Origin of the sequence: Bacillus sp. FSL K6-3149 (genome assembly GCF_038630515.1) — a bacterium.
Taxonomy (GTDB): Bacteria; Bacillota; Bacilli; order Bacillales; family Bacillaceae; genus Bacillus; species Bacillus pumilus.
In genome coordinates this window covers 1,844,841-1,960,183 of record NZ_CP152034.1, presented here as the reverse complement: position 1 = coordinate 1,960,183, position 115,343 = coordinate 1,844,841, and the positions used below count along the sequence as shown (strand labels likewise).

Here is a 115,343-nt window from a genome sequence, read left to right as displayed (position 1 = left end):
GACGTTAAAAGCGACAAGCTCACCAATGGTTAAATCACTTTGGAATACAAGATAGGCTCCGTAGCCAATTCCTATTAAGTAGCTGACACCGACAAGTAATTTCACTGTCGGCTCAAACAATGAATCAATGACCGCCACTCTCATATTTTTTTGAAATACATCATCAGTCATTTGACGAAAGCGTTCGACGTCTTGTTTCTCCTGTACAAAAGACCGGATGACCCGGACGCCTGCGACTGATTCAAGCACGCGGTCGTTCATATCACCAAATGCATCTTGAGCAACTGTAAAGCGATCATGAATCTTGCTGCCATAATACGTAATCAAAAGCGCCATCAGCGGCATAGGGATAATCGCCATTAAAGTTAATTTCCAGCTAATCGTCAGACCCATCGTAAAAAAGATCATCAGCATATAAGCAGTGGAATCCACCAATGTCAGAACGCCAAAACCTGTCGTTAAAGCTACAGCATTCAAATCGTTTGTACCTAATGCCATTAAGTTACCTGTTTTTTTCTTTTCATAAAAGGTAGGTGTCATCTTAAGTAAGTGACGCATGAGTTTCCCGCGCATTACACGCTCCATAACATTTGCGCCGCCAAATAACTGATACATCCAAAAATATGTCAGTGTATAGACGACGACACCTAGCAAGCAAAAAATGGCTACATAAAACATCATACTAGATGTTGTAAATTGACCAGAACGAATGTCATCCACTGCCTGCCCAAGGTATCTTGGCGGCAGCATTTCAAGCACATTCACAATGAGCAGGAGCGTAATGGCGATCGTATAACGCCTCCACTCTTGTTTGAAGAACCAGCCTAATTTTGTAAATACTGAAAACATGTTTGTCTCTCCTTTTAAAGCTAGCCGCTTTCTAGATTTTCTTGGCTGTCACCTTGAATTATTTTTTTGGTTTTTGTCATTTGTCTTGTTTTTGGCATGTTCACATGCTTTCACTCCTCTTCATTTACTTGTTGATCTCCATCCCTTTATTTCGAAATGCGAAATGAATACAACAAAAAAAGAGGCAACCAGCAATCTGGTACGCCTCTTTTCGTCATGTAAAAAGGCGCATGTTGACAAATACGCAACATACGCCTTGATTCATCCGATCAATTGGAACATACGAGTCCCTTTTCAATGACCAATGAAGGTGTAATTGTCACGTGAATCAACCCATTCATGCAGTTTGATTTCATTCTTCCAATGTTGCACATGACATTTCCTCCTTTTGGCTCTTGAATCTTTTTTTATCTTATAGTGGCTGTCACCATTTTGTCAATAAATATTTTTCAATAAATGAAATTTTCTAACAAAAAGTTCACCACCTTCATGTGTATCTTTTTCAGATAACGGGTATACCATGAGTGTAAAGACTCCTTTTGAAAGGAATGAGGACATTGTTTCAAGCTGATCGGATGGTCGTTGCGTTTGATGGACATGAAGACAGTAAGAAAGCATTAAAAAAGGCAATCGCTTTAGCCAAAACCTTGAATGCCAAGCTGACCGTTGCCTATGCACATGATGGCAAATCAAGCAGACAGGTGTTTGATGCACCGCGCCCAATGACTGGCGGAGCTTATATCGGCGGCGGCATGGCAGACCTTCAAACCCCCCCTGTGTATGTACCTCATGATGAACAGCAAAGTCCCTTGATTTTTGAAGATCATACAGAAGAGGTCGTTGCAGAAGCAAGAATGCTTTTAAATGAGGAGCAGTTTGAAGCTGCGATTGAAATTGTTGAGGGGGAACCAGCGGAAGCGATTATCGAATATGCTGAAGACATATCAGCAGACCTCATCGTCATGGGAGCACGTGACCAAAGCAGATTGAAAAAAATGCTCTTTGGCAGTGTAAGTGAAAAGTTATCATCAAAATCAGATATACCTGTGCTTATTGTAAAATAAAAGAATTACAAAAGGCTGTAAACATTCGTTTACAGCCTCTTTTTATTTATGAAGAAATCGATGCTTCACTTTCCTGTTTAATTTTTTGCTGGAAGCCTTCCTGTACACGCTTTGTTAACTCTCCTGGAACGCCTTCACCTACTGGCTGACCATCAATTTCAACAATCGGAATGACTTCAGCCGTCGTCGAGCTGATGAAGATTTCCTGCGCGCGCAGCAGCTCTTCTTTACTTATACGCGTTTCTCCAACGCTGCATCCCTCTTCTTCACATACTTCAAGAAGCTTTCTACGGGTAATGCCGTTTAGAATAAAATTGTTTGCGGGATGTGTGCGAATCACGCCATCAATGACGGCATATACATTCGAGGAAGTACCCTCTGTCACAAAACCGTCTCTAATCAGAATGGCTTCAAACGCACCAGCTTCAGATGCTTTCTGTTTTTCCATGACGTTATATAAAAGATTTAAGCTTTTAATATCACATCTTAACCAGCGAAGGTCCTCAGATAATATAGCCTTTGCACCAGCTGTCTGCTCATGAACAGGCTTTTTCACCTGGAACGTATATGCTGTGATTTGAGGAGTGAGAGAATTGCCATATTGATGTTTACGAGGTGCGACGCCCCGTGTGACTTGAATATACACACCGCCATCTGTTAATTGGTTATGGGCGACGAGCTGTTTTAACTTTTCTTCCATATCTGATACTGCACCTTGAAGATGAATGCCGATTTCTTTTGCACTCTTGAACAAACGCTCTGTATGCTCTTTTAATGTAAACAAATTCCCATTGTATACACGGATGACCTCATAGACACCGTCACCAAATTGATAGCCTCTGTCTTCAATATCCACATGTGCATCCTTTTTTTCAATGAAATCGTCATTATACAATACTTTCATACGGAATCTCCCCTTCGCTTCGCATTAATGGTTGAATCTGATGCTATCTTAGCGGATAAATGGGTATGTTTCAATGATTATTCAGAATTATTTCACATCATGATAAATGGTCAACTTTCTATTGTAACAAAGATAGACTTATAACCAAAAAGATTCCAATTTTTTAGCATCTTCTATATTCATAGGCTCTTTTTTCCTGTATACTTACTCCATATAAACACGACAAAAAACAGTGAAAAAAGACAGAATCTACTACATGATTCGACAAAAATTTTTGATTTATTGGAGCGATTGTAATGCAACGGGTTACGAAAAAACAGACACCTTCAAACACGATGCTGCTCTCAAAGGCGATTGGTTTAGTGATTCTGTCACTGATCCTCTTTTTTATTTGGGATATATCTAAAACCAATATGCAGGCAGCAGACCAGCCGGCTAAAATGTCTGCGAGCAGTCAATTCCGAGACACAAGCACAAGTCTGAAAGCAAAAGATGATTCTACGAAAACATTAGATGCACATTTTAAGATCAACCCAAACAAACACGTAACGGATCAAACGATCTTTTTAACCTTTGATGATGGTCCGTCAGCGACATCAAACCAGCTTTTAGATGTGCTCAAGGCGCATCAAGTAAAGGCTACATTCTTCATGCTTGGGCCGCAGATTAAGGAACATCCGGCCGCTGTGAAAAGACTTCATCAAGAAGGTCATCAGTTAGGGCTTCATGGGATCACACACGATGTGAAACGCTTTTATCAAAAAAGTGATTCTCCCGTCAATGAGATGAAGGAAGATCAGCGCATTTTGGCTTCTGTCACAGGAGAGTATACACATCTTGTGAGAACACCTTATGGCAGCGCCCCAAATTTAACCGATCAGCAAAAAGCACGTTTAAAACAAAAAGGCTTTATCTACTGGGATTGGACAATTGACAGTCTTGACTGGAAATATAAAAGCTCAAAATATGTACCAGAAGTATTGAATCAGCTGCAAGTGCTAGAGACAAAACATCCAAAGGAACCAAAGATCATCTTAATGCACGATCAGCCAGCGACAGCAAAATACTTAAACAGTTTGCTCACACAGCTAAAAGCGAAGGGCTATACATTTGAAGTACTTGATGAAACGATGAAGCCGCTGCAACAATAAAGAAAGACCCTGCACCTTTTTTGGATGCGGGGTCTTTTATGAATTATAAAGCTTTCACGAGATCGCCAATTCGCTCATGAAAGACAAGATCAAACAGTGGATCGTATTCTGTTTCACTCAAATTCATCATCACCTTGAAGATGGAAGGATTTTGAGCCGCATCTTCAGGAATATACCTTGCTGGCGCTACTTCTAGGGAGGTTCCCATGACGAGCAGAAGGTCCGCTTGCTGAAGTGATTTCTCTACTTGATCAAAATGTTTAACCCTGTCTCCAAAAAGGACAACATCTGTTTTCAGCACTTGCCCACATGTCCGTCCGTCTGAGGAAACCTTTAGACATACAGGCACTTCTTCTTGTAATAAATAAGGCAATTCATATGTCGCTTGGCATGATGGACAAGTAGCTGTTTGAATGGAGCCGTGAAGTTCATATACATGCTGGCTTCCTGCTTTTTTATGCAGGCCATCAATATTTTGGGTAAAAATCTCTACAAGTTTTCCTTGTTTCTCAAGGCTTGCTAAGAAGGTATGCCCGCTATTCGGCTCGTACTCCCCGCTCATTTTCATCTGAAACAATTCCTTGAATTTCGGCCAGAATTGATAAGGGTTTGATAAAAAGTAGGAGCGGCTCATCGCTTCCATGCGAGCGGTGTCTTCAGTCCATAAGCCGCACGTTGATCTAAAATCGGGAATACCTGATTCCGTGCTCATCCCCGCACCTGAAAGCACCATTATATGTGAAGCCTGCGTTAATTTCTCTCTTAGCACTGCCACCTTTGTTTGATCCACGCATCCTTCCTCCTTTATTCACTCAGCTGTTTTTCACCTTTTTGTTTCATGTAAATGGTCTGTCCAGGGAAGGCAAATTCTACACCTTCTTCATGGAAGATATCCATAATACGGTAGTTAATGTCCTGTTTGATATTCAGGTTTTCAGCCCAGGCCGTCGTGTTTGTGTAAAAGTTAAAAAATAAATTCAAATAACTGTCTGCCAGTACATCGAGATTCACCATGATTGTCTCCTTGTGCACCCCATCATGCTCATAAAGCATTTGTTTGAGACGTTTGATACAATGGTCCAGATTTTCCTTTGGTGTATTGTAGGATACACGTACGGAAAACGTAATTTGGCGTTTATTCATTCTCGTCCAGTTCGTGATTGGTTCCTTTGAAAGCGTAGAATTCGGAACTGTCACGACAGCTTCAGCAGGTGTTCTAAATTTTGTACTTCGAAATGTAATGTCCTCGACAGTCCCAAGAACACTTGGCGTCTCCACAAAGTCGCCCATTGTAAAAGGCTTCTCTGTAATGATGACGACCCCTCCAAAAAAGTTCGCCACCGTATCCTGTGCAGCAAGCGCAAAGGCTAGACCCCCTAGACCAAGACCTGCCACAAGTCCATTTACATCATAATTAAATTCCTGTGCAATGACACTAATACTTAGTGCAATAATAATGAAACGAAGCACCTTTGATAAAAACGGCGCTAAAATATCATCCATTTCTAATTCAAATTTCGAATTTACTTTTTGAAATAAGAAAGAAGAAGCTGCGGTTAAATTACAAAGCCCCCATGTCAGCATCAATATAATGGAGGATCTATATAATTTGACGATGACATCCATATGATGCTCAAAGTATGGTGCCTGTCTTAACGCAAAATATAACCCAAGTGCAACAAAAAACAGTCTGGCTGGCTTTTCGAATGCCACAACAATTTGGTTAATGACCTCTGTTTTAGACCGATTGGTCAGCCTAAAGAGAAGATGAAATAAGTACTTCGTAAATACTTTCCGAAGCAATAAAAAAAGCAATAAAATACAAAGGCTAATACCGATTTGGATCGCAACATCTACTGTAAAATATGTATCCATCCATTTTTGTGTAATCATGTTTGTCTCTCTCCTTTAAAACAATCCACTCTAGTTTATAATATAACCTTCGTTTATGTCCTCTCATAAATGTCTGACCTCTAAATAAAAAGCCTCGGGATCAGTCCCGAGGCATGATGTTCAATTATGAAATTTTGGCTAGAGACATATCGACGGGCAGCAAACTACTTTTTCTTCTGAGCCTGATCAAGGAGAGTCGCTTTAAACATTTCAGCATCCGTTTCGGCCTTAATACGTTCTTCCACTCTAATTCTCCCTTTACCCAATCATCTCGCCTCCTTTTCATCATTATAAAACATCAGAATTTTCAGTCAACATGACGAAAGCACTAATATTTTGGCGAACGCTGACGATTTGGACAAAATTGATCGAAGAAAAAATTGATGTACTTCAGATTTACTCAATCATGGCTTGGGATATTCCTGCAACTTTTTACATTTGTATTCTCATACTTTCTTAGCAATCCGATTCACCATTACATACAGCTCTTCTTTCGTCCATATAGTAAAGAAGGAAAAACGGTAAAGCATTTGATATGATAAGACCAGAACTTAAGTCAGGGAGCTGGAGCATGTGTATATTATTGCGCATAGAGGGTCATCAAGCGCTGCCCCAGAAAATACAATTGCTGCATTTGATTTAGCTGTTCAGCAGGGTGCAGATTATATTGAATTAGATGTACAGCTCACATTGGACCAGCACGTCGTCGTGATCCATGATGATACAGTTGACCGAACGACGAACGGGAACGGCTTAGTCAAAAGCTATACACTCGATCAGTTGAAAAAACTGGACGCAGGAAGCTGGTTTGACCAACAGTACACAAATGAACGAATTCCAACATTACACGAAATTTTTGAAAGATACAGCCAGCGGATCGGGATATTGATCGAGATCAAACACCCAAAACGGCAGATAGGAATTGAAAAGGCAGTTGCCCGCATCATCAATCGATTTGCCTATTCTCGTCATATCATGATTCAATCTTTTGACGATCATGCACTGCAAAGAATCAAAGCTTTCGCCCCTTCTCTTCGAACAGCTTTGATTATAAAGCCTAATGTATTTAAACTGACGAAAAGAAAGTTAACGGCATACAGCTCGTTTGCAAATTGTCTTAATATGAAAAAAACGATGATCAATAGATGGTGGATAGACCGCATCCACACATTCGGGATGGATGTGTTTATATGGACTGTGAAAGATCAAAAAACAGCCGATCGGATTAAAAAATATCCCGTTGATGGTGTGGTGACGGATCACCCGCTATTTTTTCTAAAGGAGAAATGATGTAAATGAAAGCGTATCTTGCCGTATTTATTGGTGGACTGATTGGGACACTTTGCAGATATGAACTAAGCCAATTGATCGTCAGCCAAACATTCCCCTATGCAACGCTAATCGAAAACGTGACAGGCAGTCTGCTTCTTGGTTTTTCAACAGGATATTTTATGTTCCAAAAGAGAAAAAAATATCTTGCCGCTTTGATCGGAACAGGATTTTGCGGAGGTTTTACGACAATGTCCACTTTTTCTAAAGAAACGATTCTTTTATTACAGACCGGGCAATTCACTTCAAGTGTGATCTACATCCTGCTCTCAGTCATTGCAGGAGTAGCGGCTGCCTTCTGTGGACTAATGCTAGCTCAACGACTCTTTCATCAAAATAAGCAGCAGAGAGGAGGCAGATAAATGATCGTTTTATATACAGCTATTGCCGGCGGGATTGGCAGCGTCCTTCGTTTTTTGATTAGCCAATCGATACATAAAACTAAGTCTCATGCTCGTTTCCCGTACAGTATTATTCTCATCAACTTATTAGGTGCTGCCGGTTTAGGTATACTGACAGGTGCCGTGACTGCTAATCATCCGCTGCTTGTGATCATTGGAACAGGTTTTTTCGGTGGCTTTACAACATTCTCTACGTTTAGTGTAGAGTCTGCGACCATGCTACAGCAGCGGCAAATCGGAAAACTTGCTGTCTACTTAGTGACGACAATCATCGGGTCTTTCTGTCTCTTTACTGCGTTCTATCAAATAGGACAACACCTTTTTTAAATATTGGTGATCGCAGCTAAGCTAATGAGCAATTGATCCATAAGCTGGCGCTTCATTAAAAAGAGAGTTTTCTCACTGTAGCCGATTTCCATCGCACACTTGGCCATCCGCCAATCACGAAAGTATTTGTAATCGATGAGCTGCTTCTCTATCTCATCCAACTCTTTTAGTGCTGTTTCAATACAAGCAACGATGAGTTCATATTGATTTTTTTGCTCTTCTAACTTCTTCCGTGTCATGTGATCCAAATGATGCGTACTTCTTTTTTCAAGCTGTCTTTCGATATTTAAAATCGCTGCCTGGTAATTTTTAAAATTCTTCAAATGAAACTCAATTCGTTTCATTGAGGTTTTTTTCTCCGTGATACTGGCTGTTTCATACCAAAGCATATCCATCCCCCTCTATCGAACGTTTGTTCTCATTATAACCCGAACGAGCATTCGTAAAAAGAGACTAAATACCTAAAAAAACCTTGAGCTTATTTTTCGCTCAAGGTCATTTCATTTACTAACAGCGGCTCTTTTATATCAAGCCCTGTGCGTGTATTTCCTTTTTCTGATGATGTGACGCCTTTCTTTAGGTCGATCTTTTTCACATAGCGTCCATCCATCTCCAAGACCTTCATCCGAATATCATCAAGATAAATGGATTGTCCTTCTCGGATATCAATGTTCTCATTTAAGATTAACCCGCCTATTGTATCAATTTCTTCATCATGATATGACATTTCGATCAAATCTTGAACTTCATCTAATCTGACTTTGCCATCTAAAACATAATGATGATCGGCTCTTTTTTGAATAACCGGCTGCTCATCTTCATCGAATTCATCTCGAATATCGCCAACAATCTCTTCTAAAATATCTTCTGTTGTGACAAGTCCAGACGTTCCGCCATATTCGTCGGTTAAAATCGCCATATGCATTCGATCGCGCTGCATCTTGACAAGAAGCTCTTGAATAGGAATCGTGTCAATGACTTCAATCACTGGATATATATAATCTTGAATCTTCAGTTGATCTTTTTCTCCTTGATACACAAGATCTGCAAAGAGCTGCTTTTTGTTCAGCATGCCGATGACATGGTCTTTATCTCCTGAAAACACAGGAAAGCGTGTATACTTCTCCTGCGTCATGATGGAGAGGATTTCATCCAGCGGCATATCTTCTGGAATGGCACAAATTTCTCTCCGCGGGACCATGATTTCTCTGGCAATTCGATTATCAAAGTCGAAAATTTTGTTCATATAATTATATTCTGATGGGTTGATTTCCCCATTTTTTAAGCTCTCAGATAATAAAATCTTTAATTCCTCTTCAGAATGGGATTGTTCTTTTTCAGACCCCATATCGATGCCCATCATTTTGGTTAGAACACGGGCTGACCCGTTTAACACATAAATGAAAGGGAACATTAGGATATAAAATGCATGCAGCGGGCCTGACAGCCAGAGCGTCATTTTTTCCGCCTTTTGAATCGCCAGTGTTTTTGGTGCAAGCTCACCGACGACTACATGCAAAAAGGTAATAATAGAGAACGCAAGTGTTGCTGAGATCAGGCTGATTGCTGAATCAGGAATGTTTGTCAAACCGAAACCTCGAACCAAAAGTTCTTTTACAGCTGGCTTACCAATCCACCCTAAACCAAGGGATGTCACTGTAATACCGAGCTGACAGGCTGACAAATATTCATCCAGCCTTGATGTCACCTTTTTCGCCACGATGGCCTTTTTAGACCCTTCGGCAACAAGCTGATCAATTCTTGAGCTTCTCGCCTTTACTATGGCAAATTCAGATGCAACAAAGAAAGCTGTTAAAGCAATCAAAACACCGACTATACTCAGATTAACAATATCGTCCATTTAACCTTGCTCTTTCTTAGAAGAACAAGGAGTCACCTCCTGATTGATGATGTTATGTTTTGCAAATCGGTTAACTGATTAAATAAGACTATATTGAGGGCCCCACTTAACCACCTCCGGTTCACGTATAAATCCGCTTCTCTACATATATATGAAACGGTCTTCATTTTATCTTACCATAAATAATCTGAAAATTCCTGTATCACTATGTTAAATTTGACAGGACAATTTAGACTGAGAAATCCCTTTCTCCTCTTCATATCGGCAGGAAATATGAACAATTAACTTGTATTTCAGGCTAGAATTATATTAAACTATTTTCATAAACTATAACGTGACGGTTAGGAGGAGATGTTCAGATGGGGCTGAGAAAAAGTATCGTATTGGTGAACTAGCACAGATTGCACAGGTGACGAAACGTACTGTAGATTATTATACAAATCTAGGGTTGCTTGCGCCTGTTAGATCTTGCTCAAATTATCGATATTACGATGAACATGCTTTAAAACGATTACAATTAATCGTTCTTTGCAAACAGCAGAGATTGGCTCTTTCTGACATCAAATCCAGATTAGATGAACAATTCCCTTCTCAAAAGGAAGATCCTGATGAACTTGTCCATTTAACATCTGATATCGATCGGATGAACGAGCATATGGACCGCATTTTGGTACGTTGTAAGCAGCTTCAACCAGAACAACGTGAAAAATTAAAAGAGCAGCTTACACCTGAGAAGATGACGGCTGTCCAATCATTTTTACTGCTGTTAAGTTAAAATTTTTACTAAACAGGAGGTGTTACCTTCGTTCTCAAAGTCAGAACGAAGGCCTTAATTGGACATAGTTAATTTACTTATAGTTGCTTTGCTTATAGCTTTAACCGCATTTTTCGTTGCATCAGAGTTTGCGATCATTCGCTTAAGAAGCTCAAGAATTGATCAGTTAATCGCAGAAGGTAATAAAACAGCAGTTGCTGTCAAGCATGTCACGACTCACCTTGATGAGTATCTGTCGGCCTGTCAGCTCGGTATTACCATTACCGCCCTTGGTATTGGTTGGTTAGGGGAAGAAACAATTGCGCACATGCTTGCTCCACTATTTGTAGAGCTGTCCATTCCTCAATCAGCTAGTTCTATTGTCACTTTTATTATTGCGTTTAGTATTATGACGTTTTTACACGTTGTGGTTGGAGAACTTGCACCAAAAACACTCGCCATTCAAAAGGCGGAGCAAGTATCTCTTCTTTTTGCTAGACCGCTCATGATTTTTTACAAAGTGATGTTCCCGTTTATCTGGGTATTAAATGGATCTGCTCGTTTGTTAACAAAAGCGTTCGGTCTTCAGCAAGTTTCTGAGCATGACATGGCGCACTCTGAAGAAGAATTGCGGATTATTTTATCAGAGAGCTATAAAAGCGGCGAAATTAACCAGTCTGAATTCAAATATGTAAATAAAATTTTTGAATTTGATGACCGTCTGGCGAAAGAAATTATGATTCCTCGTACCGAAGTTGTCAGCTTCCCTCATGATATTACCATTGAGGAAATGCTGAAGGTGACCAAGGTAGAGAAATATACACGTTATCCAATTGAAGATGGCGATAAAGATAATATGATTGGTGTTCTGAACATTAAAGAGGTTCTTACTGCATGCATTAGCGGTGAGTGTTCTACAAGTGATACGATCGAAAAGTTTGTCAATCCAATTATTCATGTGATTGAAACCGTTCCTGTACATGATTTATTGCTCAAAATGCAGCGTGAACGTGTACACATGGCGATTTTATCAGATGAATACGGCGGTACAGCTGGTATTGTGACTGTAGAAGACATCCTTGAAGAAATCGTCGGTGAAATTCGTGATGAATTCGATATGGATGAAATCAACGAAGTGCGTAAACTTGGAGAAGACCATTACATCTTTGATGGAAAGGTTCTAGTGGACCAAGTCAACCTGCTCTTAGGTACGCAGCTTGATAACGAAGAAGTCGATACGATCGGCGGCTGGTTCCTTACTCAGAAATATGAAGTTGAGAAAAATGACACCATTCGTGAGCAAGGCTATGAATTTATCATTAATGAAGTCGATGGACACCATGTGGTATATATCGAGGTCAAAAAGTTAAATGAACAATTAGCAGAAGCCGCTGAAGAAGGCGCTTCTTAAGAAAAAAACGACCCTTGCCAAAGCAAGCGGTCGTTTTTCTTATGCCTTTTCCATTAATTGAGCTTCAAGTTCTTTAATTCTCGTGTTTAATACTTCCGTCATGGCACCTAATCGTTCTTTTGGCGGCAGATGCTCAAATTCTGACTGCTCAATCGGTTCACCAATAATTAAGCGCATTTTCCCCTTTTTGAAAAGACTTTTCGCATTGGACGGTCCTTTGTACGCTGCTGGAACGATTGGCGCTTTACCGAGCTGTGCAATAGTAACCGCACCTCTTTTTAAAGGTACATCCTCTGTTGTACGTGTTCCGCTTGGAAAAATCCCGACGATCTTTCCCTCTTTTAATAATTTAATGGGCGTTTTAATACTGCTTGGCCCAGGATTCTCTCGATCAACTGGAAAGGCATGAATCTTCTTTAAAAATCCACCGATCCATTTGTTTGCAAACAATTCTTTTTTCGCCATGTAGTGGATCTCAAACGGAAGAATTCCTGCGCCTAATGCAAGAACATCCACAAAACCCTCATGTGTACATGCAATGACAAATCCCCGATCCGTTGGCAGATTCTCTTTTTGATATACTTTGATTCCGCCTCGGAGAGTAAATACTACTTTAATGGTATAGCCTGAAAATTTATACATAGTGCACTTCCTTTGTTTGAAGAATGAAGGATTTGTTTCTATTATAACAAATTTTTTATTACCTGGTACTAAAATTTTCATGAAACAGCCAAACCATCACATCATTTTTCTTTCTAAATCATCGTTCTTTCTGTATTCAGGTCTATGGTTTTAGGAGAGAATAGAAGAGGAATTGTGTCCAATTTTGTCGTTTTTTAAGGTTTTTTCCTGATTTGTTCTATTGAAAATGCTTTATAAATGACGCAAATTTCGCTATGATAAGGAGAAATGATTTTGATTCGGCGAAAGAAATGAGTATTGTACGGTATTGAGAAGTTTCGTGCAACTTTATGCCTTTCTTATGCGTGTATAACATAGAGGGGAGAAAAATCAGTGACGATCGATGAAATTTATCAAATGTATATGAACGATGTTTACAGGTTTCTGCTCTCCATGACAAAAGACAAACATTTGGCAGAAGACTTATTGCAGGAAACCTTTATGCGTGCTTATATACATATTCATTCCTACGACCATAGCAAAGTGAAACCTTGGTTATTTCAGGTGGCACGAAATGCTTTTATTGATTATGTCAGGAAACATAAAAAAGAAGTGACCATATCGGATGATCTTATTGGCGGCCTTTTACAAACGTCTGTACAAAGCCCTGCTGAACAGGTTGAAATAAAAGAAGTCCTCAACATGTATTTGGAACAGCTTCCAGATAACTACAAGGAAGCGTTGACATTGTATTATTTAAAAGAACTGAATTACAAGGAAGCATCCAAGGTCATGAATATTACTGAAGCAAATTTTAAAAGTGTTTTATTTCGTGCAAGGCAGCGCCTAAAAGCACTTTACAACAGAGGTGTTAATGATGAATGAAGAGTTTAACAAGCGATGGGAACAATATAATAATGGTGAGATGAACGAGGAAGAAATGATAGCGTTTGAAGAAGAGCTTGAAGAAAACGAAAAACGCTTAAGTCAGGAACTGAACGACTCGGATTGGACCGATTTTTCCATCAGTCCTGAAAAGCAAAAAGCCATCTTGCAATACGGAAAAAGAAAGTCTTATTTACGTATTTCTGTACTTGCTGTCATCTCTACACTTATTATTTTACCGCTTTGTACATTAGGAAGTTATCTATACTACGGCGTTGGCGGAGCAGAGAGCAAAGGGAATCACTTCATGGAAACAGCCGCTGTAACAGTCGCTTTGACGAAACCAAACGTGGCGATTGATATGAAGGATTTAAAAGGCCAAGTCAAGCTTTTTGGAATGAACACCGAATTGAAGCTGCAAAAACAAATTGGCAATAAAACAGAAGCCATTGGCAGTGAGCAAATCGAGATGTTTTTCGATAAATTAAAGCAGCCTACCATCTCATATTATGGTGACAGCGCACGCGATACGGAGGATTTCTTTACCCATCCTTCTACTCAGGCAGATGCATCAAAAAAACAAACACTCACTACTTTAGACAAGCTTCCTGAAGGAACAGTCAGTGAAGTGTATGTCTCCTATGACAAAGCGTATACACCAAAGGACGTTTATTCCTTTGCTAAAAAATATGATATGAAAGTGCTCTGGAATGCGATTAAAACAGAGGATTCATTAAGCGAGAATCAGCGGCCAATTGGCTTTCCTGGGAGAGACTCTGAATTCTTAAAAGAGCTTCAGCACACATCAAAAACAGAGGTAGATCAATTTAAAGATGCCCTTACTTATGTCAATCAGCACCCAACCTGGGCAAAAACGATCTCTGGCAGATCTGAACTGGATCTGTCAAACCGCATACGCTATATCAATCAAAATGGTGTCACGATTTATGGCTCTGTGATCACAGGTCCTTCGAAAGAAATCGAGAAATTCGTGAAGACAAAACGCATTAAAACGGCAAAAGTGAGCGAGGTGGAATTATGGAATTGGTAAGAATTTTTAAAGAGCATAATGTATTTGGCTGGATTTCTGTCGGTACAGCGATATTATCTCTGCTCATGCTGAACCTCGCCATTATCAGTAATGTGACATTTTATTCTTTTCAGATGCTTCCTTTTGCAATGGCCGCAGTTCCATTTGGCATTATTGAACTGTTCATTAAAAAAGGCCGTACGGGACCTGGGTTCCTTGGTGTCGTTCTGAATATCTTTGTCATTCTTTGTGTCTATGCCATCGTATCGATCGATGTCGATCTTCAATTAGGCTTTTAAGCCGTTCTCAAAATGAAAAGCCCGTGTTACTTGACTAATGCCAAGTCGCACGGGCTTTTTTGAATATCGATTTATGTTCTTAAGTCTACAGCGCAAATCAAAAAGACTGCTTCATCAGCAGTCTCTTAAAATAAATTAGTTTACAAAAGTTTTCGCTCCAAGGTAAATCGGCTTCCAGTAGCTTGAATTCATATCACTGATCGTCACACCATCGGAAGCAGCATGAATAAACTTGTTGTTTCCAATGTAGACACCCATGTGAGACGGACCCGATTTATATGTTGTAAAGAACACAAAATCTCCAACCTTTGGAGAAGATACGCTTTTCATTGATCCCCAAAAACCTTCAGTTGTTTGTCTCGAAATCTTTTTTTGTTTGTTAATGATATACCACATAAACCCGCTGCAATCAAAGCCCTTTGGTGTCGTTCCACCCCATCTATATGGTGTGCCATTGTGCGCTTTAGCATCCGATACAAGCTTAGACGTGTTTAAAGAAGAAGCAGAAACTGTTTTTTCTTTAACAGGTGTTGTCTTCACTTTTTTAGACGACTTTTTGACCTTTAGCTTTTGCCCAATTTTGATCAGGTTTGTTTTGAGTTTATTTAACGATTTCAGCTCTTTTACAGTCATGCCGTACTTTTTGCCGATTTTAGATAATGTATCACCTTTCACAACTTTATGAGTGGCTGTGGCTGACGCCGCTTTTACTTTTGTTGTTGTTTTGGATGTTTTCGTTGTTTTTTTTGCGGCAGTACCATTTACTTTTAACGTTTGTCCAACATAAATCGTGTTAGATTTCAGCTTATTGTCTGATTTAATCTTGCTCACGCTTGTCTTATATTTTTTCGCTAGAACAGAAAGAGAGTCACCTTTTTGAACTTTTACTGATTGTGCTGAGGCAGCTCCGGCAAATAATGTCGTCCCAAGTAAAACTGCACTTGCAGCTGTGATCAATTGTTTTTTCATTTGTTCCTCCTGTATGTATCTATCGAGATCCGAATTTTTATCTACTTACTATTATAAGGATCAAATACCAGAAGAAATAGTCTTGACTTCCTACGACATTATGCTTATTAATTCGGCAAAATTTATTTTTTTTTAGGGTTCTTTATATTTCATTTTCATTACACAATCATGACAAAATAAACGCATCTTGTCATGGATAAATGATACATTCATTTCTCCTTTTGGCTCATTCTATGTAAAGTGGGCCTTTACAATTTTAAAGGGAACTTTACGATCCTGTAAATGGGAATCCACAATTCTGCTCTACCATTGTAAACGTAAGAGCGATACATAAACATTGAGGAGGCAAAATGAATGAGTGTGTTGAAAAGCTCGAAAACGAAAATCGCTGCAGTGGCGGCAGCATCTTTGCTATCGATTGGCATTTTTTCAGGAATTGAATTTGGACAGGCTGACAAGGCAGAGGCTAAAAAGAAGCCAAAAAATGACGTACAAAATGTGATCGTGCTGATCGGGGATGGCATGGGAACACCGTATCTTTCAACTTACCGTTCATTTAAGCACAACGGAGACCTTTCAAAGCAAACAGCGTTTGACCCTTACCTTACTGGCATGCATAAAACATACCCTAACGACTCGAAAAGCAATATCACTGATTCTGCCGCAGCTGGTACAGCTATGGCAACTGGTAAAAAGACATACAACAATGCCATTGGTGTAAACAAAAACGGCAAAAAATTAAAAACCGTTTTAGAAGAAGCCAAACGCAAAGGAAAATCGACGGGTCTTGTCGTGACCTCTGAATTAACAAATGCCACCCCTGCTGCGTATGCGGCTCACGATGTATCGAGAAAAAACACAGCAGCCATCGCTGATGATTTCTTCGATGAAAAAATCGGTAAACAGCATACAGTCGATGTCATGCTTGGCGGAGGTCTCGTCGATTTTGTCCGAAAGGATCGTGATTTAACGAAGGAATTTAAGCAAGCCGGATATGATTATGTCACCAATAAAGATGCCTTACAAAAAAACAAAAACCAAAAGGTGTTAGGCATTTTTGCTGATGGCGGTCTTGATAAAGCGATTGATCGTGATAAAAAGACCCCTTCCCTGCAAGACATGACATCCTCAGCCATTAAACAGCTGTCTAAAAACAAAAATGGATTTTTCCTTATGGTCGAAGGCAGTCAAATTGACTGGGCAGGACATGATCATGATATTGTGAGTGCCATGAGTGAAATGAAGGATTTTGAAAAAGCATTTGAAGAAGCGATTCGTTTTGCAAAAAAGGATAAAAATACGTTAGTCATCACCACTGCCGATCATTCAACTGGCGGACTTTCCTTTGGGGCAGACGGCTCAGGTAGCTGGGATTACAAACCGGTAAAAGCAGCGAAAAAGACCCCAGATTTTATCGCAAACAAAATCGTCAGTGGCATGCCTGTTGAATCAGCGCTGAAACAATATATCGATCTTGATTTCACAACAGAAGAAATGGCCTCTATTCAAAAGGCCGCTGAAACAAAGGATACTGTTAAAATTGATGATGCGATTGAAGAAGTGATCAACGTGAGATCACATACAGGCTGGACCACATCAGGTCATACGGGCGATGAAGTGCCATTCTTTACGTATGGCCCAACAAGCCAAAAGCTAAAAGGTCTGATGGAAAACACCGATCAAGCAAAACACATTTTCAAGCTGCTGAAAAACCAATAAAACTGACAAAAAAGATGTCTACTAAGAGACATCTTTTTTTGTTTTTTTATGCGAGATATTTTCTATGAACTCCTTTTCCATCATACGAAAACATGACTTCTTTTCCTTCAAGAATGGATTCGATATGCACACTTCTTCCCCATAGCTGATGCAAATATGGGAGTACTTTTTCTAAGTATTTCAGATCTAGTTCAATGCCCTCATACCAATGTTTAATATAGAGTTCATTGTTTTTTAAATAGTCGCCATCCATCACGGTCAAATAAGGAAAGCCGCCATTGACCCTCATGCTGACTAGCTGATCACGAACAGCCTTCCATTCTTTATCGATGACTTTATAATCTCTCCCTTGTTTTTGAAACAAGTACAAATCTTCTCTCATCACAAGGTCTTTTGTTAAGTAATTTCGAATGAAGGAAATATCTGATTCAATCTCCCTTACTTCAAACATTTTGCTGCGGCCCGATCCTTCTGTCACCCCTGCTTTTTTTAATTCTTCACATGGGTTGTCATAGCGCTCTTCGATATCTTCAAAAATCTTCAAACCTAAATAGTAAGGATTGATGCCTGTTTTTGACGGCTGCACCACGCCAGCATTTAATTTGGCAAACTCAATCGATTCATTTGAATCCAAATCAAGCTCTCGCATTATCCGCTGATGCCAATACGATGCCCAGCCTTCATTCATAATCTTTGTTTCTAGCTGAGGCCAAAAATAGAGCATTTCCTCCCTCAGCATCGTGAGGACGTCGCGCTGCCACGGCTCTAACTCCCGGGAGTGCGCCTCAATAAAGAGTAAAATATCTTTTTCCGGCTTTGGCGGAAATGGCTTGGCGATTTTCTTTTTCTCACGTATTTTCGGCTCATCCATTCCCCACAAATCATCATACGGCGTCTGACGCTTTGGTTGGTCATCTTCATATTCTTCTTCATCGCCGATATTCCAGCTTAGTTTTGAACGAACAAGAGACGGATCAATATGCTCCTGAAGAGCCAATACGGCGTCTAAAAAGGATTCAACTTCTTTTGTTCCATGAAGATGCTCATATTCTTTGATCCGCTCTGCCGCAGCTGACATGCTTTCTACCATGTCTCGTTTTGTGTTTTGGAAACGGCAATTATTTTTGAAGAAATCACAGTGTGCCAGTACATGAGCCACAATTAATTTATTCTGAACAAGCGTGTTGTTATCAAGTAGAAAGGCGTAGCAAGGATTTGAATTGATGACCAGCTCATAAATTTTGCTTAATCCTAAATCATAATGAAGCTTCATTTTATGAAATTGTTTCCCGAAGCTCCAGTGGCTGAATCGTGTTGGCATTCCGTATGCACCGAACGTATAAATTATTTCCGCGGGACAGATTTCATACCTCATCGGATAAAAATCTAGACCAAATTCTTCTGCAATTTCTGTAATTTCATCAATGGCTCTTTGTAAAAGACGTTTTTCTAATACGCTCAAGGAAACCATCCCTCCTCATCGGACTTATCCCTACTATATGAGCGTATCTAAAAAAACATGATGTTCCGCCATTCGTTTAGACGACTTCCATTTCTTTCGTGGATTGCCCGCCGAATGACTCGAAATGTATATTCTGTTCTGGAATTCCCAGCTCTTTTAGTATATAAATCATCTCCTGTGTAAACACCGGGGATCCGCATAGATAAAATTGGCCTTTCCCTTCTCCAACCACTGATTGAAGGAATGGACGGTCAATGCGGGAAGCTGCCTTTTCAACAAGCTCACCCTTACCAGACTTCGCAAATTGTTCATTACATAAGATGATGCGGCCATGCGGAGCTGATGTTAGAACGCTTTCAAATTCATTTTCAAAAGCGGTGACATCCTCTAATCGATCTGCATGAATCATTGTAAATGGATGGCTGTTTTGCGCTGCTGTTTTCATTAAACCGATCATTGGCGTGACTCCAGAACCAGCACTAATGAAATAAACAGGCTCTTTTGTGGCTTCTTGCAAGCAGAACATTCCCTGCGGCATACTCACTTGAAGAACGTCTCCTTCTTCCATTTCATCATGCAAAAATGTAGACACATGACCATCGCGCTTCACTGTGATGCGGTAATAAGATGGATGATGCAAATCTGATAAGCTGTATTGTCTGCTACACATATAAGCCTCACCTGGCATATCTGCCTGAACCGTAATATATTGACCTGCTTCAAACATTGGCAGCTCTGATTCATCTTCTGGTACTAAGTAAAAGGAGATCAGCGCTGGAGATTCCTGTACCTTTTTCTTTATCACAAACGGCTTCACATCTGCCCATCCACCTGGTTGCTTTACATTCACCTCCATCATTTCTGCTTCAATCGTGATAAAAATATTTGCAATGATGTCATATGCGGCCTTCCAAGCTAAAAGCGTGTCATCTTTTTCCGTTAAACCAAACACTTCTTTCATCGCTTCAATTAGGTAATATCCGACGATTGGATATTGCTCTTTTTTGACCATCACACTGACATGCTTATGGGCAATCTGTTTGACCGCAGGAAGTAATTCTTCTAATCGATCGATGTGCAGTGCAGCTTGGTATAGTGTCGCAGCAAGCGCCTCTGGCTGACTTCCGTTCATGAGGTTTGTTTGATTAAATTGATTGAGTAGCTCTGGATGCTGACGAATCATATTTTGATAAAAAACAGTCACAAGGTTGGTTCCCTCGCCTTTTAATAGAGGGGCTGATTGTTTAATAGCATTCATTTGATCTATAGATAACATCGTCATTCCTTCTTTCAAAAGATGTATTTTAAATACATCTTTATCGTAACGGATGACAGCTTATAAAAGCAATATTTATAATACATGTTTTAAATGTTGACACATTTAACACTTTCTCGAACAGTTTTTGTCTAAAATGTGTTACGATGATACAAAACTCTATCAGGTTTAGAGGTCGTCAAAATGAAACTAACGAATTATACAGATTTCTCATTAAGAGTACTCATTTATTTAGCATCAAGAGAGAACAATGAACTGTCAAATATTCAGCAGATCGCCGATGTTTATGGCATCTCTAAAAATCATCTGACAAAGGTGATTTATCATCTTGGAAAACGCGGCTATGTTGAAACGATCCGTGGAAGAAATGGCGGAATTAGGCTTGGGAAAAGCCCAGAAAGCATTAACATTGGAGAGGTTGTCCGTTATACAGAGGATGATTTAGTCATGGTTGAATGCTTTGATCCAAGGAAAAACAGCTGTATCATTTCCCCGATTTGTTCATTAAAGCATGTACTTCATGAAGCACTTACTGCTTACTTGCGCGTTCTTGACCAATACACATTAAAAGACTTAACTCAAAACAAAGATGCTCTTAGAGAGCTCCTCCTTTAGGCGAAAGAATTCTATTCTTTCGTCTTTTTCTTTACCTTCTTGTAATAATAATTAATTTAAAATTATTATAAATAGATATTGACTATCATGTTTGATTCAATATAATTAGGGTATATAGATTGCTAGAAACCATTTTTTTGTTTACAGGAGGAGAAAAGAATGACAAATTCAAATCATAAAAATTTGACAACGAACCAAGGCGTACCTGTTGGCGATAACCAAAACTCAAGAACAGCTGGTCACCGCGGACCTACATTTCTTGATGATTACCATTTGATTGAAAAACTTGCACACTTCGATCGTGAACGTATTCCAGAGCGTGTTGTTCATGCGAGAGGCGCCGGCGCTTATGGTGTGTTTGAAGTTGAAAATAGTATGGAGAAACATACAAAAGCAGCCTTCTTAAGTGAAGAAGGAAAACAGACAGATGTTTTTGTTCGCTTCTCAACAGTTATTCATCCTAAAGGTTCACCTGAAACATTGCGTGATCCGCGCGGCTTTGCTGTCAAATTTTACACAGAAGAAGGCAACTATGATCTAGTTGGTAACAACTTGCCGATCTTCTTTATACGTGATGCATTGAAATTCCCTGATATGGTTCACTCTCTCAAGCCAGATCCTGTAACCAATATCCAAGATCCTGACCGTTATTGGGATTTTATGACCTTAACACCTGAATCCACTCATATGCTCACATGGCTCTTCTCTGATGAAGGAATCCCTGCGAGCTACGCTGAAATGCGCGGTTCTGGTGTGCATACATTTAGATGGGTCAACAAATATGGTGAAACAAAATATGTGAAATATCACTGGAGACCTTCAGAAGGTATTCGTAATTTATCTATGGAAGAAGCAGCAGAAACCCAAGCGAATGATTTCCAGCATGCGACAAGAGATTTATATGACCGCATTGAAAATGGCAACTACCCAGCATGGGATTTATATGTCCAGTTGATGCCGCTTAGCGATTATGATGATCTTGATTATGATCCATGTGATCCAACAAAGACATGGAGCGAAGAAGATTACCCGCTTCAAAAAGTAGGACGCATGACACTGAACCGCAATCCTGAGAACTTCTTTGCTGAAACAGAGCAAGCTGCTTTCACACCAAGTGCACTTGTTCCAGGAATTGAAGCATCTGAAGATAAATTGCTTCAAGGTCGTCTGTTCTCTTATCCAGATACGCAGCGTCATCGTCTTGGTGCCAACTATATGCGCATTCCGGTGAACTGTCCTTATGCACCTGTACACAATAATCAGCAGGATGGCTTTATGACAACGACTCGTCCAAGCGGTCATATTAACTATGAACCAAACCGTTACGATGATCAGCCAAAAGAAAATCCTCACTACAAAGAAAGTGAACAAGTTCTTCACGGTGATCGTATGGTGAGACAAAAAATTGAAAAACCAAACGATTTCAAACAAGCTGGGGAAAAATATCGAAGCTATTCAGAAGAAGAGAAACAAGCATTGATCAAAAACCTAACAGCTGACCTGAAAGATGTAAATGACAAAACAAAATTACTTGCGATCTGCAACTTCTATCGTGCAGATGAAGATTACGGACAACGATTAGCCGATTCACTTGGCGTGGATATCCGCTCATACCTTCAAGGAAGCATGAAATAATTGATCCGGAAAGGGCACCTCTAATAAAGAGGTGCTCAGATTGTAGACAAAGGGCTAAAATGATTTTTATTTTAGCCCTTTGTCTTCTTTTCAGCGTGATAGAAAACCTTTGCAGTCTAGGAAGGGCGAGCACCGGAGCGGAGCGAATTTGACATTCGTGAGCACCGAAGCGCAGACCTGACAAAGAATGCGAGGGTTTGTCTACACGCTGGGCACCTCTAATAAAGAGGTGCTTTTTTTATAACCGGAATACGTTAATACTAATCAAATGACCGGTCACCGGGTGAAAATAGATTTCTGCATGCGCAGCAAAAAGCGTTGAGCCTTCCTTCACGGTGACGCGAAAGACATCCTTTGTCTGATCTTCATTTACTTGTGTACGCCCGATATATTGATAATCGTTTAAAACGGCGCCTTCATATTCCTCTTGCAACGCTGTGTACGCAAGTCTTTCCCAATTTTCAACAGGCTGCGTCGCTGCATTTGTTGCAGGATGGATCATGAAACTGCCAAACAAAACCATTCCCGCTGCAAAAGGCACCCACCATTTCGGCTGCATGATATCATTGATCTCACTTTCATGTATATTTTGTTTATGTTGTGCTGATCGATCCATTTTCATACATGAAGCATTTATTCAGCCTATAATTCCCGGTACACGATTGATGCGGACACCAACTTTTCCCCTGAAAATGTCGATATGTTCCGAGCAAACTAATGAGGACTTCTCAAGGGAAAGGAGAAGGTTTGATGAATGTGGCGGATTATGATAAAGCACTTTATTATACGCATCGCTCGCAATGGGATAATTTACTTATTCTTATGGTACGTACGCAAGATGACTTGCTCTCGAAACGTATTGAGCATTTCTTACACGCGTATCAATTTAACCGGAACGATGCTGATGTTGAAAAATGTTTATATGGGCTCCTGCAGTACATTGACCATGCTTCAGAGGCCGCTGCTTCTGAAGTTTATTCACAACCGATGTACACATAAAGAAAAAGGCTGATTATCAGCCTTTTTACATACATTTAGCAGTGCGCAGTGATTGGAAGCATAAAGTGGCCTTTTACCCAATCTTGTTTTGTATAAACAAACAGCGCATCCTCGTCATTTGGTGCCTTCACCGAGTGTAAGCCGTCAATTGACGTATCAGGTGTAAAATAGAACATCACTTTTTCCGTCGTTTCATTCACAATATGTGCAACAACTTCCTCTATATTTTGTGGCTCGAGAGAAATGATATCAAAGACATGTATGGTTTCATTTTCTTCATTCATCAGAACAATCGTATCCAACGCTTCAATATAGAAAAGGGCATCCGGCCAAACCAATGTAAAATAAAACATCAATAAGCTGCCATGATACTTAGCGTCTAATTTCTTTGAGCCCGTTTGGCGTTTTTCTGCGAACTGTTCAAGTAATGGCAGGTCATGTTCCAATGTCAGCTGCTTGAGACGCATGTCCTTTTTTATATGAATGGCGCTTTTGCTGATATCTAGACTAAACTCACTTTCGTGGTACCGTGTAAAGCCGAATTTTGGATAAAAATCCAGTACAGTTTCATTGGCAAAAAGAAAAATCAAATCACAATCATGTTCGTACGTATCCATAATATGCTCCATTAACTTTGTCGCTAATCCTTTATGGCGATAGGCTTGATCCGTCATCACCGTGCCAATTTGAACAGCTCGATACGTTTTTCCATCAATGATCAGTGACATGAGGTAAACGGAAGCGTTTGAGATCACTTTCCCGTGATGGACAAAGGAATAAGGAATATATTTTTTATCCCAATACCCTCTTTTGTACCAGTCACTAAAATCCAAATCAAATGTATTGATCGCTAGCTTATTAAAGCTTTCTTTCAATTTTTCATTATGACGATAATCACTCACTAATTCATATGTCTCCATGCTCATTTCCTCCTTTTATCATTTCACCTTTAGTCAGCCGGTTTATCACCTCCTTCAAAATAAAAAAAAGACTTGATGAGCATATACTCATCAAGTCTTTTATCGTTCTACTTTTAGAAATTAGACTGAACATGCTTCTCTTTTCACGCAAAAGGGCACGTCAAATAAACCAACAACCGTGCTCTTTTTATTCAATTCATTGAACTGAATGTGCGCTTAAAAGTTTTAGCATAACGACTAAATTCCCTTCTATTATAGCAGCTCTTTAGGCTGACTTTTTTGATAATCCACTGCATATAGAGCCGCTTGGGTACGATCTGCCAGCTCTAGTTTTGATAATACATGAGATACGTGCGTTTTGACAGTTTTTTCAGAAATAAACAAGGATGAGGCAATTTCTTTATTGCTTTTCCCCTTTGCAATTTCGAATAAGACATCTCGCTCTCTATTGGTCAGCTCTTTCATTAACTCCCATTTTTGCTCTTTTGGCTCAGTCAAATGCTGCACAAGAAAATTGGTGATATGACCATCTAATTGATAGGTGCCCTTTTGTACGTCAATCATTGTCGTAAGAAGTTTTTCTGGCGCTACATCCTTGAGCTGATAGGCTTTTGCCCCTGCTTGAATGGCGGGAATAACATAATCTTTATCCGCATAGCTTGTCAGGATCACAATGCGGGTATCAGGCATTTCCAGCGTCATTTGTTTCGTTGCCTCAATGCCATTCATTACAGGCATCGATAAATCCATGAGAACGATGTCAGGTCGCGTTTGTCTGACAATTTCTAATGCTTCTTCTCCATTAGAAGCCTCACCAACAATTTCGACGTCAGGCTGTGTCTGCAGGAAAAACACAAGCCCTTTTCTCACAATATGATGATCATCTGCAATGACAACTCTCATGACGACCCCTTCCTTTCTTGAGAAAATGGCACCTTCACTTGAATAGTGGTCCCTTTACCGAGCTCAGACTCTATACAAAATGTTCCACCAGCTCTTTTGATACGGTCAGACATCCCTTTCAGACCAAGTGAAGGGAGGCTCATTTGCTCGTCATACTGAAACCCTTTACCGTGGTCGATGATTTTCATCTCAAACGTGTCTTTTGATTGTTCCAGCTGGACTTTAACGTCCTCTACTTCCGCATGTTTTTGACAATTATTCAGCGCTTCCTGGCATACCCGAAACAACGTTTCATGCTGAGTATGATCCATCTCCATACAACCTGATAACGATAATGTACAGCGTAATCCTAAAAGCTTTGCATACTCTTGAATCCCTGTTGTGAATCCTTTTTCAAGTCCTCTTGGCCTTAGCTGCCAAATGAGTGACCGCATTTCAACCAGTGCATCTTGTGACAAATGCTGAATAAAATCAATCATTTCCCCTAGATTCTGATCGTTTGTCATTTGACGGGCGGCTTTAGCAGTCAGGCTGACTGAAAATAGCATTTGGTTAACGGAATCATGTAAGTCCTGTGCAAGCCGGTTTCTTTCTTCCAAAAGAGCATGCTGATGTTCGTTTTGCACAAGCTTCATCCGTTGAATGGCGGTACCAATTTGAAGCGCAATGCTTTCAAGCAAGTTCAATTCTTCTTGCGTAAATGTGACTTTTCCTTTTGCCGCCACATTCAATAACCCGAACGTACGCTTACATGCTTTGAGGGGAACCGTCGCATGATGTGTAATTCCTTCAGTATCCCCAAGCTGCTTTTTAACGGCCGTTTCGATGCGTTTACAATTCATAATGTTTGTGGCTGATTGGAGTGAGCCCTTTGTGTATCGATTGATGCAATAGCAATCGTTTTGACACATGAGCTGCTTTTGATGCTTTGCCAGCGCTTCTGGTAAGGAGACCTCTGCCATCAGTTCGTACGAGCCGTCTTTTTCTATAAAATAAATCCATGCGGAATGAAAGCCTGTGACATCCATCAGCATATGGAGCACTTCATGAAGCGTATCTTTTATTTCCAAGCCTTCATTTAGCTTTTCAGCAATTTCTTTTAGCGTTTTTAATGTTTCAACCTTCTCTTGATATTCTCCCATACTGTTTACCCCCGGCATTTGCTGCCTTCTCTTTTCATTACGCTCATTATATCATGAGCATTCTGCCGGTTCTTTCGCTAAAAGGATGATTTTTTCTCATCCTTTTGATGGAGAAAAAGCCATCATGTATTCACACAATGGCCTTGTTTGTTTATTTAGCTGTTTCTTCCACAATTTCATAAACGACTTTCATCACTTCTTCTGACAAATGCTTCAGCTTTTCTTCGCTATCTGTTAACGATGTACCTTTGACAGCAATATAAAATTTCACTTTAGGCTCAGTTCCGGAAGGTCTTAAGCAGAACCACGAACCATCCTCAAGGAAATATTTCAGCACGTTTGATGCTGGAAGGTGAATGGTTTCTTCTTTCTTTTCGGCAATCAGATATCTTTGACTTGATTGGTAATCCTCGATGACAGTGATGCGCTGACCCGCGATAGCAGCTGGCGGATTTGTTCTAAAGGTATGAAGGATCGCTGAAATTTGCTCTGCTCCTTCTTTTCCTTTTAAGGTTAACGACTTTAACCCTTCTCGGTAAAATCCAAACTCCTTGAAAATATCAACTAGCGCATCGTACAAGGACTTGCCTTGTTTTTTATAGAAAGCAGCGACTTCGACAGCTAACAGCGCTGCTTGCACCGCATCTTTATCTCGAGCAAAGTCACCGATCAAATAGCCATAGCTTTCTTCGTACCCGAATTGAAACGTGTATTCTCCGCTCTCTTCGAATTGCTTGATTTTTTCACCGATAAATTTAAAACCAGTAAGCGTGTCAATCGTATGGGCACCAAATGCTGAAGCAACAGCACGCCCAAGCTCACTTGTGACAATCGTTTTCATCACAACGGGACGAGGCGGCAGCTGACCAAGCTTTTGTTTTTCAGACAATAAATAATGGAGCAATAGGGCTCCTGTTTGGTTGCCTGTTAAGACGGTAAACTCTCCATCTTGATCTCTGACCGCAATACCTAGCCTATCCGCATCTGGGTCTGTTGCAATGAGGATATCGGCATTCTGCTTTTCGCCAAGCTTGATCGCATACTCAAATGCTGCATGCTCCTCTGGATTTGGCGATGTCACTGTTGAAAATTGTGGATCTGGTCTTTCCTGTTCAGGTACAACGGTTACATGCTGATAGCCTAAAGCTTGAAGCCCTTTTCGGACAGGCTCGTTGGCCGTACCATGAAGCGGTGTGAAAACGACTTTGACATCGACCTCATCTGCCAGCTCAGGGTGCACACTGATGGTTTTTAATTTTTCAATATAAGCATGATCGATTTCTGCTCCGATCATGTTGATCAGCCCTTGTTGCTTTAACGTTTCTTCTGAATCAACTGAAATCGACAGTTCATTTTCTATTGCATCTACTTCTTGAATGACTTGATCTGCTTGAAGTGGCGGCAGCTGTCCGCCGTCTTCTCCATATACTTTATAGCCATTATATTCTGGTGGATTATGACTTGCTGTTACGACAATCCCAGCAAATGCATTCAGCTCTCGAACAGCAAAGGAAAGCTCCGGTGTTGGACGCAGTTCGTCAAACACGTATGTTTGGATGCCCTGCGAGGCAAGTGTTTTGGCTGCTTCCATCGCAAATTCAGGCGATTTATGGCGTGAATCATATGCAATGGCGACGCCTCTTCTTTTTGCATCCTCTCCATGTTTCGCAATATACGCAGCAAGACCTGCAGATGCTTTACGAACCGTGTACACATTCATTCGGTTCGTACCAGCACCAATCTCCCCGCGCATTCCTCCAGTACCGAACTCAAGGTTTTTGTAGAAACAGTCTTCAAGTGCTTGTTGATTATCTTGATGTGCCTCCAGCCATTCCCTTAGCTCAGTATCCAGGTGCTTCTCATTGATCCATCGCTCATAATTCGTCTTCCAACTCATGGTCGTCCTCCCAGCTCTTATCATCAATAAAATAACCTCTACTGCTATTTTATATGGAATCATCCTTTATGTCATGCTATATCATTGGGAGATGAAGAAAATGCTGAACAAATAAAAAAGCCGATGCATGATCGGCTTTTACTTATTGCTGACAAAGGGCTAAAATGATCTTTATTTTAGTTCTTTGTCTTCCTTTCAGCGTAGTCTGAAAACCCTTGAAGTCTAGAAAGGACGAGCACCGGAGCGGAGCGAATTTGACATTCGTGAGCACCGGCGCACAGACCTGACAAAGAATGCGAGGGTTTGTCTACACGCTGAAAAGCCGATGCATGATCGGCTTTTCTTTTATTCAGCATCAAGCGGTACAACTGCTTCATGGAATAGTTGATCTAGTTCTGTTTGATGCTTCTGTTTTACTGCTTCATCCCAGCCAAAACGCTCTGCCATATAATCAGCGACAGGCTGTGCATATTTTTTTGCCCAGTTGATATTAAATAGTAGGCTTCCTGTTCTTCTTAAGAAGAAATCGACAGGAGTAACAGCTAATTCTTCTTCGATTGCATAGACAAGCTCTGCGAGTACATACGCTGGAATGTTTCGTTTGTCTGCTTCACCTTGAAGCTGCTCTACACGCTTGAAGAGACTGCTGACGTTTGAGCCATATTTTTCGGCAAGTTTTTGAGCAATCGGTTCTGTTAAACCAACAGATGCACCTTCTGCTGTTTTCGCTTGGACAAAGGAAGCCATATTTTTAGATCCGCCTACATGACCGCCTGAAATTGGCATGTGCTTTGTTTTACATGGTCCAAAGTCTTTGCCTGTTTCTTCTTTTAGTCCATCACGTACAAGATTCACAATATGCTCAGCCATTTTGCGGTAGCCTGTTAATTTACCGCCAGCAATGGTGATTAAGCCTGAAGAAGATGTCCATACTTCATCCTTACGAGAAATTTCTGAAGGGTCTTTGCCCTCTTCATGAATGAGTGGACGAAGACCAGCCCAGTTAGATTCAACATCTTTTTCTGTAATATTGAGATCAGGGAACATGTATTGAATCGCATTGATGACATAATCACGATCTGCTTTTGTCATACGCGGATGTTCCAGCTGCTTTTTGTACACTGTATCTGTTGTACCAACGTACGTTTTGCCTTCTCTTGGAATCGCAAAGACCATCCGTTTATCAGGTGTGTCAAAGTAGATCGCTTGTTTTAATGGGAAGACTGATTGGTCGAATACTAAGTGAATACCTTTTGTATGCTGTAAGTGCTTCCCTTCTTTTGAGTGATCCTTGTCTCTTAGTTGATCGACCCACGGACCTGTCGCATTGACGATTTTCTTCGCATATACATCGTATGTTTTCTGCGTCATGACATCTTCAATGACAACACCGACAACTTTGCCTTTATCATAAATAAATTCTTTTACTTTCGCATAGTTGACCGCTTCTGCTCCGAATTTCACAGCCTCTTTCATGACTTCAATTGTGAGGCGTGCATCGTCCGTACGGTATTCAACATAGTAGCCGCCGCCTTTTAAGCCGTCCTTTTTCACAAGCGGTTCTTTTGCAAGTGTTTCCTTCGCGCTCAGCATGCTTCTGCGTTCGCTATGCTTGACGCCAGCTAAAAAGTCATACACTCTAAGCCCAATGGATGTTGAAAACTTACCGAATGTCCCGCCTTTATGCATCGGAAGAAGCATCCATTCTGGTGTTGTTACATGAGGACCGTTTTCGTATACAATGGCACGCTCTTTACCGACCTCTGCGACCATTTTTACTTCAAATTGTTTTAAATAACGAAGTCCACCGTGCACTAGTTTCGTTGAGCGGCTAGATGTACCTGCTGCGAAATCCTGCATTTCTGCAAGACCGACGCGCATTCCGCGTGAAGCCGCATCAAGTGCTGTACCCGCGCCTGTAATACCCCCACCAATGATAAACACATCATATGGTTTTTTTGTCATTTCCTGCAGCATTTGTTCTCTTTCTAAGCTAGAAAAAGTCATCTCTTGTTCCTCCCATGTTGTACGGTAAAGAAAAAGAGACCGCAAACACCCAAAGCGTATTTCTACACTTCGGTGCCTGCGGTCTCTCCAGTTCTCCAACCGTTCTATTAACTTAATTGAAGTATATCATACTTTTGGTTTATTTGAAAGCTTGAGCTGCTTTTACAGCCTTTTTCCACCCGCTATATAACGAGTCACGGCTGCCTTCCTCCATCTTAGGTTCAAAGCGCTTGTCAAGGTTCCACTGTTTTGCAATGTCTGAACGGTCGTTCCAGAAGCCAACTGCTATTCCCGCAAGATAGGCCGCACCGAGTGCCGTCGTTTCATTAATTTCTGGACGCTCTACAGGCACATCCAGTAAATCACTTTGGAAGCCCATTAAGAAATCATTCTTTACAGCTCCGCCATCCACACGCAATGTTTTTAATGAAATATTTGAATCCTTTTCCATCGCATCTAACACATCTTTCGTTTGATAAGCAAGTGATTCTAACGTTGCACGGACAAAGTGCTCTTTAGAAGTACCACGTGTTAACCCGAATACAGCGCCTCTGACATCACTATCCCAGTATGGTGTGCCTAGACCAACGAATGCAGGAACGACGTATACGCCATCTGTTGACTCAACGCGCTCTGCATAAGCTTCGCTGTCTTTCGAGTCTTTAAACATTCTGAGTCCATCACGCAGCCATTGAATCGCTGAGCCAGCAACGAAAATACTTCCTTCTAAAGCATATTCAACTTTGCCGTCAATGCCCCATGCAATCGTCGTTAATAAACCATGATCCGACTTAATGGCTTTTTCCCCTGTATTCATCAACATGAAACATCCTGTACCATATGTGTTCTTTGCCATTCCTTCTTCAAAGCAAGCCTGACCGAATAAAGCAGCCTGCTGATCTCCCGCCGCTCCTGCAATCGGAATATTTCTGCCGAAGAAGTGATAGTCAGTTGTTTCACCATAAATGTGTGAAGATGGTTTCACCTCTGGAAGCATAGAAGCCGGTACGCCAAGGATATCAAGTAATTCTTCATCCCATTTCAGATCGTAAATGTTGAACATTAATGTTCTTGACGCATTGGAGTAATCTGTGACGTGTGATTTACCGCCTGTCATCTTCCAAATAAGCCAAGTATCGATTGTGCCAAACAGTAAGTCGCCATTTTCTGCTTTCTCACGGGCACCTTCAACATTGTCTAAGATCCATTTTACCTTTGTACCTGAGAAATAAGCATCAATAAGAAGACCTGTTTTATTTCTAAACGTTTCATTGTGTCCTTGTTCTTTTAACTCTTCACAAATGCCAGATGTTTGTCTTGACTGCCAAACAATTGCATTGTAAATAGGTGCGCCTGTATGTTTATCCCAAACAACCGCTGTCTCACGTTGGTTCGTAATTCCGATACCAGCGATTTGGTCTGCTTCAATTCCTGATTCAATTAAAGCAGTTGAAATGACCGATAGAACAGAGCTCCAAATTTCATTTGCATTGTGTTCTACCCAGCCTGGGTTCGGAAAATATTGATTAAATTCCTTCTGAGTTGTATGTGCAATTTTGCCTTCTTGATCAAATAAGATCGCTCTTGTGCTTGTTGTCCCTTGATCTAGTGCAAGAATATATTTTTCTTTTGTCATGATGTTTTCCTCCCCTTACATACTTTCATTTACAGCATTTGTTTGGTTTTTCGTAGTGATATAGAGTCCTAACAATACCACAACTAAAATAACGCTTACAATCCAAAAGGCTGGAGTGACGTTCGCTTTAAAGGCTGCATTGTAGAAAACACCGCCAAATGCGCCGCCTAAAATTGGACCAACGACTGGCACCCAAGCATACTTCCAGTTCGATGGGCCTTTCCCTGGAATCGGCAAGATCGCATGTGCGATTCTCGGACCTAAATCACGTGCAGGGTTAATTGCATAACCAGTTGTTCCACCTAAAGAAAGACCAATTGCAACAATTAAGAAACCAACAATCAGCGGATTGACTCCGTCTGCAAATTTATTTGCACCAATCGCTAAAATTCCTAGAACCAATACAAATGTACCGATGACTTCACTAAGTACGTTTGCAAAAGTATGCGGAATCGCAGGACCAGTTGAGAATACGCCTAGCTTTGCACCTGGATCATCTGTTGCTTTCCAGTGCGGTAAGTAATGTAAAAAGACAATAGTAGCCCCTATTAATGCGCCAAGCATTTGACCAACAATATACATTGGAACATCAGCCCAAGGAAAACTTCCTTCTAGCGCAAGCCCAATTGTGAGTGCAGGGTTTAAATGAGCTCCACTAATTCCACCAGTTGCATATGCTGCAATGGCTACTGCAAATCCCCACCCGAAAGCGATTACAATCCAGCCGGATTGATATGCGAGTGATTTCTTTAAATTAACTGCCGCACACACACCGCCTCCAAAAATAATGAGCAGCATTGTACCTACGACTTCTCCCCAAAATGGTGTCATGAAAAATTCCTCCTCTGGTTCAGTTGCCATCCCCTATGAATGTGTAGAAAAGATAAAGAAAAAGATCCACAACAAACATACTTTACATCAGGGTCATTTGTCACCTAGTAAAGCGTTGTTGTGGATCTCCGTTTCTCCATCACATGATATTAACTTAGTGCTATAGTATCAGAGGATGAAAACGTTGTCAATAAATATTCACATTTTATCTTTTCACTTTTGGAACGCTTTCCAAAGGGTGGTATTTGAGGTCGTCACAGCTGTAGCCCCTGCTTCAAGCGCTCTTTCTACATCTTCTTTTGTACGGATAAATCCGCCTGCAAAAATCGGGATCCCAGTTCGCTCGCGCACTTCTGTAATTAAATCTGGCACGACGCCCGGCAATACTTCAATAAAATCTGGACGATGTTTCCCAACGAACTCCATGCTTTTTTCCATGGCACTCGTATCGAGTAAAAACATTCGCTGAATGGCATATACCTTTTTTTGCTTGGCTTTTACTATGACAGAAGACCTAGTAGAAATAATTCCTGCTGGCTTCATTTCCTGACAAATAAATTCCGTTCCATACTCATCATGTTTAATCCCGTGAATGAGATCGACATGGACAAACATTTTTTTGTGATGAGCATTTGCCTCATTCATGATGCCCTTAAGCCGGCCTAAGTGAACATCAAGTAAAACACCATATGTAAATGGACTTTTTAAAAATTCCTCAAATTGCTTCATATTGCGTACAGCAGGTAAAATGGGTTGATCATGAAAACTCATAAGCCGTCTCCTTCAAAAGTGTATTGAATCAGTCTTCTCCTAACAGTAATTGAAACTCTTCTATTTTTCAATACACCTAGTGTGCCCAATACCGATTTCATCTCACATCATCTTCAGAGAACTAGCTCAAAATGATGAAAAGCAAACTTTTATTCCATAAAAAAAGCAGAGAAGTCTCTCTGCTATAGCTGTGCCATGCTTTCTTTTAAGGTATTGATGATAAATGAGGCGTCATCATCTGTTATATTAAGCGGCGGTGCAAGCTGGGCAACGTTATTATAGCCGGCCACTGTATCCCCATTTTTCCCGATGATTAGTCCGCGTTTTTTACATTCAGCAATCAATTGACCGACGACATGTGGCTCAGCTGGTTTTTTGGATTGTTGATCCTGAACAAGCTCAATGCCAAACAGCAATCCTTTTCCTCTGACATCTCCGACAAATGGGTGTTCTTTTAACTCTTGCAAACGTTCAAGCATATCCCGGCCGAGCGTCTCGGACCGTTCCACTAGTTGCTCGTTTTCCATAATCTCTAGGTTGGCAAGTGCCACCGCACAGGAAGCAGGGTGACCGCCAAATGTATTCACATGACGCAGCCTGTCATACGTATCTTCTCCTGCATAGGCTTCATAGATTTCTCGTTTCACGCACGTTGCAGAAAGCGGTAAATAACCGCTTGTGATCCCTTTTGCCATGGTGATAATATCCGGCTTTACTTCCTCATGCATAAAACCAAACCGCTTCCCTGTCCGGCCAAATCCGCAGATGACCTCATCTACAATGAGAAGCGCTCCATGGGCTTCACAGATGTCTTTGACCTTCTTCAAATACCCTTTTGGCGGCATTAGGATACCTCCGCCCGTAATGATCGGCTCCATAATGACCCCAGCTATCGTCTCACTTAGTTCCCACGTCATGGCCTGATCTATTGCCATAGCACTTGCCAGATTCTCTTGATCCTCAGGATGACGATACACATCAGGCGGCGCGACATGAATAAAGCCCTGACCTAATGGTTCATATTTATATTTACGCTGCGCTTGACCGGTTGCGGCAAGAGCCGCTGCTGTATTGCCGTGATACGACCGGTACCGGGAGATAAACTTTGTCCTAGTACTTTCTCCTTTTTGCGTATGATATTGTTTGGCCATTTTAAATGCAGCTTCATTGGCTTCAGAGCCACTGTTAGAAAAGAAGATGACATAGTCCCCGCCAAGCCACTCATTTAGCTTTTCAGCCAGCTGAATCGCCGGCACGTGGCTTTGTGTAAGCGGATAATAAGGCATTGTCTTTAATTGCTTATACGCCGCTTCTGCAAGCTCTTTCCGGCCATATCCGGCATTTACACACCAAAGGCCTGACATCCCGTCTAAATAACGATTTCCATGAATATCTGTCACCCATGCGCCTTCTGCCTCGTGAATGACCATACTTTCATTTTCCTTGTTTGTTCCTTTCATTTGATGCCAGATCAACTGATCATCTTTTGCCTGAAGATTTTGAGCCTGCTCATGTATTTTCATCTTCCCGCCCCCATGTATCCGTTTTCATCATTAAAGAAGCTTAGACCAATTCAGCAGCACATTGCCTCTCCATTCATTATATGGATGAAACGTGAGGCATATGAAACTGGAACCAGGCCGCCCGTAAGAGAGAACCAATCGTTACTTTCATTATAAAAAAGGGGTCAGGCCGATTACATTAGACAGATCGTCAACTGATTGAACACCAGCATAAGACACTTTTCTTGATGCCTTGGCAAAATGGAGCACACTCTGCTAACGTCGATTTCCTTGCAGGAATTCATAGGCAAGAATCGCAAATTCAAGCGCCTGCCGTTTCGGCGCCTGCATCATATCCTCACCGAGCAAGGCATGCAGTTTATCCAGTCTATGATAGAGGGTTTGCCTAACAATATAGAGCTGGCTTGCGGTTTCTTTTTTAGAACCGTTTGTCTGTAAAAAGATATTTAGCGTTTGATAGAGTCTTCCGCTATTTTGATTATCGTATACAATCACGGGCTCTAAATACTCTTTCACCATACATTCAAGCAGACCGCTTTCCTTCATCATAGGCATGAGACGGAGCATATGTAGATCTTGATAAAATGGACTTTCCACCCGATGAGGCATCACTTTTTTTAAATGCAGCACTTCTTTGGCTGCTTGAAAGCTTTTTCTCATGTGCTGAAACTTTTCACAATATTGCCCGATACCAAAATTGATCTCGGCCCCTCGGGGCTGCTCCCGGTCATACAATTGTTTGATGTCGTTTGCAGCCTTTTCTGCACGCTCTTTCCAGTCCTCTTTCTTTCTCGTGTTTAATAAAATAAACAAGGTTTGTTCTTGATGCTCATATGCAATCAGATGGAAACCCGCACGCTGAAAAATGGAGCGGCAAGAGACAAGAAAGTAAAGATTCCCTGTGATTTTTTCAATTTGATGATGTTTTTGAAAGAGCAAGACTACGCAGCCAGTTGGCTTTTTCACCCCTTCTGTTTCTTCTAGGTGCTCTATAATCTCTTGTTCTGTATGCTCTTCTTGAAACCATTTTTGCAGCCATTCATTTTCTTTTGTCTTCTTCAGCTCTTCTGTATAAAGCTCTCTTAATGTTTGCTGGGCTAGAGCATTGGCTCCTTTATCCATTACAAGCAGTTCGAATTCAGAGAGCGTGTCCGCTTGATGAATGAGCACAAGATCTGCAAATGTTTGTTTGAGCGCAAGCACTTGTTTTTGTGTCACTTCGTATCCTTTTGGCACGGAAGCAAACTGCAAATAATTCATGACCAGTTCTTCGGTTTGTTTGGAAGAATCACATAAAATAATCGGCTCGCCCTGAACAGGGAGGAGTAAAAGTATCCCCCTTACGTGCTGATACACTTGATCCAAAATATCCATCTGCGGATGCGGGGTCAGCAAAAGCTCATTTAGCTTTGATGACAGTGCTTCTAAATCAGCCATCATTTGATACTGACGCTCGATCATCATCGTATGAAGATGTTGCGTGATGTTGACGAACTTCACTTCTTTTGTAAACAGAATAAGCGGAAAATCTCTCTCTTCTGCATAGGTCAGTAATTCTTCGGGCACTTCGAATCTTAGCGGAACAAATTCAATACACAAGCCAGCCGCCCCTGAATCAATCAGCTGTCGCAAAAACGCTTGAAACACATCCAGTTGATCATGGAAGCCTGCGGCTGTCGTTAATATAAGCTCGCCTCCATTTAATAAATCCTCTACATCAGGCACTTCTAACACATGTATCCATTTGACCTGCCGAAACAATCCTTTTTCCCCTGCTAACACTTTTGCATGCGCAAAATGCTTCGTTTTCAACACGTCACTCACTTGGAAATGAACATCTACATTCATTCATATGTCCCCCTTTGTTTGCCGCCTATCCCCTATCCCAGAGGGTGCATGGATAAAATCCATAATAAAACTGGTAATGTCACGATACTTAAGATTGTACTGAGAAATGTCGTGCTTGAGACAAACTCAGGCTTCGTTCGAAATTGTACAGCCATCAGCGTGGTATTTGCTGCTGTCGGCATGGCTGCCACTAAGATCATAATTTGTTTCACCATATCATCTACCGGTAAAATAAGCGTAAAGCCAAATGCAATGAGTGGGGAGATAAACAGCTTCAGCAATACAGCATAAGAAATATTGCGATAATCCACTTGCTTAAAAGAAATCACAGCAAGCTGCATACCTAAAATAAGCATAATCGTCGGTATGGCAGCATTCCCCACAAGCTGAATACCCGTCATCAGCTCTTTAGGTAATGAAAGGTCAATCAGCTGAAATAATAGACCGATGAGTGCCCCATAAGCAACTGGCATACGCAGCACTTTTTTCAAGACGACCTTTCCATCTCCCGCATCCTCTCCGCCCTTTGCTGCATAATACATGCCGATTGTACTCATGACAAGCTGCTGCAGCACCATCAACACGATCGCAATGTCCAAACCTGCTGCTCCGAAAACAAGAAGCACAACAGGCGTTCCATAGTTTCCATTGTTCATAAAGGCTGACGACAGAATCATGGCGCAATACGTTTCATTCGAATACCCATAAATACGAGATAAAATAAAGACACATAAAATAAGTGCAAGACAAAGTCCGACAACAAAAATGGATAAATACACATAGTCCATGGACACTTTGTTTTGATAAAAGGTTTCAAACGCAAGAAATGGTGACATTAAATATAAAGACATTGATGAGAGCGTATGTATGTCAAAACCAATCGCCTTCTGCCCGATATACCCGATCAGGAATATGCCGAACACTGGCAGTAAGACAAGTAAAAACTCCATGCTGCACCTACTTTTCTTTAGTTGAATTCCAGATTCCTTCTGCTCCTCATTATCATACCATTGATAAACAATAAAAAAGAAGCACCCTTATGAAAGGCCGCTTCTCTCCTCATCCATATAAAACACTTCCCACAAATGACCATCAAGATCCTGAAAGCTCCATCCATACATGAACTCATGATCCTGCTTTTCCTTAAACGGTGAACCGCCTGCTGCCATTGCCTGCTCGACAAGCTCATCGACCTCTTCTCGTGAATGAACACGCATAGAGATGATCACCTCTGATGCTTTTTTTGCATCCACTAATTGTTTCTCTGAAATGGACTGAAAATGCCTGAGTGACAACAGCATGACGGTGATCGTGTCATCAATGACCAAACAGGCCGCCTGATCATTCGTGAACTGCTGCTCAAATTCAAAACCCAGCTGCTCAAAAAAAGCGATAGATTCCTTCACATGATTTACCGGCAAATTGATATACAGATGTTTAGATTGTCGCCCCATGTTCCTCTCCTTTTTGAACACATAATCTCCTTTCAGTATATTCAGCTTTTTCTTCAGCATCCCTTTGGCAATTGAAAAAAATATGTTATCAAAAAGAAGCGCCTCAACGATAGGCGCTTTTCTTCATTATTTCTTATATTCAATATGGTACACGTCTCTTCTTCGGTCTTTCAGCTGACGTACGGTCCCATCTTGCCTTTGTCTTCTTAAAATTTCTAAATCGACATCACCTACGACAACCATCTCAATGTTTGGATTACACTCTCCTACAATCCCATCTCTTGCAAATTCAAAGTCTGATGGGGCAAATATAGCCGATTGTGCATATTGAACATCCATATTTTCGGTTTGTGGAAGGTTGCCAACTGTTCCAGAGATGACGGTATAAATCTGGTTTTCAACCGCTCTCGCCTGTGCACAGTAACGTACTCTTAAATAGCCTTGGCGGTCTTCTGTACAGAACGGAGTGAAAATAATTTTCGCTCCTTTGTCAGCTGCAATCCGTGCAAGCTCAGGAAATTCAATATCGTAGCAAATTTGGATCGCAATTTTGCCGCAATCCGTATCAAATACCCGGACCTGGTCACCAGCTGAAATCCCCCACCATTTTCTTTCATTCGGCGTGATGTGAAGCTTATATTGCTTTTCAATCGTTCCATCACGTCTAAATAAATAGGCAATATTGTAGATTTTCCCTTCTTCTTCTACAAAGTGGGAACCGCCGATGATATTAATGTTATATTTCACAGAAAGGTCTGTGAACAAATTAATGTAGTCCTCGGTATATTCCGTGATCCGCTGCACGGCAAGACTAGGTGACCGCTCTTCTAAATAAGACATGAGCTGCGTCGTGAAAATTTCTGGGAATACCGCAAAGTCGGCTGATGCATCTGATGCAACATCCACATAATACTCGACCTGATTCATAAATTCTTCAAAGGAGTGAATTTGTTTCATCGCATATTGAATCACACAAATTCGAACAGGGAACGCCGATTTAAAATATCTTTTCGATTGCGGGCGATAATCGACATTGTTCCATTCCATTAACGTCGCATATGTGCTGGATGCTTTATCATCAGGCAAGTAATTCGGATTGATCCGCATGAGACTAAATTCATTTAACAGCTGAAAAGATAAAACGGGATCATAGATTTGGTGAAGCATCACCTGCTCCACATACTGGCGAGGCGTCATTTCCTCTTGGTATTTATGATAGTTCGGAATGCGCCCGCCAATGATGATGCTTTTTAAATTTAATCTTCTTGCCAAGTCTTTTCTTGCTTCATACAAGCGATGTCCAATTTTCATTCGTCGGTATTCAGGACTCACCATGACTTCGATTCCGTACATATTCATCCCATCCGGATTGTGGTTTGTGATGTACCCATCATCTGTAATGTCCTGCCATGTGTGGCGATCATCGTATTCATCAAAGTTAATTAATAAACTTGAACAAGAGCCAATGATTTCTCCCTCGAATTCAGCACAAAACTGCCCTTCTGGGAAATGCTCAAGGTGGCTTTCAAGATGCTCTCGTTTCCAAGGATCCATGCCTGGAAAGCATACCTCTTGCAAGGCAATGATTCGGTCAATATCCTCTTCCCGGATATTACGGATCTCCATTCTTTTTTCAAACCGCGTTAAGTCTAGTTTTTCTGCCATGATGTATTTGCCCCCTTACTGATCCTCTTTTTCAAGCTGATGGAATAGCTGGAGCAATTCGATTTCAGCCATGGATTCTAATCTGACATCATATTCTTCAAATTGCAGCGTGCTCGTCACTTTGTTTGGGACGATGACACATTTCATACCTGCCCGTTTGGCAGCTACTGATCCATTTACAGAATCCTCAAATGCCACACAATCTTTTGGCTCTACCCCTAAGCAGCGTGCGGTTTGCAAATAGAGCTCTGGATTTGGTTTCACTTCTTCCACATCATCTGACGTGCGGATACATTCAAAATAGTCGAAAAGACCAATCTGCTTCAGGTGATCAGACACCCATTTATAGTCTGAGCTGGAAGCAAGTCCAATCTTGATCCCCAGCTCCTTTGCTGCTTCTAAATAAGCTTCTACACCAGGTCTTGCTGATTCGTCCTTCATTCTTTTTTGAAAACGAGAACGCCGATCTGCTGTGAGTGTCTCATGATCCAGTGTCTTTCCTAGCTGCTTTTCCAAATATTCAAATGGCTTAAAGCCTGCCTGCGTCCCAATGACCTTGCCCCATACGGAAAGAGGCAGATCTGACTCATGCTCCGCAAACATTTCTTGTAAAACCTCATATTCATGTGTTTCTGTATCTAAAATTAATCCGTCAAAATCAAATATAATCGCCTTTACCAACGAGGCCACTCCTTTTTTTTACAAAAGTCTTAAAGATATACTCAATGCTATCATATCGTGAATAAAATTGACTTTCAAAGATGAATGTCTGCTAAAATGATTATGTATAAAAGGAGCCTGCACCGTTTTGTCAGGCTCCTACCCATGTTCGGTTCATTCTGCAAGAGATCCAAGCGCTCCGATTCGTGGAGAAATAGGCGATGTTGAAAAAGAGCGGGTTTGGTATTACAGATCTTAAAGGTTTCTCCGTTCCCTTAAAAATAGTATGTGCGAGGGCCTTGTAAGTTAACAAGGAAGTTCACACCATCTTTTACGCATTTTGAAGGTGACGGCTGGCAAAATCGTCGAGATCAAACGGAAAAGAAAAGCCGCAGGCGTTGACCTGCTCACGGTTTCGCTCGAATAGCTCACGATCTCGTTTGGTGAGATGACGTTTCGGTTTTACAATAATGGTATGTAATAGCTGAAGTCCCGATAAAATACGAAAAGCATCATCCATCGTCCCGTTATATACACCATCAATAAAGGTAAGGGAGCGATCTTTTTGACGCATATCCCGCTGCTGTCCATTGACAGCATGAGAAAGAAGATCTTCAACATCCTTTGATATTTCTTCAATTGCCTGCTCTTGCAGGTCTGTAGCAGCTTTCATTAATCTCACGTGACATCTACCTCTCTGTCGTTATTCTTTATTCAGAATAGCACAGAAAAAAAGGCGTTCGCCAAGGTAAGTGTTTCCTATATATACCCATAGAGAGGAACGGATATCATGATCATAAAAGGACACACGCTCTCACTCAAAGTAGACGAGCAGTATCATCACACTTCACTCAGTCATTTTTTAAAGACAGCCGTCTCTGCATCAAAACCGATTATTCACTTTTGGATGGAGCATCAAAAAGTTCGTTTAAATCAAAAGCCTGCCCATCACGCAGCTAAAGTCAGTCAAGGCGATCAGATCATCATTGATTTATTTGAAACAGAAGAAAGTGATGTGACACCGGAATATGGTGAATTAGAGGTACTCTTTGAAGACGAGCATTTATTAATTGTGCAAAAACCTGCCGGCCGGCCAACTCATCCGAATGAACAAGGACAAACAGGCACACTGGCAAATCTTGTGGCATTCCATTTTCAAGCAAATGGTGAAGAAAAGCGGGTAAGACATATCCACAGGCTTGATCAAGACACGAGCGGCACCGTCATTTTTGCAAAGCATAGATTAGCCCATGCGGCTCTTGATCAAATGCTTTCTAAAAAAACAATCAAACGCACATACATCGCCATCGCAGAGGGACTTTTCAAAAAAAAGAAAGGCACCATCGATGCAGCGATCGGCCGTGACAAACACCATACAGTCAGACGAAGAATCTCCCCTAATGGGCTAAAAGCTGTGACTCATTTTCAGGTCATGGACATGAATAAACGTCTGCAACTGACAGCCGTTAAACTTCAATTAGAAACGGGTAGAACGCATCAAATTCGTGTCCACCTGAGCAGTCTCGGGCATCCACTAGCTGGGGATACATTATATGACGGAGTTCGTGATTACATCAATAGGTGTGCTCTTCACGCCAAGCAAGTAGACATGAAACATCCTTTTACAGGTGAGCATCTGATCATCGAAGCACCTCTACCACCTGATATGGACCAGCTCATGAGTCAAATCATCCATTAACAAAAGAGCCTGCGTATGAAAAGCAGGCTCTTTTTCTTTATTCAGACACTCTTTTTGCATAAATAATATACCGCTCTGGCGCATTGCCGACGAAATGAAAAGGATAGCATGTGGTTAATATCAGCTCTTCCTTTTCATTCTGCAACGTAATGATGGATGTATCATGCTGATCAACAATTTTCGTATGTGTGATTTCATATATAAATTCACCATACGGCACAGTGATTTTCAGTTGATCTCCAATATCCAGTTCGCCTGTCCGGCGAAACACCGTGTCACGATGGCCAGAAAGGACGATTTGTCCATTTTGATCCGGATAATAACTGCCTTTGTAGTGTCCTACTCCCTTTGCAAGGTCATCCGCATCCGTCCCTTCGACAATGGGAAGGTCTGCTTTTAATTTTGGAATCGTCAGGATGCCAGAGGCTCTCCCCATTTCAGGAGCAAACTGCTTCTTGGACATCCCTTGATCGTCCGCCACGACCTTCTTCGCTTCGTCTAATGATTGGGCTGTTTGAAGATGAGTCGATGCGATTTGCCATATCCCCCAGCCGAGCAGCACAATCCCGGCTGTCATCACAGTCAGTGCAAGCCACTTTTTCATGCTTAAACTCCTTTGCCTGTTACATTTCTCTTAGATGATACGCTCTCTTTAGCTTGCTGCTTTTTCCTCTTGTTTTGCTTTTTGAATTCGTCCCTCTTTTTGATACACAATGGAAGCTCCTTCAAAGCTTTTCACAAAATCGACAGTGGCTTCTAAGTCTTCTGGGCCTGTTTCAGGGTTTTGCCCAAGCCTGCCTATTGGTGCATATTTACTGCCAGTTGCTGTTGCCATGAAGTTATTCACAGTGAGTGTATACGCTTGATCGAGAGCTATTGCTGAACCGTCTGGCAGCTTCAAGTCGACTACTTTATATGTTACAGGATCATAGGAATATGAAAAGCCTGAAATGCTATAATCTGGTCCAAATTGTGGAGAAATTTGTGCTTCTATGATCTCTACTAAGTCTTTTCCCTTGATCTCTAGTTTGACTAAAACGTTGCCAAATGGCTGAATATTAAAGAGATCTCCCCACGTTATCGGCCCTTTTTCAAGGTTTTGTCTAATGCCGCCTCCATTCATCATGGCAAAGTCACTTTTCATTGAATATCTCATACCATCCGCAATCAAATTACCGAGCGGCGTGTCTCCATCATTTGAATAGCCGCCTTCCATTTTGACCCCGGCTTCTCCAACAACCTCACTAATAATCGGCTCCACTTCTTTCCCGTAATGAGCCAAGATGTCTGCTGCTTCCTTGTCCTTTTCTATACCAGCTTGATCTACATACTGGATATTCGCACTCTTTTTGACGATATCCTTCGTTTTACGGTCAAGTGTCACATTGACTTCGCCAATCGCCTTTCCATATTCAAAGGCTTGCACAATTAATTTTCCATTGACCTCTCCATTGACCACTTCATGATTATGCCCTGCAAAGATGACGTCAATTTCATCATCACCTTCTTTTGCAAGCTTTGCACTCTCTCCAGTGATCGTATCCCCATTTTGAGAGGCTGTCATATGAGCTAAAACCGCTATGGCTTTAACTCCTTTTTGTTTTAGTTCCTTCGTGGCTTCATTCACAGCTTTGACTTCATCTGTAAACTGAATGTCTTTAATCCCTTCTGGCATGACCATTCCTGCGGCTGACTTGGTCACAACGCCGATAAATGCGACTGGGATTCCTTCGACATCGATGATTTCATAAGCCGGTAAAAGCGGTTTGCCAGTATCCTTGTATTCACAGTTCGCACAAACGAGCGGAAAGTTCTGTCCGTCATACCCCTTTGTGCCTTTAGGATGATCTCCGCCATTTAAGATACGCAATAGCTCGTCTACCCCTTCATCGAATTCATGGTTGCCGACCGTGCCGACATCAAAGCCAATGTTCTCCATGAGTTCAACGGTTGGTTCATCTTGCAGAAGAGAAGATATTGGAGAGCTCCCGCCAATCATATCTCCAGCATGGACCGTGATCGTATTTTTGTGCGCTGCTTGTTTTTGCTTCATATAGGCCGCGACATAATCCATCCGCCCGTACATGCCTTTATTGCCATCATCTTTTACATCCAGTTCGTATTCTTGATCAATTTTACCGTGTAAATCATTCAAACTTAAAATCGTTAATGGTACGTCGTCCGCATCCTTTGCCGGCTGATAACCAGCCTGTTCTGCTTCTTCTTTGGAAGCAAAAAAGACCCGTTTATCCACATCGATTTCTTTCCATTTGTCAGGGGACACGTAGGTTTTGACAGATGAATCACCAACATAGCGTGTCAGTCCTTTTTTCTGTTCACGTGCTCTAAATTCAAATGGCTGTTCCAGTAGAGGGGCTGCTTCGTTCCATATGCCCAGTCCTTTTTCCTTTGCTTCTTTTACTGCTTTTTGAAACGTATGATAGTCCTTTTCATCTCCAACTGGCCAGATGAAATAAGTAGGGGCATATCCTTTTTTCACAAGCTCTAGATTTGTATTTAACCCTTTTTTGGTTTTCACTTGAGATAAAAGACGTCCATAGTTATCTTTCGCTTCAGGACCAATCTTTAATGTGACTTGGTCACCGCTTGAAAGTAGTGTTTTTAAATAGTCAGTCGCTTGCTGTCCAAAACGCAATTGGTTTTTGTCTAATTCGCTTTTTGGCTGATGATACGTTTCCGGCGTGTCCATATTCACAAAACGCACCTTTGTTGTACCTAGAACGGGCTTCTTTAGATGAATCGTATCTCCATCCACCACACGGTCAACAGTTGCTTTGTATTCTTTCTTCATCTTTGGCGGCTTTGGCTGGCGTTTCAGCAGGTTGATATCATCCTTATGTCTTGGAAGCACCTGCAACGTATCATATCTGCTTAACACCCCTGTAAACTCGTACCATTTTCCTGTCTTTACTTTATCAATCGCATTCGTATCGACCATCACTCTCAGAGTGGTGCTGTGATATTTTTTATCGATGATCACCACATTGTATCCACCGCCAGCCGGCTGCGCTGGTTTTGCCTCTACATAGCCTTTGACCTTTACTAGTCTTCCTTCATGTTTACCTGCTTGTTCCGTTTCTAGCTGCTTCACAGACACTCGCTTCGCCTTTGGCAAGGTTTGGTTCACAGCATCTATCTTCAGACTGCCTTGATCTGGCACAATTTCAACCAGTCCTTTATAAGACGTGATTTTACCAGTCACTGTCACCTTCATCCCTGCTTTTAGTTCCGGGAAGTGATTGGGCTGAGCTGAATAAACATTGATTCCAGCTGATTTGTCTTGAATGTATGTGGACAGTTTCCCATTGCCTACAGCTGATTGATCTGCTGTCACAATTCCGCTCACTGTCACGGTCTTTCCTATGAGCTGACGGGCTTTTTTGATCTGCACAATCTTTTTTTGTTTCCACACCATTTCTTTCTTTTCAGATGCATTGACCTCGCTCCCTGCGGACATGCCAGGCAATAAGGATTGCAAACTAAAGATCACCAGAACCAAGCAACAAATCATTCGAATAAACAGCATTCGTTTCATTAGACCTCTCCCCTTTGTGCTTCATCTCTCATAGTGTACAAAGTAAATATTGATGTTGAATGGATTTCATGTAAAACTTGTCTTTTTTAACTCATCGGAAAGGTAATAATCACTCGTGTCCCCTCAAAGTTTTTGCTTTCAAAACGAATGGTGCCGCCATGGCTTTCAATGATTTTAATGGTCATCATTAAACCAAGGCCTGTCCCCTTTTCTTTTGTTGTATAAAATGGTTCACCGAGTTTCCCTATTTCGTCCTCTGGTATTCCCTTTCCTTGGTCTTCAAAGATCAACATCATTTGCTGATCTTTCATGAGAGAGGTCACCTTGATGACGCCTGTCACACCATCCATCGCTTCTATTCCGTTTTTAAGGATGTTTAGGAAGACTTGTTTCAGTTCATTCGGAATGCCTTGAATGTTAGGGAGCGACGGAGACAGCTTTTTCTGAATGGACACGCCTTTTAAGACCGCCTGGGATTCAACGACCATGATCACTTCTTCGAGCAGAAGATTGACATGTACCGGTTCAAATTTCACCGATTTGCTTCTCGAAAGAACGAGGAATTCATTAATAATCGACTCGAGCCGATTAAACTCTGACATCATCACATCTGCATAATCTTTCTGATACTTTTTACTTTGAATCATCAGCTGTAAAAACCCTTTTAATGAGGTCAGCGGGTTCCGTATCTCATGAGCGATGCCTGCTGCAAGCTGCCCTACTGCTGACAGCATCTCAGATTTCATCAGCATCTTCTCTGACTGCTTTTGATTGGTGATATCCTCTGAAATCCGCATGACGGTTGACTGCATTTTGTCAGGGTCATCAATTCGGTGTAAAGAGACTCTCTCCCATCGTTCACGTCCAGATAAATCTTGAAAGTATAGTTCACCTGTCCAGCTGCCCTCTCTTAAACAAACCTTCCATTGTTTCTCTAAATCATCACATTGACATAGCGAATGATAGACAGAAAAAATATCTTTGCCGATCAGGTCATATTCATGCTGCTGGACAAACTGACAGAAACGCTGATTCACGCATTGGATGACCCCTTCCTCAGTTGCCACAACAATATGAATATGGCTGTTATCAAGTGCCGTCACCGCTAGATGAAGCGACTGCTTGATTTTCGTTACTTCAGTCATTTTAATCCAGGTCATCACTGCTCCTTCACGTTCTTCATCGTAGATGGGTGTGATGTGAACGGTGAATTGCTCGCCTTCGTTCGTTTCAATTTCACGTTCGATCGCGCGCCTATCCGATATGACGGATTGGATATCATGATAGAGCGTTTCCTGCGTAAGCTTTTTAGCCATCGACTGAAAGGATTGCTGATGTCTGATTTTCGCAGAAGTAAATAAAGAGGCAGCTGTAGGAGTGTAATAGCGTATATTCATGTCCCTGTCCACAAACAGCGTTGCAAGCTCCGGCTTGACAGAGGGTTTGTACAGTTCTTCTCTTGTCACCCTCAAGTTGTTTATGATATTTATATAATGTTCGTGTTTTTTCTCAAACTCCTCTAATTGCGTGTGTTTTGCTTTTAATTGAGCCCTTGCCTCCTGCTCCTTTTGTTTGACTTCATTGAGTTCATTTTCCAAATCGACAATACGCTGTTGATAGACTGAATTCTGATCTGACATCCCTATGTCCCTGCCGTTCTTTTGATTTTTTCCTCTCTCATTCATTCGAATGAGAATGACGTAAACTCCCTTAAAACGGCGGTCAAAACTTTTCACGGTAAAATCTGCATATTGCTTGCTGCCTTTTTCCGAAATGAGAACATGTTGAAACACAACCTCTGTCTCGTCTGTCCAAACCTTTTGAAAGGTTTGACTGAGCATCTCTTTCATATAATCTGGTGTCACATATTCACATGATTGATCTGACACTTCTGTATGATCTAAAAAAGAATACGCACCCTTTGATACTGCCAGGATTTTGTCACTATCATTGATGACCATACATGCATCATAATCCTTGCTTACTTCTTGCATATATTGTTCGGCTCGCGCTTTCAACTCGATATCACGAGCGTCTGGTGTCCAAGGGACATGTGGTTTTGAAACGTTTGAATGGGTGTAAATGTTCCATTTTTCATTGAACAAATGAAACAAACGAGGGATATTGGGTACAGTTTCATTTGGCCCTAATATCAACATCCCTTGATCTTTTAAAGCATATTGGAATCGGGACAATACTCGTTTTTGCACTTCAGGCTGGAAGTACATCAGAACATTTCGGCAACTGATAAAATCGAGGTGGATAAAAGGTGAATCGATCAATAAATTGTGAGGTGCAAAGACAATATGTTTTCTAAGCGACTGCTTCACAATAAAAGCGTCACCTTTCCTTTCGAAATATCGCGCCCGCCATTTTTCCGGCATCCTTGCCATAGACTCTACTGAGTAAAGACCTTTACTAGCTGTTTGAATGGCTTTCCGGTTGATATCTGTTGCAAATACTTGAAGTTCAATGGTCACTTGTCTTCGCTTCATTTCTTCTAAAAATAAGATCGTAAAAGAATACGCTTCCTCTCCTGTCGAACATCCTGCAATCCAAATACGGCATCGAGATTTCCCGTTTTTCACCGCATTTTCAATGATCGACGGAATGATCTGATGTTCACATACATGAAAAGCCTCCATATCTCTAAAAAAAGATGTCATGCCGCTTAGAAGCTGAGCGTGCAGAAGGTCAAGCTCATCTGGTTCTCTTTCTAATAAGTAGTCGTACTCTGCTAACAATGAAATCCGTTTTTTTGCAACATTCATTCGTTTTTGAATGACAGATAGCAGCCTTTTCTTTTGATAGGTTGAAAAAGCAATGCCTTTATACATTTCAAGACGTTCAATAATTCTCAGTAAAACAGGATCTGCCTCATCGAGATGCGGGACGTTGATGATATTTGCGATATATGCCGCAAGGGTTGAAGGGTCTTTGAATGTTTGTTGATACAAAGTGTCAAAACCACTTTCTTCCTCACTGCACGATAAAACTGTACCGCCCTGCTCAACCAACTGAAGCAAGCCACTTCCCACGCAATGACCTTTTTGAAAGAAAATCGCATATGCCTCCTCCTTTTGAACGCTGGCAAGAGACTGAAAAAGCAAGTCCACAGAGCAAGCCATGCACGCCGGCAGCTGCTCTGATAGGTGCAGCCGCTGATCTTCTGTTAACGTCACTACCGCATGCTGTGGACAAAAATAAATCGTCTTCTTCATGACTTTCTCACCATGTTTAATCGTTTTTGCCCGGTAGCCAATCGGTAAAACAAGTGCTTCCAAATCAGTTATACAATCGCCTGTCACATGATTTTGTACAACAATAAAAGAGGCATTTAGTTCATGTGGAAATGATTGAAAAAAAGCCTCAAGATGATGCTGTTCAAACGGCGAAACACCGATGCCAATCACTGGTGCCTGCACATGTTCGTCTTCTATCAAACGATTAATGATTTTGTCCTGCATCTGGTACCCCCATGTTCATTCGTCTGATACTTTTTTTCGACAAAAAGGAAGAAAACCCTCTAATTGTAAATAATGTTTTTTGCATGAAAGAAGGAAAACTTCCTCACATTAAAACAGAATGTATAAACAATAGGAGGAATCTCTATGCAAAACGATCAGCAGACAAACGTTCAAGGAAATGTCCAGCAGCCCCAATTCAATCATGGCGGGCATGAGTTATTTGATTTACATGAAGTATTAGCAGGGACCATTAATATTTTGGATCAATACATGATCTTTCGCCAATTCATCCAAGATCCCGCATTATCCGACATTTTAGATCGACAATATCAATTTGTATTGTCACAGTATAATGTCACGGTAGATTGTTTTTCTACTGGTCAAAAGCCTAGTGAAGAAACATCTACGTATATGATGAAAGAACAAACAGAGGTGACATACGGAATAAAACCATCTCAGCCTAAGAAGCCAAATCAATCGTTACAGGATGTAAAGGACTCGGGAATTACAGGGCATATGCTAGGTCTCGTGAAATCACATGCTGGATTACTTTCAATGACTGCACTAGAGGTAACAAACCCTGTGGTGCGACGTGTGCTTGCAGCGCAAATTCCGAACTTTATTGAAATGGCGTATGAAATTTTCTTATATCAAAATAAACATAGCTATTATCAAGTTCCGCAGCTTACAGCTCAAGATATGCAGGCGATGACGTCTACATTTGCCCCAATGAAGGGCCAAGTTCAAATGCCGCCAAACAAAGCCAATCAGCAAAAACCGCTTCATTAAACAAAAAACGGCCGACCTATATCCTCAGGTCAGCCGTTTTTTCTTTGATAACTCAGTTTAAATTGCTCTTCAAAATCTGCCAAACGTTGTCCTGTCGCTTGTTCAAAACCTCTATCAAAACGGCCAGTCTTTGCCGTTTCCTCCATAATCTCATGTATGACGTCTCGTCCATAAAGCTGCACGAGCTCATAAATCATATAGTAGCTTTGCACATAAACATCTGTCTCATACGTCATTCGGGAGTCCTGCCAATCTTGATCGGAATGAAGAAATTGAAAGGGAATGACGTCGAACCGTTCAGACGTGGCATTTAACACGTCATAGGCCGTCCATTCTGCTGTTCCCTCATGGAACCAAAGGGGAAAGATCACCGAAGACACTTCGTAAGAATGAACTTTTTCATAGAAAACAAAGTGAGCATATTCATGAATCAATAACGTGTTGAAAAAGTATAAAGGGAGTGTCTCTTTCTTCAATAATGCTTCCCGCTTATCTGGATATAACCCTATCATTTGATCATGATCGGAGTAAAAACCCGTAATATGCTTAATTCCTGCAAATTGCTCGATTGTCTCTTTATCATCAAAATAAATAATGTCTAAAGGTTTGTCAGTTTCAAATTGAAATACTGACGCTGTCCTCTTCTTTGCCTGATCCATGGCCTCAATTGTTAAATCAACAAAAGCGTCCTCTTCCTCTGCATAGTATATTCTAATATGTTCATAGACTTGCTTATTGAGTCCCTCCGTTAAAATCGTTTTAGGAGAAGACTGCTGCTCTAAATATTGTCCTGTCAGCTGAAACGCAACATAAATCAAGTATGCGGTGAAAGCATAAAAAATGAGACCTGCTGCTATCATTCCGCCTACAAGCTTTTTATGAATCAATGACGGCTTGGCTTTCATTTGCTCCCCACCTGAATTCATCCTGCAGCCTCTTTCTCTTTCTATGAAGAAACAAAGATCAACAAGAGGTGATATATTTTTTACTTTATGCAGTCAGGTGCGCAAGGTGCGGTTCCAAACAAAAAAGCCGCATATGACATACGGCTTTTGTCGTAGTTATTTTGATTCAGGGAAGACACGTCTGACCGTTTCAGTAAATTCATCGAAAAATCCTGAGATGGGCTCTCCGCTTCTAATACGTTTTCCGTACCCTTCCATACGATCGACAAAGTCTGGATTCGCAGATACATACACATTGTCGATTTGTTGATCCGTTGATTTGACTTTATCAGAAATTTTCTTTTTCAAATCTTCTGTTACATTACCGCTTTTATCGCCTTCAAGCATAACGGCAACAAATGCATTCTTTCCTGTAACAAGTACGTTCGCTGTTTTTACTTCAGACATGTTGGCTACTAGCTCTGACGCTTTATCTGCCACTTTGACCTTCTGAGGTGTTTGAACATCTGGCTGATCCTGCCTCATGTTGTCATTCTTATATGTGACATTTTCATACTGTCGTTTCATTGTTCCTCTTCGCTCATCGCCCTGGTTGTTCATACCACATCCAGTGGTGATCAATGCTGGAACGAGTAGTAAAGATAGCATCCATTTCTTATTCATCATTTATTCCCTCCTTTTGCTCTTAGGTTTTTCATCCAGTCGGCTTTTTATGCATACATCCTCTCTTTCAACGAAATGAATTCATAATTCAGCTTTGTTTGGTCATCCTAAACATGATGAAGAAGAATCATCACGATCAAATGGAGGGATTCGTTTGTTTAAAAAAAGAAAAGGCATGAGCACTGGCGCAATGATCGCAGCATCTACAGCCATCATTGCATTATTTTCCCCAGTTTTACGAAGAAGACTGAAAAGCATGACGCAAATGAATATGTCTTCAATGATGAAGGGAAAAGATCAACAGCACCATGAATCGTCTCGACAAGAGTCACACGCACAGAAAGAATCAAAGGGCACTGCGGAAATCGGACAAATGATGAAGCAGGCATTCACTGCTGTACAGCCAAATCATACGAATCAGCACCAATCGACATCAAGAAACCATCAGCCAAGAGAATCTTATGCACAGTCTCTTCATATTGATGAAAGTGTCATGAATGTGATGGATGATGAATCAATCCAGCAAGTGATCAATGACATCGAGCACAAATAAGAAAACAGGAGCCTTTATGAATAGAGGCTCCTGTTTATTCTCCTGAAAAATGTTCTTTCATCATCACAGAGAAGAAAGGTAAAAAGGTGATTTCAACTGTTGTGATAAAATCGCCATAAGCTTCCACTATGATTAAAAGCTCTTTTTCGTATTGCTTGTCTTTTTTTATCTCTACATGTTGCACGGTTTTAAAATCATAAATGCCTAAAACAGATCCATCTTTTTTTCGAACAGCTTTTAACGTAAATTCTTGACTTCCAAGGTACATCGTGACAACGAAACGCTCGTCTTGATTCTCAAATCGAAATGTCAGGCTTTGATATTCAATAGGCATCCCTTTCTCGAACCTTTCATCAGGCTCCGTTTCAAAAAAAGAAAGCCAGTCCGTTTCATCTGGGAAGCGTTTTCCTCGCATATGTTTCGATCCCCTTATAAGTGAAATTTTTATTAATTATCCTTTTTCCCCTTTTCTTTTGCAACAAATTTTAGTAATTTTAAAAAGGTGATTTAATTTTGCTAAGAGACCTCTTTATTAATTTAACAATTCTTGTCACTTTTCATTATCTATTTCTGCTTGTGTTTAAAGAGAATTTTCTTAAGAAAGAAGATACCCTGCTCAGACAACTATTCAAAGGCATTCTTTCTGGGTTACTCGGTGTCCTCTTAATGTTCTTCTCTATCAAAGCAGGACCAGCCATCATCGATTTAAGACATATCCCCCTTATTTTAACGGCCTTTTATGGAGGCATCGCCCAAACCATCATTGCAGCCTGTGTTGTAATCATTGGTCGATTATTAATCGAAGCCAACGTCGCTTCTTTCATCAATATTTTTTCCATGATGATCATCGCAACAGCTTCTTTTTTAATTGCTGAGCGCCATATGAATCAAGTTATGAAAATGCTTTTGTCCATTACGTTAGGTAATGTCATTGCCACAAGCCTGTTTATCATGATCGTGCATGAGACATCATTTGAACTGCATTTTGCTTATTGGATGTTCTCATATGTTGCAGGACTGTTTAACTTTTACGTCATTGAGCATCAAACAAAAGCATATCAGCTGTTAAATTTGTATAAATTCCAAGCTCATTATGACTTTTTAACAGGTGTTTTAAATAAGCGGAAGTTCGATGAGGTCTTAAATGATGCTTTTTCGATGAAATTTAAGCAGCCTATCCATCAAATATCCCTTATTTACTTAGACATCGATTACTTCAAATCCATCAATGACCAATATGGACATCATGAGGGAGATATGGTTTTAAAAGAAATCGGAAAAAGGCTGATGAAAAACACAAGAAGCTCAGATTATATTGGCCGAATTGGCGGTGAGGAATTTGCCGTCCTTCTACCCAATTGTACAGTTGAAAAAACATGGCAGATTGCAGAACGCTTACGAAGAAAAATAGCAGATCAGCCGATTTATTTACAAAATGGCATGTCCATTCATATTACAGTATCACTTGGGTGTGCGTATTTCCCCGGGACAAGTCCAAATATCAAGCAATTACCGATTATAGCTGACCAAGAGCTCTATAAAGCGAAGCAGTCTGGCCGAAATCAAGTGAGCTTCTCAGGGAGAAAAAGAGGCCAATGAACATAGGCTTTTTCCTCAATTTGTTAGCGCTAATTATTTTTAAAAAAGTTTTTGGATAACAGTTGTTTTTTCCCGCAAACACTGGTAAAGTAAAGGTAATTATTTTTGTTCGTATCATCTTTAAGAAGAAAGTTTTGAAAGAGTTTTCGTCTTTGAAGTTTGTGTAAGAGCAAGAATAGTGAATTTAAGCGTTAAGATCGCTTTAGGAGGAAATTTCATGTTAGAAGGTAAAGTAAAATGGTTCAACTCTGAAAAAGGTTTCGGATTCATCGAAGTAGAAGGTCAAGACGATGTATTCGTTCACTTCTCTGCTATCCAAGGCGAAGGCTTCAAAACTTTAGAAGAAGGTCAAGCAGTTTCTTTCGAAATCGTTGAAGGTAACCGTGGACCACAAGCTGCTAACGTTAACAAAGCGTAATTTAAGAGCATCTGCTCTTTAGCACTTTATAGAGTGAAGGAAAACCGCCCGGCTTCTGCCGGCGGTTTTTTTGTGCTATAAAAAAAGAGAACCTGACGAGAGGTTCTCTTTTTTATTTGTCGTTCTGCTTTAGCTTCTGCAAAGCAGAACGATACATATCATCATTCATTTTAGTTTCTGGCTCTTCTTCTTTGACAGGTGGTTCTGGCTGCTTAAACTTTTGAAGCGCCTGTCTATAGAAATCATCACCAGACACTCGTTCATCCGTTTGAGAAGGCGTTGACGCTTCCTCTTCTACTTCAGGCTCTACAGGTCTCGCCGCAACTTCTGACTCGCTACGGGGCACGTCAGGCTGATTGGGCACATCTTCATTGATCTCTTTCTTCTCGACCGAAGCGTGTCTGACATTGAATGCTACTAATCCGATAATGACTAGAACAGCAGCTACTAACGCTACAATAATCGTCGCCAAAAGAACCCTCTCCTTATCGCTTAAATGACGCAGTGACTGATGCTACACGTCTTCCTAATGCTTTCCCGAGTTCAATGCCTTCTGTCGAAATCACTTCATCAGAATCAATCGGACATGTCACACCTGCTCCATAGTAAGAGCCGTATAAAGCATTTTCTGGCACATTTCCAGGAAGACCAACGACAAGCATCCCTTGGTGGAACATTGGTGTAATCAAATTATGCATCGTCATTTCTAAACCACCGTGCGTTGTAGCAGTTGTACAGAAAACGGCACCGACTTTATCGATTAGTTTTCCCTCTGCCCATAGGTAGCCAAGACGGTCAATCCATGTCTTTAATCCAGCACTAATGGTCCCAAAGTGACCAGGGCAGCCCCAAATGATCGCATCCATTTGATCCAGCTTGCGAATATCCGCATCTTTCACGTGATCAACGAATACTTCAGCCTGCTCTGTTTCACCTGCGCCTGCTGCAATTGCTTCTGCCAGTGCTTTTGTATGGTTACCTTCACTATCGTATACGACATAAATTTTCATGTACGGTCCCTCCACACTTATCTTGCATCTTGGTTTGCTTCCTTAGGTGCTGGAAGCAGTGTTATTTCTTGTTTTTTATGCTGCTGATCTTTTCGCTTTTTATCCTTACGTACATCACGCAGGAACAAGCTAAGAATGACACCAGCGGCACAGAATAACGTTACCCACATGTAAGCATCATTGATACCCATTACGTTTGAATCAACCTGTGCTTTCGTAAAGAGCTGGGTGGATACATATTTTTGAGCAGCTTCAGCTGTCATGCCCATATGATGCATCACATTCGACACAGCCGCCTGGAATGAATTCATAAAGAATGGGTCCGCTGTATTTGTTTGATCCGCCATATTGGAATAATGGAATGTTGTCCGATTCGTATAAATCGTTGTGATCAAACTCGTACCGATCGAACCGCTTATTTGTCTTAATGTATTAGACATCGCTGTACCATGGCTGTTTAAGTGCTGTGGTAATTGGTTCATCCCAGCTGTCATCACCGGCATCATAAGGAGTGACATACCGAATGCACGCACTGCATACATGAGTACAATGTGACTATATGATGTATCAATGGTCAGCCTTGTAAACTCGAATGTGGTGACAACGGTAATGAGCATCCCCACAATCGCAAGCGGACGAGGTCCAAATTTATCAAACAAAATCCCTGAAATCGGGGACATAATCAGCATCGCAAGTGCCCCCGGAAGCATTAATAGCCCGGATTGCAATGCCGTAAATCCAACGAGGTTCTGCAGATAAATCGGAAGTAAGAACATCCCAGTGTATAAGGCAACTGTAATAATAATATTAATAACACTTGATAATGAGAAAATGCTGTATTTAAACACACGGAAATCAAGCATCGGATTATCAACTTTCAGCTGTTGGAAAATAAAGAGAATGATCGCAATCGCACCAACAATAATCGTCGATAAGACGATCGGATCTGTCCAGCCATCACTTCCGGCTTCACTCACTCCGTATAGAAGCGAAGCAAAACCAACGATGGAAAGAATCGCACCAAGGCCGTCCAGCTTGATCTTTTTAGGCTCTACAATATTTCTAAACATAAAGAAAGCCGCGATAATGACAATTGCTCCGATTGGAACAAGTCCATAAAACATAATACGCCAAGAATAATGTTCAATAATGTAACCAGATAATGTTGGTCCTACCGCTGGAGCAAACATCATTGCAAGACCGAAAATCCCCATTCCTTTCCCTCTGTTTTCAGGAGGGAAAATAAAAAGGATTGTTGTCATCACAAGCGGCTGCAGGATACCGCCGCCGATTGCCTGAATCAAACGACCGATGAGCATGGTCGAAAAGTTCGGCGCAATCCCGCAAATAAAGGTCCCTAGTGTAAACGAGATCATGGCAACTAAGAATAAGCTGCGCTGTCCAAAGCGTGTGATTAAAAACGCAGATAACGGAATCAGCACACCGTTGACAAGCATATAACCTGTTGTAAGCCACTGAATCGTCGTTGCACTCACATTAAATTCAGTCATTAAATGGGGCATGGCTACGTTCAGAAGTGTTTGGTTCAAAATCGCTACGAACAAGCCGGCCATTAAAATGATCAGTAAAGACAAGGAGCCTGCTCCCTGTTTTGTTGCTGCAGGTTGATTTGCCATCTCAGACAACCTCCTTTCATTTTTTGATATCAATCATCATTAAGATGAAATTTTGACAGAAGCATTCATACCAGGAAGTACTTTGTCTGATGGATTTTTAATTGAAATTTTCACTGCTACTTTTTGTGTCACTTTTGTATAGTTACCACTTGAATTTGTTGCTGGCAGCATGCTGAATGTTGAGTTTGTCGCATAACCAATTTGTTCAACTGTTCCTTCAAATGTTGTATCAGGATCACCATCTACGACGATGTCAACTTTGTCGCCTTTTTCAATGTTTTTAATATCTGTTTCTTTGATATTCGCTGTGATGTAAAGCTTGCTTAAATCAATCGTTTCACCAAGAACTGTACCAGGCTGCACTTGTTGATTGTTTTGTACTTCTTTTTTGACTAATGTGCCATCAGCCACTGATTTAATGTTTGTTTTTGTTTCTCCTTCAACTTTTGCAACTGTGCTGTCTTTTTGCACTTCGTCACCTTCATTGATATCCCAGCCTTTGATTTGTCCAGCTGCTGGTGCTGTGATTTGATACATGTCACCTGTCACTTTCGCCTCGTCAGTTTTGACAAAATTTGTGCTTTCGTAGTAGTAATAAGCACCTCCGGCAATAATGGCAAGAATTACAATAAGGCCAATAATGTTCGTTAGCAATAAACGCCCTCTGTTCATGTTTTGTTTCTCCTTTCATGTATAAAAATATAGTGTCATCTGCTTTAGCAAACTTAGAATGCCCATCATCTGACAGAATATGAAGCAAGCTCATAAAACTGTTATATCTCCTTCATCTTCCCCGCATGAATAATGGTGTGCAGCCCATTTATACTTATTGTTCACTCATGAGCAAAGAGTAGAAAAAGAAGAAAAGACGATCGGCATCTTTTTTGAAAAACTTATATTTAACAAGATTAAATATTAATAAATGAAAATTGAAATGTCAAAGAGAAAGTTTTACTTTTTTTCTGGTGATCCCTTCCTTCTCCATACAAAAAACCCTTCAGCCCTTATGCTGAAAGGTTTTTTCAAATGTGCTATTTACGAAAGAACTTCTTCCTGCTGAAAAAATTTTTTTAGGGCGAGAAAAACATCTGATTTTTGCTTCAAAATATAATGCTTAAATTTCTCATCCTGTATATGCTTATATGCTGACATTAATGTAGAATGCCGGTTGTATTGATTCACTTCACCATAACAGAATAAATTGGCTTTTTTCATAATTTCAGAAACTAGCTTTACGCACCGTGCATTGTCTGAGGTCAGATTGTCTCCATCAGAAAAATGAAAAGGATAAATATTATATCGTGATGGCGGATAACGTTCGTCTATGAGCTCTAGTGCTTTTCGATAGACAGAGGAGCAAATCGTCCCCCCGCTCTCACCGCGCGAGAAGAAATGCTCTTCATCTACAACCTTCGCCTCTGTATGATGGGCAATAAATTCAATATCGACCGTCTCATACTTTGTCCGTAAGAAACGTGTCATCCAAAAGAAAAAACTTCTCGCCATATATTTTTCCCAAAGTCCCATACTTCCGCTCGTATCCATCATTGCCAAAACGACGGCTTTCGACTCTGGTTTGGTCACTTCATTCCACGTCTTATATTTGATATCCTCTGGGTAGATTGGATAAAAGGAAGGACTGCCTGTCATTGCATTTCGTTTAAATGCTGAGAGCATCGTTCGTTTTTTATGAATATTCCCTGTTAACCCGGTTTTGCGAATATCGTTAAACTCAATTTGCTCGACAATAATGTCGTCAAGCTCCTTTTGTTTAAGGTTTGGTAGCTCTAATTCCCGAAACAGCGCTTCCTCAAGATCCATTAATGAGACCTCTGCTTCGTAATAATCCTCTCCAGCCTGATCTCCTGCGCTCTGCCCCTTTCCTTGCCCTTGCTTACTGTCTGATCCATCACGTGCGACAATATCGCCTACCTCGCTATCTCCATCACCTTGACCCACATGCTTATTTTTATCGTAGTTGTACCGAATTTTATATTCATCTAACGAACGAATTGGAATTTTCACAACATCTTTTCCGTTAGACATGATAATGCTTTCTTCTGTGACAAGATCCGGCAAATTGTTTTTAATCGCTTCTTTGACCTTTTTCTGATGACGCTGCTGGTCGTCATAGCCTTTTCGATGGAGGGACCAGTCTTCCTGAGATACAATAAACTGACTTTTTTCTTGCCGGGACATCCATCCCCCTCCTCACCTGTTTGCACAATTCTTCTAACCACCGATTCCTTTATCTTATGCTGCTCGTCACCCAAGTTGACGGTCATTTCTAAAAAAGACATTACCGGTGCAGGTGCGCCAATAATGCCTCCTTCCTTTATTAACGATTAAGAAGACTGCCTACATATTTTAAAAGTTCATTTGCACTTGTTGAATTATAGCCATGTTCATCAATTAATCTAGCCACTACTTCATTCACTTTCTTCAGCTGCTGTTCATCCGGTGTCTTCGTTGACGTCGTGATTTTCACCACATCTTTTAAATCAGCAAACAGCTTCTTCTGAATCGCCTCACGCAATCTCTCATGAGAATTATAATCAAAGCGTTTGCCCTTTCTCGCATAAGCCGAAATACGAATCAGGATTTCTTCTCTAAATGCCTTTTTCGCATTTTCAGAAATTCCGATCTGCTCTTCAATTGAACGCATAAGCTTTTCATCAGGATTCATTTCTTCACCGGTTAACGGATCACGCAGCTTGTTTTTGTTGCAATAGGCCTCGACATTATCTAAGTAATTATCCATCAGTGTTTTCGCAGACTCCTCATAGGAATACACAAATGCCTTTTGTACTTCCTTCTTGGCAATATCGTCGTACTCTTTTCGCGCAACAGAAATAAAATTCAAATAACGCTCCCGGTCCTCGCTTGAGATAGACGGATGCTGATCGAGTCCTTCTTTTAACGAACGAAGAACATCCAGCGCATTGATCGACTCCATATTCTTCCGGATAATAGTGGAGGAAATGCGGTTAATCACATATCGCGGATCAATTCCGCTCATCCCTTCATCATGAAATTCCTTTTTCATCTCATCAATATCAGCAGATTGGAAGCCTTCGACACTTTCTCCGTCATACAGACGCATTTTTTTCACCAAATCAATATCAGAACGCTTCGGCTCTTTGAGTCTTGTCAAAATGGAGAACATCGCTGCTACTTTCAGCGTATGCGGGGCAATATGCACATCAGAAACATCACTTTCTGAAATCATTTTATGATAAATGCGTTCCTCCTCTGTCACCTTCAAGTTATAAGGAATCGGCATCACAATAATTCTTGAATGCAAGGCCTCGTTCTTTTTATTTGAAATAAACGACCGGTACTCGGTTTCATTCGTATGAGCAACGATCAATTCATCTGCACTAATCAAGGCAAAACGGCCTGCTTTAAAATTTCCTTCCTGCGTTAATGACAGAAGATGCCATAGAAACTTCTCATCACACTTTAACATCTCCTGAAACTCCATCATCCCTCGGTTTGCTTTATTGAGTTCTCCATCAAAGCGGTAGGCCCTTGGATCTGACTCTGAGCCAAATTCAGCAATGGTTGAAAAATCGATGCTTCCTGTTAAATCAGCAATGTCCTGAGATTTCGGATCAGACGGACTAAAGGTACCAATACCGGTCCGTTTATCCTCTGAGAAGAAGATCCGTTCAACCCTTACATCCTCAATTCGTCCGCCATATTCCTCTTCCAGCCTCATCATATTCAGAGGAGACAAATTCCCCTGCACACGAATGCCATATTCTCTATAAAAATCCTCCCGCAGATTTTGCGGAATAAGATGAAGCGGATCTTCATGCATCGGGCAGCCTTTGATCGCATAGACTGCGCCATGATCTGTCAGTGAATATTCCTCTAGTCCTCTTTTCAGCCTAGTAACAAGCGTAGATTTCCCCCCGCTCACTGGTCCCATCAATAACAAAATACGCTTCCTCACATCGAGGCGCTTGGCAGCAGGGTGAAAATATTCCTCCACTAATCTTTCCAATGATTCCTCTAATCCAAAAAGCTCCTGATCAAAAAATTTGTACGTTCTGACCCCATTCTCCTCTTCAATCCCGCTGTCTTTAATCATATGATAAACGCGAGAATGAGCAGATTGAGCGACAAGTGGATTTTCCTTTATAATGTCTAAATACTCGCCAAATGTGCCTTCCCATTTAAGACGCTGCTCTTCTTCTCTGTGCTGTTCGATTTTCTTTAAAATATCCATATGAACCTCCTCTTTCAAGATTGAAGCAAGTAATCAGATACTGTTTTACAATCTATGCGGAGGCGTCCTATTACATGCTTTCGTTCTTCAAAATGACGAATTGGCAAACTGAATTGACAACCATCCGCAAGACCCTTCATAATAAAGGAAAAACAGGAGAAAAATGATCTTCTTCTCCTGCTTTTCAAGGCGAACTTCACATCATATGAAACAGGCAGCGATAGAAACAAAGGGATAAGGGGGAGCTTATATGAGAACGGTCATTATGATGGGCGTCATCATTACGTTTTTAGTATCCATTTTCACAGCTGGCTACGAAGGCAAGCCTGGTAAATGAAAAAAAGGATGTTCCATGAGCGGAACATCCTTTTTTCATTTAGTTCGTTGTTTTTAGCACCTGCTTATTCACTGTGCTTCGATTTTTTCAATATGTCAAAAAATAGACTGAACAAATCATATTTTGTTCCTTATCTCATATAAAAAAAGCCGAGATTGGTATCCCAGCTTTCTTCTTGACCTTATATCAGATCTCGATATTGCTGCTGTCGAAGTGCCTCATACACAAGAATTGCTGCCGTATTCGATAGATTCAGAGAACGAACATGTTCTGTCATCGGTAAACGAAGGCAGCGGTCCATATTCCGCTCGATCAAATCTTTCGGCAATCCACTTGTCTCTCTGCCAAAAACGAAGAAGTAATCTTCATCTAACTGAGAGTAATCAAATGTCGTATGCGGCTTTTGGCCAAATTTTGTGATATAGAAGAATTGTCCCTTCGGATGAGCCTCAAACAATTCATCAAGCGAGTCATGATAGACGACATTGGCATATTTCCAATAATCGAGTCCTGCACGCTTCAGCATTTTATCATCTGTCGAAAAACCAAGCGGACGAATCAGATGAAGGGTTGTATTTGTTGCTGCACATGTACGCGCAATATTTCCAGTATTAGCTGGAATCTCTGGTTGATATAAAACGACATGAAGTCCCAAAAAAGTTCACCTCTAATTTTCTTTTCCGCTCAACATTATACCATTAACTATCCTTCGCGGCATCGTCCAAAATGTGAAAAAACGTATAACGAATAGCTGGTGTATAGGCGGTCGAATCCTCATACGACCAATAACGCATTCGGCTGTCATATGTCTGAGCATTCACAAGAGGCATTCCGCCTTTATCGTGATCGACGACAATGGTTGTATGATTATACCTACCATCTCCCTCAAAATCGTAGCAAATGACATCACCAATTTGAAGCTCCTGCGCTTCCTTGAGTTTCTTTGCTCTTAAACCCGCTTTCGAATTCGCTAAATAATTTTTCATCGAATGAGCCACCGTCCAGCTATAGCTCCACGTGTGCGGCCGCACCCACCAACCAGATCCGCGGTTCGGATACCCTCTCGTTGGCGCATTCCCTGCCTTCAAGCATTGTGAAATAAAATTTGTGCAGTTATCTTCGAAGTTTTTATAGGCGGGATTTCGTTTATTCCAGTACGTCTCCGCATATTGTACGGCTGCCCGCCGGTCATAGTGAAAGGCTCTCCCAAACTGTTCTTCGGTCTGAAAGCGCTCATCCACCTGCTCTTCCATTTGCCGCTTTTCTAACATTATCCGATCTTTCACAAGCATGTCGTTGTAAAGGAACGCTTCTCTTTTTTCTACTTGTTCCTCTAAATAAAAAGAATCGTCTACATCCTTGCATACATAAGTGAGATGAGCAAGATACTGCACATGCTGAGCCCCATCATCCTGAATCGTTGAATCTAGGAGTGTTGCTTTCGCCTTCGCCTTGACAATCTCCACCTGTCTTCTAGCAAAAAGCTCTTTTTTCCGTTCGACTGCTTCCACATCAGACATGAGCTGCGGCTGTTTGATTGCACTTCCATTTAATAAATAACCAAGCCTGTCTTCTAATGTTTGCTCTAATAATTGTTTCACACAGACACCACCAAACTTTTTTTAAAATCTCTGTTTGGTTCATTCTATGTTCACAGAGATGTTATTTAGTATTTAAAGGTGTCTGTAAAAACTCAATCCCTTTGACAATTTCCTGTTTCGCTTCCTCATCACTTTCCCGCTCAAGGGCTTTTTCCAGCTCTGGGAGTAGCTGCTCGTCGCCAATTTTCCCAATTGCCCAAGCAGCCGTGCCTCGAATAACAGGCCTTGGATCCTTGTGCATCAAATCAATCAACACGGGTAAGGCAGATGTATCTTTAAAGTGAGCAAGTGCCAAAATCGCATTTCGCTGAATTGGCTTTTTCCCCCGCCATGAACCTGAAACATGACCGTATTTTTCCTTAAACTCACGATTACTGATCGTAAGAAGCGGCTTTAAGAGCGGCTTCGCAATTTCAGGGTCCGGCTCCATTTCAGGATGCAGGTGAAAGTCCTTCCCTTTATTGATCGGGCAGACAATTTGGCACGTATCACACCCATATAAACGATTTCCTATTTTCGAACGAAACTCGTCAGGCAAAAATCCTTTCGTTTGCGTTAAAAAGGAAATACATCGCTGGGAATTCAGCTGTCCTGGATTTACAAGTGCACCAGTTGGACACGAATCAACACATTTATTACACGTTCCGCACTGGTCTTCAATTTTTTCATCCGGTTCAAATGGGACATTTGTGATCATTTCAGCCAAATACACGTAAGACCCAAACTCTGGCGTGATAATCATACAGTTCTTCGCACTAAAACCTATGCCAGCACGTTCCGCTACTGCACGATCGGACAGCTCCCCTGTATCCACCATTGATTTTGTTCGTATATCGACATGTTTGCTTCGCAAGAATTCCTCGAGCATATCGAGCTTTTTTTTCAGCACAACATGATAGTCTGTTCCCCAAGAAGCACGACAAAAGATCCCTCTTCTTGCATCCTTTGTACTTCGAGGAGCATCTTTCATTTTGGAAGGATACGCGAGCGCTATCGCAACAATTGATTTGGCCTTCGGAAGCAGCAAAGAAGGGTTTGTTCGTTTTTCGATATCAGGCTCTTCAAAGCCTGACAAATACCCTAACGATTCATGTAAGATGAGGCGATCTTTTAATGAATCAAATGTATCAGCACTTGCAAATCGGATTTTATCGACACCAATTTCTTTCGCATATTGAATCAATTCTTCTTTTAATTCTCCAACATGAATCACCTTGCAAACCTCCTTTCTTTGTTTCTTCTGTTGTTTTCAGTATAATACGAGTGTATCATGACCGATTGGAGTGAGTCACTGTGAAGATACATATGGAAATTTCTCATCCTGACAACCCGTCTATCCATGTTGGACATATTGAATATTCGCATATTGAAGTTGGCACATCCCCTCAAATGTTAAAAGGCCGGCTACGCCTGTTTCAAGAATCTTTATTCTTTGAATACGAAGATAAAGTCTTAGAAGAAGTACCAGCAATCAAAGAATGGACGGACCTTTTAAAAGACGTTCCTTTCCTGCCAATTCTTGCTGATATCCAAAAGGAACAATTTATTGACTCGACCAATTCCGTACAGGATTTGTCGATCTTTTTCTCTTTAAAATATTTCTTGCCTATCCTGACATTCGATGCTGATCGCATAGAAGAGCCGCTTTCACTAGCAAAACATGAGAGTGGTTACATTGAATGGCAGGACAACGCAGGACTTAAGGGATTATTTTCTCAAACAAGTAAAGCACACATTTCTCAAGACACAAAAAAAATTCTGCAAATCATTCTGTTTCCGCCATCTATTTCCCGGGAAAAGAGTGAAGCTCTCATCCAATCCTTGACGAAGATGTTTGTACAAATACATGGTGGAGAAAGTAAATATGAATTTATTGAAAAAGCACTGTAGCTTGACAGTGCTTTTTCACATTATACTGACATAATAAAAAACGCAACACTTCGTTTATCTAAGAAACGAAATACTGCGTTATTAACAAAAATTATGTATTGGAGCGGGTGATGAGAATCGAACTCACGACATCAGCTTGGAAGGCTGAGGTTTTACCACTAAACTACACCCGCATCAATTTTTCAAAAGCAACGTCATCGCGTTGACCTTTATTATGTTACAACTTCCTAAACAATTCGTCAAGAGAATATGAAGATTTTTCGTCAAAAAACTTCATATTCTCCGTATATATTACGATAGTTATTTATCGAGCTGAATATAAAATAAGTAGGCATGTGACTTATTCTTCAGCGCTTGCTTAGGATTTTTCTCAATCTCTTCAAGCATTGGTGAATTTCCGTCTTTCCCCATTGCCGCTGTATACGCAATCAGTGCCTTTCCTCCAGAAGAGACTTTGACAGTTTCAGATTGTGCAGAAAAAACATAGTCACTTACCTTGAACGGAAAGCTTGCTGTTGCTTTCGTCATTCCCTCGTTCTTGTTGTCTGACCACATACTAAATTGTGATTCATATGTATCTTTCTCATGCCTTAATTGTAAGAGCACATTCATCGTTTGGTCGGTTCCATCCTGATGTAAAGTAAAGGTGGCAGATGACGCTTCCTTATTAGCTAATCGACCATTTTTATAATGACTCCCGATAAACGTAATACTCTTATCCTTCTTCGTTAATCCTTTTATTGTTAGAGCCACCATTTCATTAGTGGTTGATGCTTCTAGTAAGTTTTTTTCTTTTTTTGTCAGTTTCATTTGTTCGATGGTTACTTGCTTCTTAGTAGCAGACTCCGTGTTTATTGTAGATACCGTCTTCTCGGTTTGCGTGGTTTCTTCAGCCTTCTCACCGCATCCTGCTAATAGAAAAACAGTGAATATAAGAACACTCCATTTTTTTAACATTGAGATCCCCTTTGATGTTTTTTATTTTCTATTATACTAAAATTTGGTTGGACATACAAAAAAAGATTAGGAGAATTCTCCTAACCTTTCGTTTTTTTCTGCTTCATGGCTGATAAGATAGCCACAATGAGAAAACTCGCGGCAAAAATCACAATCATATAAATAAAAAAGTTTGGCTTGATTTGAAAAGTAAATGCGGATGAACCTTCCATCTCAAAAGCGAGACTGTTAAATAATAAAGCATCATTCGTTTTTGATTGAAATAAATGATAGAATAATACGCCGATTGTCAGCATCGGAAAGCCTAAAAACCCCAGAAAACCACCAACAATAGCACCTTGTTTCATCGCCTGTACGTTCATGATCGTTGTCCTCCCATTCCCCCAAGCAATAGCTGCTTCATAATGGATTTACCATCCCCCATAAATGGAAGAAGATAGAGTAATTGAATAAAATACGTGATTGAAAAAATAAAGAAACCTGTTGAAATTGGATTTTCTTTTAGACATAATACGGTCACAATGATCCCTGCTGCTCCGATCACACCTGGGACAAGCGGCCCAAGCAGGGTAATCCATACCTGCTTTTTCTGAAACGGATCTAATACCGGTCTCACAAATTTCACAGACATCATATCACTTGCAAAAAAACCTTGTGGACCATCCCGTCCCGCAAATTTCCGATGCGTATAGCCGTGTGCTGCCTCATGTAAGGCCGTTCCCGTAATTAATCCAAAATAAATAATTGTAAAATAAATCGCAATGGCTGCAATTGATCGGTCAGGAATGAATAAAAAAGCGATTCCTGCCATGACCATAAATAGCATCCAGAAAAAGATGATTTTACGCGTCACCATGAGTAATGCTGTCCCAAAAATATGAAGGAACGAGTGACCAGTGCAATCAAATCGTTCCTTCATTTTCACTTGATACTGCTTGAAAAATTGACAGCAGGCTGTCACAATCCGATATGGTGATTGATAATGAATAGACAGTAAGTGGTGCTGATTCAACCCCATTATCAGTTGATAAAAGTCACGAGAAATCACAGACTCATCGACCTGAAACAAATCGGCGAGCTCTGCGGTAATACTCGCTTCTGTCCTTTTACCATCTACTTTCGTTAACATATGATAGGCACTTTCATTAATCGGGAGTGTGCTTCCATACTGCGTATCCGTGAGATGCCTCTTTTGTAAGGTCACATACGGCGCAAGTGCCGGTACCCGCTCAATCTTTAGCTTATTGTTAAGAAGTTGAATCATGTGAATACCTCCATGAAAAACCTTTGTATATGGCAAAGATGAGCAGACCTTCAAATGCAGCTACAAGCAGCCACTGAAGTGTTTGACTCGACTCCCCTATGACATAGTTTCCAATAAAAACAATCGGAATCATGAGTAAAATAAGTGCTCCAAATGAAAAAATGCCTGTGTAAGGATTGTTCCGATCAAGCGGAAGTAAAATACCTACCACATAAAAGAGCGCAGTGGCATTGCATAAGACAGCGGCCCCAATCAATACGTTCCAAACCTGATCAGGAAGCGTCAGCGTTGTCAGCATGAAGATTGCAATTTGCAGTACACCAACAAGCAAAAGCCCGATAAACTTATACAGAGCCACTTCCCACGATCTTAGACCAAATGTTTTGTACATCCCCAGCATTCGTTTATCATTGCCAAATGAATTGAAGGCGGTTAATCCAGCAAGAGCGCAGAGAACAAAAAATGCTTCTTCTTCAAAACGGAATCCAAATTGATAACGGACGAATAAGATCACAATGAGGAGAATGAGAAAGTTTAAAATGTTTTCTTCATTTCGCACCTGTGATTTCATTTCCTTTACAATAAGTGACCATTTTTTTGAAGAAGAGAACGGCAGTTTGTTTAAGAAGGTTAACGCTTTTTTCTCTGCCATAATCGGCATCATCGCAAGGGAAAGAAATGCACCGCTCGCCGATAAAAGGATAAACAGAATCAAAATTGCATAGTTTACCCCTTCAGGAGACATTCCTTGAGCCGCTAAGAAAAACGGTGCTGTAAAATACATCAAATGATAATCAAACTGTATATATGATTGCTGAATTTGACTGATATCAAAATGCGTCATTCCATACGCTACAACCAGTGCTAATAAAACAAAGATCGCTGCAAATTTTTGCAACGGTAATTTTAATTTCAGAATGACTAAATACGTCATATTATAAATGAGTTGCAAAAGCATTAAGACAAAAAGCGATTGCAAAATCACCATCAAAAAGAACGTAAAGATAAAGAAAATACCTATTCCCTGGGCAATAAAATTAGGTAAAAGCAGAATACCGATAAAAAATAAAACAAGTCCTGCCACCACTGTCACCATCGGAATAAAGTAACCAAGGCTTTTCTGAAAGGTAGAAAGCGGGAACCAGCTGAGCTGCATAGAAAAACGGTCTTGCTCAGGCGTTCTGACCTTGATCAAAATGAATAACAGGCTAGTAAAGATGGATGCATTGATCGCCATTGACACAACGAGTAATCCTAGTGAACGTTCATCGCCATTTAAGAAAGCCTTCATAAAGACACCCGTAAAACTGTATCCGATGATGGCGCCCATTGTGACGGCAAATAAAAAGAATAAGATCACAATGATCCGCTTCGTCTGAGTATCAAAGAGCTTATACATCTCCTGCTGCCACATTTTAAGCATCATTCTAGAAATGATTAATGATTTCATCAAAATGTGCACCCCTATCACTTAACATTGAAGCTTTCAGAAACACCTGTTCCAATGTGCTTGATTGATACTTCTCTTTTAAGGCTGAGACCGTTCCTTCATCCATTTTATTTCCCTTAGAAATAATGGCGATTTTGTGGCACAGCTCTTCCGCTGAAAGCATATCATGCGTTGAAAGCAAGATCGCACCATGGTGCTCGGCATAACGCTTCATCAGTTTCTTTGTGTTTATAACCGCTTCAATATCAAGTCCTCTAAAGGGCTCATCCATGATCACCAATTGACTATCAAGCATAAAGGCGGCAATCAGCTGTGTCTTTTTTTTCATACCATGTGAATAGGTTTCAATCGGTCTTGATAAAGCCGAGTCCATATCAAACAGTTCAATCAGTTGATTTCTTCTATGAATTGTTTTACATTCATACATAGAAGAAACAAAATCTAAATATTCAGCCCCAGTCAATGCTTCAGGGAGCAGCAGATCATCTGGAACATAGGCTACTTGTTTTTTAAAGGATGGTTCGTCATTTGTGACATCCTGCAACAGAATCGTTCCTTCTGTATGCTTAATGATGCCGAGTATACAGTTAATCATCGTTGTTTTACCAGAACCATTCGGTCCAGCAACAGCAACGATTTGATGAGGGTCGATTTTTAAATGAAAATCATTGACAGCAGTCACGTTATTTTTATACGTCTTGGTTAATTTCTCGATCGTAAACATATAACCTCCAAGTGTCTGCATATTCTTTAAAAACAGATCAGGCTAAACCGCCCGCCACAGACGGTTTAGCCTTGGTGTCATTTCATAGAAGTAAAAAGATGAATCCTAAGTATAGCTACTTACATTCAATTTGGACTTTTAAGCCACTTTCCCACTGAACGGCTCCTGTAAAGCTACCCTTGCCGTTTGCTAAACACCAAACTGCTGCTCCTAGAACAACTGTTGCTCCCAATCCAAGAAGGACAGCAACAAATACTAAGAACCAAGCTTGGTCCATAATAGCAGGTTCCATAGTGGAATAGTCAACTTGCGGCGCTGCATAAGTCATACTTTTCACCTCCCAGCTTATGATGATCGTATCATAGGCTCTACTCTCCAAACATCAACAGAAGATCCCATTTTTGACCGAACATACTTTCGGATAAAATGTGACTTTTTATTCAATTCTTCACTTTTAAGTGCAAGACCCCTATCTTATTAGCTAGATTTTTTCACTCCTTAAGAACCACAAAACCCATATAATGGCAATTAAACCATCTTTTTTCTTCTTTTTTTGAAATAGTCCATTTTTATCAATCCCTTTATATATTCTTTCTTTTTTGTGAAATAGAAAGAATTCCCCCGATATATCAGATAAAAAGGTCCTGATTATATGTCGTTAACACACCATTTATGAAATATTTACTGATAATTCCGATAAAAGAGTGAGTCTATTTCCCTTCTTCTCTTGTCACTTAAAATATGTATATACAAGAAAGTCCATTGGGAAAAAAGCCCTTTCTTTTCTTGAGTAACATCCAACATATGATTCGCTTCTTTTTATGAAAAAACAACTTACAGCATAGACATTTCCATGATTTCACTAGTTGGCAATGATTGATTGCTTTCAAAAAAACTGATCCGTACTCTCTAATGAAACAACCCCTCTTTTCATCCAGCGTATCCACACCCTTCCTCATTGAAATTAAAAAAGCCCATCAACTTTATTTATTATTTTTTCAGATTTATCTAAAAAATGATTGACCAAGCTCGAAACAAGATTTATAGTCTTATTAAATATTTCTTATCAAAGTAGTTGGTTTTATCTAACAAAAGGAGGATACACACATGTCAGAAGAACATCCATTCCGTTTAGAAACAAAAGCCATTCACGCAGGTCAGGAGCTTGATTCAGCAACCTATTCAAGAGCCGTGCCTATTTACCAAACAAGCTCTTTCGGTTTTAGAGATAGTGAGCATGCGGCGAATTTATTCGGACTGCAGGAACCCGGAAATATTTATTCTCGCATTATGAACCCCACAAATGACGTCTTTGAAAAACGGATCGCCGAGCTTGAGGGCGGCATTGGTGCACTTGCTGTCTCTTCTGGACAAGCAGCGACCACTTATTCTATTTTAAATATTGCAGGAGCTGGTGACGAAATTGTATCCTCCAGCAGCCTTTATGGAGGCACCTACAATCTGTTTGCTCATACGCTTAAAAAGCTCGGCATTACAGTGAAATTTGTCGATTCATCCAACCTTGAAGAACTCGAAGCAGCGATTACAGACAAAACGAAGGCAGTGTATGCAGAGAGTATTGGGAATCCTAAAGGCGACATTCTACATATTGAAGCCATCTCAGCCATTGCACACAAGCACCACATTCCGCTTATTGTGGACAATACGCTCGCAAGCCCCTATTTATTAAGACCGATTGAGTTTGGCGCAGACATTGTCGTCCATTCCGCTACAAAATTCATTGGCGGTCATGGTACATCAATTGGCGGTGTCATTGTCGATAGCGGCAAGTTTCCTTGGGCCGACAGTGATAAGTTCAAAGGGCTGACTGAACCAGATCCAAGTTATCACGGCCTGACGTATACCGAAGCAATTGGAGAAGCGGCTTATATCACAAAAGCACGTGTGCAGCTCTTACGGGATTTAGGAGCAGCCTTGTCACCTTTCAACTCATTTTTACTTCTGCAAGGCCTAGAAACTTTGCATCTGCGTCTCGAGCGACATAGTGAAAATGCGTTAAAAACAGCGCAATTCTTACAAGATCACCCTCTTGTAGATTGGGTAAGCTACCCAGGTCTTGAAAGCCATGAATCTTATGAGCTTGCTCAAACCTATTTACCAAAAGGACAAGGCGCCATTCTCACATTCGGTATTAAAGGTGGACGAGAAGCAGGTAAAAAGCTTATTGATTCAGTTAAACTTTTCTCACATCTCGCAAATGTGGGCGATTCTAAATCATTGATCATTCATCCTGCCAGCACAACGCATCAGCAATTAAGTGAAGCAGAACAAAAAGCGACAGGCGTCACACCTGAGCTCATTCGTTTATCTGTTGGAACAGAAGCGATTGAAGACATTATTGCAGACCTTGAACAGGCGATCAAAAAAAGCCAGGCTGAATGAAATAGAAAAAGCACACCTCCTCTGTGTGCTTTTTTATGTTTCATTCATTATTGAGTAGTCGAACGTCTTGGAAAGGATAGAACACAAATGATGTCGTTCCTTGAATATCACTCTTTGTAAAAAGACCTAAGCCATTGCGACTGTCCATTGAGTTTTGACGGTTGTCACCCATGACAAAATACTTGCCTTTTGGAACGGTAAGAGGACCAAAATCAGGTGTCAGCAAGATGCCATCTGCGGCTGCTTTCTTTTTGTTTGACGCTAAGTAAGGCTCTGCCACCTTTTGACCATTGACATACAGCTGGTCATTTTTCATTTCAATTTTATCACCAGGTAAACCAATCAACCGTTTAACATAATGAGTACTGCGGTCTTCCCCATCAAGAACAATGATCTGTCCCCGCTTATAATCACCGAAATAATCAACCGTCTTATTCACAAAAACCCGCTCTGTATTATGCAATGTTGGATCCATAGAGGTCCCTTTTACAATATACGGTGCGAATAAAAAGTTACGAATGATAAAAACGGCAATGAATGCGATTAAGATCGCTTTGAGCCAGCCCCATACTTCTGATTTCTTTTTTTGTGTTTTTGTATTTGTTGTCATAAGCTCCTCCTGAAATCCCCTAGGACGAAATGAGTTCCGCTAGCTGCACGCCAGCATAACGCTTGTATCACCCTAAATATAAACATAATTTGCCAACAAATCAAGCGATGAGAGAGAAAAAGGCAAGCACCCTTCTGTGCTTGCCCAAAACTCAGTTACTTAGCAGTAGAATTCTCTTCTTTTTCTTTTGATTTACCATAGAAATAATCAGATGGATTCACTGGTTTAAAATCAGACAGCTTGTGGAATCGAAGAAGATCCCTATAAAGCACTTTATCTGATAGGCTTAACTGATTATCGACACGGGCTTTAATCGCCTCTGTCTTTTTATTTTGTTTCACAACTTTACCTGTTTTTGTATCATAGACAGTGTTATCTACAAGTGTATATTTTGGTGTCACATAGTTTCCGTTACGGAATGCAACAGTTTGATCATGCTTCTTAGAGAATAGATCTGTTCCAAAATTCACATACTCATTTGAATCAATACCTTGTAAGTGAAGAAGCGTAGGCATCACGTCTACTTCACCACCATACGTATGGTTCACGCCGCCCTGTTTGCCAGGAATACGAATCATGAGTGGTACACGCTGGTTTTGTGCATTTTGATAAGGTGTAATTTCTTTCCCTTGAATTTCGCTCATTGCACGGTTATGGTTTTCAGAAATACCGTTGTGATCACCATATAATAAAATGACAGAGTCTTTATACATACCTGATTTTTTCAAGTCTTTAAAGAATTGCTCTAATGACTCATCTAGATATCTTGCTGTTTGGAAGTAGTTATCTACTGTTTTGTCACCAGTTGTTGCCTTAGCAATCGTCGCATCTTTTTCATCTAAATTAAATGGATAGTGATTAGTCAATGTCATTAAATGTGCATAAAATGGCTTTTTCATTGATTCTAGCATCGGGATTGATTCTTTGAAGAATGGTTTATCCTTCAGACCCATATTCACAAGATTTTCTTCATCCATGTTGTAATATGAAGCATCGAAGAATTGATCATATCCCATATGCTTATAAATCGTGTCACGGTTCCAGAAAGATTTATAGTCCCCGTGAAGCACTGCGCTCGTATAGCCTGCTTTTTGATCTAGAATGGCAGGGAGTGATTGGTAAGTGTTTTCACCTTTTGTTACAAACGCTGCCCCCTCTGGCAAGCCGAACATACTATTATCCATCATCAGTTCAGCATCAGCTGTTTTTCCTTGACCTGTCTGATGGAAGAAGTTATCGAAATACGTAAAGTCCTCTTTCCCATGAGCCAGCTTGTTTAAAAACGGTGTCACTTCTTCTCCATTTAGTTTGTAGTCAATTAAGAAAGACTGGAAGCTTTCTAAATGGATTTTAATGATGTTTTTCCCTTTTGCTTTACCGAAATACTCTGCGTTTGGCTTCGCATAGTGAGAAGCTGTATAGTTTACAACATCTGTTAAATCTTCACTGCTCGCATTTGCTACCTGTGTTGCATTTTGTGCTGATTGTACTCCGTCATAAATCGTATAATTATAAACACCTAAATATTTAACAACATACTTATGATCAAATGTTCTTGTTAACAATTCTGGACGGTCCTTTTCAGCTAAATGAAGGTTTACGAAGAACAGTCCTACACCTGCAGCTACAATCAGCAGTGCAAATGTCTTTTTCATTTGGAATTTCTTCACTTCTGGTCTCCAAATCACAATCGCAATCAAGATCATAATATCAAGGAAATACAAAAGGTCATGCGGCTTAATACTAGATAACACACCGCCAGTCATGCCTCCTCCAAGATTGCCTGCTTGCTTCATTGTGGAGAAAGTCAAAAAGTCATCAAAGAAACGGTAGTACGCTACATTCGCATATAAAAGTGCGGTCATAATAAAGTCAATCACAATTAAAACAATGGCAGATTTACGACCCTTCAAAAAGAGAGCCAGTCCCAAAAACACAATGGCTGAACTAAATGGATTTAATAAAAGAAGACCCTCTTGAAAAGAACCTTTCACTCCTAAATTAAAGTCCATTTTGTAGGCTGCATACGATTTCGCCCAAAATAAAAGGACAGCCAATACAAAAAAGCTATATTTGTTCGCAAATATTTTTTTCATAAAACCTCTTCTTTCTTATTATCGTTCTGATATAAATGAAATCATAAAAAATTTACATTGATTTTGCAAATGTAAATCTTCTTCACCAAGCATTCCGATGCTCTGTTGCCGCCGGATATGTGTGCTCCTCTAATATAACGTATGAGAAGCATTATAGGTTTCAAAAAAAATACGAGTAAATAAAAGGAAAAATATCCATTTACATTTCTTTTACACACACTTTGCAATTCAATGGATGAAGAAGGGTTTGTAAATCACTCAGTACTACTTTACTTTTTTCATCTATTCGTGTCAAAGTAATTATAAAGAAAAGGAAGAATCACCTAGGTCTTTCGACTCTTTCATCTAAATTTATACAAAATTCGATAACTTCCACCATCCCTGTATTTTCTCTCCTTCTGACAATCTAAAAAAGTTTTAAGCAAAAAAAGCTTGATTTCTCCTCCTCATATGCGGTGTGATAAAGATATAGATTTTCAACAAATCAGGCTGGAGGACATCAAATGAAACATAACAAACAAATAAACGCATTTGAAGAACGATTTTCAGAAGAAATAGACCACATCATTGCTGTCACAGGACCCTCTGGAGTAGGTGCAGGAAAAGCAGCCGGACAGGAATCTCTTTGGACCGCTTCAATTCCCCTCATTGCATGCAAAGATAAAGACCTCATCACAACAGAAAACATCAGACTCTGCTGGTTAACAGATGAAGAGGGATTAAGGGAAAAGCAGGCACAATTACATAAAGAATCAATCGTGACACTTCAGGTCCGAAAAGGTGAAGGTGAGTTCATGCTTGTGTCACTCATCGATACAGATACACAGGATGAAGAGCTGCAAGTGATACTAGAAGAAGCCCAAAAACCTGTTTTTTATCATGATGACATGCTGGGTACCTTTGAATTAGTGAAAGGACTAGACTTATTTGAAACAACGATCCAGTGGAGTAATGAAGAGTGCCTGCTCTACTTCAACCTCGAAGAAGATGAAAAAGTAAACGACTCTCTTCGAACCGCTAGACAACTCATGAAAGGGCAGACTACATGGGATGCTTCTATTAAATCATTTGCAGCAAATCAGCTGCTTGAATTAGCTAAAGACTGGCAGGCACAAGATGACTCCGCTGAAACACAAGAAGAGCTTACGCTGGATCACTTTATAAGCCGCATCTCACTTGAAAGTCTGCATGCTTACCCAGATGGAGAGTTTGAAGTCTACTGTCATGACGGTGATTTATTTTGGGGACATGTCATCATTGTCTCAGGCAATATCAATGGCACGTTTCAAGATGCCCACATTGCAGGCTAAAGATTGGCGGGATAAATAATGGAGATCAAGGCTTTTCATGAATTAAAGCAAATTGGAAAAACACCCGTCGTGGCTAAGATTGGCGGCTTTCGTCCTGATCCAGCAGCACACAGCTGGTTTGCCGGTCATTTCTTCATCCACCCTGATCAAGGCTGGCCCATAGATCAAGATGGCGTCATGATTCCGATCTTACAAATTTATTTACCTGAAGTGCCAGGAGGATTGAACGAATTCAATGAATGTAAAATGATTCAAATCTTTCTCAACCAGAAAGCACTTCCGATGGATATTACCAAAAACGGCGAGTGCTGGAAGCTCATTGAATATGCAGATATGGAAGGATTAGAAGTAGTTGAAACTCCTGAAGAAGTGAGAGGACTCAAACCCTTTCAAATCCAATGGAAGGAAAGTGAGCAAGAAGACTACCCTTGCTGGGAAGAAGCGTGGTCATACGTCGATTTATCAGAAGTAAATGAAAGTGATGAAGCGACAGAACACTTCTTTGATCAATACACCAATTATTCGTTCACAAAAATCGGTGGATATGGGGCGTATATTCAATCCCCACCCCATCAACAACAAGGCGAATTCATGCTGCAAATCGCCTCAGAAGAAAAACCCCGGTTCATGATTGGTGATAATGGCACGATGTATTTCTATTACGACAAAGACACAAAAGAATGGTTTATGCATTGGGATTGTTTTTAAAGTTTTATTGAATGAAACCTTTCCTCCTTCTAAGCGTAGGAAATAATATGGAAGGAGGAACCAACATGGGATTCATTTTCGATATCTTTTCACTTGCTGTATATATCCCTTTTCTACAGGTAGATGAAGAGGATATCTCTAGAAACGCAGCCCATCTCAAAAAACATAGCTGGTTTCATGAGTTATTAAATGATCCAGCTTACAGGCATCTCATCATTTATCATCCAGATGTCCGCCAAGTCATTGGCAGATGTAACACAGATAAACTTCATCAGAAGCGATACAACTTAAAATGCGAACGTAAAGTGCTGAAAGCATTACGTCGTGCCAAGTAAATGGACAAAAGGGCCTTGCTTTCCTATGGCTCTTTTCATCGTTCTCTAAGAAAACATTTGACGCCTGGACAACTCTCCCCGTATATTATGTATAAATCCATCTTTTTCATAGAAAAGGGGGCTTTACATGCGCTTGTTTAAGTACTGGAGAAAAAAGCAGCCTAAACAACAGATCATCTCAGAAATGAAAGAAGACAGCATCCCAATTAACTTCTCCGCACTTCCCTTTGGTACAGACACAGTAGATGATTTTTTGTTCAACTTAGACCTCACCTCGAAGCTAACAGATCCCTATAAAGAAACAGATCCGAACAAATGAACCTAGACCTTCATGAATCCTCATCCAATCCTGGATGATTTTTTTATACTCGATGAAAGAGGTGGCCCATGAAAACATATTATTTCGTCAGACACTGCCAAGCAAATGGACAATCCAAGGATGCGTCTTTAACGCCTCAAGGCATCGCACAATCTCACGCACTAGCACAGTTCTTTTCTGGCATTCACCTCAAACAGATCATCTCAAGTCCTTATAGACGAGCGACCCAAACCACTGAACCTCTTGCTCATGAAAAACAGCTCGAGGTACAAATTGATCATCGTCTCTCTGAACGTGTGTTAAGCAGCAGACCAATGGACGATTGGTATGAGAAACTAAAGCTCAGTTTTACGGACTTGCATATGACCTGTGAAGGCGGAGAATCGAGCCAAGAAGCGATGAATCGTATTGTAGAAGCACTCTATGAACAAATAAAATTAGGAAAAGATCATACTCTATTCGTCACGCATGGTAATATTATGAGCCTGCTTCTAAAACACGCCGATCCAACGATTGGATTCAAAGAGTGGGAGAAGCTAAGCAATCCAGATGTCTATGTTCTGAAATATTTTAATTTTAGACCAGATCATGTAGAAATAGAGCGAATATGGCATAAATAAAAAGGCAGAGTTGATTTCTGCCTTTTCTTATACAAACAACTATTGATGAAAATAAAATGCCTCTACCCACTCATACGGCTTCTTACGCTCCGCACACCATTTCATAAAGCCTCTTGTCTCCGTTTGCTGAAATTTCTTCCAGTCCGATAAAAGCTGATCATAATAGGCTGCTTGTTTTTCAACATTGGTACGAATCCTTTTATCTTCGATCAGCATCATGACATCTTCAATGCCTTGAATTCGCTCTTGATCTTTCTCATAGGTGCTTAAATAAAGATCTTCATGTATATGATGAAACGAATACCACAAAGCCGATAAATAGGTTTCGCAAATTTGTACAATGACACGCTGCTCCTTGCTACCTCCAAGCTCTAGTGCCTTCAATAAATAGGGCAGCCCTTCTCCCTGATGCACAAACAAGCCCTGCCAGCGATACGGTCTCACATCCATAGGATCAACCTTCTCCCACTCTTGCAGAACAGGCTGAATCACCCCAGTTATCAATGGATACACAAGCAAATGATGACCATCCTCAAACCGTTCAATCTTCTCAAACAGCCAAACAACAAATGAACGCCGTGCTGCAAATTCGTTCTCATTCATCTCTTCAACAAAAAACCGAAGAACCTTTAACGCATCTTTACGCAGACCCTGTTCTTTCTTCACACAGTACTGTCTAAAAAGCGGATAATCATGTGATCCCTCGTCTTCAATGATGGTCTGTACTATCGTCCTTATTTGCAAGTTAACAACTCCGCCTTTTTACATTCATTCTATTGATATACTATAGCCAAGTGAGTGTAACATCCACAAGAAACTAGTAGAAAGGTGAGTTTCTCATATTTGAATCATAAAGCTGATTCCTTAACGTTGATTCACCCAATCTATATAAAGCTTTTGAATCACTTTTTTGATTTTATCGTAGTTCTCCCAACGATCTTCAACATAATACACGCCTTCAGTTTCTGGAAATGTCTCCACGTAGTCATTCTAAATACAATCCATTCATTTTTTCTCTATTTCAAAAGTAATTTTACGTCTAGATAAAGACAATCTGCCAATCTCTATTTGCCTTTTAATTTAAAGAGTAGGAAGCTAAACGATTGGCATAATCCCCTGCACATCTCAAATCCATTCTTTTCTATGTTCTTGAATGAATTGAATGTCTTGTTGATAATGCTCAAGGTGTCCTTCATGAATCATGTTTTGAAACGCTCTATCACCTTCACCCGCTTTTCGCTTCATGTATTGACATAAACCTTCTAAACGCAGCAACACCATGTCCACATAATCTTCTGCTATTTCCTCACCATAAGCTTCAAAAAACAGTTTGACTCTATACTTTATATGGTCTGCATGTTCTAATGAATGATAATTCACGATCTCCCCCTTTTCAGTGCGAAAAAGTCTACTGAGAGGCACACATGTATAAAGGGTATAAGCGATATCCCAAAGTCTTGGACCAGGAGCAGCTACATCAAAATCAATGATTCCCACTGGCTTTTTATCTTTGAAAATGATGTTGTACATAGCAAAATCATTATGACACACAACCTCTATTTCGCTAGGCGTATTGTCCATTCGTTCCCAATCATCTGAAATGGGAAAGTCACGAACAGCATCATGATACAGTCTAAGCATTCTCGCTATTTCTTTTAAGGCATAGTGAGAGCACATGTATTCTTTTAAAGGATCATGACCGGCTACGCCTTCAATGAAGGACAATATCTCTCTACCTTGTTCATCAACCCCTAAATACTTTGGAGCATAGTGAAAGTTCTTATTTTCCAAATGCTTTAGCAGCTTCTGTATATTGATGCTGTCTGACTTTACTTCTCGACGAACGGTATCCCCCACACGATATACGTTCGAGACATTCCCACCAGTCAGTAATTCTTCATTTTCATATTGATTGTTCATGAAAGTCCCCCTCAAATTGGGTCACAATGATGAATTCTGCAACGATGTGTGTTTGCCCATAAGTATAAGTTCAGTTATACAAAGGTAGTACTTGGCAATAAGTTGCCTTATGACTTTTCGCAGGATTTTTCCACTTAATCATTAGATGAATCCTTTAGGATTATTTCAGAGGTATCATCTAAATTTTCTGTCTCACATAGTTAAATGTATCTTATCAAATGTTGCAAATGATCTAAAGAATTATTCTGCTAAAAGGAATGACATGTTTTCTATTTTCTAATAGGTTTATATTTAAAATATCAACACTTCATTTAACATACAAAAAAACGTTTCACCACAAGGAAGAAACGTTAGATTCAACGGTAAATACCGCCGATGAAACTTTTAATAGATACCGGTGGCCGGGGTCGAACCGGCACTCCGCGAGGAACACGATTTTGAGTCGTGCTTGAACGTCTGAACCCATGAACCATTGGTATTTTGCTATTTATCAACTGTTTCTTAAAATCGTGTCATACGACCTGTTAATTTATGAACCTATTTTAGCTTTTTTAGAAATTAATAGCAAGGAAAACACAAGGTGAAATACTGTCAATAAAGGGTATTTTCTAATGTTTGACACGGCATTGATTTTAACTCTGATTGTGGGAGCAGGAGTGCTATCACCATTAAATAACATTGACCTTCTAACTTTGGTGATAAGCACCCCGACACCTAACTTTGTGTTTCTTATTTGTTGTTATGTATATTTTACCGATATGTTCATTTAAAGTCTATAACTTAATTTACATTTTGTTCAAAAAATAGATGAATAACTTTATTTGAACACAAATAAGGAGCAATGAAATTGTTTATTTAGGTCATGGTCTATTTTTACAAATCAATTCATAATTGAATGTTGTTGACCAAAAGAAAAAGACCACAAAATGGTCTTTGTGTGTTATTCAATTATCACAGGTTAGCAAAACAGCTATAATCTCTGTGGTAAATGGTGTTTATACATTTCTAATGCATCCGTATTTTCTTCTAATACAGTTATGGTTTTAGGATTTGGTTTTACATAAATAATAGGATAGTCCTTTTCACCAAATTCCTCTTGGACAGTAAAAGCTAATTTTTCGTCATCAATTGAAAATTGTGCGTCAATTCCCTTTTTGTTTCCACGAGCATCAAGTCTTACCCACTTATTAAGTGATTTAAAGAAAGCAACATTTAAAGCATGAATACAATACCCTTTTTCTGGTATATCGAACAACATCAATCGTTGATAACAAAATCCTGTTGGTATTCCTTGAGAACGTAATAAAGATGCTAACAAATTAGATTTTGCATAGCATCTTCCTTCTTTATACACTAATACATCCGATGCATTACATGTTACTCGTTTCCCTTGTATATCCCAAGAATGAGATATTTCATCACGAACATACTCATAGGCAAGTTTTATTTTTTCAATTTCAGTTTGAGCTGAAATAAAAAGTTCATCTGCTTTCGACCTAATAATAGGATTAGTATAATTGACTTGTTTTAACTCAATCAAATAATCTTCTAATTTTTCACTTTCACATATCAGATGCATTAACCTCACCCTCCAATCGATAATTTTTCACCAAGTTTTTTCTTCATAGAAACAACTTTTATACTTAAACCGTTTGGCTTATGTACTACTTCCTCATCGTAGATGAAATACCCCATCGAAATATATAATTTTATATTTTTACTCACTGTCATACGAACTTTGCAAAATATATTAGTTATTTCTTCTTGTATTGCAAAATCTTCTAAAAAACTTAATAATTTTTTCGCAATACCATGACCCTGCATTTCTGGAATTACTGATAGTCTATAAAAATATAAACTACCTTCTTTTATCTGAAAGCGAACCATTCCAACTGGCTGATTTTCAATAAAACAAATTAAACTCCTTTCTCCGTTTTTTAAGGCAATTAAAACGGACTGCACAGTTTCCTCCAAAGCACTTGATGGTGGTACTGCGTCTTTATACTCCATAAATGCCTTTGTCATTAAATCATGTATTACCAATGCATCCGATAAATCAGCAAACTTTATCTCCAAAAATATCCCTCCTCAATATTATAAATATACAAAATAGTGAATATTTAATCAAATAGGAATTATTGCAAAGTTCATCTACATTCTGACGTTTAAATTAACTAAAGGTGAAAAAGTTCTATGCTTATCCATTACATCATCGCTAAACAGATTGACATATACCCTTACCATCTCCATACTTGTATGCCCTAAAATTTGTTGTAATTCAAATATCCCTGCACCGTTCTTTACACTTACTTTTGCAAAGGTATGTCTAAACGTATGGCAGGAACATCTAACACCTTTTATTTCGGCTTGTTTACCGTAAAATGTTACCCTGTTTTGGAATTGCCTTTTAGACATTTTCTCACCGGCAAGAGTGACAAATAAAGCATCTGTTACCATTACTCCACGAATTTGAATGTATTTCTGTAATTGTGTTTTCATCTTTGACTGTATAGGCACGATCCGCTCTTTATATGTTTTTGTATTCCTAATATGGATTTTAGATTCATTTTGCCACTTTTTTATTCCTCCTTATTTGATGACAGGGTACGCACACGATTTTATGTACACGATATTTTTCTATGAATCGTATTTAAGACAAATAAAAAACGCTTCTTACGAAATGTAAGAAACGTTGATTTCACTGCATTGGCAAGCAGTATCATGATACCGGTGGCCGGGGTCGAACCGGCACTCCGTGAGGAACACGATTTTGAGTCGTGCGCGTCTGCCAATTCCGCCACACCGGCATGATTATTAAAGAGCGCAACTTATAATAAAAACATGGTGCCGAGGGCCGGACTTGAACCGGCACGGTAGTCACCTACCGCAGGATTTTAAGTCCTGTGTGTCTGCCAATTCCACCACCCCGGCAGTCTTTTCAAAAAGGCGACACCCGGATTTGAACCGGGGATAAAGGTTTTGCAGACCTCTGCCTTACCACTTGGCTATGCCGCCATTATTGGAGCGGAAGACGGGATTCGAACCCGCGACCCCCACCTTGGCAAGGTGGTGTTCTACCACTGAACTACTTCCGCACATTAACTGGGCTAGCTGGATTCGAACCAACGCATGACGGAGTCAAAGTCCGTTGCCTTACCGCTTGGCTATAGCCCAATAATAAAATGGGGCGATTGATGGGAATCGAACCCACGAGTGCCAGAGCCACAATCTGGTGCGTTAACCACTTCGCCACAACCGCCATAGATGTTATGAATCATATTAAGAAAATTGGCAGGGGCAGTAGGAATCGAACCCACACCGGAGGTTTTGGAGACCTCTGTTCTACCTTTAAACTATGCCCCTATGAAAATAAAAATGGTGGAGGGGGGCGGATTCGAACCGCCGAACCCGGAGGGAGCGGATTTACAGTCCGCCGCGTTTAGCCACTTCGCTACCCCTCCACATTTGAAAAACAGTGCCGGCAAGAGGACTTGAACCCCCAACCTACTGATTACAAGTCAGTTGCTCTACCAATTGAGCTACACCGGCAAATAGTGGTGGCTCGGGACGGAATCGAACCGCCGACACACGGATTTTCAGTCCGTTGCTCTACCAACTGAGCTACCGAGCCAAGTATTCATTTTAAAAATGGCGGTCCGGACGGGACTCGAACCCGCGACCTCCTGCGTGACAGGCAGGCATTCTAACCAACTGAACTACCGGACCATTTTGGTTGCGGGGGCAGGATTTGAACCTGCGACCTTCGGGTTATGAGCCCGACGAGCTACCGAACTGCTCCACCCCGCGACGATATAAAAGATATGGTGGAGGATGACGGGCTCGAACCGCCGACCCTCTGCTTGTAAGGCAGATGCTCTCCCAGCTGAGCTAATCCTCCGAATAAAAAATACTGGTGTATATTCTATAAAATGGTGACCCGTACGGGATTCGAACCCGTGTTACCGCCGTGAAAGGGCGGTGTCTTAACCGCTTGACCAACGGGCCCTTTATTATGTAAATTTGTGGCGGAGAGCAAGGGATTCGAACCCTTGAGACGGGGTTACCGCCTACACGATTTCCAATCGTGCTCCTTCGGCCACTCGGACAGCTCTCCAAATTGGCTCCGCAGGTAGGATTCGAACCTACGACCGATCGGTTAACAGCCGATAGCTCTACCACTGAGCTACTGCGGAATGAAGAAAGCCTGGCGATGTCCTACTCTCACAGGGGGAGACCCCCAACTACCATCGGCGCTGAAGAGCTTAACTTCCGTGTTCGGTATGGGAACGGGTGTGACCTCTTCGCCATCATCACCAGACAATTTAGTGACAAAAGATATTATACTATGTATTGAAAATAAATCAAGAGATATTTAAAAAATGTTCTCTCAAAACTAGATAACAATGTTCAAGCTTCACATTAGAATATAGGTTAAGTCCTCGATCTATTAGTATCTGTCAGCTCCACGTGTCACCACGCTTCCACCTCAGACCTATCAACCTGATCATCTTTCAGGGATCTTACTTCCTTGCGGAATGGGAAATCTCATCTTGAGGGGGGCTTCATGCTTAGATGCTTTCAGCACTTATCCCGTCCGCACATAGCTACCCAGCGATGCCCTTGGCAGAACAACTGGTACACCAGCGGTGCGTCCATCCCGGTCCTCTCGTACTAAGGACAGCTCCTCTCAAATTTCCTGCGCCCGCGACGGATAGGGACCGAACTGTCTCACGACGTTCTGAACCCAGCTCGCGTACCGCTTTAATGGGCGAACAGCCCAACCCTTGGGACCGACTACAGCCCCAGGATGCGATGAGCCGACATCGAGGTGCCAAACCTCCCCGTCGATGTGGACTCTTGGGGGAGATAAGCCTGTTATCCCCGGGGTAGCTTTTATCCGTTGAGCGATGGCCCTTCCATGCGGAACCACCGGATCACTAAGCCCGACTTTCGTCCCTGCTCGACTTGTAGGTCTCGCAGTCAAGCTCCCTTGTGCCTTTACACTCTGCGAATGATTTCCAACCATTCTGAGGGAACCTTTGGGCGCCTCCGTTACATTTTAGGAGGCGACCGCCCCAGTCAAACTGCCCACCTGACACTGTCTCCCTGCCCGATAAGGGCAGCGGGTTAGAAGGTCAATACAGCCAGGGTAGTATCCCACCGATGCCTCCACCGAAGCTAGCGCTCCGGTTTCCAAGGCTCCTACCTATCCTGTACAAGCTGTACCAACATTCAATATCAGGCTGCAGTAAAGCTCCACGGGGTCTTTCCGTCCTGTCGCGGGTAACCTGCATCTTCACAGGTACTATAATTTCACCGAGTCTCTCGTTGAGACAGTGCCCAGATCGTTGCGCCTTTCGTGCGGGTCGGAACTTACCCGACAAGGAATTTCGCTACCTTAGGACCGTTATAGTTACGGCCGCCGTTTACTGGGGCTTCAATTCGCACCTTCGCTTACGCTAAGCGCTCCTCTTAACCTTCCAGCACCGGGCAGGCGTCAGCCCCTATACTTCGCCTTACGGCTTCGCAGAGACCTGTGTTTTTGCTAAACAGTCGCCTGGGCCTATTCACTGCGGCTTCTCGGGGCTTTAACACCCTAAGAAGCACCCCTTCTCCCGAAGTTACGGGGTCATTTTGCCGAGTTCCTTAACGAGAGTTCTCTCGATCACCTTAGGATTCTCTCCTCGCCTACCTGTGTCGGTTTGCGGTACGGGCACCTCTCACCTCGCTAGAGGCTTTTCTTGGCAGTGTGGAATCAGGAACTTCGCTACTAAATTTCGCTCGCCATCACAGCTCAGCCTTTATGGGAAACGGATTTGCCTATTTCCCAGCCTAACTGCTTGGACGCGGATATCCAATACCGCGCTTACCCTATCCTCCTGCGTCCCCCCATTGCTCAAATGGTGAGGAGGTGGTACAGGAATATCAACCTGTTGTCCATCGCCTACGCCTTTCGGCCTCGGCTTAGGTCCCGACTAACCCTGAGCGGACGAGCCTTCCTCAGGAAACCTTAGGCATTCGGTGGACGGGATTCTCACCCGTCTTTCGCTACTCATACCGGCATTCTCACTTCTAAGCGCTCCACCAGTCCTTCCGGTCTGACTTCACAGCACTTAGAACGCTCTCCTACCACTGTTCGTAAGAACAGTCCGCAGCTTCGGTGATACGTTTAGCCCCGGTACATTTTCGGCGCAGAGTCACTCGACCAGTGAGCTATTACGCACTCTTTAAATGGTGGCTGCTTCTAAGCCAACATCCTGGTTGTCTAAGCAACTCCACATCCTTTTCCACTTAACGTATACTTTGGGACCTTAGCTGGCGGTCTGGGCTGTTTCCCTTTCGACTACGGATCTTATCACTCGCAGTCTGACTCCCAAGGATAAGTCATCGGCATTCGGAGTTTGACTGAATTCGGTAACCCGGTAGGGGCCCCTAGTCCAATCAGTGCTCTACCTCCGAGACTCTTACCTTGAGGCTAGCCCTAAAGCTATTTCGGAGAGAACCAGCTATCTCCAGGTTCGATTGGCATTTCACCCCTACCCACACCTCATCCCCGCACTTTTCAACGTGCGTGGGTTCGGGCCTCCATTCAGTGTTACCTGAACTTCACCCTGGACATGGGTAGATCACCTGGTTTCGGGTCTACGACCACGTACTCATGCGCCCTATTCAGACTCGCTTTCGCTGCGGCTCCGCATCTTCTGCTTAACCTTGCACGGGATCGTAACTCGCCGGTTCATTCTACAAAAGGCACGCCATCACCCTTTAACGGGCTCTGACTACTTGTAGGCACACGGTTTCAGGATCTATTTCACTCCCCTTCCGGGGTGCTTTTCACCTTTCCCTCACGGTACTGGTTCACTATCGGTCACTAGGGAGTATTTAGCCTTGGGAGATGGTCCTCCCGGATTCCGACGGAATTTCACGTGTTCCGCCGTACTCAGGATCCACTCTGGAGAGAACAACATTTCAGTTACAGGGCTGTTACCTTCTTTGGCGGGCCTTTCCAGACCTCTTCGCTTATATCGTTCCTTTGTAACTCCGTATAGAGTGTCCTACAACCCCAAGAGGCAAGCCTCTTGGTTTGGGCTGTTCCCGTTTCGCTCGCCGCTACTCAGGGAATCGCATTTGCTTTCTCTTCCTCCGGGTACTTAGATGTTTCAGTTCCCCGGGTATGCCTTCTCATACTCTATGTATTCAAGTATGGATACTACTCCATTACGAGCAGTGGGTTTCCCCATTCGGAAATCTCCGGATCAAAGCTTGCTTACAGCTCCCCGAAGCATATCGGTGTTCGTCCCGTCCTTCATCGGCTCCTAGTGCCAAGGCATCCACCGTGCGCCCTTTCTAACTTAACCATTTCTTACTTTAGAAAGAATCACTATGTGTGATGAACTTTGCATTGCATTCAATGTGAATGTATTACTTATTGTTATCTAGTTTTCAAAGAACAATCCTGTCTCGCTAGAGACATGTCTTGAAGGAATGATCCTTCAAAACTAAACAAGACGAAAACGCACACTGCTCCATATATCCTTAGAAAGGAGGTGATCCAGCCGCACCTTCCGATACGGCTACCTTGTTACGACTTCACCCCAATCATCTGCCCCACCTTCGGCGGCTGGCTCCATAAAGGTTACCTCACCGACTTCGGGTGTTGCAAACTCTCGTGGTGTGACGGGCGGTGTGTACAAGGCCCGGGAACGTATTCACCGCGGCATGCTGATCCGCGATTACTAGCGATTCCAGCTTCACGCAGTCGAGTTGCAGACTGCGATCCGAACTGAGAACAGATTTATGGGATTGGCTAAACCTTGCGGTCTCGCAGCCCTTTGTTCTGTCCATTGTAGCACGTGTGTAGCCCAGGTCATAAGGGGCATGATGATTTGACGTCATCCCCACCTTCCTCCGGTTTGTCACCGGCAGTCACCTTAGAGTGCCCAACTAAATGCTGGCAACTAAGATCAAGGGTTGCGCTCGTTGCGGGACTTAACCCAACATCTCACGACACGAGCTGACGACAACCATGCACCACCTGTCACTCTGTCCCCGAAGGGAAAGCCCTATCTCTAGGGTTGTCAGAGGATGTCAAGACCTGGTAAGGTTCTTCGCGTTGCTTCGAATTAAACCACATGCTCCACCGCTTGTGCGGGCCCCCGTCAATTCCTTTGAGTTTCAGTCTTGCGACCGTACTCCCCAGGCGGAGTGCTTAATGCGTTAGCTGCAGCACTAAGGGGCGGAAACCCCCTAACACTTAGCACTCATCGTTTACGGCGTGGACTACCAGGGTATCTAATCCTGTTCGCTCCCCACGCTTTCGCTCCTCAGCGTCAGTTACAGACCAGAGAGTCGCCTTCGCCACTGGTGTTCCTCCACATCTCTACGCATTTCACCGCTACACGTGGAATTCCACTCTCCTCTTCTGCACTCAAGTTTCCCAGTTTCCAATGACCCTCCCCGGTTGAGCCGGGGGCTTTCACATCAGACTTAAGAAACCGCCTGCGAGCCCTTTACGCCCAATAATTCCGGACAACGCTTGCCACCTACGTATTACCGCGGCTGCTGGCACGTAGTTAGCCGTGGCTTTCTGGTTAGGTACCGTCAAGGTGCGAGCAGTTACTCTCGCACTTGTTCTTCCCTAACAACAGAGCTTTACGATCCGAAAACCTTCATCACTCACGCGGCGTTGCTCCGTCAGACTTTCGTCCATTGCGGAAGATTCCCTACTGCTGCCTCCCGTAGGAGTCTGGGCCGTGTCTCAGTCCCAGTGTGGCCGATCACCCTCTCAGGTCGGCTACGCATCGTCGCCTTGGTGAGCCATTACCCCACCAACTAGCTAATGCGCCGCGGGTCCATCTGTAAGTGACAGCCGAAACCGTCTTTCATCCTTGAACCATGCGGTTCAAGGAACTATCCGGTATTAGCTCCGGTTTCCCGGAGTTATCCCAGTCTTACAGGCAGGTTACCCACGTGTTACTCACCCGTCCGCCGCTAACATCTGGGAGCAAGCTCCCTTCTGTTCGCTCGACTTGCATGTATTAGGCACGCCGCCAGCGTTCGTCCTGAGCCAGGATCAAACTCTCCGAGGTATGCAGGATGCATATCACACATGCGTTGCTACACGATGTAGCGAACTTAGCATGTGATCATTTCCTGCCTCGTCAGCGTTTGACTGACTACCTATGATATAACATAGGATTTTTTTATAAAAACTCGAATTAACAGGTACGTTTTGTCTTGTTTAGTTTTCAAAGATCATCTTCGCCGTCTCTCAGAGGCGACTTTCTCAATATAACATTTCGACGCTGTGTGCGTCAAGTGTTTTTTAGAATTTCTTTTTGTCAGCTTTTCTTCCAAAAGCAACTTGTTTGCTCGTTAGCGACGTATAATAATATACCATCATAATATTCAGGCGTCAATATCTTTTTTCACAAAATATCCTCGATGATAGATTTTTTGCCCCTTTGTCTCAATCGGCTCCACCTGAACAATTCCTTTTTCCACAAAGAAATCAATCATGACGCTAAGGTCAGGCGTGAAATACTTGAGGTCAGGATGCGCGAGAAGCTCTCCAAAAAGCCATATATTTTGCTGTTCCATGACATGACGCAAATGAGCGGCGCCAATTTCTGCTTTTGAATGGATCAAAAAGTCATTTGCTAAAAATAAAAGTTCCAAACGTTTATGAAGGCTTTCGTGGCTTTCAATGAGTTCTGAATAAAGTTTATATACTTCCGGTTCCATATGACGCACCTGATTCCAAACTGTCACTTCTGGGTGGAAACCTTTATCGATCACTTCAATACGTGCCAAATGATGCAGAGCATGCACAATTGAATTATATGCATCAAGGAATTGATTTGACTCAAAAAATGCTTTTCCTTCTATATATCTGCGAATAAGCTTGCCGTATTCTAAACCGATTTTAAGTTTGCGGTTTGAAAATGGGAATGTACTCAGGTCATCAATTAAGTTGAAAATATATTCATTTCGATCAAATAGGACTTTCCCATTCAAAATCCAATCAATGATTCGGCGGTTTGTGCCAAGGGTGATCCATTCCTTCAACTGCTCATCTGTGACAACATTTAAAGAAGCTGTTTGGTGATCGGATTCATAGTGCTTGATAAATAACGGCTCTTCCGCTTCTTTTACAATGACTAGAAGTGCTGCATCAAAGTTATCCGTCTCAGAAGATACCTTGTGTCTTCTTTCTACTATAATCACAGCCAATGTGTCTGGGTGACTTGCTCTCTCTTGATAAATAGGACGGAGAAGATTTTCCATAGTGATTCCTCCAATACTCGGGTGTAAAGTTCTTCTCTAATGCTATGTATTTCTCCTCATAGAATCAAAATTCCTTCAATTCAAGAAAAAAGATCATTGAATCATTATAAGCAATTTATTCACAAAACTCTATAACTAATTCAAACAGAAAGGTAAAATGTGCTATATTGGAGACAAGGGGGGGCTAGGGATGGCGAAATACTCCAGTAAGATTAATAAAATCAGAACATTTGCACTCAGTTTGGTTTTTGTTGGCTTTCTGATCATGTATATCGGTGTGTTCTTCAAGGAATCGATTTGGCTGTCGACTTTCTTTATGCTGCTCGGCGTCTTATCGATCGGATTGAGTACAGTGGTTTACTTTTGGATCGGTATGCTTTCTACGAAGGCAGTCCGTGTCGTATGTCCAGGCTGTGAGAAGGAAACAAAAGTGCTTGGGCGGGTGGACATGTGCATGCATTGCAGAGAGCCGCTTACACTCGATCCAGCATTAGAAGGCAAAGAGTTTGATGAATCCTACAATCGAAAAAAGTCATAAAAAAAGCTGACCATTTAACCGGTCAGCTTTTTCATTAATGATTTTCTTTTTTCGCACATTCTTGACAAGTCCCATAGATCTCCAAGCGATGATGACTGACTGTAAAGCCCGTCACATGGGATGCAAGCTGTTCAACTTCATCAAGGCCAGGATAATGAAAGTCCACTATTTTTCCGCAGTTTTCACAAATCGCATGGTAATGGTCAGATGTCGCAAAATCAAATCGGCTTGAGGAATCACCGTACGTTAATTCCTTTACTAATCCAGATTCCCGGAAGACTCGTAAATTGTTGTAAACCGTTGCGACACTCATATTTGGAAATTTCCCTTCAAGTGCTTTATATATATCGTCCGCGGTTGGGTGAGTCATAGAATTTACGAGAAACTCCAAGATGGCATGGCGCTGCGGAGTAATTCGAACACCGGTTTCTTTTAAAGCATCTAAAGCGTCTTTTAGTTCGTGAGCAGCCATTTCATCATGCACCTCTCTTCAAAAATATTCTTATATTGTAATCTTTATAATTAGTGTACCCCCAGAGCCGAATCTTTGTCAATTACAATCCTCTTTTTTACCTATTCTTCTTCACAAAAAAGACCGGCATGTCTGCCGGTCCTATCCTGTGATGATATTAAGCGTGAGATTTTAGTTCCTCAAGCGCTTCTTCTACGTGGTCTTTCACCTTAACTTTTCTCCACTCTTTCACAAGCATTCCTTCTTTATTAATAAGAAACGTTGAACGTTCGATGCCCATGTATTCTTTGCCAAAGTTCTTTTTCAGCTTCCATACTCCAAAGGCTTCGGACAATTTCTGTTCATCGTCTACAAGAAGTAAGAACGGTAAATCATGTTTTTCTTTAAACTTCTGATGCTTATCCTGACTGTCTGGGCTTACGCCGATAATGACAGCATCTAATTCTGCAAAGCTTTGATGGCGATCGCGGAAATCACATGCTTCTGTTGTACAGCCGGGTGTCATATCTTTTGGATAGAAATAAAGGACAATATGTTTTCCTTTAAAGTCAGAAAGCTTTACTTTCTCCCCGTTATCACCGGTTAATTCGATTTCAGGTACTTGCTGGCCTACTTCGATTGTCATGACACAATCCCTCCAACCTATTTTTTAATAGCCTATCCAATTTTGAAAGGATATTCAACTAAGGACGCTTGCATCGGCATGTTAAAATAATGATAGACGACGTGATACGTTGAGATAGGAGGCTATTTATGAAATTCACAGAATCAGAAAAATTACATCAAGAGGCGCTGGAGCATATTGTTGGAGGTGTCAACAGCCCGTCTCGTTCATATAAGGCAGTAGGCGGCGGTTCACCCGTGGCTATGGAAAAAGGAGAAGGCGCTTATTTTTGGGATGTTGACGGAAATCGCTATATCGATTATCTAGCAGCATACGGCCCAATTATTACAGGACATGCCCACCCTCATATTACAAAAGCGATTACAAAAGCGGCTGAATCAGGTGTCCTTTACGGAACGCCAACGAAGCATGAAGTCACTTTTGCTAAAATGCTGAAGGAAGCCATGCCTGCTTTAGACAAGGTTCGCTTTGTCAATTCAGGTACTGAAGCGGTGATGACAACGATTCGTGTCGCACGTGCATATACAGGCAGAACAAAGATCATTAAGTTTGCCGGATGCTATCACGGTCACTCTGATCTTGTACTTGTGGCAGCTGGCTCTGGTCCATCCACTTTAGGAACCCCTGATTCAGCAGGCGTTCCTAAGAGCATCGCCAATGAAGTGATTACCGTTCCATTTAATGATATTGACAGCTACAAAGAAGCATTGGATCGATGGGGTGATGAAGTCGCAGCTGTCCTTGTCGAGCCGATTGTCGGGAACTTCGGCATCGTGGAGCCTAAGGATGGTTTCCTGCAGCAGGTCAATGACCTCACTCATGAAAAGGGCGCACTTGTGATCTATGATGAAGTGATTACAGCTTTCCGCTTTATGTACGGAGGCGCACAGGACTTACTTCAAGTAAAACCTGACCTCACTGCATTAGGAAAAATCATTGGCGGCGGACTTCCAATCGGTGCTTATGGCGGTAAAAAAGAAATTATGGAGCAAGTCGCTCCTCTTGGACCAGCCTATCAAGCTGGCACGATGGCAGGAAATCCTGCCTCCATTCTTTCTGGTATTGCCTGCTTGGAAGTGTTAAAACAAGATGGTGTTTACGAGCATCTTGATCAGCTTGGCGCTATGCTAGAAGAAGGCATTTTAGCCCATGCAAAAAAACATCAAGTAGATATTACAGTGAACCGCTTAAAAGGGGCTCTCACTGTCTATTTCACAAAAGAAACCATTGTGAACTATGAACAGGCTGAAAATACGGATGGCGAAATGTTCGCTCGCTTCTTTAAATTAATGCTTTCGCAAGGGATTAACCTCGCTCCTTCTAAATATGAAGCTTGGTTCTTAACGATTGCACATACTGAAAAAGATATTTCTGAGACGCTGCAAGCAGTAGATCATGCGTTTGAACAGTTGAAACAATCATAATAGGGTCAAAAACAGGCGTAAAAAAAGGCGCCTGTTTTTTTATTTATCAGCTCTTGTTTGTCAAAAGCGTGTGAATCTGTTACATTTCTTCTCAATACCTTCTTTTGATGTTTTCATGAACTTTCAAAAATCACTTGAATATTTCGGAAGACCGCTGTATATTACTTAGTTGTTCATCAAAATATTTATAATAAATGACGAGTGATCATCTATTATCTAAAAGAAAGGAATGCAGGGACAAAACCAATGAAACTTGGAGCCCGTATTTTAAAAACCGGTATTGCCATTGTACTCGCGCTTTACCTGGCAACATGGCTTGGGTTGCCAACGCCCGTCTTCGCGGGAATTGCAGCTGTATTTGCTATCCAGCCATCTATTTATCGATCTTTTTTAACGATTGTTGATCAAGTGCAAGCCAATATTATTGGAGCAGCACTTGCCATTACGTTCGGTCTGCTTTTTGGCACTGGACCAGTCATTATCGGTTTAACCGCCGTCATGGTCATCGCCATTAATTTAAAGCTGAAGATTGAACACACGATTCCAATTGCACTTGTAACCGTCATTGCGATTTTAGAAAGTGCAGGGGATCATTTCCTTTCCTTTGCCTTAATTCGAACAGCTACTGTGGTGTTAGGAGTTCTTTCTTCATTTTTAGTGAATTTAATCTTCCTGCCGCCAAAGTATGAAACAAAGCTTGTTCATCACATTATGGAAAATACGGAGGAGATTTTAAAATGGATCCGTCTGAGCTCCAGACAGTCTACTGATCATTCCATTTTAAAGGATGACATCGATCAAATAAAAGAACGCATGATCAAATTAGATCACATTTACTTGTTATACAAAGAGGAACGAAGCTATTTAAAGAAAACAACCTATGTAAAATCAAGAAAGCTCGTTTTGTTCAGACAGGCCATTATGACATCGAATCGTGCCCTGTACTTGCTGAAAAAGCTTCATAAATTAGAAAATGAAATTCATTTGATGCCAGAGCATTTCAAGGAAAGCTTAACAGATGAAATTGATTACTTACTGTATTGGCATGAGCGCACCTTGATGAAATTCGTCGGTAAAATGAAGCCGCAGGACGATGAATTTCAAAATGAATGCTCTCTTCGCCTTGAAACGTTAACGAAATCATTTATCCAGCATCAGCAAAACCAAGAAAACGACTTGCTCGATTACAATATGCTGAATGTCATGTCCAGCATCATCGAATACCGTGATGAACTAGAGCATTTAGATACATTGATTACAAGCTTCCAGACGTATCACCCAAAAGACAGTGAAATTGAGACAGATGAAAAAGAAGCATAAATAGAAAAGACCAGACCGATTCCAAGAATCGGTCTTATTTTATTTTCTTCATTTTAGGATCCAGTGTGTCTCTTAATCCATCTCCCATCAGGTTAAAGCCCAAAACTGTCAGCATGATCGCTACACCTGGGAAAATTAATGTCCAAGGGGCTTGAACGAGATAAGGTCTTGCATCGGCAAGCATTTTCCCCCACTCTGGGCTTGGTGCCTGTGCACCCAATCCTAAAAAGCCTAAAGCCGCTGCTTCGATAATCGCTGTTCCGATCGCAAGCGTCGCTTGTACGATGACCGGCACCATACTGTTTGGCAGAATGTGACGCAGTACGATGCGGCGGTGTGACATCCCAACCGCCTTTGCTGCTAGCACGTATTCTTCTTGTTTAATACTCAGCACTTTTGAACGAACGAGCCGTCCAAAGGTTGGGACATTAATAATCGCAATGGCAATAAGGGCATTTTGTAAGGAGGGGCCTAAGATAGAGACGATCGCAATCGCCAGTAGAATACTAGGAAAAGCGAGTAAAATATCAAACACTCTCGAGATCACAGCATCTAGCACTCTTCCGCCATAGCCTGCAATCAATCCAAGCAGTGTGCCTAAAATGACAGACCCGAGAACCGAGAAGAAACCAACCCATAAGGAAATCCGCGCGCCATGCACAACTCTTGAAAATATATCTCTGCCGAAATCATCTGTACCAAACCAGTGCGCAGCTGATGGTGCACTAAATCGCTCACCGAGAGATTGTTCATTGATTCCAAAAGGAGCAATGAGCGGTGCAAATATCGCTAAAATGAGAAATAAAAAGACAATCACACTGCCAATGACCGCCAGCTTGTGCTGAAAGAACAGCTTCATCGATTCAAGAATCAATGATTGAGAGCGCTCTTCTTTTGGTTGAGGTGGTTCAAGCTCTTTTTGCGCTTCCATGTGATCACTCTCCCTCCCTAATATTTAATCCTTGGATCAATGACCGCATATAAGATGTCCACAATGAAATTGATCAGGACAAATATGAGCGCAACGACGAGAATGCCTGTTTGAATGACTGGGTAATCACGATAGCTGATGGCATCATATATATACCGCCCAATGCCCGGCCATGCAAAAATGGTCTCTGTTAAAATGGCCCCGCCTAGCAAGAGGCCTGTCTGAAGACCAATAATCGTCAAGATCGGAATAAGCGCATTTTTCAACCCATGCTGATAAATGATGAAAAATGAACGTACTCCTTTTGCTTTTGCTGTTCGAATAAAGTCTGAATGAAGCACTTCCAGCATACTTGCCCTTGTTATCCTTGCAATAATCGCAGCAGGGATTGTAGCAAGTGCTGTACTCGGTAAGATCAAATGCTTGATGCTGTCAGTGAATTGATCAAACCGGCCTTGCAAAAGTGTGTCCAGCGTATGAATATAGGTGATTGATTCCACTGGATTTCTGACGTTTTCACGTCCCGTTGTCGGTAAAATACCTAATTCAATCGAGAACAGCCACTGCCCCATTAAGCCTAACCAGAAAATCGGCATGGACACTCCAATGAGTGCAATAAACATCGCGACATAATCAAAGAAAGAATGTTTAAACCAAGCACTGATGATTCCAGCATTTACCCCCACAACAATCGCCAGCACCATGGCAAAAAAGGTCAATTCTAACGTCGCAAATAAGTATGGCTTCATTTCCTGGGCAATAGCCGCTCCTGTTCGTATCGAAGTCCCTAAATCCCCTTTTAAAAGGCCCAGCATGTAATGTCCGTATTGAACATACCAAGGCTGATTTAAACCGAGCTGGATGGTTAACTGTTCTACTGCTTCTTTCGTTGCCCGCTGTCCTAAGATGACCTGTGCTGGGTTTCCTGGAATAAACCGTATAATTGAAAACACGACCAATGTCATTCCGATCAATACTGGGATGAGCATTCCTGCCCGCTTCATACAATAAGCAAACAAACAGCTTTCACCGCCTTTTCTTTGTTTGAATAAGGGAGATACAAGATCTCCCTTATTTGCTTATTCGAAATACACGTCAGTCAAAGCCTCTGAACCAGTTGGATGCGGCTGGTAGCCTTTTAAATCACTAGATGCTGCAAGCATTGGGATGGAATGCACCAATGGAATCCAAGGTGCTTCATCATGAATGATTTCTTGTGCTTTTTTATATAGCTCATTTCGTTTCTTTTGATCTGTGTCTGTTTGCGCTTCAATGAGGATGTCATGCATTTTATCGTTTTCGAAGAATGTATAGTTGTTGCCGCCAATGCTGTCTTTGTCCAAAAGTGTGTAGATGAAATTATCAGGATCGCCATTGTCCCCTGTCCAGCCTAATAAGAACACATCAGCTTCCCCTTTACTTGCCTTATCTAAATAGGTCGCCCAGTCGTAAGTCACAATTTCTGCTTGGACGCCGACCTTTTCAAAGTTTGATTGAATGACTTCTGCTACCTTCATCCCATCTGGCATATACGGACGCGGTACAGGCATCGCCCAAAGCTTGATGCGAAAGCCGTCAGGAAAGCCCGCTTCTTTTAAAAGTTCCTTCGCTTTTTCAGGATCATACGGATATGGATCAATGTCGTCATTGTAACCTTCTAAAGCTGGAGGAAGAGGGTTTTTTGCTGGCTCGGCAAGTCCTCCATAAAATGACTTAATAATGGATTCTTTATCGACCGCGTAATTGAGCGCTTGACGAACGAGCTTGTTATCAAGCGGCTTTCTTGTGACGGTCAGTCCGATATAACCTACATTCATTGATGGTCTTTCAATGAGCTGGAGTGCTTGATCCGTTTTAATGCCATCTAAATCTGACGGATTCACGCCATCCATCAAATCGATCTCGCCTGTTTTCAATGCATTTAAGCGAGCCGAGTTTTCTGGGATCGAGCGGAAGATGATTTGATTCAGTTTTGGTTTATCCTTCTGCCAGTAATCTTCGTTCTTTTCTAACACGATACGGTCGTTTTGTTTCCACTCTTTAAATTTGAATGGTCCTGTTCCTACTGGATTTTCGCGAAAGGAATCGCCGCTTTTTTCAACAGCTGCAGGACTCGCGATGCCAAACGGTGACATGGCAATATTTTTAAGGAATGTCGCCTGCGGGCGCTTTAGCTGAAATTCAACTTCATGCTCACCTTTGACGATGATGTCTTTAATCACATGTCCTTTATCTTTTTTATAGCCGCCAAACATGCCATAGTACGGGAATTTTTCTGCATCACCATTCATCCAGCGGTCAAAGTTGAATTTCACTGCTTCTGCGTTAAAGTCTGTGCCATCGTGAAATTTCACACCTTCTCTTAAGTAGAATGTGTACGATTTTCCGTCCTTTGCAACATCCCAGTCTGTTGCGAGACCTGGGTGGATGGTCGTGTCTTTCTCACCGTAATTCAGCAGCTTTTCAAACATATTCTCTGTGACCTTGAAGGTTTCGCCTTCTGTTGTTGTGATTGGATCAAGCGAAGTGGAGTCTCCTCCTCTGCCAAATACGAGGGTGTCTTTTGTTGCCTTCTCTTCTGATGACGGAGCGGACGAGCATCCCCCTAAAAACAGTGCAAGTGCCAGCACAAAAATGAAACTACTGAACAACCATGTCTTCTTCATTGTGTTCCTCCTTTTGATATAAGTAACACGCCGCCGCGTGCCCCGCTTCCTCCTCATACAAAGCAGGTGCTGCTTTTAAGCATTTCTCCCACCTTTTTGGACACCTTTTGTAGAAAGGACAACCGCCGCTTGGCGTCATTGCAGACTCTTCTGCCGACACATCTTGCGTCTCTAGCACGTGATCCATATGTGGAATGGATTTCAGAAGCAGCGATGTATAAGGATGAAGCGGGCTGTGAAATACGTCTTCGGCAGGCCCCATTTCGACAATGCGGCCAGCATACATGACTGCGATTCGGTCACTCATATATCTGACAACACCAAGATCGTGAGAAATAAATAGATACGTTAGAGAAAGTGTCTTTTGCAATTCAAGCATCAAATTTAAAATTTGCGCTTGAACGGATACATCTAAAGCTGAAACGGGTTCATCGGCAATGACAAGACTTGGATGGGTAATGAGTGCTCTAGCGATACCAATACGCTGCCTTTGTCCGCCGCTGAATTGGTGCGCATAACGTTCTCCGTAGGATGGATCAAATCCGACAATATGTAGCATCTCTTTTACCCGATTCCGTCTTTCTGCTTTCGTTCCATGTCGATGGACAATGATCGGTTCCTCTAAAATATCTTTGATTTTCATTCGTGGATTTAATGAAGCGTATGGATCTTGAAAAATCATTTGAATGTCTTTTCTTAAAGAACGCATCTCTCTTTCTTTCAAAAGAGTGACCTCTTGCCCTTTCAGTTGAATAGAGCCTGACGTCGGTTCAGTTAATCTCATTAAGCTTTTGCCAAGTGTTGATTTCCCGCAGCCTGATTCACCAACAATGCCAAGCGTTTCCCCCTCCTTCACGTGAAAGGACACTTGTTTTAAAGCCAAAGTCGATTGTTTATGTTTAGAAAAAAAAGCGGCTGTGTCATACCGTTTTGTCAGCTGATTCACTTGCAAGAGTGGGTGACTCAATGTCTTCTCCTCCTTCCATTAGAAAGCACGCCACGCGGTGATCCTGTTCAATGGATTGTAAAACGGGATCTTCTTCAAGACATTGCGCCATTTGATAGGGGCAACGCGCGGCAAATTGACAGCCGGATCGAATGGTCCCTGGCTTCGGTACATGACCTGTAATAGAGATAAGCTTTTCTTTTTTCTCTTTGAACGATGGAACTGAGGCGAAAAGACCTTTTGTGTAGGGATGCAGAGGTTTTTGAAAAATACGGTCAACGGTTCCTTCTTCTACGATTCGACCGGCATACATAATCATGACTCGCTGGCATATTTGCCGCACGACACCTAGATCATGGGTAATAAATAAGATCGCGGTGTCCATCTCTTCATTCAGCTTTTTGAGCAGGCGAAGGATTTGCGCTTGGATGGTCACATCAAGTGCAGTTGTTGGTTCATCTGCGATCATGAGCTTTGGGTGACAAAGCATCGCCATCGCAATCATCACACGCTGGCGCATGCCACCTGATAATTCATGCGGGTATTTTTTAAGCAACGATTCGGCTTGCTTCAATCCGACTGTCTGAAGCAGATCAACCGCCTTCGCTTTTGCTTCTTTTTGACCGATTGCTTGATGTGTGAAAAGGGCTTCCGTCATTTGTTTGCCGATGGTCATTAATGGGTTTAGAGAGGTCATTGGTTCTTGAAAAATCATCGAAATGTCATTTCCTCTTATTTCTCGCCACTGTTTTTCTGAAAGCGACAGCAGGTTTTGCCCTTCGAATTGGATCTCTCCCGTTGTATCTGTTTGCTGGTTCAGTCCCATTAATGACATAGATGTGATACTTTTCCCGCAGCCAGATTCGCCAACAATTCCTAAGGTTTCTCCTTTTTGAATCGAGAACGATATGTGATGGACGATGGGTACTTTTTGCTTTTTTTGCTGAAATGCAATGGACAGCTGTTTGACATCTAGCAGCACGTCTTGTTCTTTCACATATTCACCACCCCGTCATACTTTTTAAAATTGTATTGAGACAAGCTGGGAAATATGTCATGTTTTTGACAAGCATAAAAAAGCCTATCCGCTAGAATCGGATAGGCTTCTACTAATTTAATGTTTGAATGGTAAAAAGATGGCGATAGTGGCTGTCTCTGTTCATTAATTCTTCGTGTGTTCCTTTTTCCACAATCTCACCTTGTTCCATGACGACAATGAGGTCAGCATGTGTAATTGTTGATAAGCGGTGCGCGACAATAAAGGTTGTGCGGTCCTTTGCTAGCTTTTGCATCGCTTCTTGAATGTAATGTTCACTTTCTAAATCTAGTGCAGACGTTGCTTCATCTAAAATCAACAGCGGTGGATTTTTTAGAAAGACCCTTGCAATGGAAATCCGCTGTTTTTGACCGCCTGACAGCTTCACGCCCCGTTCTCCTACCTTCGTGTCATATCCTTCTGGAAGAGACATAATAAAGTCATGGGCATTTGCCGCTTTTGCAGCCGAAACGATTTTTTCAAAAGAGGCTTCTGGGTCTCCAACCGCAATATTTTCTTTAATCGTGTCACTGAATAAGAATGTATCCTGCAGCACCATTCCGACTTGATTTCGAAGGCTTCTTGCTCTGTACTCTTTTATATCAATGCCGTCAATTTCAAGTGACCCGTTTGTCACATCATAAAACCTTGGAATTAAGCTGACGAGAGTCGACTTCCCTCCACCGCTCATTCCTACAAGCGCAACCGTTTGTCCTTTTTCTACTTTCAAGGAGATATTGCGGAGAATCTCTTCTTGCGTGTGTTCATAACGAAACGATACATTTTTAAATTCGACCTCTCCTTTTAAATGATCGGCTTCTTTTGCATTCGGCCGATCTGTTACCTCGTATGGCTCATCAATAAATTCAAAGATACGATCCATTGACGCTACTGACTGAGTTAAAGTCGTGGATGAGTTTATGAGGCGGCGAATCGGGTTGTACATCCGGTCAATATAACCGACAAAGGCAATCATAGTCCCGATCGAAAGTGATCCATTAATGACGGTGTAGCCAGCAAATGCAATGATCAATAGCGGTGCAATATCAGTGATAGTATTGACGACGGCAAATGTTTTGGCGTTCCAATTCGTATGATTGATCGCTTTGTTTAAGAAATTTTTGTTTTCATCATGAAAATTCTCTTGTTCATATTCTTCAATGGCAAAGCTCCGAATGACTGGCATTCCTTGTACTCGCTCATGTAAATGCCCTTGCACTTCAGCCAGCGCCTGTGACCGCTCTTTTGTCAGCTTGCGGAGCCGTCCGTAAAAATACTTCACTGCAAACGCATATAACGGAAAAATAATGACAGACACGATGGTGAGCTTGATGTCCAGTGTACACATAATGGCGATCACGATCAGCACGGTCATCAAATCTAGCCAAATGTTCATAAGACCTGTGATGACAAACTCTTTTGTCTGCTCCACATCGTTGATGACTCTAGAAATGATTTCTCCTGTTCTCGTGTTGGCATAATAACGAAGGCTGAGCTTTTGAATATGCGAAAACAGCTTTTCTCGAATATCAAACAATACCTTACTGCCTGTCCACTGCGCATAGTATTGTCTATAGTATTCAACAGGCGGCCTCATCACTAAAAATAAGACGAGCATGATTCCCATAATGATCAGTAGAGATGATGTCTTTTCTTCAGCCGCCCCCGAGCCTTGAATGACATCATCAATGACATACTTTAAAAGCAGAGGCAATGTTAAGGGAATCGAGAACTTGATCATCCCGATGACCATTGTCAATGCAATCTGTTTCTTATACGGTGTTACAAAAGCCATGTAGCGTTTAATGACCCCCATGTAAATCTCCTTCCCAATCTATCAGTGCCTCTTATCCGTACGCAATCAAAAACCTGTTAGCCTAAAAAGCCAAACAGGTTTTTTGATGCTCTTGCTTATTTTGTATAATGTAAAAAACGTTCATACCACATATCCACAAATTCAGGAGCAAACGGACCTTTCCGCTGGTGAATCCAATGCAATAATGTATTCAGATGCTCTCTTAAGATACTATCAATTTCCTTTGGATAATTCATCTGCCTCTTATGATCTGCATATTCATCCTCATCCAAAATATTATACGTCATGTCTGGAAAGACTTTGACATCTAAGTCGTAATCAATATACTTAATTGCTTCTTCATCTGTTGCAAAAGGAGAGCTGATGTTGCAGTAATAATATACCCCATCATCTCTAAGCATCCCAATCACATTAAACCATTGTTTTGCATGGAAATAGCAAATAGCCGGTTCTCTCGTCATCCAAGTACGGCCGTCGGATTCAGTCACCATTGTCCGGTCGTTTGCACCAATGATACACAATTCCGTTGCTTTCAGAATGGTGGTTTCATTCCAAATCCTGTGGATCAAGCCATTGTGTTTATAGCTTTGAATTTGGATGCTTTCTCCTTCCTTGGGATAGCCCATATTTTCTCCCCTACTTTCTATAACAAAAAAACATAACAGTCCAAAGACCTAATTTCCCAACTAAACATGTCTCTATCATATTATACCGTTACATCATTAAAAAATGAAATGAAAAAGCCATTCAACCCAATTGAACGGCACACTGTCTTACATCACGGTTGAACTCTTTTCCATCTGCTTATATGAATTGATGACCTCTTCTGTCTGTTTTGTAAACAAGGTTTGGATTTTTTGCAGTTCCTTACGTTTCTGTTTGATTTGATCATGAAGCCTAGTCCACTCTTCTTGTTTTTCATCTTGCAGCAATTGTTTTTCTGTTTCTAAGCATAGATCGAGTTCTCCCTGTACATTGAGCAGTTGATCCATGAGCTGCATTTGTTCTTTTACAAGCTGATCGAAATCAGACATCTAACTCCTCCCTTTTATTTTCATCCACTTTTTGTCTGTATACCATTTCTTGAAAGATTGCCGAAATCCTTTGACTGTTTATGTAGAGGCTTTACAGGTTTTGTCGGATGGTGGGGAGAGGCAAAAAGAAAAGCACTTCATTCGTAGATGAAGTGCTTCCCTCTGTTTCAGTGATTAGCTGTTTTGTTGTTTGTTTTGCTCAGCTTTTTGGTTGTATTTTTTTACTTGCTGTGCGTCAGTCTCGCTAGCAAATTCAGTACCATATTGACCTTGAGCAGTAGCTTGGTTTTGTTTTTTCACTTGTTGTGCGTTTGTTTTGTTTTGTTGTTTATCCATCATTATCACCTCCACGCACATTAATTTGTGCAGAAGGTGTACTTCCTATTCATGATTTTTTTAAACAAGCAAAGAACGTCCGCCATCCACAATAATCGTCTGTCCTCTAATCATGTCTGCCTTGCCTGACACAAGGAATTCGACGCTATCGACCATGTCTTTAATTTCTACCATTCGGCCAGCAGGAGTGTTTTTCTTCGCGTCTTCTAAAAGCTCTTCTCGGTTCGGGAAGTGCTTAAGTGCATCTGTATCAATCGCGCCGCCAGATACGGCATTCACGACAATATTTTTTTGTGACAGCTCAACGGATAGATAACGCGTCAATGCTTCTAATGCTGCTTTTGATACGCCGACTACTGTGTAATTTTCAAGGTAGCGAATAGAGCCAAGTGAGCTAATGCTGACGATATGTCCGCCGCCGTTTTTCTCCATTAATTTCGCCGCTTCTTGTCCGCAGAATAACAAAGCTTTCGCATTGATATTCATCGTCCAGTCCCAATGATTTTCTTCAAGGTCCATGATTGGACGCTGAACACCAGATGCCGCATTGTTCACAAATATATCTAAACGGCCAAAGGTTTCGTCGATTTGCTGAAACATATCTTTGATTTTCTCTGGCTGACCTACATTGGCTTTGACAACCAATGTTTTTACACCCATCGCTTCAATTTCTTCCGCTGTTTCAAGTGCGGCTTTTTTGCTTCTCGCATAGTTAATGACAATGTCATATCCTTTTTCAGCTAGGCGAAGGGCTACTTCTTTCCCTACACCTCTGCTGCTGCCTGTAATTAATGCACATTTACGTTGATTCATTATGGTTCATCTCCTGATTTGAATAGTTTTCGTCCATTCGCTTCACACTAATAGGAAAGTTCCTATTAGGAGGTTACATTCATGTATGTCGGACGCGATTTAAGCCAGCTTGGCATGATGTCCAAGGATCAATGGAAAGATACTGAGCTTGCTTACTTTCATCATGCTTTCCAACAAATTTTACCTTATTTAAACGAAGAAGGGCAATCTAAGTATCGAGAAATCATTTCTGAAATTGAAAACCGCGGGGGGCTGCACCGAAATGAAGCCGATTATACCCACGGTACAACGGTTAAATACGACTAGGTTCTTCAAGTGCCATCTTCCAAATTTTTTGGTGTGAGACTGGCAAAGCATATGCCTCAAATTCTTCTGTCGTCACTTTTTTCAGCATCGTGTCATCAGATACAGATGTCACACGTCCAAAGAAAACAGAAATATTCCAGATGAGGTGGGTAAATACATGCTGAATGGTGCCTTCTAAATCACCAAGTTCTGCTTGTACACCCGCTTCCTCTTTTAAGAAATCAATCAGCTGCTCTTTTTCCGTTTTTCTTCCCTTTATGGTTTCCATGTTTGGGAACTCCCATAAATTCGCAAGCAGACCTGTACTTGGCCGCTTATGAATATAGAGGTTGCCTGCATCATCAAATAACACCACTGCTGCCATTGATTTTGCAGTCGGTTTTTTCTTTTTGCTTTTCACTGGGAGCTCATGCTGAACGCCTTCCTCAAGTGCCGAGCAATGCATGTTCACAGGGCAAATAAGGCAGGCAGGGGATGTTGGGGTGCAGATGAGCGCACCTAGCTCCATCAACCCTTGATTGAATTCTGACGGCTTTTCCCGGGAAATGAGCTGATCCACCGCAAACTCGAAAATATTTCTCGTTTTTGGTTTTGCAATATCATCCCATATGGACAAAATACGGGAAATGACCCTCATAACGTTGCCGTCTACCGCAGGGTACGGCTTGTTATAGGCGATACTCAGTACTGCGCCGCTCGTATACGGACCTACACCTTTGAGCTTTGAAAATTGCTCTTTCGTATCAGGGACAATGCCACCGTAGGATTCATATACTTCTTTCACAGCTGCCTGTAAATTACGCACTCTTGAGTAGTAGCCAAGACCTTCCCATGCTTTCATGACCTTTTCTTCATCAGCTAAAGCGAGATCTTTCACCGTCGGGAATTGCTCCATAAACCGGTTGAAGTACGGAATGACCGTATCTACTCTCGTTTGCTGAAGCATCACTTCTGATACCCAAACGCGGTATGGATCTTGATTTTCACGCCATGGCAATGTTCGTTGTTCTTTTTCATACCAATCAATTAAATCATGCTGAAAGCCCGCAATATCTTTGCGGTCCAGCTTTTCTTGAATGTCTTTCATATCTATACTCCTTCTCACTTGAACCGAGGGCTAACGTTCTGAAAAGAACCTTATTTGTTGTATACTGTTTGTAGATACGTTAACATGTTACATTAAATCGGGATAAAGCAAAAGTGATTTTGCACATAGTCTTGATTGGAGACGTATACTTTGTATGATTGTTCCTAAGCATGACAACTAGGAGGTAATCAATTGGACACTGGTACTCATGTAGTAATGGGCATTTCTCTTGGGGGACTTGCACTTTTAGATCCAGCCGTCAGCGCAGATCCACACATGGCACATGCCGTGATGATCGCGACCATCGCCGGCTCCCAAGCACCAGACATTGATACTGTGCTAAAACTAAAAAATAATGCGGTTTATATAAGAAATCACCGAGGATTTACACATTCCATTCCGGCTGTACTGTTTTGGTCATTGCTGATTCCGGCTGTGATTTTCCCATTTGTGCCAGGGGCGAATTTACTTCACCTCTGGTTATGGACCCTATTAGCCGTTGTGCTTCATGTGTTTGTCGATATATTCAATGCATACGGCACACAGGCCATTCGTCCATTTTCAAAGAAATGGGTAGCACTTGGGATCATTAACACGTTTGATCCGTTTATCTTTTTTACACACCTTGTCGCCATTGTCGTATGGGCGATTGGCGGGCATCCCGGCTATACGTTCATTACGCTGTATGCGGTGATTTTTTGTTACTATATCGTCAGGGTGATCATGCAGCTTCAGATTAAACATCAGCTGCGTGCACAATTCGATGAAATTGAAGAGATTATTATTTCGCCTACAATGAAGTTCAGACAATGGCGCATTGCCGTGAAATGTAAATCCTCTTTCCATGTTGGGCGCAGTATGAATGGAGAAGTCGTCATTTTAGACACCTTTAACCGTGTGCCGGTCCCTGATACTGAAATTATGAAAATTGCTAAGCAAGATGAAAACATTTCAGCCTTTCTCTCCTTCTCTCCTGTCTATCGGTGGGAAGTGGATAAATTCAAGGATCATTATGAGGTGCGGTTCATTGATTTGCGCTACCGAAGCAAAGGTCATTATCCTTTTGTCGCAATCTGCCATATCGACATGGACCACCAAATCAAAAATTCCTATACCGGCTGGATTTTCAGTGAAGAAAAACTGCAAAAAAAATTAAGACTCGGCTCTGTGTGAGCGAGTCTTTTTTTGTTGTGTAGGGCTTGGATTTAGGAGGGGACGTACATTATTGATTAATCATTTTGTGTAGATTTTGAACTGGATAGGTAGTTGAATTTGTATAAAACTAAGACACTGTGATCTATGCACTCATGTAGAGTGCGACACTGACTACGATTGTACGGTACGGGAAACGGCCGAATTTCAATCCACGCACTCATGTAGAGTGCGACTGTAATGGCTAGACCGCGTGATCCGAGAAGAGATATTTCAATTCACGCACTCATGTAGAGTGCGACGCGTGCAGCCGTTGATATTGAAGAATTGATTTTATTTCAATTCACGCACTCATGTAGAGTGCGACGTGTGTGGGGTAATGAGCTGAAAACGTCACAAACATTTCAATTCACGCACTCATGTAGAGTGCGACTTTAGAAGAGCTAGACTTTGAAGGAGTTGGGGAAATTTCAATTCACGCACTCATGTAGAGTGCGACTGCGATTTCCGCCCTAATTATAACATTTTTTAGGGGATGATCGTCAAAATCCTTAAGTTTCTATATAGAAGTTTGTTTTCACTCTTAAAAAATATACATTTTTTCTCATTTTTGTCGAATGAATAGGTGCGAATGTTCCAGGGATTTTATGTTCACCTCACATTCGCACCGACTTTTTCTTAGTATGAAATCTATTGAAACTTGTTAATCATACTTATTTATATTTCAGCAACAATTGAATTCAATTAGATTCATGACTACTGAGGCAGGAGGCAGAGTTATGTTAATTCATGTAAAGTTCGACTAAGCCAAAAAATTGTGATGGATGGAGGGAATTATTTCAATCCACGCACTTATGTTAAGTGCGACTTATATGGGGAAGGAACAGTAGTGGAAATACATAAATTTCAATCCACGTACTCATGTAGAGTGCGACCCAGAATTTACAACACTCAGCTCTTGAAGTAGAGATTTCAATCCACACACTCATATAGAGTGCGACATTACCCCATCCGAAAGAAAATTGAAATGGATGGAAAGATTTCAATCCACGCACTCATATAAAGTGCGACTGCGATTTCCGCCCTAATTATAACATTTTTTAGGTAATAATCGTCAAAACCCACAAGTTTCTATATAGAATTTTGTTTTCACTCTTAAAAAATATACATTTTTTCTCATTTTTGTCGAATTAAACGGTGCGAATGTTCCAAGGATTTTATGTTCATCTCACATTCGCACCGACTTTTTATTAGTATGAAATCTATTGAAACTTGTTAATCATACTTCTTTATATTTCAGCAACAATTGAATCCAATTAGATTCATGACTACTGAGGCAGGAGGCAGAGTTATGTTTTCACAATTATTAATCCATCCACTCATGTAGAGTGCGACCTGAAACACGTGAAAATAGAATTGGATCAGATAGATTTCAATCCACGCACTCATGTAGAGTGCGACCGTTTTTTATTTGTCGGAAAGGAGCAGCCATGAAATTTCAATCCACGCACTCATGTAGAGTGCGACGTATAACTTAGGATTAAGCTATTTCCACAATGATATTTCAATCCACGCACTCATGTAGAGTGCGACTGCGATTTCTGCCCTAATTATAACATTTTTTAGGGAATGATAGCCAAAACCCTCAATTTTCTATATGGAATTTTGTTTTCACCTCTAAATAATATACATTTTTTCTCAATTTTGTCGAATAAAAAGGTGCGAATGTCCCAGGAATTTTATGTTCACCTCACATTCGCACCGAATCTTTCTTAATCCTATTTTAAAAAAACTATTACTGATGATAATCATACTTATTTCGCTGTTTCATCAACAGCTTTGAATTCATTAATAAAAAGGCTGAGACAGAGTTATGTTTTTCACACCTATATCAAGCGCAATTGTCAATATATCTTTCAAGCTACCTTCTGATAAGAATTTTACTCCTCATACTCATATAGAGTGCGATTTGAAAAAAACATCAAGCTGAACCATCGACTTTTAAGCAACAAGTTAACTATCAAATTGAGAGATTTCAATCCACGCACTCATATAGAGTGCGACGCAAAACTATGGTGAAAGCACGGCTACTTACAAATTTCAATCCACGCACTCATATAGAGTGCGACTGCGATTTCCGCCCTAATTATAACATTTTTTAGGAAATGATCGTCAAAATCCTCAAGTTTCTATATAGAATTTTGTTTTCCTCTCTAAAAAATATACATCATTTACCATTTTCGTCAAATGAAACGGTGCGAATGTTCCAGGGATTTTATGTTCACCTCACATTCGCACTTAGTCTTAGATGACGTCGTCCATTTTAAGTCTTCCATAACCTGCATTTGTTTTAGCACCGATTCCTTCGTGTTCTAAAGCGCCTAGTAAGATGGTTTTGGCGAGTTCGAGCCATTCCGCATCTTCTGATAGATTCTTTTTTGTTTTCAATAGAAGTTGAAAGCGGCTGTTGACCACCGTTAAGAAATGAATCGGTGTTGGTGAGTCATCGTCTCGAGGGGCTGGAACACTTCCCCCTTTGTTCATCTTATCTAGCTTGACGCTGTTGTAGTCTGAATGATGTGGTGTCATCACATCCACTTTGAATGCTTCTCCTACCGTCTCAGGCATCATGAGCGCATCATGAAATTCGATGATGCCAGCACGTTCGTTTGTTCCAAACAATGTGTTGTAATCACTACCACCTTGTTTTAGTTCAGGAAAGTTTTCACCTAATACAGAGTGGGCATAATGAGAGGCTACACCTTTTAAAGCTGTTCCTGGTAAATAAGGAACGCCGTATATCGGGTGTAATAACAATCCCGTTTCAAGTACACCCTCTCCTCCATGTCCAATGACTAACGGCGATATGGACTTGACTAAGCATGTGAGGTTCGTATCGGTATAATATCGCTCCACAAATTTTTCATACAGCAAGTGATTGTATTTTTCCCACTGTTCTTGATGCAAACTAATCACATTTTCATAAAATGACTGCTTCTTCGAGCTGTCCTTTATGATGTCCGACAATGTAGAACCATCAATCTCCCATTTGCTTTTGTTTAAGGTTAATGACAGATTCATTGGATGTCCTCCACATTCTCCGCCCCTTGTTCCACCTTTAAAATAGATTCCGCATATCTTTTTAACCAAACAGATGCATTTAAAGCTTGTCTTGATTTGATTAAGTAATCTCGATTGGAAGCTGACCAATCTCCTTGTATATCCAGTGTTTCTTTTATATCCTGAACGAATTGTTGATAAGCATTTCCTTTTTTTGATTTTGCTTCAAAAAATGTAATGGTGAGCCTTAATCCATTTGTTAAGATCATTGAGGCGAATCTGTGACAGAGTTGTCCATATTGATTTGAGAAATTCTCCTCATTCGTTTTGGCATTCATCACATGTTGATACGCTTTCTCAGCATAATGATGTTGAATGAGTTTCATGATCCCTCCCCTCCTGTCATACGCCAGGATACTCTTCCTTTACCTACGTTTGTGTTTCCACCTAATTGAAGATACATCTGTTTTTCTAGTTGATTTAAAAGTTGATGTCTAACGGATAAATTATTGCTTCCATCGACACGATCACACCACATGAGCCCATAAAATATGGCTTCTGCCGGTACATACTCTTCATACCAGAGAGCACCTTTACTAACTGTTTGGGTTTCATGATCAATTCTAATACGAGGTGTCACTTCAGAATTCATGGTGACAATGTATTGAAAAACGTCATCACTTACAATCACAAATCGTTCTATCCAAAGAGTTTGTGATTGTTTATCGTCGAATAAAAGTTTGGCCATCTGTTCAGCAAAATCGGTTAGTTGTGGAGATTTTTTCGCAGCCCCTTGAAATTCACCTAGATATAATTCGTCATTCTCTACTAATTTAGAAATCATGGTGACTAGCGTGCTCGATTCTTCGATGAGATCAGGGATATCCAGCGATACGCCTAATGCTTTTGCATCGCGGGCTAATCTTTTCAATATGAGTGGACTTGCCACATATCCAAATGTACCGTATCTACTCGCCACCGGGAATGAAAATAACCGGCCATCTGTCATGACGACTGCTCCTGCGCTTCCATCTTGATCTCCTTGTGTACCAAATACTTTTTGTACGAATGTGTCTTGTCCTTTCGCGCGATAATGTTCACGCTGCACGCCTTTGATACTGCTTCCAGGTATAATCGGCCATTCTGTTACTTTTTCTCGTTGAATGGGCATATCAATCACGCCAACTCCTTCACCCGCTCCAATATGAAGGGGGGATAAACAATGTATCCAAAACCAACGGCTTGCTTCCATCATCTCACTCCTCTTATTCATTCGGCTTCCATGTTCCCCAAAGTGCTAACCCGCAGCCATCTTCACGATCAAACGCTTCTTTGCGCCGGTTACGATCGGATACTGATTGAAGCCACATTTTTTCGGCCAGTTCTGCTGGATCTCCTTCTTCTACTGTAAAGAAGTAAACGCTACCCGCAGGGACTAAGCGGCGTATTGCTTTTTCACGCCCTTTGTCTTTATTTGCTAAACTCCATCCAGAGATAGGCTGCCAATATGGAACAGATGCCCAAACCAATTTGAGTCGTACATTTGTATCAAATAGTGGTTTTGACATGAGCTGTTCATCCAGCCATCCGGGCTGCCATCCTTTACTGAAATAAGCAGGTGTCGCCAATATCATGCGAACATACGCCTTGTTCTTAAGCGATTCTTTAATCATATCTGGACATGTCCAATCTTGTTGGTATACATGTGGCCTGTCTTCTATATGAGCCAGCCGCCGTTCACCACCGATCGGGTGAATGCCTGAGAAAGGCTTTAATCCTTCTGACTCTTCAGTAGATAACTCTATTCCCGCCTCCAGTTTAAAGTCATCTGGGAATAAGAGCGATTCTGTTGAAAATAGATGCTGATCTTTTGCCTTTTTACTGCCAGTCTCCACCTCAATTTGTGTTCGTTCCTGACGCTGTAATGCTGGAATAAATGCCGGTGGTGTTTCCTTTTTGAAAGAATGATTTTCCTTCTGCATTTGTTGGTATTCAGTCAAGGCTTCCTTCACCTGACTCTCATCCACTGCGTCTGTCAGCCAGTTCACCATCCACTTTAGTGATACAAAAGCAGGCGGCGATTTCATTTTTTTACGAGCACCAGCTCCAATTGGCGGCCATAATGCCTCACTAAAACGACCTGTTTTTCCTGTACCAAAAAAGCTCTGTCCTTCCGACATCATTGGCTTTGGTCTCACTTGATTCATCCCATACTCATCATCGAATAACTCAAGGTCATGAGGCATTGGCACATATAAATGATCATGCCAGCGATATAAAGGACCTCGCACAAGAGATTTCGCAAAATAAGAAAGTGGCGTCGTGTGTTTCATTGATTGTCGTTTCTTCGCTAGTGCTGTACGAAGTGTTCCTGCGACCACACTCGGCGGAACATCGTTTAATGAACGCGCCCGTATACCCGGTACACTTTGAAATGGGCGTGCATCACGAATAAGCAGCGGATCAAGCGGTTGAATGTGAAACCATCTTTCAGGCATGTCCACTTACCTCCTCTAGTTGAAGAGCAATGATCATACATTCAGCGATTGTATGTAATTCTTCTAATGTATTCTTCTTCGGTATATACTTCGCAATCAATTGATCGATCCACTCTTTCGTTTCTTGCTCTGTTTTTGCTTCCGTTTTCTTTTTGAATGCAAGACGTCTTATCTCTAGTGGAATGAGTTCATCTAAAATTGCTGGCTGTTTTTTAAATGAAGACTGTTCGTATGTTTGATACAACTCTCGTAAGCCATATGCAAAGCCAGATGTGAAATAAGACTGCTTTAACCACGTCGTCATCTCTTGGATAGACGCTACTGGATCGAGTTGAAATGAGACTGAGATATTCATTGCGTCTCCTCCGCCTCGTTTTTGGAAATGAATCGCTAATGAATTTCGCTCTTGTTTTGCATATTGTTCAGCCTGGCGTGCCATACTTCTTACTTCTTCAAGAGGCTCAAGCATATGAACGATGGCGATGCCAATTGAAATCGAAGGAGGTGTCTCACTATGTTGATGAGCCTTCATCGTTGAAACAAATTCTCTTTGTAATTTCCCAGCTGCTTCTAAGCATTGGTGCACCGGTACATAAGCCATGACATCATCTCCACCGCCATAGATCAATGTACCTTCACATTTGGAAATAATCCCACGAGCCTTTGAAGCAAAAGTTGAGAGCGTTTTAGAAAATGCAATATGGCTTTCTACATGCTGTATATTTCGTAGTTGGCTGCCCATCTTATCTCCATCCGCCATGAGAAAGGCATAGTAAGGTGAAGGTACTGGTGGTTTGATCGGCCGGCCATGATGCTTGCTGTATTCACCTTTGAAATATTTTTCGAGCAGCTGTGTGATGTCATTTTTCGCTTCTGTTCGTGTGGTCCCGACAAGTCCACGTTGTTCAAGATAATCTTCTATTCTTCTTTCATAAAAAAGCGATGCCTCACTCAAATCAAGAGGAGCTACTGTTAGATTCATATTCTTAAGATATGTTTCTACATCTTTCACATATTGTGTGGCAGCTTTCTTCTGTTCATTTTGTTTCAACATGTTTTGATAGGGAGCAAACGCTTTATCGCAGACTGATGGAAAGGTCATACTCGGGTGCTTATGTATAGATAATCGTTTGATCACTGAAATCGCATCTAATGATTCATGTTCACCAATTCCCCATTTAGCAAGTTGCGCCACTTGCTGTGGTGTTTTTTGCTTTTGGAAAACTGATTCCCGGCCACCATCAAGTGATGATTTTGGTTCACCGAATAACGCCCTTGGCTCATTTTGTTTAAAATCTCTTAAAGTCTTCCTTGCCGCCATTAAACCTTCGACTTCTTGAAGAGCCATATGATATGAACTTGCGGACGCCTTTGCCGCTTTGTCTTGATTTTGCATCTCAGTCCACACAGCATAAAATTCTATTAAATCATCTACTTGTCGATTCCATGTGCCTATTTGAATATAAGGATCAACTATTTCTCTAACAAAGTCTGCGTATTCCTTCCATTTGTCATATATTGCTTTTTTTACTTGTCTTGCAATGGATGAAGGCTGTTCGTGTGAAATTTCTCCCAATATTTTATTTGGTGCATTGTTTGGTTCTGCGTCGTTTGGTTCTGCAGAGGATTCGTTGAACACAGGGAAAATAATCGTTCCACCCAGTTCCTGAAATTTCTTCGCACCTGCTTTACTTAATTCAGATAGAAGAAAAGAGCCAAACCATAAATCACGCGTCCGCCGTGCTTGCGCAATAAATTCTTGAACAGGCCCTATCGAAAATAGCATTAATGTTTGTTTTTGTGATTCTTCTGACAAAATGTTTGCACCTCCTTGCTATGTAAAAAGGCTTGAATCGCCGATGAGTGCGTCCGGCCACTCTCGTCTTGTAATGGGTTGTTTGAGTAGGTGGTTGTTGGGTAGATACTTTGTTCATCTGTTACATCGGGCAAAGGCTTTCCTTTTCCTAAAAGCGATAAAGATTCGATCTTTGGTTGCTGCAACACCATCACCATGCCCACTGATTCCTTTTGATTAATAGCTAACGGTTTTAAGATGAGTGGTGAAGCCAAACGATCCTTTCCTTTAGGTAGGAGCGTTGTAGGTTTTGGGTCTTTCCCCTTATCTTTAGGAGCAAATCGAAACTGAATAGGCAAACCAAATTGAGCTCTAGGAAATGCTTGATATTCAAATGGTTTCTCTTTTGGATATGGGGTTTCATGACCTGATTTAGCCTTACCTGTTAACAGACGAATAGTATCTGCTTCCGGCCAACAACTTCTCCCCATTTTTTTATTCGGGTTTGATCTTCTTCGAAATGTTTCATATGTCTGAATGACGGATCGCCAGCTTGAGATAATTGATGATGGAAATGCCTGTACTTTGAATTCACGACTAAGCGTCGGCCATTCTCGACTTGATGCTGGCAATTGGATGTCATATTCTAAAAGTTTTTGCTCAAACCATTTTTCCAATTGGCTTTTTGTCCTCTTGTTGTATGGTGAAAATTGCTTGCAATATAAACTGCCACACCCACGTCTCGTTCTTGACCCAAGTCCACCGAAGTTGATCCAAGCCCATAATGCTGCTTCAACTTCTTTTTTGATTAACTCAAATTGGGTTGTTTTTTTAGATAACCGGATATTTAAAGAAAATTGCGCCTTCATGAGGTATGGTGTTTGATCTTTCATATTTGAAAGAACATACCGTGGAAAAGGATGATTTTTCTTATTTAAAAATGATTTTGAATTTCTTTTCAATTCGTCTTTCTCATAATGCGTTACCACTTGAATTTGACTCGCTTGTTCTGTATGACCAAATATCTCTGCTTCTCTTTTAAATAATTCATTCGCATTTTTGCAGGCAGCTCCTCGAGTTGCACGCCACCAGAAACGAAGATGTCCACGAATTGCACTTTCTCGAATCGGTCTGTCTTGATCAATTGAGTTTGATTGGGGCCCTCCCCCAAACATTGGCGTAACCAAATGAATAGTAAGCGGCTCTTTAAAAAGTCTTTGGTCTTCATGGATTTTCGTATCAATCGCATGTTTCACATCATGCCAATTGGTTTTGGGTTTTCTAGATTCCCTTGTCATGTCGCTCTCCTTTCTTCACTTTGTTATCTGTTTCTGAAACAGCTTGGCATATGCATAGTGAGGGAAAAACATGGGATTGTTAATGAGCATCAGCAATTGATTTAATTGGAAGTTCAGC

Annotated in this window: 106 protein-coding genes, 17 tRNA genes, 3 rRNA genes, 1 pseudogene and 1 CRISPR repeat array (2 of these 128 cut by a window edge); of the genes and pseudogenes, 31 read left to right on the top strand and 96 right to left on the bottom strand. The window is 41.3% G+C overall.

The genetic code is table 11. The annotated features are described in order from the left end of the window. Positions 1-849: the start of an ABC transporter transmembrane domain-containing protein gene (locus tag MHB83_RS09830; protein ID WP_342496277.1), read on the bottom strand. The gene continues 909 nt to the left of window position 1, outside the view; 849 of the gene's 1,758 nt are visible here — the first part of the coding sequence; its start codon is at positions 847-849; the stop codon falls past the left edge of the window. 557 nt (positions 850-1,406) lie between these two features. Here MHB83_RS09830 and MHB83_RS09825 point away from each other — a divergent pair. Continuing rightward, a complete protein-coding gene (locus MHB83_RS09825) occupies positions 1,407-1,913 on the top strand; it encodes a universal stress protein (RefSeq protein WP_003210990.1) in 507 nt (168 codons plus the stop codon). A 46-nt stretch (positions 1,914-1,959) separates the two neighbouring features. On the opposite strand, the gene dat is transcribed toward MHB83_RS09825, so the two are convergent. Beyond that, entirely contained in the window at positions 1,960-2,817 is an 858-nt protein-coding gene (dat, locus tag MHB83_RS09820) for a D-amino-acid transaminase (protein WP_050945410.1), read from the bottom strand. 296 nt (positions 2,818-3,113) lie between these two features. Between dat and MHB83_RS09815 the strand changes: the two genes are divergently transcribed. Then, complete coding sequence (locus tag MHB83_RS09815; protein WP_106032304.1) at positions 3,114-3,968, top strand: polysaccharide deacetylase family protein; 855 nt, start codon at positions 3,114-3,116, stop codon at positions 3,966-3,968. A gap of 43 nt (positions 3,969-4,011) precedes the next feature. Here MHB83_RS09815 and MHB83_RS09810 read toward each other — a convergent pair whose 3' ends face one another. The 3 genes from MHB83_RS09810 to MHB83_RS09800 form a co-directional block, all read right to left on the bottom strand. Continuing rightward, entirely contained in the window at positions 4,012-4,701 is a 690-nt protein-coding gene (locus tag MHB83_RS09810) for an NAD-dependent protein deacylase (protein ID WP_342496841.1), read from the bottom strand. 71 nt (positions 4,702-4,772) lie between these two features. Next, a complete protein-coding gene (locus MHB83_RS09805) occupies positions 4,773-5,861 on the bottom strand; it encodes a mechanosensitive ion channel family protein (protein ID WP_050945412.1) in 1,089 nt (362 codons plus the stop codon). A gap of 164 nt (positions 5,862-6,025) precedes the next feature. Further along, entirely contained in the window at positions 6,026-6,127 is a 102-nt protein-coding gene (locus tag MHB83_RS09800) for a YhdX family protein (protein WP_017360338.1), read from the bottom strand. Positions 6,128-6,434: 307 nt separating this feature from the next. Here MHB83_RS09800 and MHB83_RS09795 point away from each other — a divergent pair, with 307 nt between their 5' ends. From MHB83_RS09795 to crcB (MHB83_RS09785), 3 genes are read left to right on the top strand one after another with little or no spacing between them, the layout of a single operon-like run. After that, positions 6,435-7,151, top strand: coding sequence for a glycerophosphodiester phosphodiesterase family protein (locus MHB83_RS09795; protein ID WP_342496276.1), 717 nt, complete (start codon positions 6,435-6,437; stop codon positions 7,149-7,151). A gap of 5 nt (positions 7,152-7,156) precedes the next feature. After that, positions 7,157-7,552 carry a fluoride efflux transporter CrcB gene (crcB, locus tag MHB83_RS09790; RefSeq protein WP_342496275.1) on the top strand — a complete coding sequence of 132 codons (396 nt, stop codon included), beginning with the start codon at positions 7,157-7,159 and terminating at the stop codon, positions 7,550-7,552. Next, a complete protein-coding gene (crcB, locus tag MHB83_RS09785; protein ID WP_003211864.1) occupies positions 7,553-7,918 on the top strand; it encodes a fluoride efflux transporter CrcB in 366 nt (121 codons plus the stop codon). Here crcB (MHB83_RS09785) and MHB83_RS09780 read toward each other — a convergent pair. Continuing rightward, the gene (locus tag MHB83_RS09780) at positions 7,915-8,307 is read right to left on the bottom strand and encodes a hypothetical protein (protein ID WP_050945415.1); all 393 of its coding nucleotides are present in this window, start codon (positions 8,305-8,307) and stop codon (positions 7,915-7,917) included. The genes crcB (MHB83_RS09785) and MHB83_RS09780 overlap by 4 nt on opposite strands. An 89-nt stretch (positions 8,308-8,396) precedes the next feature. Next, positions 8,397-9,779: a hemolysin family protein gene (locus tag MHB83_RS09775; RefSeq protein ID WP_003210868.1), complete on the bottom strand. Its 1,383-nt coding sequence runs from the start codon at positions 9,777-9,779 to the stop codon at positions 8,397-8,399. Between the two features lie 334 nt (positions 9,780-10,113). On the opposite strand from MHB83_RS09775, the gene MHB83_RS09770 reads away from it, so the two are divergent. Beyond that, positions 10,114-10,554: a MerR family transcriptional regulator gene (locus MHB83_RS09770; RefSeq protein ID WP_034620022.1), complete on the top strand. Its 441-nt coding sequence runs from the start codon at positions 10,114-10,116 to the stop codon at positions 10,552-10,554. Positions 10,555-10,612: 58 nt separating this feature from the next. Then, positions 10,613-11,944 carry a hemolysin family protein gene (locus MHB83_RS09765; RefSeq protein ID WP_342496274.1) on the top strand — a complete coding sequence of 444 codons (1,332 nt, stop codon included), beginning with the start codon at positions 10,613-10,615 and terminating at the stop codon, positions 11,942-11,944. Between the two features lie 39 nt (positions 11,945-11,983). Here MHB83_RS09765 and MHB83_RS09760 read toward each other — a convergent pair whose 3' ends face one another. After that, on the bottom strand, positions 11,984-12,586 hold the full coding sequence (locus MHB83_RS09760; RefSeq protein ID WP_003212102.1) for a 1-acyl-sn-glycerol-3-phosphate acyltransferase: 603 nt from the start codon (positions 12,584-12,586) through the stop codon (positions 11,984-11,986). A gap of 372 nt (positions 12,587-12,958) precedes the next feature. Here MHB83_RS09760 and MHB83_RS09755 point away from each other — a divergent pair, with 372 nt between their 5' ends. Genes MHB83_RS09755 through MHB83_RS09745 form a run of 3 tightly spaced genes read left to right on the top strand, consistent with a single transcriptional unit; the run spans position 12,959 to position 14,779 of the window. Further along, complete coding sequence (locus MHB83_RS09755; protein WP_003211938.1) at positions 12,959-13,450, top strand: sigma-70 family RNA polymerase sigma factor; 492 nt, start codon at positions 12,959-12,961, stop codon at positions 13,448-13,450. After that, complete coding sequence (locus MHB83_RS09750; RefSeq protein WP_003212471.1) at positions 13,443-14,501, top strand: anti-sigma factor; 1,059 nt, start codon at positions 13,443-13,445, stop codon at positions 14,499-14,501. Before MHB83_RS09755 ends, MHB83_RS09750 begins: the two co-directional genes overlap by 8 nt. Then, positions 14,489-14,779, top strand: a complete 291-nt coding sequence (locus tag MHB83_RS09745) for a hypothetical protein (RefSeq protein ID WP_003212420.1) — start codon at positions 14,489-14,491, stop codon at positions 14,777-14,779. The genes MHB83_RS09750 and MHB83_RS09745 overlap by 13 nt, the downstream gene beginning before the upstream one ends. Before the next feature lie 135 nt (positions 14,780-14,914). On the opposite strand, the gene MHB83_RS09740 is transcribed toward MHB83_RS09745, so the two are convergent. Beyond that, the gene (locus tag MHB83_RS09740) at positions 14,915-15,748 is read right to left on the bottom strand and encodes a C40 family peptidase (protein ID WP_050945418.1); all 834 of its coding nucleotides are present in this window, start codon (positions 15,746-15,748) and stop codon (positions 14,915-14,917) included. A gap of 354 nt (positions 15,749-16,102) precedes the next feature. Between MHB83_RS09740 and MHB83_RS09735 the strand changes: the two genes are divergently transcribed. Next, positions 16,103-17,467: an alkaline phosphatase gene (locus tag MHB83_RS09735; RefSeq protein WP_342496273.1), complete on the top strand. Its 1,365-nt coding sequence runs from the start codon at positions 16,103-16,105 to the stop codon at positions 17,465-17,467. 46 nt (positions 17,468-17,513) lie between these two features. Here MHB83_RS09735 and MHB83_RS09730 read toward each other — a convergent pair whose 3' ends face one another. Further along, the gene (locus MHB83_RS09730) at positions 17,514-18,929 is read right to left on the bottom strand and encodes a SpoVR family protein (protein ID WP_310023402.1); all 1,416 of its coding nucleotides are present in this window, start codon (positions 18,927-18,929) and stop codon (positions 17,514-17,516) included. Between the two features lie 76 nt (positions 18,930-19,005). Continuing rightward, positions 19,006-20,205 (bottom strand): globin domain-containing protein, encoded by a 1,200-nt coding sequence (locus MHB83_RS09725; protein WP_342496272.1) that lies wholly within the window; start codon positions 20,203-20,205, stop codon positions 19,006-19,008. Positions 20,206-20,388: 183 nt separating this feature from the next. Between MHB83_RS09725 and MHB83_RS09720 the strand changes: the two genes are divergently transcribed. Both MHB83_RS09720 and MHB83_RS09715 read left to right on the top strand, forming a co-directional pair. Beyond that, positions 20,389-20,820 (top strand): Rrf2 family transcriptional regulator, encoded by a 432-nt coding sequence (locus tag MHB83_RS09720; protein WP_050945422.1) that lies wholly within the window; start codon positions 20,389-20,391, stop codon positions 20,818-20,820. A gap of 159 nt (positions 20,821-20,979) precedes the next feature. Next, the gene (locus tag MHB83_RS09715; RefSeq protein WP_050945423.1) at positions 20,980-22,455 is read left to right on the top strand and encodes a catalase; all 1,476 of its coding nucleotides are present in this window, start codon (positions 20,980-20,982) and stop codon (positions 22,453-22,455) included. 238 nt (positions 22,456-22,693) lie between these two features. Here the strand turns inward: MHB83_RS09715 and MHB83_RS09710 are convergent, their stop codons facing one another. Further along, positions 22,694-23,077, bottom strand: a complete 384-nt coding sequence (locus tag MHB83_RS09710) for a YqzG/YhdC family protein (protein ID WP_137054851.1) — start codon at positions 23,075-23,077, stop codon at positions 22,694-22,696. A gap of 128 nt (positions 23,078-23,205) precedes the next feature. On the opposite strand from MHB83_RS09710, the gene MHB83_RS09705 reads away from it, so the two are divergent. Next, positions 23,206-23,454 (top strand): YhdB family protein, encoded by a 249-nt coding sequence (locus MHB83_RS09705; protein WP_024426598.1) that lies wholly within the window; start codon positions 23,206-23,208, stop codon positions 23,452-23,454. Positions 23,455-23,489: 35 nt separating this feature from the next. Here the strand turns inward: MHB83_RS09705 and MHB83_RS09700 are convergent, their stop codons facing one another. The 15 genes from MHB83_RS09700 to MHB83_RS09630 all read right to left on the bottom strand — a co-directional run bounded on the left by MHB83_RS09700 (position 23,490) and on the right by MHB83_RS09630 (position 41,393). Beyond that, positions 23,490-24,374, bottom strand: a complete 885-nt coding sequence (locus MHB83_RS09700; protein ID WP_342496271.1) for a GNAT family N-acetyltransferase — start codon at positions 24,372-24,374, stop codon at positions 23,490-23,492. Between the two features lie 252 nt (positions 24,375-24,626). Continuing rightward, a complete protein-coding gene (locus MHB83_RS09695) occupies positions 24,627-25,277 on the bottom strand; it encodes a response regulator transcription factor (RefSeq protein ID WP_003212112.1) in 651 nt (216 codons plus the stop codon). After that, the gene (locus tag MHB83_RS09690; protein WP_050945426.1) at positions 25,274-26,419 is read right to left on the bottom strand and encodes a GAF domain-containing sensor histidine kinase; all 1,146 of its coding nucleotides are present in this window, start codon (positions 26,417-26,419) and stop codon (positions 25,274-25,276) included. The genes MHB83_RS09695 and MHB83_RS09690 overlap by 4 nt, the downstream gene beginning before the upstream one ends. 151 nt (positions 26,420-26,570) lie before the next feature. Next, on the bottom strand, positions 26,571-28,316 hold the full coding sequence (locus tag MHB83_RS09685; protein ID WP_342496270.1) for a phospho-sugar mutase: 1,746 nt from the start codon (positions 28,314-28,316) through the stop codon (positions 26,571-26,573). A 345-nt stretch (positions 28,317-28,661) separates the two neighbouring features. Beyond that, on the bottom strand, positions 28,662-30,323 hold the full coding sequence (gene glpD / locus MHB83_RS09680; protein ID WP_113386892.1) for a glycerol-3-phosphate dehydrogenase: 1,662 nt from the start codon (positions 30,321-30,323) through the stop codon (positions 28,662-28,664). A gap of 139 nt (positions 30,324-30,462) precedes the next feature. Next, a complete protein-coding gene (gene glpK / locus MHB83_RS09675) occupies positions 30,463-31,959 on the bottom strand; it encodes a glycerol kinase GlpK (protein ID WP_003212099.1) in 1,497 nt (498 codons plus the stop codon). 15 nt (positions 31,960-31,974) lie between these two features. Beyond that, positions 31,975-32,790: an MIP/aquaporin family protein gene (locus MHB83_RS09670; RefSeq protein WP_003211784.1), complete on the bottom strand. Its 816-nt coding sequence runs from the start codon at positions 32,788-32,790 to the stop codon at positions 31,975-31,977. 213 nt (positions 32,791-33,003) lie between these two features. After that, positions 33,004-33,561 (bottom strand): glycerol-3-phosphate responsive antiterminator, encoded by a 558-nt coding sequence (locus MHB83_RS09665; RefSeq protein WP_003212480.1) that lies wholly within the window; start codon positions 33,559-33,561, stop codon positions 33,004-33,006. Positions 33,562-33,743: 182 nt separating this feature from the next. Then, on the bottom strand, positions 33,744-35,084 hold the full coding sequence (locus MHB83_RS09660; protein ID WP_342496269.1) for an aspartate aminotransferase family protein: 1,341 nt from the start codon (positions 35,082-35,084) through the stop codon (positions 33,744-33,746). Positions 35,085-35,339: 255 nt separating this feature from the next. Continuing rightward, entirely contained in the window at positions 35,340-36,932 is a 1,593-nt protein-coding gene (locus MHB83_RS09655) for a PucR family transcriptional regulator (protein WP_003212045.1), read from the bottom strand. Positions 36,933-36,964: 32 nt separating this feature from the next. After that, positions 36,965-37,882, bottom strand: coding sequence for an AEC family transporter (locus MHB83_RS09650; RefSeq protein ID WP_003212117.1), 918 nt, complete (start codon positions 37,880-37,882; stop codon positions 36,965-36,967). A gap of 87 nt (positions 37,883-37,969) precedes the next feature. Continuing rightward, positions 37,970-38,386 (bottom strand): VOC family protein, encoded by a 417-nt coding sequence (locus MHB83_RS09645; RefSeq protein WP_050945474.1) that lies wholly within the window; start codon positions 38,384-38,386, stop codon positions 37,970-37,972. Positions 38,387-38,512: 126 nt separating this feature from the next. Next, entirely contained in the window at positions 38,513-40,051 is a 1,539-nt protein-coding gene (locus MHB83_RS09640) for a bifunctional GNAT family N-acetyltransferase/carbon-nitrogen hydrolase family protein (protein ID WP_106032291.1), read from the bottom strand. A gap of 15 nt (positions 40,052-40,066) precedes the next feature. After that, positions 40,067-40,732 (bottom strand): HAD family hydrolase, encoded by a 666-nt coding sequence (locus tag MHB83_RS09635; RefSeq protein WP_003211898.1) that lies wholly within the window; start codon positions 40,730-40,732, stop codon positions 40,067-40,069. Between the two features lie 310 nt (positions 40,733-41,042). Further along, on the bottom strand, positions 41,043-41,393 hold the full coding sequence (locus MHB83_RS09630) for a DUF5365 family protein (RefSeq protein ID WP_003212251.1): 351 nt from the start codon (positions 41,391-41,393) through the stop codon (positions 41,043-41,045). A gap of 108 nt (positions 41,394-41,501) precedes the next feature. Between MHB83_RS09630 and MHB83_RS09625 the strand changes: the two genes are divergently transcribed. Next, the gene (locus tag MHB83_RS09625; RefSeq protein ID WP_342496268.1) at positions 41,502-42,410 is read left to right on the top strand and encodes an RluA family pseudouridine synthase; all 909 of its coding nucleotides are present in this window, start codon (positions 41,502-41,504) and stop codon (positions 42,408-42,410) included. A 37-nt stretch (positions 42,411-42,447) separates the two neighbouring features. Here the strand turns inward: MHB83_RS09625 and MHB83_RS09620 are convergent, their stop codons facing one another. From MHB83_RS09620 to MHB83_RS09610, 3 genes are all read right to left on the bottom strand, one after another. Then, entirely contained in the window at positions 42,448-43,014 is a 567-nt protein-coding gene (locus MHB83_RS09620) for a class D sortase (RefSeq protein WP_342496267.1), read from the bottom strand. 48 nt (positions 43,015-43,062) lie between these two features. Next, entirely contained in the window at positions 43,063-45,966 is a 2,904-nt protein-coding gene (locus tag MHB83_RS09615) for a 5'-nucleotidase C-terminal domain-containing protein (RefSeq protein WP_342496266.1), read from the bottom strand. Positions 45,967-46,052: 86 nt separating this feature from the next. Beyond that, complete coding sequence (locus MHB83_RS09610; protein ID WP_050945438.1) at positions 46,053-49,433, bottom strand: CheR family methyltransferase; 3,381 nt, start codon at positions 49,431-49,433, stop codon at positions 46,053-46,055. Between the two features lie 144 nt (positions 49,434-49,577). Here MHB83_RS09610 and MHB83_RS09605 point away from each other — a divergent pair, with 144 nt between their 5' ends. Next, positions 49,578-50,222, top strand: coding sequence for a spore coat protein (locus MHB83_RS09605; protein ID WP_106032286.1), 645 nt, complete (start codon positions 49,578-49,580; stop codon positions 50,220-50,222). A 29-nt stretch (positions 50,223-50,251) separates the two neighbouring features. Here MHB83_RS09605 and MHB83_RS09600 read toward each other — a convergent pair whose 3' ends face one another. Both MHB83_RS09600 and MHB83_RS09595 read right to left on the bottom strand, forming a co-directional pair. Continuing rightward, complete coding sequence (locus MHB83_RS09600; protein WP_310427296.1) at positions 50,252-51,127, bottom strand: hypothetical protein; 876 nt, start codon at positions 51,125-51,127, stop codon at positions 50,252-50,254. 156 nt (positions 51,128-51,283) lie between these two features. Beyond that, on the bottom strand, positions 51,284-51,793 hold the full coding sequence (locus tag MHB83_RS09595; RefSeq protein WP_003211812.1) for a YhcN/YlaJ family sporulation lipoprotein: 510 nt from the start codon (positions 51,791-51,793) through the stop codon (positions 51,284-51,286). Positions 51,794-51,944: 151 nt separating this feature from the next. Between MHB83_RS09595 and MHB83_RS09590 the strand changes: the two genes are divergently transcribed. Then, on the top strand, positions 51,945-52,343 hold the full coding sequence (locus MHB83_RS09590; RefSeq protein ID WP_050945440.1) for a hypothetical protein: 399 nt from the start codon (positions 51,945-51,947) through the stop codon (positions 52,341-52,343). Between the two features lie 34 nt (positions 52,344-52,377). Here MHB83_RS09590 and MHB83_RS09585 read toward each other — a convergent pair whose 3' ends face one another. Next, entirely contained in the window at positions 52,378-52,758 is a 381-nt protein-coding gene (locus tag MHB83_RS09585) for a hypothetical protein (RefSeq protein WP_003211455.1), read from the bottom strand. Between the two features lie 98 nt (positions 52,759-52,856). Between MHB83_RS09585 and MHB83_RS09580 the strand changes: the two genes are divergently transcribed. Together MHB83_RS09580 and cspB are read left to right on the top strand one after the other, a co-directional pair. After that, entirely contained in the window at positions 52,857-53,942 is a 1,086-nt protein-coding gene (locus MHB83_RS09580) for a diguanylate cyclase (RefSeq protein ID WP_003211754.1), read from the top strand. 217 nt (positions 53,943-54,159) lie between these two features. After that, a complete protein-coding gene (gene cspB / locus MHB83_RS09575; RefSeq protein ID WP_003212277.1) occupies positions 54,160-54,360 on the top strand; it encodes a cold shock-like protein CspB in 201 nt (66 codons plus the stop codon). Positions 54,361-54,472: 112 nt separating this feature from the next. Here cspB and MHB83_RS09570 read toward each other — a convergent pair whose 3' ends face one another. The 9 genes from MHB83_RS09570 to queG form a co-directional block, all read right to left on the bottom strand. Then, a complete protein-coding gene (locus tag MHB83_RS09570) occupies positions 54,473-54,832 on the bottom strand; it encodes a hypothetical protein (RefSeq protein ID WP_003211027.1) in 360 nt (119 codons plus the stop codon). Positions 54,833-54,845: 13 nt separating this feature from the next. Further along, on the bottom strand, positions 54,846-55,370 hold the full coding sequence (locus MHB83_RS09565) for a flavodoxin family protein (RefSeq protein WP_003210946.1): 525 nt from the start codon (positions 55,368-55,370) through the stop codon (positions 54,846-54,848). 17 nt (positions 55,371-55,387) lie between these two features. Then, positions 55,388-57,007 (bottom strand): DHA2 family efflux MFS transporter permease subunit, encoded by a 1,620-nt coding sequence (locus MHB83_RS09560; protein WP_050945441.1) that lies wholly within the window; start codon positions 57,005-57,007, stop codon positions 55,388-55,390. 39 nt (positions 57,008-57,046) lie between these two features. Beyond that, positions 57,047-57,679, bottom strand: a complete 633-nt coding sequence (locus MHB83_RS09555) for an HlyD family efflux transporter periplasmic adaptor subunit (RefSeq protein WP_003211200.1) — start codon at positions 57,677-57,679, stop codon at positions 57,047-57,049. Positions 57,680-58,042: 363 nt separating this feature from the next. Further along, positions 58,043-59,206 (bottom strand): sporulation protein YhbH, encoded by a 1,164-nt coding sequence (yhbH, locus tag MHB83_RS09550; RefSeq protein WP_003211440.1) that lies wholly within the window; start codon positions 59,204-59,206, stop codon positions 58,043-58,045. A gap of 139 nt (positions 59,207-59,345) precedes the next feature. Then, complete coding sequence (locus MHB83_RS09545; protein WP_003211752.1) at positions 59,346-61,241, bottom strand: PrkA family serine protein kinase; 1,896 nt, start codon at positions 61,239-61,241, stop codon at positions 59,346-59,348. Positions 61,242-61,759: 518 nt separating this feature from the next. After that, the gene (trmL, locus tag MHB83_RS09540) at positions 61,760-62,233 is read right to left on the bottom strand and encodes a tRNA (uridine(34)/cytosine(34)/5-carboxymethylaminomethyluridine(34)-2'-O)-methyltransferase TrmL (RefSeq protein ID WP_003211950.1); all 474 of its coding nucleotides are present in this window, start codon (positions 62,231-62,233) and stop codon (positions 61,760-61,762) included. A 43-nt stretch (positions 62,234-62,276) separates the two neighbouring features. Further along, a complete protein-coding gene (locus MHB83_RS09535) occupies positions 62,277-63,179 on the bottom strand; it encodes an amidase domain-containing protein (RefSeq protein WP_137054864.1) in 903 nt (300 codons plus the stop codon). A gap of 61 nt (positions 63,180-63,240) precedes the next feature. Beyond that, complete coding sequence (gene queG, locus MHB83_RS09530; RefSeq protein ID WP_106029965.1) at positions 63,241-64,389, bottom strand: tRNA epoxyqueuosine(34) reductase QueG; 1,149 nt, start codon at positions 64,387-64,389, stop codon at positions 63,241-63,243. A gap of 83 nt (positions 64,390-64,472) precedes the next feature. On the opposite strand from queG, the gene MHB83_RS09525 reads away from it, so the two are divergent. Next, positions 64,473-65,069 (top strand): hypothetical protein, encoded by a 597-nt coding sequence (locus MHB83_RS09525; protein ID WP_253622789.1) that lies wholly within the window; start codon positions 64,473-64,475, stop codon positions 65,067-65,069. 99 nt (positions 65,070-65,168) lie between these two features. Here MHB83_RS09525 and MHB83_RS09520 read toward each other — a convergent pair. The 7 genes from MHB83_RS09520 to MHB83_RS09490 all read right to left on the bottom strand — a co-directional run bounded on the left by MHB83_RS09520 (position 65,169) and on the right by MHB83_RS09490 (position 69,792). After that, positions 65,169-65,242, bottom strand: a tRNA-Gly gene (locus MHB83_RS09520). 127 nt (positions 65,243-65,369) lie between these two features. After that, entirely contained in the window at positions 65,370-66,026 is a 657-nt protein-coding gene (locus tag MHB83_RS09515; RefSeq protein ID WP_003211065.1) for a hypothetical protein, read from the bottom strand. Positions 66,027-66,106: 80 nt separating this feature from the next. Then, entirely contained in the window at positions 66,107-66,388 is a 282-nt protein-coding gene (locus tag MHB83_RS09510; RefSeq protein WP_253622790.1) for a hypothetical protein, read from the bottom strand. After that, positions 66,385-67,290: a PqqD family protein gene (locus MHB83_RS09505; RefSeq protein WP_137054865.1), complete on the bottom strand. Its 906-nt coding sequence runs from the start codon at positions 67,288-67,290 to the stop codon at positions 66,385-66,387. The genes MHB83_RS09510 and MHB83_RS09505 overlap by 4 nt, the downstream gene beginning before the upstream one ends. Next, entirely contained in the window at positions 67,274-68,740 is a 1,467-nt protein-coding gene (locus MHB83_RS09500; RefSeq protein WP_050945446.1) for a hypothetical protein, read from the bottom strand. The genes MHB83_RS09505 and MHB83_RS09500 overlap by 17 nt, the downstream gene beginning before the upstream one ends. Beyond that, a complete protein-coding gene (locus MHB83_RS09495; RefSeq protein WP_050945447.1) occupies positions 68,718-69,464 on the bottom strand; it encodes an ABC transporter ATP-binding protein in 747 nt (248 codons plus the stop codon). The genes MHB83_RS09500 and MHB83_RS09495 overlap by 23 nt, the downstream gene beginning before the upstream one ends. A gap of 115 nt (positions 69,465-69,579) precedes the next feature. Beyond that, complete coding sequence (locus MHB83_RS09490; protein ID WP_003211695.1) at positions 69,580-69,792, bottom strand: hypothetical protein; 213 nt, start codon at positions 69,790-69,792, stop codon at positions 69,580-69,582. Positions 69,793-70,571: 779 nt separating this feature from the next. On the opposite strand from MHB83_RS09490, the gene MHB83_RS09485 reads away from it, so the two are divergent. Then, a complete protein-coding gene (locus MHB83_RS09485) occupies positions 70,572-71,867 on the top strand; it encodes a homocysteine synthase (protein ID WP_226804829.1) in 1,296 nt (431 codons plus the stop codon). Positions 71,868-71,907: 40 nt separating this feature from the next. On the opposite strand, the gene lepB is transcribed toward MHB83_RS09485, so the two are convergent. Both lepB and MHB83_RS09475 read right to left on the bottom strand, forming a co-directional pair. Next, a complete protein-coding gene (gene lepB, locus MHB83_RS09480) occupies positions 71,908-72,477 on the bottom strand; it encodes a signal peptidase I (protein ID WP_003211638.1) in 570 nt (189 codons plus the stop codon). A 155-nt stretch (positions 72,478-72,632) separates the two neighbouring features. Beyond that, entirely contained in the window at positions 72,633-74,573 is a 1,941-nt protein-coding gene (locus MHB83_RS09475) for an LTA synthase family protein (RefSeq protein WP_339165339.1), read from the bottom strand. A gap of 503 nt (positions 74,574-75,076) precedes the next feature. On the opposite strand from MHB83_RS09475, the gene MHB83_RS09470 reads away from it, so the two are divergent. From MHB83_RS09470 to MHB83_RS09450, 5 genes are all read left to right on the top strand, one after another. After that, positions 75,077-75,883, top strand: coding sequence for a DUF2262 domain-containing protein (locus tag MHB83_RS09470; RefSeq protein ID WP_342496265.1), 807 nt, complete (start codon positions 75,077-75,079; stop codon positions 75,881-75,883). Between the two features lie 18 nt (positions 75,884-75,901). Further along, positions 75,902-76,591 carry a DUF1963 domain-containing protein gene (locus tag MHB83_RS09465; RefSeq protein ID WP_339161595.1) on the top strand — a complete coding sequence of 230 codons (690 nt, stop codon included), beginning with the start codon at positions 75,902-75,904 and terminating at the stop codon, positions 76,589-76,591. Between the two features lie 65 nt (positions 76,592-76,656). Next, on the top strand, positions 76,657-76,926 hold the full coding sequence (locus MHB83_RS09460) for a hypothetical protein (protein ID WP_113386887.1): 270 nt from the start codon (positions 76,657-76,659) through the stop codon (positions 76,924-76,926). Positions 76,927-77,053: 127 nt separating this feature from the next. Beyond that, a complete protein-coding gene (locus tag MHB83_RS09455) occupies positions 77,054-77,245 on the top strand; it encodes a hypothetical protein (protein ID WP_113386886.1) in 192 nt (63 codons plus the stop codon). Positions 77,246-77,313: 68 nt separating this feature from the next. Further along, on the top strand, positions 77,314-77,865 hold the full coding sequence (locus MHB83_RS09450) for a histidine phosphatase family protein (RefSeq protein ID WP_342496264.1): 552 nt from the start codon (positions 77,314-77,316) through the stop codon (positions 77,863-77,865). Between the two features lie 39 nt (positions 77,866-77,904). On the opposite strand, the gene MHB83_RS09445 is transcribed toward MHB83_RS09450, so the two are convergent. The 25 genes from MHB83_RS09445 to MHB83_RS09325 form a co-directional block, all read right to left on the bottom strand. Next, complete coding sequence (locus tag MHB83_RS09445) at positions 77,905-78,609, bottom strand: hypothetical protein (protein WP_342496263.1); 705 nt, start codon at positions 78,607-78,609, stop codon at positions 77,905-77,907. A 381-nt stretch (positions 78,610-78,990) separates the two neighbouring features. After that, positions 78,991-79,785, bottom strand: coding sequence for a phosphotransferase (locus MHB83_RS09440; protein WP_137054872.1), 795 nt, complete (start codon positions 79,783-79,785; stop codon positions 78,991-78,993). A gap of 970 nt (positions 79,786-80,755) precedes the next feature. Continuing rightward, positions 80,756-81,364 carry a transglutaminase family protein gene (locus MHB83_RS09435; RefSeq protein WP_137054873.1) on the bottom strand — a complete coding sequence of 203 codons (609 nt, stop codon included), beginning with the start codon at positions 81,362-81,364 and terminating at the stop codon, positions 80,756-80,758. A 5-nt stretch (positions 81,365-81,369) separates the two neighbouring features. Continuing rightward, positions 81,370-81,861: a GNAT family N-acetyltransferase gene (locus MHB83_RS09430; RefSeq protein WP_253622795.1), complete on the bottom strand. Its 492-nt coding sequence runs from the start codon at positions 81,859-81,861 to the stop codon at positions 81,370-81,372. 75 nt (positions 81,862-81,936) lie between these two features. Beyond that, entirely contained in the window at positions 81,937-82,302 is a 366-nt protein-coding gene (locus MHB83_RS09425; protein ID WP_253622796.1) for a tyrosine-type recombinase/integrase, read from the bottom strand. A gap of 208 nt (positions 82,303-82,510) precedes the next feature. After that, positions 82,511-82,592: transfer RNA gene (locus MHB83_RS09420), tRNA-Leu, on the bottom strand. Positions 82,593-82,627: 35 nt separating this feature from the next. Continuing rightward, positions 82,628-82,716, bottom strand: a tRNA-Leu gene (locus MHB83_RS09415). Positions 82,717-82,729: 13 nt separating this feature from the next. Continuing rightward, positions 82,730-82,800: transfer RNA gene (locus tag MHB83_RS09410), tRNA-Cys, on the bottom strand. Positions 82,801-82,805: 5 nt separating this feature from the next. Further along, a tRNA-Gly gene (locus MHB83_RS09405) sits at positions 82,806-82,880 on the bottom strand. 7 nt (positions 82,881-82,887) lie between these two features. After that, positions 82,888-82,959, bottom strand: a tRNA-Gln gene (locus tag MHB83_RS09400). A gap of 9 nt (positions 82,960-82,968) precedes the next feature. Next, a tRNA-His gene (locus MHB83_RS09395) sits at positions 82,969-83,044 on the bottom strand. Positions 83,045-83,074: 30 nt separating this feature from the next. Beyond that, positions 83,075-83,148: transfer RNA gene (locus MHB83_RS09390), tRNA-Trp, on the bottom strand. A 13-nt stretch (positions 83,149-83,161) separates the two neighbouring features. Continuing rightward, a tRNA-Tyr gene (locus tag MHB83_RS09385) sits at positions 83,162-83,246 on the bottom strand. A 15-nt stretch (positions 83,247-83,261) separates the two neighbouring features. After that, positions 83,262-83,334 (bottom strand) — tRNA-Thr (locus MHB83_RS09380). Positions 83,335-83,340: 6 nt separating this feature from the next. Then, positions 83,341-83,416: transfer RNA gene (locus MHB83_RS09375), tRNA-Phe, on the bottom strand. An 18-nt stretch (positions 83,417-83,434) separates the two neighbouring features. Then, positions 83,435-83,511, bottom strand: a tRNA-Asp gene (locus MHB83_RS09370). Positions 83,512-83,515: 4 nt separating this feature from the next. Next, positions 83,516-83,592, bottom strand: a tRNA-Met gene (locus MHB83_RS09365). A gap of 15 nt (positions 83,593-83,607) precedes the next feature. Beyond that, positions 83,608-83,683 (bottom strand) — tRNA-Val (locus tag MHB83_RS09360). A 32-nt stretch (positions 83,684-83,715) separates the two neighbouring features. Beyond that, positions 83,716-83,790 (bottom strand) — tRNA-Glu (locus MHB83_RS09355). A gap of 18 nt (positions 83,791-83,808) precedes the next feature. After that, a tRNA-Ser gene (locus MHB83_RS09350) sits at positions 83,809-83,899 on the bottom strand. 4 nt (positions 83,900-83,903) lie between these two features. Next, positions 83,904-83,978 (bottom strand) — tRNA-Asn (locus MHB83_RS09345). A gap of 9 nt (positions 83,979-83,987) precedes the next feature. Beyond that, a 5S ribosomal RNA gene (gene rrf / locus MHB83_RS09340) occupies positions 83,988-84,103 on the bottom strand. Positions 84,104-84,212: 109 nt separating this feature from the next. Further along, positions 84,213-87,143: ribosomal RNA gene (locus MHB83_RS09335) — 23S ribosomal RNA — on the bottom strand. 182 nt (positions 87,144-87,325) lie between these two features. Next, positions 87,326-88,874: ribosomal RNA gene (locus tag MHB83_RS09330) — 16S ribosomal RNA — on the bottom strand. The 16S, 23S and 5S rRNA genes sit together here with 16 tRNA genes alongside, the layout of an rRNA operon. A 319-nt stretch (positions 88,875-89,193) precedes the next feature. After that, the gene (locus MHB83_RS09325) at positions 89,194-90,072 is read right to left on the bottom strand and encodes a nucleotidyltransferase-like protein (protein ID WP_342496262.1); all 879 of its coding nucleotides are present in this window, start codon (positions 90,070-90,072) and stop codon (positions 89,194-89,196) included. A 190-nt stretch (positions 90,073-90,262) separates the two neighbouring features. On the opposite strand from MHB83_RS09325, the gene MHB83_RS09320 reads away from it, so the two are divergent. Continuing rightward, entirely contained in the window at positions 90,263-90,610 is a 348-nt protein-coding gene (locus MHB83_RS09320) for a YgzB family protein (RefSeq protein ID WP_003217804.1), read from the top strand. Between the two features lie 34 nt (positions 90,611-90,644). Here MHB83_RS09320 and perR read toward each other — a convergent pair whose 3' ends face one another. After that, positions 90,645-91,082: a peroxide-responsive transcriptional repressor PerR gene (perR, locus tag MHB83_RS09315; RefSeq protein WP_003217782.1), complete on the bottom strand. Its 438-nt coding sequence runs from the start codon at positions 91,080-91,082 to the stop codon at positions 90,645-90,647. Between the two features lie 157 nt (positions 91,083-91,239). Continuing rightward, complete coding sequence (gene bcp, locus MHB83_RS09310; RefSeq protein ID WP_113386881.1) at positions 91,240-91,707, bottom strand: thioredoxin-dependent thiol peroxidase; 468 nt, start codon at positions 91,705-91,707, stop codon at positions 91,240-91,242. 128 nt (positions 91,708-91,835) lie between these two features. Here bcp and MHB83_RS09305 point away from each other — a divergent pair, with 128 nt between their 5' ends. Beyond that, positions 91,836-93,131, top strand: a complete 1,296-nt coding sequence (locus MHB83_RS09305; RefSeq protein ID WP_212046471.1) for a glutamate-1-semialdehyde 2,1-aminomutase — start codon at positions 91,836-91,838, stop codon at positions 93,129-93,131. Positions 93,132-93,377: 246 nt separating this feature from the next. Next, positions 93,378-94,451: an aromatic acid exporter family protein gene (locus tag MHB83_RS09300; RefSeq protein ID WP_050944721.1), complete on the top strand. Its 1,074-nt coding sequence runs from the start codon at positions 93,378-93,380 to the stop codon at positions 94,449-94,451. A 34-nt stretch (positions 94,452-94,485) separates the two neighbouring features. Here the strand turns inward: MHB83_RS09300 and MHB83_RS09295 are convergent, their stop codons facing one another. The 10 genes and pseudogenes from MHB83_RS09295 to fabL form a co-directional block, all read right to left on the bottom strand. Further along, positions 94,486-95,382 carry an ABC transporter permease gene (locus MHB83_RS09295; protein WP_061407165.1) on the bottom strand — a complete coding sequence of 299 codons (897 nt, stop codon included), beginning with the start codon at positions 95,380-95,382 and terminating at the stop codon, positions 94,486-94,488. Between the two features lie 17 nt (positions 95,383-95,399). After that, entirely contained in the window at positions 95,400-96,401 is a 1,002-nt protein-coding gene (locus MHB83_RS09290) for an ABC transporter permease (RefSeq protein WP_003217874.1), read from the bottom strand. A 60-nt stretch (positions 96,402-96,461) separates the two neighbouring features. Further along, positions 96,462-98,048 (bottom strand): ABC transporter substrate-binding protein, encoded by a 1,587-nt coding sequence (locus MHB83_RS09285; protein WP_113386878.1) that lies wholly within the window; start codon positions 98,046-98,048, stop codon positions 96,462-96,464. Then, positions 98,023-99,000, bottom strand: coding sequence for an ABC transporter ATP-binding protein (locus MHB83_RS09280; RefSeq protein WP_342496840.1), 978 nt, complete (start codon positions 98,998-99,000; stop codon positions 98,023-98,025). Before MHB83_RS09280 ends, MHB83_RS09285 begins: the two co-directional genes overlap by 26 nt. Continuing rightward, positions 98,969-99,991, bottom strand: a complete 1,023-nt coding sequence (locus tag MHB83_RS09275; RefSeq protein WP_335356030.1) for an ABC transporter ATP-binding protein — start codon at positions 99,989-99,991, stop codon at positions 98,969-98,971. The genes MHB83_RS09280 and MHB83_RS09275 overlap by 32 nt, the downstream gene beginning before the upstream one ends. A gap of 112 nt (positions 99,992-100,103) precedes the next feature. Then, positions 100,104-101,846 (bottom strand): ABC transporter ATP-binding protein, encoded by a 1,743-nt coding sequence (locus MHB83_RS09270; protein ID WP_050944726.1) that lies wholly within the window; start codon positions 101,844-101,846, stop codon positions 100,104-100,106. A gap of 95 nt (positions 101,847-101,941) precedes the next feature. Next, positions 101,942-102,472, bottom strand: a complete 531-nt coding sequence (locus MHB83_RS09265) for a DUF402 domain-containing protein (protein WP_003217818.1) — start codon at positions 102,470-102,472, stop codon at positions 101,942-101,944. A gap of 147 nt (positions 102,473-102,619) precedes the next feature. Beyond that, positions 102,620-102,880, bottom strand: a complete 261-nt coding sequence (locus MHB83_RS09260) for a YgaB family protein (protein WP_050944727.1) — start codon at positions 102,878-102,880, stop codon at positions 102,620-102,622. A 174-nt stretch (positions 102,881-103,054) separates the two neighbouring features. Further along, positions 103,055-103,201: pseudogene (locus MHB83_RS09255) on the bottom strand (gamma-type small acid-soluble spore protein); the annotation flags it as partial. 75 nt (positions 103,202-103,276) lie between these two features. After that, on the bottom strand, positions 103,277-104,029 hold the full coding sequence (fabL, locus tag MHB83_RS09250) for an enoyl-[acyl-carrier-protein] reductase FabL (protein ID WP_226804816.1): 753 nt from the start codon (positions 104,027-104,029) through the stop codon (positions 103,277-103,279). Positions 104,030-104,110: 81 nt separating this feature from the next. Here fabL and MHB83_RS09245 point away from each other — a divergent pair, with 81 nt between their 5' ends. Further along, the gene (locus MHB83_RS09245; protein WP_044139672.1) at positions 104,111-104,335 is read left to right on the top strand and encodes a hypothetical protein; all 225 of its coding nucleotides are present in this window, start codon (positions 104,111-104,113) and stop codon (positions 104,333-104,335) included. On the opposite strand, the gene mutY is transcribed toward MHB83_RS09245, so the two are convergent. Next, positions 104,322-105,422 (bottom strand): A/G-specific adenine glycosylase, encoded by a 1,101-nt coding sequence (mutY, locus tag MHB83_RS09240; protein ID WP_335356031.1) that lies wholly within the window; start codon positions 105,420-105,422, stop codon positions 104,322-104,324. The genes MHB83_RS09245 and mutY overlap by 14 nt on opposite strands. Positions 105,423-105,614: 192 nt before the next feature. Between mutY and MHB83_RS09235 the strand changes: the two genes are divergently transcribed. Beyond that, positions 105,615-106,595, top strand: coding sequence for a metal-dependent hydrolase (locus MHB83_RS09235; protein WP_335356032.1), 981 nt, complete (start codon positions 105,615-105,617; stop codon positions 106,593-106,595). A gap of 125 nt (positions 106,596-106,720) precedes the next feature. Then, a CRISPR array of direct repeats spans positions 106,721-107,073; the repeat unit is 23 nt; unit sequence CACGCACTCATGTAGAGTGCGAC. A gap of 1,805 nt (positions 107,074-108,878) precedes the next feature. On the opposite strand, the gene cmr6 is transcribed toward MHB83_RS09235, so the two are convergent. The 7 genes in view from cmr6 to MHB83_RS09200 are tightly spaced (at most 57 nt apart) and all read right to left on the bottom strand, a layout consistent with a single transcriptional unit that may run on beyond the window. Then, complete coding sequence (gene cmr6, locus MHB83_RS09230) at positions 108,879-109,655, bottom strand: type III-B CRISPR module RAMP protein Cmr6 (RefSeq protein WP_342496261.1); 777 nt, start codon at positions 109,653-109,655, stop codon at positions 108,879-108,881. Beyond that, positions 109,652-110,020: a type III-B CRISPR module-associated protein Cmr5 gene (gene cmr5 / locus MHB83_RS09225; RefSeq protein ID WP_339165311.1), complete on the bottom strand. Its 369-nt coding sequence runs from the start codon at positions 110,018-110,020 to the stop codon at positions 109,652-109,654. The genes cmr6 and cmr5 overlap by 4 nt, the downstream gene beginning before the upstream one ends. Beyond that, entirely contained in the window at positions 110,017-110,886 is an 870-nt protein-coding gene (cmr4, locus tag MHB83_RS09220; RefSeq protein ID WP_233421727.1) for a type III-B CRISPR module RAMP protein Cmr4, read from the bottom strand. The genes cmr5 and cmr4 overlap by 4 nt, the downstream gene beginning before the upstream one ends. Positions 110,887-110,899: 13 nt before the next feature. Next, positions 110,900-112,132, bottom strand: coding sequence for a type III-B CRISPR module-associated protein Cmr3 (cmr3, locus tag MHB83_RS09215; RefSeq protein WP_251191509.1), 1,233 nt, complete (start codon positions 112,130-112,132; stop codon positions 110,900-110,902). Continuing rightward, entirely contained in the window at positions 112,125-113,948 is a 1,824-nt protein-coding gene (gene cas10 / locus MHB83_RS09210; RefSeq protein WP_342496260.1) for a type III-B CRISPR-associated protein Cas10/Cmr2, read from the bottom strand. Before cas10 ends, cmr3 begins: the two co-directional genes overlap by 8 nt. Continuing rightward, positions 113,918-115,183 carry a type III-B CRISPR module RAMP protein Cmr1 gene (cmr1, locus tag MHB83_RS09205; RefSeq protein WP_340900770.1) on the bottom strand — a complete coding sequence of 422 codons (1,266 nt, stop codon included), beginning with the start codon at positions 115,181-115,183 and terminating at the stop codon, positions 113,918-113,920. Before cmr1 ends, cas10 begins: the two co-directional genes overlap by 31 nt. Before the next feature lie 57 nt (positions 115,184-115,240). Then, positions 115,241-115,343, bottom strand: partial view of a DUF6602 domain-containing protein gene (locus MHB83_RS09200; RefSeq protein WP_309217518.1) — the end only. The gene runs 740 nt beyond the window's last position; only the last 103 of its 843 coding nucleotides appear in the window; its start codon lies off the right edge, out of view — the gene reads right to left on this strand; the stop codon is at positions 115,241-115,243.

Bases quoted from the DNA above. Each gene is read 5' to 3' on its own strand.
- MHB83_RS09465 (WP_339161595.1), top strand. From the start codon at position 75,902: ATGGAGATCAAGGCTTTTCATGAATTAAAGCAAATTGGAAAAACACCC.
- MHB83_RS09565 (WP_003210946.1), bottom strand. From the start codon at position 55,370: ATGAAAATTTATGTCGTATACGATAGTGAAGGTAACCATACAAAAGCA.
- MHB83_RS09750 (WP_003212471.1), top strand. From the start codon at position 13,443: ATGAATGAAGAGTTTAACAAGCGATGGGAACAATATAATAATGGTGAG.
- MHB83_RS09720 (WP_050945422.1), top strand. From the start codon at position 20,389: ATGAAACTAACGAATTATACAGATTTCTCATTAAGAGTACTCATTTAT.
- MHB83_RS09455 (WP_113386886.1), top strand. From the start codon at position 77,054: ATGCGCTTGTTTAAGTACTGGAGAAAAAAGCAGCCTAAACAACAGATC.
- dat (WP_050945410.1), bottom strand. From the start codon at position 2,817: ATGAAAGTATTGTATAATGACGATTTCATTGAAAAAAAGGATGCACAT.
- MHB83_RS09760 (WP_003212102.1), bottom strand. From the start codon at position 12,586: ATGTATAAATTTTCAGGCTATACCATTAAAGTAGTATTTACTCTCCGA.
- MHB83_RS09725 (WP_342496272.1), bottom strand. From the start codon at position 20,205: ATGTTATCTATAGATCAAATGAATGCTATTAAACAATCAGCCCCTCTA.
- crcB (WP_342496275.1), top strand. From the start codon at position 7,157: ATGAAAGCGTATCTTGCCGTATTTATTGGTGGACTGATTGGGACACTT.
- MHB83_RS09490 (WP_003211695.1), bottom strand. From the start codon at position 69,792: ATGACTTATGCAGCGCCGCAAGTTGACTATTCCACTATGGAACCTGCT.
- MHB83_RS09555 (WP_003211200.1), bottom strand. From the start codon at position 57,679: ATGAACAGAGGGCGTTTATTGCTAACGAACATTATTGGCCTTATTGTA.
- MHB83_RS09665 (WP_003212480.1), bottom strand. From the start codon at position 33,561: ATGAGTTTTCATGATCAACCCATTTTACCTGCTGTACGCAATATGAAG.
- MHB83_RS09475 (WP_339165339.1), bottom strand. From the start codon at position 74,573: ATGAAAAAAATATTTGCGAACAAATATAGCTTTTTTGTATTGGCTGTC.
- MHB83_RS09495 (WP_050945447.1), bottom strand. From the start codon at position 69,464: ATGTTTACGATCGAGAAATTAACCAAGACGTATAAAAATAACGTGACT.
- MHB83_RS09695 (WP_003212112.1), bottom strand. From the start codon at position 25,277: ATGAGAGTTGTCATTGCAGATGATCATCATATTGTGAGAAAAGGGCTT.
- MHB83_RS09805 (WP_050945412.1), bottom strand. From the start codon at position 5,861: ATGATTACACAAAAATGGATGGATACATATTTTACAGTAGATGTTGCG.
- MHB83_RS09245 (WP_044139672.1), top strand. From the start codon at position 104,111: ATGTATGTCGGACGCGATTTAAGCCAGCTTGGCATGATGTCCAAGGAT.
- MHB83_RS09505 (WP_137054865.1), bottom strand. From the start codon at position 67,290: ATGATTCAACTTCTTAACAATAAGCTAAAGATTGAGCGGGTACCGGCA.
- MHB83_RS09560 (WP_050945441.1), bottom strand. From the start codon at position 57,007: ATGGCAAATCAACCTGCAGCAACAAAACAGGGAGCAGGCTCCTTGTCT.
- MHB83_RS09740 (WP_050945418.1), bottom strand. From the start codon at position 15,748: ATGAAAAAACAATTGATCACAGCTGCAAGTGCAGTTTTACTTGGGACG.
- MHB83_RS09650 (WP_003212117.1), bottom strand. From the start codon at position 37,882: ATGGAGTTTTTACTTGTCTTACTGCCAGTGTTCGGCATATTCCTGATC.
- MHB83_RS09775 (WP_003210868.1), bottom strand. From the start codon at position 9,779: ATGGACGATATTGTTAATCTGAGTATAGTCGGTGTTTTGATTGCTTTA.
- MHB83_RS09640 (WP_106032291.1), bottom strand. From the start codon at position 40,051: ATGGCAGAAAAACTAGACTTAACGCGGTTTGAAAAAAGAATGGAGATC.
- MHB83_RS09645 (WP_050945474.1), bottom strand. From the start codon at position 38,386: ATGGGGCGACAATCTAAACATCTGTATATCAATTTGCCGGTAAATCAT.
- MHB83_RS09545 (WP_003211752.1), bottom strand. From the start codon at position 61,241: ATGGATATTTTAAAGAAAATCGAACAGCACAGAGAAGAAGAGCAGCGT.
- cmr3 (WP_251191509.1), bottom strand. From the start codon at position 112,132: ATGCCTGAAAGATGGTTTCACATTCAACCGCTTGATCCGCTGCTTATT.
- MHB83_RS09615 (WP_342496266.1), bottom strand. From the start codon at position 45,966: ATGAAACGAATGCTGTTTATTCGAATGATTTGTTGCTTGGTTCTGGTG.
- MHB83_RS09595 (WP_003211812.1), bottom strand. From the start codon at position 51,793: ATGATGAATAAGAAATGGATGCTATCTTTACTACTCGTTCCAGCATTG.
- lepB (WP_003211638.1), bottom strand. From the start codon at position 72,477: ATGACAACAAATACAAAAACACAAAAAAAGAAATCAGAAGTATGGGGC.
- MHB83_RS09625 (WP_342496268.1), top strand. From the start codon at position 41,502: ATGATCATAAAAGGACACACGCTCTCACTCAAAGTAGACGAGCAGTAT.
- MHB83_RS09620 (WP_342496267.1), bottom strand. From the start codon at position 43,014: ATGAAAAAGTGGCTTGCACTGACTGTGATGACAGCCGGGATTGTGCTG.
- MHB83_RS09685 (WP_342496270.1), bottom strand. From the start codon at position 28,316: ATGAGTTGGAAGACGAATTATGAGCGATGGATCAATGAGAAGCACCTG.
- MHB83_RS09690 (WP_050945426.1), bottom strand. From the start codon at position 26,419: ATGGGAGAATATCAAGAGAAGGTTGAAACATTAAAAACGCTAAAAGAA.
- MHB83_RS09260 (WP_050944727.1), bottom strand. From the start codon at position 102,880: ATGTCTGATTTCGATCAGCTTGTAAAAGAACAAATGCAGCTCATGGAT.
- crcB (WP_003211864.1), top strand. From the start codon at position 7,553: ATGATCGTTTTATATACAGCTATTGCCGGCGGGATTGGCAGCGTCCTT.
- MHB83_RS09585 (WP_003211455.1), bottom strand. From the start codon at position 52,758: ATGCGAGGAAAACGCTTCCCAGATGAAACGGACTGGCTTTCTTTTTTT.
- MHB83_RS09300 (WP_050944721.1), top strand. From the start codon at position 93,378: ATGAAACTTGGAGCCCGTATTTTAAAAACCGGTATTGCCATTGTACTC.
- MHB83_RS09715 (WP_050945423.1), top strand. From the start codon at position 20,980: ATGACAAATTCAAATCATAAAAATTTGACAACGAACCAAGGCGTACCT.
- cmr5 (WP_339165311.1), bottom strand. From the start codon at position 110,020: ATGAAACTCATTCAACATCATTATGCTGAGAAAGCGTATCAACATGTG.
- MHB83_RS09305 (WP_212046471.1), top strand. From the start codon at position 91,836: ATGAAATTCACAGAATCAGAAAAATTACATCAAGAGGCGCTGGAGCAT.
- MHB83_RS09660 (WP_342496269.1), bottom strand. From the start codon at position 35,084: ATGAAAATACATGAGCAGGCTCAAAATCTTCAGGCAAAAGATGATCAG.
- MHB83_RS09510 (WP_253622790.1), bottom strand. From the start codon at position 66,388: ATGAACGTACAGGCGATGAAACAAGGTGCTATTGTTGGTGGTTTTCTG.
- glpD (WP_113386892.1), bottom strand. From the start codon at position 30,323: ATGACTTTTTCTAGCTTAGAAAGAGAACAAATGCTGCAGGAAATGACA.
- MHB83_RS09600 (WP_310427296.1), bottom strand. From the start codon at position 51,127: ATGAAAGCCAAGCCGTCATTGATTCATAAAAAGCTTGTAGGCGGAATG.
- MHB83_RS09450 (WP_342496264.1), top strand. From the start codon at position 77,314: ATGAAAACATATTATTTCGTCAGACACTGCCAAGCAAATGGACAATCC.
- perR (WP_003217782.1), bottom strand. From the start codon at position 91,082: ATGGCTGCTCACGAACTAAAAGACGCTTTAGATGCTTTAAAAGAAACC.
- MHB83_RS09325 (WP_342496262.1), bottom strand. From the start codon at position 90,072: ATGGAAAATCTTCTCCGTCCTATTTATCAAGAGAGAGCAAGTCACCCA.
- MHB83_RS09735 (WP_342496273.1), top strand. From the start codon at position 16,103: ATGAGTGTGTTGAAAAGCTCGAAAACGAAAATCGCTGCAGTGGCGGCA.
- MHB83_RS09700 (WP_342496271.1), bottom strand. From the start codon at position 24,374: ATGGAGACATATGAATTAGTGAGTGATTATCGTCATAATGAAAAATTG.
- fabL (WP_226804816.1), bottom strand. From the start codon at position 104,029: ATGAATCAACGTAAATGTGCATTAATTACAGGCAGCAGCAGAGGTGTA.
- MHB83_RS09655 (WP_003212045.1), bottom strand. From the start codon at position 36,932: ATGAATGTAGATGTTCATTTCCAAGTGAGTGACGTGTTGAAAACGAAG.
- MHB83_RS09710 (WP_137054851.1), bottom strand. From the start codon at position 23,077: ATGAAAATGGATCGATCAGCACAACATAAACAAAATATACATGAAAGT.
- MHB83_RS09500 (WP_050945446.1), bottom strand. From the start codon at position 68,740: ATGAAATCATTAATCATTTCTAGAATGATGCTTAAAATGTGGCAGCAG.
- MHB83_RS09745 (WP_003212420.1), top strand. From the start codon at position 14,489: ATGGAATTGGTAAGAATTTTTAAAGAGCATAATGTATTTGGCTGGATT.
- MHB83_RS09705 (WP_024426598.1), top strand. From the start codon at position 23,206: ATGAATGTGGCGGATTATGATAAAGCACTTTATTATACGCATCGCTCG.
- MHB83_RS09440 (WP_137054872.1), bottom strand. From the start codon at position 79,785: ATGAACAATCAATATGAAAATGAAGAATTACTGACTGGTGGGAATGTC.
- cspB (WP_003212277.1), top strand. From the start codon at position 54,160: ATGTTAGAAGGTAAAGTAAAATGGTTCAACTCTGAAAAAGGTTTCGGA.
- yhbH (WP_003211440.1), bottom strand. From the start codon at position 59,206: ATGTCCCGGCAAGAAAAAAGTCAGTTTATTGTATCTCAGGAAGACTGG.
- MHB83_RS09470 (WP_342496265.1), top strand. From the start codon at position 75,077: ATGAAACATAACAAACAAATAAACGCATTTGAAGAACGATTTTCAGAA.
- MHB83_RS09810 (WP_342496841.1), bottom strand. From the start codon at position 4,701: ATGGTGCTTTCAGGTGCGGGGATGAGCACGGAATCAGGTATTCCCGAT.
- MHB83_RS09295 (WP_061407165.1), bottom strand. From the start codon at position 95,382: ATGGAAGCGCAAAAAGAGCTTGAACCACCTCAACCAAAAGAAGAGCGC.
- MHB83_RS09320 (WP_003217804.1), top strand. From the start codon at position 90,263: ATGGCGAAATACTCCAGTAAGATTAATAAAATCAGAACATTTGCACTC.
- MHB83_RS09285 (WP_113386878.1), bottom strand. From the start codon at position 98,048: ATGAAGAAGACATGGTTGTTCAGTAGTTTCATTTTTGTGCTGGCACTT.
- MHB83_RS09610 (WP_050945438.1), bottom strand. From the start codon at position 49,433: ATGCAGGACAAAATCATTAATCGTTTGATAGAAGACGAACATGTGCAG.
- MHB83_RS09515 (WP_003211065.1), bottom strand. From the start codon at position 66,026: ATGTTAAAAAAATGGAGTGTTCTTATATTCACTGTTTTTCTATTAGCA.
- cmr4 (WP_233421727.1), bottom strand. From the start codon at position 110,886: ATGGAAGCAAGCCGTTGGTTTTGGATACATTGTTTATCCCCCCTTCAT.
- MHB83_RS09270 (WP_050944726.1), bottom strand. From the start codon at position 101,846: ATGGGGGTCATTAAACGCTACATGGCTTTTGTAACACCGTATAAGAAA.
- bcp (WP_113386881.1), bottom strand. From the start codon at position 91,707: ATGACAATCGAAGTAGGCCAGCAAGTACCTGAAATCGAATTAACCGGT.
- MHB83_RS09605 (WP_106032286.1), top strand. From the start codon at position 49,578: ATGCAAAACGATCAGCAGACAAACGTTCAAGGAAATGTCCAGCAGCCC.
- MHB83_RS09780 (WP_050945415.1), bottom strand. From the start codon at position 8,307: ATGCTTTGGTATGAAACAGCCAGTATCACGGAGAAAAAAACCTCAATG.
- MHB83_RS09485 (WP_226804829.1), top strand. From the start codon at position 70,572: ATGTCAGAAGAACATCCATTCCGTTTAGAAACAAAAGCCATTCACGCA.
- cmr6 (WP_342496261.1), bottom strand. From the start codon at position 109,655: ATGAATCTGTCATTAACCTTAAACAAAAGCAAATGGGAGATTGATGGT.
- mutY (WP_335356031.1), bottom strand. From the start codon at position 105,422: ATGAAAGACATTCAAGAAAAGCTGGACCGCAAAGATATTGCGGGCTTT.
- MHB83_RS09435 (WP_137054873.1), bottom strand. From the start codon at position 81,364: ATGCATCTGATATGTGAAAGTGAAAAATTAGAAGATTATTTGATTGAG.
- MHB83_RS09815 (WP_106032304.1), top strand. From the start codon at position 3,114: ATGCAACGGGTTACGAAAAAACAGACACCTTCAAACACGATGCTGCTC.
- MHB83_RS09265 (WP_003217818.1), bottom strand. From the start codon at position 102,472: ATGGGCTATCCCAAGGAAGGAGAAAGCATCCAAATTCAAAGCTATAAA.
- glpK (WP_003212099.1), bottom strand. From the start codon at position 31,959: ATGACAAAAGAAAAATATATTCTTGCACTAGATCAAGGGACAACAAGC.
- MHB83_RS09460 (WP_113386887.1), top strand. From the start codon at position 76,657: ATGGGATTCATTTTCGATATCTTTTCACTTGCTGTATATATCCCTTTT.
- MHB83_RS09670 (WP_003211784.1), bottom strand. From the start codon at position 32,790: ATGACACCATTTTGGGGAGAAGTCGTAGGTACAATGCTGCTCATTATT.